The 91,659-nt window shown below is 69.0% G+C and carries 99 protein-coding genes and 1 tRNA gene; 34 read left to right on the top strand and 66 right to left on the bottom strand.

Features of this window, described 5'->3' with window-relative positions:
- From ACSMFO_RS34670 to ACSMFO_RS34655, 4 genes are all read right to left on the bottom strand, one after another.
- A partial coding sequence (locus tag ACSMFO_RS34670) for a sensor histidine kinase (protein WP_436461903.1) occupies positions 1–2,185 on the bottom strand: 2,185 nt, incomplete at its 3' end.
- 373 nt (positions 2,186–2,558) lie between these two features.
- The gene (locus ACSMFO_RS34665; protein WP_073848413.1) at positions 2,559–2,909 is read right to left on the bottom strand and encodes a hypothetical protein; all 351 of its coding nucleotides are present in this window, start codon (positions 2,907–2,909) and stop codon (positions 2,559–2,561) included.
- Between the two features lie 241 nt (positions 2,910–3,150).
- On the bottom strand, positions 3,151–4,332 hold the full coding sequence (locus tag ACSMFO_RS34660; RefSeq protein ID WP_436461902.1) for a kynureninase: 1,182 nt from the start codon (positions 4,330–4,332) through the stop codon (positions 3,151–3,153).
- A complete protein-coding gene (locus tag ACSMFO_RS34655) occupies positions 4,316–4,963 on the bottom strand; it encodes a transcriptional regulator (RefSeq protein ID WP_436461901.1) in 648 nt (215 codons plus the stop codon). Before ACSMFO_RS34655 ends, ACSMFO_RS34660 begins: the two co-directional genes overlap by 17 nt.
- A 149-nt stretch (positions 4,964–5,112) precedes the next feature.
- Between ACSMFO_RS34655 and ACSMFO_RS34650 the strand changes: the two genes are divergently transcribed.
- Together ACSMFO_RS34650 and ACSMFO_RS34645 are read left to right on the top strand one after the other, a co-directional pair.
- Positions 5,113–6,978 carry an AMP-dependent synthetase/ligase gene (locus ACSMFO_RS34650; RefSeq protein ID WP_436461900.1) on the top strand — a complete coding sequence of 622 codons (1,866 nt, stop codon included), beginning with the start codon at positions 5,113–5,115 and terminating at the stop codon, positions 6,976–6,978.
- A 123-nt stretch (positions 6,979–7,101) separates the two neighbouring features.
- On the top strand, positions 7,102–7,758 hold the full coding sequence (locus ACSMFO_RS34645; protein WP_436461899.1) for a maleylpyruvate isomerase N-terminal domain-containing protein: 657 nt from the start codon (positions 7,102–7,104) through the stop codon (positions 7,756–7,758).
- 153 nt (positions 7,759–7,911) lie between these two features.
- Here ACSMFO_RS34645 and ACSMFO_RS34640 read toward each other — a convergent pair whose 3' ends face one another.
- Complete coding sequence (locus ACSMFO_RS34640; RefSeq protein ID WP_436461898.1) at positions 7,912–8,805, bottom strand: SDR family NAD(P)-dependent oxidoreductase; 894 nt, start codon at positions 8,803–8,805, stop codon at positions 7,912–7,914.
- A 371-nt stretch (positions 8,806–9,176) separates the two neighbouring features.
- On the opposite strand from ACSMFO_RS34640, the gene ACSMFO_RS34635 reads away from it, so the two are divergent.
- Entirely contained in the window at positions 9,177–10,391 is a 1,215-nt protein-coding gene (locus tag ACSMFO_RS34635; RefSeq protein ID WP_125734486.1) for an MFS transporter, read from the top strand.
- A gap of 347 nt (positions 10,392–10,738) precedes the next feature.
- On the opposite strand, the gene ACSMFO_RS34630 is transcribed toward ACSMFO_RS34635, so the two are convergent.
- Entirely contained in the window at positions 10,739–10,933 is a 195-nt protein-coding gene (locus ACSMFO_RS34630; RefSeq protein WP_436461897.1) for a hypothetical protein, read from the bottom strand.
- Positions 10,934–10,999: 66 nt separating this feature from the next.
- On the opposite strand from ACSMFO_RS34630, the gene ACSMFO_RS34625 reads away from it, so the two are divergent.
- The 4 genes from ACSMFO_RS34625 to ACSMFO_RS34610 all read left to right on the top strand — a co-directional run bounded on the left by ACSMFO_RS34625 (position 11,000) and on the right by ACSMFO_RS34610 (position 16,986).
- Positions 11,000–12,202 carry a GGDEF domain-containing protein gene (locus ACSMFO_RS34625; protein WP_436461896.1) on the top strand — a complete coding sequence of 401 codons (1,203 nt, stop codon included), beginning with the start codon at positions 11,000–11,002 and terminating at the stop codon, positions 12,200–12,202.
- 76 nt (positions 12,203–12,278) lie between these two features.
- Positions 12,279–14,441, top strand: a complete 2,163-nt coding sequence (locus ACSMFO_RS34620; RefSeq protein WP_436461895.1) for a phospholipase A2 — start codon at positions 12,279–12,281, stop codon at positions 14,439–14,441.
- Between the two features lie 162 nt (positions 14,442–14,603).
- Positions 14,604–16,226 carry an LCP family protein gene (locus ACSMFO_RS34615; protein ID WP_436461894.1) on the top strand — a complete coding sequence of 541 codons (1,623 nt, stop codon included), beginning with the start codon at positions 14,604–14,606 and terminating at the stop codon, positions 16,224–16,226.
- A gap of 289 nt (positions 16,227–16,515) precedes the next feature.
- Positions 16,516–16,986, top strand: coding sequence for a helix-turn-helix domain-containing protein (locus ACSMFO_RS34610; protein WP_038509035.1), 471 nt, complete (start codon positions 16,516–16,518; stop codon positions 16,984–16,986).
- Between the two features lie 68 nt (positions 16,987–17,054).
- Here the strand turns inward: ACSMFO_RS34610 and ACSMFO_RS34605 are convergent, their stop codons facing one another.
- Positions 17,055–18,515 (bottom strand): flavin-containing monooxygenase, encoded by a 1,461-nt coding sequence (locus ACSMFO_RS34605; RefSeq protein ID WP_436461893.1) that lies wholly within the window; start codon positions 18,513–18,515, stop codon positions 17,055–17,057.
- A gap of 122 nt (positions 18,516–18,637) precedes the next feature.
- Between ACSMFO_RS34605 and ACSMFO_RS34600 the strand changes: the two genes are divergently transcribed.
- Positions 18,638–19,195, top strand: a complete 558-nt coding sequence (locus tag ACSMFO_RS34600; RefSeq protein ID WP_436461906.1) for a TetR/AcrR family transcriptional regulator — start codon at positions 18,638–18,640, stop codon at positions 19,193–19,195.
- A 233-nt stretch (positions 19,196–19,428) separates the two neighbouring features.
- Complete coding sequence (locus ACSMFO_RS34595; RefSeq protein WP_174492001.1) at positions 19,429–19,839, top strand: hypothetical protein; 411 nt, start codon at positions 19,429–19,431, stop codon at positions 19,837–19,839.
- Positions 19,840–19,842: 3 nt separating this feature from the next.
- Here the strand turns inward: ACSMFO_RS34595 and ACSMFO_RS34590 are convergent, their stop codons facing one another.
- Positions 19,843–20,064, bottom strand: coding sequence for a DUF3618 domain-containing protein (locus ACSMFO_RS34590; RefSeq protein ID WP_005165704.1), 222 nt, complete (start codon positions 20,062–20,064; stop codon positions 19,843–19,845).
- Positions 20,065–20,189: 125 nt separating this feature from the next.
- On the opposite strand from ACSMFO_RS34590, the gene ACSMFO_RS34585 reads away from it, so the two are divergent.
- Positions 20,190–20,263, top strand: a tRNA-Leu gene (locus tag ACSMFO_RS34585).
- A gap of 25 nt (positions 20,264–20,288) precedes the next feature.
- On the opposite strand, the gene ACSMFO_RS34580 is transcribed toward ACSMFO_RS34585, so the two are convergent.
- From ACSMFO_RS34580 to ACSMFO_RS34550, 7 genes are all read right to left on the bottom strand, one after another.
- Positions 20,289–20,645: a hypothetical protein gene (locus ACSMFO_RS34580; protein WP_436461892.1), complete on the bottom strand. Its 357-nt coding sequence runs from the start codon at positions 20,643–20,645 to the stop codon at positions 20,289–20,291.
- 43 nt (positions 20,646–20,688) lie between these two features.
- Positions 20,689–21,291, bottom strand: coding sequence for a nucleotidyltransferase domain-containing protein (locus ACSMFO_RS34575; protein ID WP_436461891.1), 603 nt, complete (start codon positions 21,289–21,291; stop codon positions 20,689–20,691).
- A 184-nt stretch (positions 21,292–21,475) separates the two neighbouring features.
- Positions 21,476–22,075, bottom strand: a complete 600-nt coding sequence (locus ACSMFO_RS34570) for a dihydrofolate reductase family protein (RefSeq protein WP_436461890.1) — start codon at positions 22,073–22,075, stop codon at positions 21,476–21,478.
- Positions 22,076–22,080: 5 nt separating this feature from the next.
- Positions 22,081–22,881, bottom strand: a complete 801-nt coding sequence (locus ACSMFO_RS34565; RefSeq protein WP_436461889.1) for a metalloregulator ArsR/SmtB family transcription factor — start codon at positions 22,879–22,881, stop codon at positions 22,081–22,083.
- 33 nt (positions 22,882–22,914) lie between these two features.
- Positions 22,915–23,922 (bottom strand): methyltransferase, encoded by a 1,008-nt coding sequence (locus tag ACSMFO_RS34560; RefSeq protein ID WP_436461888.1) that lies wholly within the window; start codon positions 23,920–23,922, stop codon positions 22,915–22,917.
- A 32-nt stretch (positions 23,923–23,954) separates the two neighbouring features.
- A complete protein-coding gene (locus tag ACSMFO_RS34555; RefSeq protein WP_436461887.1) occupies positions 23,955–24,542 on the bottom strand; it encodes a short chain dehydrogenase in 588 nt (195 codons plus the stop codon).
- A gap of 14 nt (positions 24,543–24,556) precedes the next feature.
- Complete coding sequence (locus tag ACSMFO_RS34550) at positions 24,557–25,330, bottom strand: aminotransferase class IV family protein (RefSeq protein WP_436461886.1); 774 nt, start codon at positions 25,328–25,330, stop codon at positions 24,557–24,559.
- Between the two features lie 54 nt (positions 25,331–25,384).
- On the opposite strand from ACSMFO_RS34550, the gene ACSMFO_RS34545 reads away from it, so the two are divergent.
- Genes ACSMFO_RS34545 through ACSMFO_RS34525 form a run of 5 tightly spaced genes read left to right on the top strand, consistent with a single transcriptional unit; the run spans position 25,385 to position 30,488 of the window.
- Positions 25,385–25,882, top strand: coding sequence for a DinB family protein (locus tag ACSMFO_RS34545; RefSeq protein ID WP_436461885.1), 498 nt, complete (start codon positions 25,385–25,387; stop codon positions 25,880–25,882).
- A complete protein-coding gene (locus ACSMFO_RS34540; protein ID WP_436461905.1) occupies positions 25,882–26,856 on the top strand; it encodes a LysR family transcriptional regulator in 975 nt (324 codons plus the stop codon). Before ACSMFO_RS34545 ends, ACSMFO_RS34540 begins: the two co-directional genes overlap by 1 nt.
- Before the next feature lie 4 nt (positions 26,857–26,860).
- A complete protein-coding gene (locus tag ACSMFO_RS34535) occupies positions 26,861–29,191 on the top strand; it encodes a xanthine dehydrogenase family protein molybdopterin-binding subunit (RefSeq protein WP_436461884.1) in 2,331 nt (776 codons plus the stop codon).
- Complete coding sequence (locus ACSMFO_RS34530; protein WP_436461883.1) at positions 29,188–30,036, top strand: FAD binding domain-containing protein; 849 nt, start codon at positions 29,188–29,190, stop codon at positions 30,034–30,036. Before ACSMFO_RS34535 ends, ACSMFO_RS34530 begins: the two co-directional genes overlap by 4 nt.
- The gene (locus ACSMFO_RS34525) at positions 30,033–30,488 is read left to right on the top strand and encodes a (2Fe-2S)-binding protein (RefSeq protein WP_038509022.1); all 456 of its coding nucleotides are present in this window, start codon (positions 30,033–30,035) and stop codon (positions 30,486–30,488) included. The genes ACSMFO_RS34530 and ACSMFO_RS34525 overlap by 4 nt, the downstream gene beginning before the upstream one ends.
- Before the next feature lie 4 nt (positions 30,489–30,492).
- Here ACSMFO_RS34525 and ACSMFO_RS34520 read toward each other — a convergent pair whose 3' ends face one another.
- Both ACSMFO_RS34520 and ACSMFO_RS34515 read right to left on the bottom strand, forming a co-directional pair.
- Positions 30,493–30,795 carry a hypothetical protein gene (locus ACSMFO_RS34520; RefSeq protein ID WP_436461882.1) on the bottom strand — a complete coding sequence of 101 codons (303 nt, stop codon included), beginning with the start codon at positions 30,793–30,795 and terminating at the stop codon, positions 30,493–30,495.
- A 94-nt stretch (positions 30,796–30,889) separates the two neighbouring features.
- Entirely contained in the window at positions 30,890–31,849 is a 960-nt protein-coding gene (locus ACSMFO_RS34515; protein WP_436461881.1) for a glycoside hydrolase family 25 protein, read from the bottom strand.
- Between the two features lie 130 nt (positions 31,850–31,979).
- Between ACSMFO_RS34515 and ACSMFO_RS34510 the strand changes: the two genes are divergently transcribed.
- From ACSMFO_RS34510 to bcp, 3 genes are all read left to right on the top strand, one after another.
- Positions 31,980–32,162, top strand: a complete 183-nt coding sequence (locus ACSMFO_RS34510) for a hypothetical protein (protein ID WP_007028251.1) — start codon at positions 31,980–31,982, stop codon at positions 32,160–32,162.
- Between the two features lie 201 nt (positions 32,163–32,363).
- Positions 32,364–32,909, top strand: a complete 546-nt coding sequence (locus tag ACSMFO_RS34505) for a hypothetical protein (protein ID WP_436461880.1) — start codon at positions 32,364–32,366, stop codon at positions 32,907–32,909.
- Between the two features lie 28 nt (positions 32,910–32,937).
- A complete protein-coding gene (gene bcp / locus ACSMFO_RS34500) occupies positions 32,938–33,411 on the top strand; it encodes a thioredoxin-dependent thiol peroxidase (RefSeq protein ID WP_436461879.1) in 474 nt (157 codons plus the stop codon).
- A 52-nt stretch (positions 33,412–33,463) separates the two neighbouring features.
- Here the strand turns inward: bcp and rdgB are convergent, their stop codons facing one another.
- Genes rdgB through ACSMFO_RS34475 form a run of 5 tightly spaced genes read right to left on the bottom strand, consistent with a single transcriptional unit; the run spans position 33,464 to position 37,134 of the window.
- Positions 33,464–34,069: an RdgB/HAM1 family non-canonical purine NTP pyrophosphatase gene (gene rdgB, locus ACSMFO_RS34495; protein WP_378429429.1), complete on the bottom strand. Its 606-nt coding sequence runs from the start codon at positions 34,067–34,069 to the stop codon at positions 33,464–33,466.
- Complete coding sequence (gene rph, locus ACSMFO_RS34490) at positions 34,066–34,842, bottom strand: ribonuclease PH (protein ID WP_037342521.1); 777 nt, start codon at positions 34,840–34,842, stop codon at positions 34,066–34,068. The genes rdgB and rph overlap by 4 nt, the downstream gene beginning before the upstream one ends.
- A gap of 23 nt (positions 34,843–34,865) precedes the next feature.
- Positions 34,866–35,633, bottom strand: a complete 768-nt coding sequence (locus ACSMFO_RS34485; protein WP_436461878.1) for an MBL fold metallo-hydrolase — start codon at positions 35,631–35,633, stop codon at positions 34,866–34,868.
- Positions 35,634–35,662: 29 nt separating this feature from the next.
- Positions 35,663–36,469, bottom strand: coding sequence for a glutamate racemase (gene murI / locus ACSMFO_RS34480; protein ID WP_007028257.1), 807 nt, complete (start codon positions 36,467–36,469; stop codon positions 35,663–35,665).
- Complete coding sequence (locus tag ACSMFO_RS34475) at positions 36,466–37,134, bottom strand: rhomboid family intramembrane serine protease (RefSeq protein WP_038509017.1); 669 nt, start codon at positions 37,132–37,134, stop codon at positions 36,466–36,468. The genes murI and ACSMFO_RS34475 overlap by 4 nt, the downstream gene beginning before the upstream one ends.
- An 82-nt stretch (positions 37,135–37,216) precedes the next feature.
- Here ACSMFO_RS34475 and ACSMFO_RS34470 point away from each other — a divergent pair, with 82 nt between their 5' ends.
- Positions 37,217–38,089 carry an arylamine N-acetyltransferase family protein gene (locus ACSMFO_RS34470; protein ID WP_436461877.1) on the top strand — a complete coding sequence of 291 codons (873 nt, stop codon included), beginning with the start codon at positions 37,217–37,219 and terminating at the stop codon, positions 38,087–38,089.
- Here ACSMFO_RS34470 and ACSMFO_RS34465 read toward each other — a convergent pair.
- From ACSMFO_RS34465 to clpS, 7 genes are all read right to left on the bottom strand, one after another.
- Complete coding sequence (locus ACSMFO_RS34465) at positions 38,050–38,763, bottom strand: aspartate/glutamate racemase family protein (protein ID WP_436461876.1); 714 nt, start codon at positions 38,761–38,763, stop codon at positions 38,050–38,052. The two genes, ACSMFO_RS34470 and ACSMFO_RS34465, sit on opposite strands and share 40 nt — an antisense overlap.
- Positions 38,764–38,947: 184 nt before the next feature.
- Positions 38,948–39,898 (bottom strand): PLP-dependent cysteine synthase family protein, encoded by a 951-nt coding sequence (locus ACSMFO_RS34460; RefSeq protein WP_037341526.1) that lies wholly within the window; start codon positions 39,896–39,898, stop codon positions 38,948–38,950.
- Between the two features lie 3 nt (positions 39,899–39,901).
- A complete protein-coding gene (locus tag ACSMFO_RS34455; RefSeq protein ID WP_005165659.1) occupies positions 39,902–40,174 on the bottom strand; it encodes a MoaD/ThiS family protein in 273 nt (90 codons plus the stop codon).
- 75 nt (positions 40,175–40,249) lie between these two features.
- On the bottom strand, positions 40,250–40,666 hold the full coding sequence (locus ACSMFO_RS34450; protein WP_016336788.1) for a Mov34/MPN/PAD-1 family protein: 417 nt from the start codon (positions 40,664–40,666) through the stop codon (positions 40,250–40,252).
- 120 nt (positions 40,667–40,786) lie between these two features.
- Positions 40,787–41,779 carry a P1 family peptidase gene (locus tag ACSMFO_RS34445; protein ID WP_436461875.1) on the bottom strand — a complete coding sequence of 331 codons (993 nt, stop codon included), beginning with the start codon at positions 41,777–41,779 and terminating at the stop codon, positions 40,787–40,789.
- Positions 41,776–42,333, bottom strand: a complete 558-nt coding sequence (locus ACSMFO_RS34440) for a DUF2017 domain-containing protein (RefSeq protein ID WP_007028265.1) — start codon at positions 42,331–42,333, stop codon at positions 41,776–41,778. The genes ACSMFO_RS34445 and ACSMFO_RS34440 overlap by 4 nt, the downstream gene beginning before the upstream one ends.
- On the bottom strand, positions 42,330–42,629 hold the full coding sequence (gene clpS, locus ACSMFO_RS34435) for an ATP-dependent Clp protease adapter ClpS (RefSeq protein WP_005165655.1): 300 nt from the start codon (positions 42,627–42,629) through the stop codon (positions 42,330–42,332). The genes ACSMFO_RS34440 and clpS overlap by 4 nt, the downstream gene beginning before the upstream one ends.
- A 74-nt stretch (positions 42,630–42,703) precedes the next feature.
- Here clpS and ACSMFO_RS34430 point away from each other — a divergent pair, with 74 nt between their 5' ends.
- The 3 genes from ACSMFO_RS34430 to ACSMFO_RS34420 are packed head-to-tail and all read left to right on the top strand — an operon-like array spanning position 42,704 to position 45,253.
- Entirely contained in the window at positions 42,704–44,008 is a 1,305-nt protein-coding gene (locus ACSMFO_RS34430; protein ID WP_350584322.1) for a nicotinate phosphoribosyltransferase, read from the top strand.
- A 19-nt stretch (positions 44,009–44,027) separates the two neighbouring features.
- Positions 44,028–44,603, top strand: a complete 576-nt coding sequence (locus ACSMFO_RS34425; protein ID WP_016336791.1) for an isochorismatase family protein — start codon at positions 44,028–44,030, stop codon at positions 44,601–44,603.
- Positions 44,600–45,253, top strand: coding sequence for a bifunctional 4-hydroxy-2-oxoglutarate aldolase/2-dehydro-3-deoxy-phosphogluconate aldolase (locus tag ACSMFO_RS34420; protein WP_436461874.1), 654 nt, complete (start codon positions 44,600–44,602; stop codon positions 45,251–45,253). The genes ACSMFO_RS34425 and ACSMFO_RS34420 overlap by 4 nt, the downstream gene beginning before the upstream one ends.
- 69 nt (positions 45,254–45,322) lie before the next feature.
- Here the strand turns inward: ACSMFO_RS34420 and ACSMFO_RS34415 are convergent, their stop codons facing one another.
- The gene (locus ACSMFO_RS34415; protein WP_436461873.1) at positions 45,323–45,988 is read right to left on the bottom strand and encodes a choice-of-anchor P family protein; all 666 of its coding nucleotides are present in this window, start codon (positions 45,986–45,988) and stop codon (positions 45,323–45,325) included.
- 143 nt (positions 45,989–46,131) lie between these two features.
- Here ACSMFO_RS34415 and ACSMFO_RS34410 point away from each other — a divergent pair, with 143 nt between their 5' ends.
- The 3 genes from ACSMFO_RS34410 to ACSMFO_RS34400 all read left to right on the top strand — a co-directional run bounded on the left by ACSMFO_RS34410 (position 46,132) and on the right by ACSMFO_RS34400 (position 49,286).
- Entirely contained in the window at positions 46,132–46,722 is a 591-nt protein-coding gene (locus tag ACSMFO_RS34410; RefSeq protein WP_038509011.1) for a biotin transporter BioY, read from the top strand.
- Between the two features lie 95 nt (positions 46,723–46,817).
- Positions 46,818–48,875, top strand: coding sequence for an ATP-dependent DNA helicase (locus tag ACSMFO_RS34405; RefSeq protein WP_038509010.1), 2,058 nt, complete (start codon positions 46,818–46,820; stop codon positions 48,873–48,875).
- 57 nt (positions 48,876–48,932) lie between these two features.
- Positions 48,933–49,286, top strand: a complete 354-nt coding sequence (locus tag ACSMFO_RS34400) for a hypothetical protein (protein ID WP_037341500.1) — start codon at positions 48,933–48,935, stop codon at positions 49,284–49,286.
- Positions 49,287–49,358: 72 nt separating this feature from the next.
- Here the strand turns inward: ACSMFO_RS34400 and ACSMFO_RS34395 are convergent, their stop codons facing one another.
- The 5 genes from ACSMFO_RS34395 to ctaD all read right to left on the bottom strand — a co-directional run bounded on the left by ACSMFO_RS34395 (position 49,359) and on the right by ctaD (position 55,392).
- Positions 49,359–49,763, bottom strand: coding sequence for an OsmC family protein (locus tag ACSMFO_RS34395; RefSeq protein ID WP_038509009.1), 405 nt, complete (start codon positions 49,761–49,763; stop codon positions 49,359–49,361).
- 11 nt (positions 49,764–49,774) lie between these two features.
- Positions 49,775–51,523: a protein kinase domain-containing protein gene (locus ACSMFO_RS34390; protein WP_436461872.1), complete on the bottom strand. Its 1,749-nt coding sequence runs from the start codon at positions 51,521–51,523 to the stop codon at positions 49,775–49,777.
- Between the two features lie 17 nt (positions 51,524–51,540).
- The gene (locus ACSMFO_RS34385) at positions 51,541–52,299 is read right to left on the bottom strand and encodes a peptidyl-tRNA hydrolase (RefSeq protein WP_436461871.1); all 759 of its coding nucleotides are present in this window, start codon (positions 52,297–52,299) and stop codon (positions 51,541–51,543) included.
- Complete coding sequence (gene serB / locus ACSMFO_RS34380; protein ID WP_005165636.1) at positions 52,296–53,525, bottom strand: phosphoserine phosphatase SerB; 1,230 nt, start codon at positions 53,523–53,525, stop codon at positions 52,296–52,298. Before serB ends, ACSMFO_RS34385 begins: the two co-directional genes overlap by 4 nt.
- A gap of 88 nt (positions 53,526–53,613) precedes the next feature.
- Positions 53,614–55,392, bottom strand: coding sequence for an aa3-type cytochrome oxidase subunit I (gene ctaD / locus ACSMFO_RS34375; RefSeq protein WP_038509006.1), 1,779 nt, complete (start codon positions 55,390–55,392; stop codon positions 53,614–53,616).
- Between the two features lie 135 nt (positions 55,393–55,527).
- On the opposite strand from ctaD, the gene ACSMFO_RS34370 reads away from it, so the two are divergent.
- Positions 55,528–56,367, top strand: coding sequence for a phosphotransferase (locus ACSMFO_RS34370; protein ID WP_436461870.1), 840 nt, complete (start codon positions 55,528–55,530; stop codon positions 56,365–56,367).
- 46 nt (positions 56,368–56,413) lie between these two features.
- On the opposite strand, the gene ACSMFO_RS34365 is transcribed toward ACSMFO_RS34370, so the two are convergent.
- Both ACSMFO_RS34365 and ACSMFO_RS34360 read right to left on the bottom strand, forming a co-directional pair.
- Entirely contained in the window at positions 56,414–57,622 is a 1,209-nt protein-coding gene (locus tag ACSMFO_RS34365) for a glycosyltransferase (protein WP_436461869.1), read from the bottom strand.
- Positions 57,623–57,734: 112 nt separating this feature from the next.
- Positions 57,735–58,472 carry an alpha/beta fold hydrolase gene (locus ACSMFO_RS34360; protein WP_395860412.1) on the bottom strand — a complete coding sequence of 246 codons (738 nt, stop codon included), beginning with the start codon at positions 58,470–58,472 and terminating at the stop codon, positions 57,735–57,737.
- Between the two features lie 40 nt (positions 58,473–58,512).
- Between ACSMFO_RS34360 and ACSMFO_RS34355 the strand changes: the two genes are divergently transcribed.
- Positions 58,513–59,013, top strand: a complete 501-nt coding sequence (locus ACSMFO_RS34355) for a GNAT family N-acetyltransferase (protein WP_436461868.1) — start codon at positions 58,513–58,515, stop codon at positions 59,011–59,013.
- Between the two features lie 18 nt (positions 59,014–59,031).
- On the opposite strand, the gene ACSMFO_RS34350 is transcribed toward ACSMFO_RS34355, so the two are convergent.
- Together ACSMFO_RS34350 and ACSMFO_RS34345 are read right to left on the bottom strand one after the other, a co-directional pair.
- The gene (locus tag ACSMFO_RS34350) at positions 59,032–59,319 is read right to left on the bottom strand and encodes a hypothetical protein (RefSeq protein ID WP_436461867.1); all 288 of its coding nucleotides are present in this window, start codon (positions 59,317–59,319) and stop codon (positions 59,032–59,034) included.
- Between the two features lie 169 nt (positions 59,320–59,488).
- Positions 59,489–60,241: an AraC family transcriptional regulator gene (locus ACSMFO_RS34345; RefSeq protein WP_436461866.1), complete on the bottom strand. Its 753-nt coding sequence runs from the start codon at positions 60,239–60,241 to the stop codon at positions 59,489–59,491.
- A 51-nt stretch (positions 60,242–60,292) separates the two neighbouring features.
- On the opposite strand from ACSMFO_RS34345, the gene ACSMFO_RS34340 reads away from it, so the two are divergent.
- Together ACSMFO_RS34340 and ACSMFO_RS34335 are read left to right on the top strand one after the other, a co-directional pair.
- A complete protein-coding gene (locus tag ACSMFO_RS34340) occupies positions 60,293–60,856 on the top strand; it encodes a class I SAM-dependent methyltransferase (RefSeq protein ID WP_436461904.1) in 564 nt (187 codons plus the stop codon).
- Positions 60,857–60,914: 58 nt separating this feature from the next.
- Complete coding sequence (locus tag ACSMFO_RS34335) at positions 60,915–62,039, top strand: serine hydrolase domain-containing protein (RefSeq protein WP_436461865.1); 1,125 nt, start codon at positions 60,915–60,917, stop codon at positions 62,037–62,039.
- Here ACSMFO_RS34335 and ACSMFO_RS34330 read toward each other — a convergent pair.
- A complete protein-coding gene (locus ACSMFO_RS34330; protein WP_436461864.1) occupies positions 62,036–63,160 on the bottom strand; it encodes an alkaline phosphatase family protein in 1,125 nt (374 codons plus the stop codon). The two genes, ACSMFO_RS34335 and ACSMFO_RS34330, sit on opposite strands and share 4 nt — an antisense overlap.
- A 50-nt stretch (positions 63,161–63,210) precedes the next feature.
- Here ACSMFO_RS34330 and ACSMFO_RS34325 point away from each other — a divergent pair, with 50 nt between their 5' ends.
- On the top strand, positions 63,211–63,423 hold the full coding sequence (locus ACSMFO_RS34325) for an FmdB family zinc ribbon protein (RefSeq protein ID WP_038508997.1): 213 nt from the start codon (positions 63,211–63,213) through the stop codon (positions 63,421–63,423).
- A gap of 98 nt (positions 63,424–63,521) precedes the next feature.
- Positions 63,522–64,442, top strand: coding sequence for a mechanosensitive ion channel family protein (locus ACSMFO_RS34320; protein ID WP_436461863.1), 921 nt, complete (start codon positions 63,522–63,524; stop codon positions 64,440–64,442).
- Positions 64,443–64,476: 34 nt separating this feature from the next.
- Here ACSMFO_RS34320 and ACSMFO_RS34315 read toward each other — a convergent pair whose 3' ends face one another.
- Positions 64,477–64,860, bottom strand: coding sequence for a DUF6401 family natural product biosynthesis protein (locus tag ACSMFO_RS34315; RefSeq protein WP_038508993.1), 384 nt, complete (start codon positions 64,858–64,860; stop codon positions 64,477–64,479).
- A gap of 235 nt (positions 64,861–65,095) precedes the next feature.
- On the bottom strand, positions 65,096–66,214 hold the full coding sequence (locus ACSMFO_RS34310; protein WP_436461862.1) for a trans-sulfuration enzyme family protein: 1,119 nt from the start codon (positions 66,212–66,214) through the stop codon (positions 65,096–65,098).
- Between the two features lie 59 nt (positions 66,215–66,273).
- Here ACSMFO_RS34310 and ACSMFO_RS34305 point away from each other — a divergent pair, with 59 nt between their 5' ends.
- Complete coding sequence (locus ACSMFO_RS34305; RefSeq protein WP_016336815.1) at positions 66,274–66,747, top strand: Lrp/AsnC family transcriptional regulator; 474 nt, start codon at positions 66,274–66,276, stop codon at positions 66,745–66,747.
- Here ACSMFO_RS34305 and ACSMFO_RS34300 read toward each other — a convergent pair whose 3' ends face one another.
- The 15 genes from ACSMFO_RS34300 to nucS form a co-directional block, all read right to left on the bottom strand.
- Positions 66,748–67,581 carry a hypothetical protein gene (locus ACSMFO_RS34300; RefSeq protein WP_436461861.1) on the bottom strand — a complete coding sequence of 278 codons (834 nt, stop codon included), beginning with the start codon at positions 67,579–67,581 and terminating at the stop codon, positions 66,748–66,750. It lies immediately after the preceding gene.
- A 10-nt stretch (positions 67,582–67,591) separates the two neighbouring features.
- Positions 67,592–67,951: a hypothetical protein gene (locus ACSMFO_RS34295; RefSeq protein WP_436461860.1), complete on the bottom strand. Its 360-nt coding sequence runs from the start codon at positions 67,949–67,951 to the stop codon at positions 67,592–67,594.
- A gap of 10 nt (positions 67,952–67,961) precedes the next feature.
- Positions 67,962–69,737 (bottom strand): 3-hydroxyacyl-CoA dehydrogenase family protein, encoded by a 1,776-nt coding sequence (locus ACSMFO_RS34290; RefSeq protein ID WP_436461859.1) that lies wholly within the window; start codon positions 69,735–69,737, stop codon positions 67,962–67,964.
- A gap of 356 nt (positions 69,738–70,093) precedes the next feature.
- Positions 70,094–70,768 carry a dihydroxyacetone kinase phosphoryl donor subunit DhaM gene (gene dhaM / locus ACSMFO_RS34285; protein ID WP_037341464.1) on the bottom strand — a complete coding sequence of 225 codons (675 nt, stop codon included), beginning with the start codon at positions 70,766–70,768 and terminating at the stop codon, positions 70,094–70,096.
- Positions 70,765–71,388, bottom strand: a complete 624-nt coding sequence (dhaL, locus tag ACSMFO_RS34280) for a dihydroxyacetone kinase subunit DhaL (protein WP_037341462.1) — start codon at positions 71,386–71,388, stop codon at positions 70,765–70,767. The genes dhaM and dhaL overlap by 4 nt, the downstream gene beginning before the upstream one ends.
- Positions 71,388–72,389, bottom strand: coding sequence for a dihydroxyacetone kinase subunit DhaK (gene dhaK / locus ACSMFO_RS34275; protein ID WP_436461858.1), 1,002 nt, complete (start codon positions 72,387–72,389; stop codon positions 71,388–71,390). The genes dhaL and dhaK overlap by 1 nt, the downstream gene beginning before the upstream one ends.
- A 68-nt stretch (positions 72,390–72,457) precedes the next feature.
- Positions 72,458–73,459: a DUF3558 domain-containing protein gene (locus ACSMFO_RS34270; protein WP_436461857.1), complete on the bottom strand. Its 1,002-nt coding sequence runs from the start codon at positions 73,457–73,459 to the stop codon at positions 72,458–72,460.
- Between the two features lie 47 nt (positions 73,460–73,506).
- Positions 73,507–73,770: a hypothetical protein gene (locus tag ACSMFO_RS34265; RefSeq protein WP_038508976.1), complete on the bottom strand. Its 264-nt coding sequence runs from the start codon at positions 73,768–73,770 to the stop codon at positions 73,507–73,509.
- A 10-nt stretch (positions 73,771–73,780) separates the two neighbouring features.
- Positions 73,781–75,478: a sodium:solute symporter family protein gene (locus ACSMFO_RS34260; protein ID WP_037342516.1), complete on the bottom strand. Its 1,698-nt coding sequence runs from the start codon at positions 75,476–75,478 to the stop codon at positions 73,781–73,783.
- Between the two features lie 164 nt (positions 75,479–75,642).
- On the bottom strand, positions 75,643–76,014 hold the full coding sequence (locus ACSMFO_RS34255) for a hypothetical protein (RefSeq protein ID WP_436461856.1): 372 nt from the start codon (positions 76,012–76,014) through the stop codon (positions 75,643–75,645).
- A gap of 41 nt (positions 76,015–76,055) precedes the next feature.
- On the bottom strand, positions 76,056–77,393 hold the full coding sequence (locus ACSMFO_RS34250; protein ID WP_436461855.1) for a tetratricopeptide repeat protein: 1,338 nt from the start codon (positions 77,391–77,393) through the stop codon (positions 76,056–76,058).
- 75 nt (positions 77,394–77,468) lie between these two features.
- On the bottom strand, positions 77,469–78,902 hold the full coding sequence (locus ACSMFO_RS34245; protein WP_436461854.1) for a DUF4331 domain-containing protein: 1,434 nt from the start codon (positions 78,900–78,902) through the stop codon (positions 77,469–77,471).
- Positions 78,903–79,049: 147 nt separating this feature from the next.
- Entirely contained in the window at positions 79,050–79,826 is a 777-nt protein-coding gene (locus tag ACSMFO_RS34240) for a hypothetical protein (protein ID WP_038508970.1), read from the bottom strand.
- 44 nt (positions 79,827–79,870) lie between these two features.
- Positions 79,871–80,833: a patatin-like phospholipase family protein gene (locus ACSMFO_RS34235; protein ID WP_037341448.1), complete on the bottom strand. Its 963-nt coding sequence runs from the start codon at positions 80,831–80,833 to the stop codon at positions 79,871–79,873.
- Between the two features lie 328 nt (positions 80,834–81,161).
- Positions 81,162–81,821 (bottom strand): endonuclease NucS, encoded by a 660-nt coding sequence (nucS, locus tag ACSMFO_RS34230; RefSeq protein ID WP_034308895.1) that lies wholly within the window; start codon positions 81,819–81,821, stop codon positions 81,162–81,164.
- A gap of 37 nt (positions 81,822–81,858) precedes the next feature.
- Here nucS and ACSMFO_RS34225 point away from each other — a divergent pair, with 37 nt between their 5' ends.
- Complete coding sequence (locus ACSMFO_RS34225) at positions 81,859–82,401, top strand: NUDIX domain-containing protein (RefSeq protein ID WP_073848264.1); 543 nt, start codon at positions 81,859–81,861, stop codon at positions 82,399–82,401.
- 7 nt (positions 82,402–82,408) lie between these two features.
- Here the strand turns inward: ACSMFO_RS34225 and ACSMFO_RS34220 are convergent, their stop codons facing one another.
- Together ACSMFO_RS34220 and ACSMFO_RS34215 are read right to left on the bottom strand one after the other, a co-directional pair.
- The gene (locus ACSMFO_RS34220) at positions 82,409–83,182 is read right to left on the bottom strand and encodes an enoyl-CoA hydratase-related protein (RefSeq protein ID WP_037341443.1); all 774 of its coding nucleotides are present in this window, start codon (positions 83,180–83,182) and stop codon (positions 82,409–82,411) included.
- Positions 83,155–84,141, bottom strand: a complete 987-nt coding sequence (locus tag ACSMFO_RS34215; RefSeq protein WP_436461853.1) for a GlxA family transcriptional regulator — start codon at positions 84,139–84,141, stop codon at positions 83,155–83,157. The genes ACSMFO_RS34220 and ACSMFO_RS34215 overlap by 28 nt, the downstream gene beginning before the upstream one ends.
- Before the next feature lie 72 nt (positions 84,142–84,213).
- On the opposite strand from ACSMFO_RS34215, the gene ACSMFO_RS34210 reads away from it, so the two are divergent.
- The gene (locus ACSMFO_RS34210) at positions 84,214–84,774 is read left to right on the top strand and encodes a cysteine hydrolase family protein (protein WP_436461852.1); all 561 of its coding nucleotides are present in this window, start codon (positions 84,214–84,216) and stop codon (positions 84,772–84,774) included.
- A 106-nt stretch (positions 84,775–84,880) separates the two neighbouring features.
- Here the strand turns inward: ACSMFO_RS34210 and ehuA are convergent, their stop codons facing one another.
- The 7 genes from ehuA to ACSMFO_RS34175 form a co-directional block, all read right to left on the bottom strand.
- Positions 84,881–85,645 (bottom strand): ectoine/hydroxyectoine ABC transporter ATP-binding protein EhuA, encoded by a 765-nt coding sequence (gene ehuA, locus ACSMFO_RS34205; RefSeq protein WP_073848267.1) that lies wholly within the window; start codon positions 85,643–85,645, stop codon positions 84,881–84,883.
- A gap of 7 nt (positions 85,646–85,652) precedes the next feature.
- Positions 85,653–86,309, bottom strand: coding sequence for an ectoine/hydroxyectoine ABC transporter permease subunit EhuD (gene ehuD, locus ACSMFO_RS34200; RefSeq protein ID WP_378373184.1), 657 nt, complete (start codon positions 86,307–86,309; stop codon positions 85,653–85,655).
- Positions 86,309–87,004, bottom strand: a complete 696-nt coding sequence (gene ehuC, locus ACSMFO_RS34195) for an ectoine/hydroxyectoine ABC transporter permease subunit EhuC (RefSeq protein ID WP_350580362.1) — start codon at positions 87,002–87,004, stop codon at positions 86,309–86,311. The genes ehuD and ehuC overlap by 1 nt, the downstream gene beginning before the upstream one ends.
- A 13-nt stretch (positions 87,005–87,017) precedes the next feature.
- Positions 87,018–87,911: an ectoine/hydroxyectoine ABC transporter substrate-binding protein EhuB gene (gene ehuB / locus ACSMFO_RS34190; RefSeq protein WP_073848269.1), complete on the bottom strand. Its 894-nt coding sequence runs from the start codon at positions 87,909–87,911 to the stop codon at positions 87,018–87,020.
- A 117-nt stretch (positions 87,912–88,028) separates the two neighbouring features.
- On the bottom strand, positions 88,029–90,050 hold the full coding sequence (locus ACSMFO_RS34185) for a protein meaA (RefSeq protein ID WP_436461851.1): 2,022 nt from the start codon (positions 90,048–90,050) through the stop codon (positions 88,029–88,031).
- 144 nt (positions 90,051–90,194) lie between these two features.
- Positions 90,195–90,818 carry a hypothetical protein gene (locus ACSMFO_RS34180; RefSeq protein ID WP_350596695.1) on the bottom strand — a complete coding sequence of 208 codons (624 nt, stop codon included), beginning with the start codon at positions 90,816–90,818 and terminating at the stop codon, positions 90,195–90,197.
- Between the two features lie 87 nt (positions 90,819–90,905).
- On the bottom strand, positions 90,906–91,457 hold the full coding sequence (locus ACSMFO_RS34175) for a hypothetical protein (protein WP_038522480.1): 552 nt from the start codon (positions 91,455–91,457) through the stop codon (positions 90,906–90,908).
- Positions 91,458–91,659: the final 202 nt, after the last annotated feature.

Below are 91,659 nucleotides of genomic sequence, written 5' to 3'. Positions count from 1 at the left end.
CACGCGCGGGTTCCGGGCGGATCGGCTCGGGCCGCGGCGTCTCCGGCCGGGGCACCCGCGGCGGGCGCGGAGGCAGCGGCGGCAACGTGCCTCCGGACTGCTCCGGCCCCTGCTGCACCTGCGGCTGGGGTTGGGGCGCGACCGGCATCGGCACGGGCAGCTCGGGCCGCTCCGCGGGGAACTCGGTGCGGTGGCGGGCACGGCGGCCCGGAAGCAGCGGCGCGGCCTCCGGCACCTCGGTGCTCTCGGGGTCCACCTCGTCCTCCGGCTCATCAGACGGGACCGGCGCGAGCAGGTCGGTGCGGACGAGCACGATGGCCCTGGTGCCGCCGTACGCGGATTCGCGCAGGTGCACGGAGATCCCGTGCCGTGCGGCGAGGCGCGCGACCACGAACAGGCCCAGCCGTGGCTCGGCTGACAAGGCCATGATGCCGAAGTCCGGCGGATCGGCCAACATCGCGTTCAGCTCGGCGGCCTGCTCGGGCTCGATACCGAGGCCCTGGTCCTCGACCTCGATCACGACACCCTTGCCGACCACGTTGCCCCGCAGCTCGACGCGCGACTGCGGCGGCGAGAAGGAGGTCGCGTTGTCGATCAGCTCCGCGAGCAGGTGCACGAGGTCGCCGACGACCGGGCCCTGCACCGCCATCGCGGGCATCTTCGCCGTCTTCACCCTGGCGAAGTCCTCGGTCTCGGCCGAGGCGCCGCGGGTCAGCTCGGCGAGCGTCACCGGCTTGCGCCACTGACGGCCGGGCTGGCCGCCACCGAGGATGATCAGGTTCTCGGCGTTGCGGCGGGCGCGGGTGGAGAGGTGGTCCAGCTGGAAGAGCGTGTCCAGCTGCTCCGGGTCCTCCTGCTTGCGCTCGGCCTGGTCGAGCACCTTGAGCTGGCGGTGCACGATGACCTGGCTGCGGTGCGCGATGTTGAGGAACACCGTCTTGGTGCCCTCGCGGGTCCTCGCCTCTTCGACGGCGGCCGCGATGGCGGTCTGCTGCGCCTTGTTGAAGGCCTCGGCGACCTGGCCGATCTCGTCGTCGCCGTGGTCGAGGAAGTGACCCTTGTCGTCGAGGTCGACGGGTTCGCCCGCCCGCACCCGGTCCACCAGTTCCGGCAGCCGGATCTCGGCGACGTCGAGGGTGTCCTCGCGCAGCCGGGCCAGCCGTCCGATGAGCCGGTTCGACAGCCGCAGGGCGATGACGAACACGCCGATCGCCACCAGCAGCGCGATGGCCGCGGCGATGGCCGACGTGATCAGCGTCCGGTCGGCGTCGTCGACCGCCTGCGTCGTGGCCGTACCACTCTGCTCGACGAAGCCGCGCATCATCGCGTCGCTGACGCCGCGCGCGGCCTGCAGCCACGTCTGCTCGGGGATGGGGAGCGTGGCCTTGCTGTTCTGCAGGAAGGTGTTCTCGACCGTGTTGACGGCCTTCCACGGATCACTCGCGACGAGCTGGTCGAACTTCGCCTTGACGTCCGGGAGCATCCGCGAGACCGACGACTCCAGCTGCGAGCGATAGGAACCGACCTCCGTGACGTACGCGCGGTAGGTCTCGTCGGTGAAGCCGCCGCCCGCGACGGCCGCGGCGGCGAGGGCGTTCGCGCGCTGCATCTGGTCGATCGCGGTGAACAGCGGGACCGCCGTGATCCGCTGATACGCGTTCTCGGCGTTCGGCGCGTCCTGGGCCAGCCCGGTCAGACCGTCGACGAACTGGTCGAGGATCTGGTTGTAGAAGGTGAAGGCGTCCAGCAGCGGAAGCTGACCGGAGTCGGCCGACTGCCGGATCTGCGGCATCTTCTGGAGGAGCCCGTTCAAGGTGGCGATGTTGCGCTGCACGCTGTCGGGCGAGTCCCCGATGAACTTCTGCAGATGCGCGGCGACACCCTGGGCGGCGGCGTCGGTCTTGGCGCGCTGCTCGGTGAGCGTGGCGTGCTGCGACCGGTCGCCCGCGAGCTCGCGCAGCGCCAGGCGCCGCTCTTCCTGTACTTGGACGAAGAAGGGGAGAGAAGGGGCTTCCGAGTCACGGATCCGCTGCGCGTAGTCACGGCCATTGACCGCGTCGAAGATCAGGTACCCGCCGATCGCCAGACCGACCAGCATCAGCGCGATGCTCGGAATGAGCGCGATCGTCAGAACGCGCGAACGAATCGAAGAGCCGCGGCCTCGTCCAAGGGAAATCTGCTTCACCGTGGTCCGTTTTCCTTCCGGCAGTTATTGGTGTCGGGTCGCCGGGGATCTCATACCCGCGGGATCCGATAGCCGGATCAACACAGCGTGGTCCGCTCCGCCCGCGAAGACGCTAGGAGACCCAAACGGGTGAGTCAAGTCCAGACGCGAAGGGTAGTCGCGTATGGCCGTGACCTGCTGACAAGAGGCAGCCGGACCAGGAAAGTCCACCACGTGGGACAGAGCACCCGGCTAAGTGACCGACCAGTAGATCACCTGGCGGTTTAGCGCAGGCAGCGGCTTGATCGACGCTCTTCGGACACGATCAAGTCACACCTCGTGACGTCCGCGTCTCAGCGAAAAAGTCGACGAAAACTACTCGCCGTGACGTCGCTCACGCTTTCGGACCAGGGCTCCACATACCGTTCGGTTTGCGAACGACATCACCGCGGAGGAACGCCGTCGTAACACCCTTCGCGCCACGGAATCGAGAATTTCCGACGCTTATCGCGGCCGATTCGGCGAAATGATCTTCGTCGCGGCGGCCGAGTTCGTCGTCGATGAGCGCCTCGACCCGCCCGGACGCGTCCCGCAGCATCCGGACGCCCGCCCAGCACAAGGTCGCCACCCCGCAGATCAGGATCGCGACGAGAACCGTCTCCACCGGGTACCGGGAGCCGAATTCGTTGAGCAGGAAACCGGAGGCGACACCGAACACGGCGACGACGACATAGGTGAACGACACGATCCCCTCCTTCTCCAGGCGCCGTGGCCCGCGCCTCACCGGTAAGACGGGCGACGTGGGTTTTCCTTACGCCACAGGGGAAGGATCTACGTCACACTCGCGGCGAGAGCGAATGTCGAGATTAACAGCGGATTCGCGAAAGATCGCCCGTTCTCCCCCACCGGGGCGAGGCGATCACCTATTTGCCACCCATTTCCGAATACGGTTCACCATTTTCGCCACACCGGGTATCACTCCGCGCTCAGCCCCGGAGATCCCGCAGCGTCGTGACGGCGCGGAGCACCTCGCCGTACGTGGTGTAGAGCGGCGCGAGCCCGAACCTCAGCACGTTGGGCGGGCGGAAGTCGCCGATCACCCCACGGTCGATCAAGGCCGCCATCGTCTCGGCCGCGTCGTCGTCGATCACCGAGATCTGATGCCCGCGGTCCCGGCCGCGCGGGGTCAGGATCTTCGCGCCGCCGAGGAGCTCGTCCGCGCACCGGAAGAAGAAGTCGCCGAGCGCGAGGCCCTTCTCCCGCAGCACGCCGCGGTCCACGCCGTCCCAGACGTCGAGGGCGGCGTCGAGCGCGAGCAGCGAAAGCATGTCGGGCGTGCCCGCGCGGCCACGCTCGATACCGGCGTGCGCCTCATAGGCGCCCCGCATCGCGAACGGGTCGCGGTCACCCGCCCAGCCCGCCAGCGGCTGCTCGAAGCGGTCCAGCCATTTCGTCGCCACGTAAAGGAAAGCGGGCGCGCCGGGGCCGCCGTTGAGGAATTTGTAGGTGCAGCCGACGGCGAGGTCCACGCCTGCCGCGTCCAGCTCGACCGGCAGTGCGCCGACGCTGTGGCAGAGGTCCCAGAGCGCCAGCGCCCCGGCGCGGTGCAGTGCCGCGGTCAGCCCGGCCAGGTCGTGCGCGCGCCCGGTGACGTAGTCGACGTGGTTGATCAGCGCGACGGCCGTCCGCTCGCTCACCTGGGCGGGCATGTCCTCGGCGACCACCCGGCGCACCGTGCGCCCGGTCAGCCGGGCGGCCTCGTCGGCGATGTAGCCGTCGGTCGGGAAGGTGTCGGCGTCGACGAGGATCTCGTCGCGGCCGGGCTGGAGCCGGGTGGCGGCGACCAGTGCCTTGAACAGGTTCACACTCGTCGAGTCCGCCACGACGACCTGACCCGGCGCCGCGCCCACGAGCGGCGCGATCCGCCCGCCGACCCGTACCGGCGCCTCCCACCAGCCCTCCGACCAGGACCGGATGAGCCGTCCACCCCATTGCTCGCGGACGACCGCGGCGAGCCGACCGGCCACGTGCTTCGGCGGGGCGCCCAGCGAGTTGCCGTCGAAATAGGCGACGTTCGCGTCGAGGTCGAATTCGTTTCGCTTGTGCGTCAAGGGATCGGCCGCGTCCAGCGCCGCGGCCTCGGCTACGAGGTCAGTCACGGCCACCATCGTCGGCGAGTGTGTTCCAGAAGTCCAGTTCGTACGACTGGAAGAGCCGCGCGTGCGTCCGAGCGTCCTTTTCGGACAGTTCACCGGCGTCGAGCGCGGCCTGCACGGCTCGGACGGCCAGCTCTGCGAGCTCGGGCGACGGCGCGCCGAAGAAGTCGAAGAAGGCGCAGGCCTCGTCGTCGAAGCCGTACCGCTCGCGCATCGCGGCGGCGATCGCGGCGCAGTACCGGCCGAAGGCGGCGAAGTTCGCGACGATCGCCACGATGACGTCCGCCGGTTCGCCGTTGAGCGCCAGCCAGGCGACGAACGCCGGATACGCCTGGCATCCCGCGCGCGGCTCGAAATCGGGCGATTCCTCCGCGAGCGCCGCCAGCTTGCCGAGCGCCAGCCCCTCGCCGGAAGCCAAGGCCGCGAAGAACTCTCTCGCGTTCCGCTCCCTCGCACGCGAGGCGAGGTGCAGGAAACTGCGCCAGTCGCTGCGGACGATCCGGTACTCCTCCTCGGCGATCGCGGCGAAGACCTCCCGCGGCGCCTCGCCCGCTTCGACCGACGGGACCAGCCTGTTCTCGCCGTCGCGGGGGGCGAGTTCCGCCTGGACCGCGTTGATCAACTCGCGTGCCGAACCGGTCATCGTCGAGGCTCCTCCTTGTTCGGGGCTGACGCGGTGAAAACGGAAAAGGTGGACATTTCGCGTAGCGCAACCGTGGCCGCGATTCTCTATCCAGCACTGCCGACAGCCCTTACAGTGTGCCTGATCAGGCAGCATCGAGGAGGCCAGCGTTGACCACCCAGCCGACCGTCGCCGAGCAGATCGAAGGCCAGACCATCCCCGCCCTGCTTCACCGCAACGCCCAGGAGTTCGGTGACCTGCCGGCGGTGACGTCACTCGACATCGAGGGCAAGCCGACCCTCACCTGGGCCGAATTCCGCACCGCCATCGCGGAGGTGTCCCGCGGGCTCGCCGGTCTCGGGCTCGGCGTCCGCGACCGGATGCTGATCATGGCGCCGAGCAGCCCGGAACACCTGATCGCCGACCTCGCCGCCGCCCACCTCGGCGCGATCCCCTGCACCGCGTACGCGACGCTGAGCCCGGAGCAGATCGGGTTCGTCGCCCGGCACAGCGCCGCCGGCGTCGTCGTCCTCGCCGGTGCCGACGAACTCGACCGCTGGTCTCAGGTCCTCGACGACCTGCCCGCGCTGAGGCACGTCGTGCTGCTCGACGCGTCCGTGATTCCCCAGGACGACAAGCGTTTCCTGTCCTTCGCCGACCTCCGCGCGGCGGGCGCCGAAGCGCACGCGGCCGACCCGGAGGCGTTCGAGACGGCGTGGTCCGCGATCACGCCGGACGATCCGCTGTCGATGATCTACACCTCCGGCACCACCGGCGACCCCAAGGGTGTCGTGCTGTCGCACCGCAACGCGATCTACCAGGCCGTCGCCGTCCAGAAGCTGCACGACTCCCCGATGCACGCCACGAACATCGCGTATCTGCCGCTCGCGCATATCGCCGAACGGGAACTGTCGATCTACATGCCGATCGTGTGGGCCGGGCACGTGCACACCGTCGGCGATCCGACGGGCGTCGTCGGCGCGCTGGGCCAGGTGCATCCGAAGAGCTTCTTCGGTGTCCCGCGCGTGTGGGAAAAGATGGTGGCAGGCCTGAAGAACCTGCTCGGCTCGCTGCCGGAGGAGAAGCGGAACGGCCTGATCGGCGCGAACGAACTGCTGCAGCAGGGCTACAAACTGCGCAGTGACGGCAAGGAAGTGCCGCCGGAACTCGCCGAGAAGATCGCGCGGACCGACGCGGCCGCGCTCGCGCCGGTGCGGGCGATGCTGGGCCTCGACCAGATCGAGGTCGCCTCCAGCGGCGCCGCCGCGCTGCCGGTGGAGATCCTGTACTTCATCGCCGGGCTCGGCGTCGAGATCCAGGAGGTCTGGGGACTTTCCGAGACCACCGGCGCGGTCACGTCGAACACGCCGACGGCGTTCAAGGCCGGTTCGGTCGGCCGCCCGCTGGAAGGGATCGAGGTGAAGGTCGCCGAAGACGGCGAACTCCTCGTCCGCGGCGCGATCGTTTTCCTCGGCTACCTGCAGGCGGACGGCACGATCAAACCGGACGTCGACGCCGACGGCTGGCTCGCCACCGGCGACATCGGCACGATCGACGAACGCGGCTTCGTCACGATCACGGACCGCAAGAAGGAACTGATCATCACCTCGAGCGGCAAGAACATCGCCCCGACGAAGATCGAAGGGCTGCTCAAGGAGCACCCGCTGATCGGGCAGGCCGTCGCGATCGGCGAGAAACGGCCGTACGTCACGGCGCTGATCGTCGTCGACGACGAGATCGCGCCGGGCTGGGCGACCGCGAACGGCATCCAGCTCGCCGAGGGCGAATCGCTCGCCGACAACGCCGAGGTCCGCGCGGAGATCGAGAAGGCCGTCGAGGCCGCGAACGCGCGGCTGGCCAGGATCGAGCAGATCAAGCGGTATCACGTGATCCCCAAGGCGTGGACGCCGGAAACCGGCGAAGTGACACCGACTTTGAAACTGAAGCGGCGGATCATCAACGACCGGTACGCGCCGACCATCGCGGACCTGTACGCGGCCGCCACCCCCGAACCCGCCCCGGCCGCCGGCACCTGACCCCTCGCGCGCGCCAGGAACGGTCCTTTCCTTGCGAAATTCGCAAGGAAAGGACCGTTCATCGCACGCGGACCGGGCCGAAAGGAGTCGCGACCGATCGGCGACCGCTGCTAACTTGCCGCCGTGGATCTCTTTTCCCGATCTTGGGCGGCGCTGCTCGCCGCCGTCGCCGAAACCCCCGACGAAGACTTCGACAAGCCGTCCGGTTGCGCCGGCTGGCTGGTGCGGGACCTGGCGTGTCACCTCGTGATCGACGCCCAGGACGTGCTGATCACCCTCGCCACCCCCGCCGACACGGAACCGACGCGCGACGCGGTCACCTACTGGGAGGTGTCCGGCGAACCGCCCACCGGTGAGGACGACCTCGACGCGCTGATCGTGCGGCTCGCCGCCGCGTACCAGGAGCCGCGGCTGCTCAAGTTCCACCTCGACGACGTCGGTTCCGCCGCCGGACGGGCCGCCACCCTCGCCGACCCGGCGGCCAGGGTCGCCACCCGCGACATCGTCCTGACCGCGGGCGACTTCCTTTCCGCATACGTCCTGGAGTGGACGCTGCACCACCTCGACCTGGTCGCGTACCTCCCGCACCTCGACGGCCCCGCCGCCGACGGCCTCGCCGAGACGCGGCGGATCCTGGAGGAGCGGACCGGCGAGAAGTTCCCCGAGTCGTTCTCCGACACCGACGCGCTCCTGGTCGGCACCGGACGCCGCGAAGCGACCGACGCCGAGAAGGCCGCCCTCGGCGACCTGGCCGCGAAGCTGCCTTTCGTCATCGGCTAAACCGGACGACACGCGTGACTGGATGGCGAACTCGCGTGATTGGGGACGGGACTCGCGTGATTGGAGGCGTTCCGTCTCTGATCACGTGAGTTCGCCGCCTGATCACGCGAGTTCCGTCTCTGATCACGCGTGTCATCCGTCTGATCACGGGTGTCAGGCGGTTCGGGTGGACTCCGTCCACTTGCGGAGCCGGGGCGGGACACGCTTTTCGAGGCCGTAGTTCTCCAGGTGCGCGCTGAAGACCTCGTCGAAGGCGCGCTGCACGGTCTCGGTGTCCCACACCGGGCGCTCGAGGATGGGCTGCTTCAGGTACGGCTGGCCCATGACGTGCAGCTGCGGCCCGTTGCAGCGGATCATCTGCCCGGTGATCCCGTCGGATCCGGAGCCGAGCAGGAAGAGCACGACCGGCGCGATCCGCGACGGCGTCCGGTCCGGCGGGCAGGCCCGCAGCGAACGTTCGGACTTCCACACCATCCGGGTGTGCGCGAGCGGGCAGACCGCGTTCACCCGGATCCCACTCTCCTCCAGGTCGAGCGCCCAGGAATAGGTCAGCGAAGCGACGGCGCCCTTGCTGGCGGCGTACACGCCGAGCTTGCGCTGCCCGAGCGACGCCCCGGACGAGATGTTGACGATCGAGCCGGGCATGCCCCGCGAAACCATCGCCTTGATCGCGGCGAGCCCGGTGTACATGACGCCGAGGACGTTCACCTCGACCAGTTCTCGGGCCTGCTCGACGTCGTCCTCCCACGGCAGCGCCTCGTAGTTCAGGCCCGCGTTGTTGACCAGCCCGTCGATCGCGCCGAACTCCGCGAGACAGAGGTCCACGATCTCCTGCGCCTGCTTCGGATCGGCGACGCTGTGACCGCTGGCGACCGCCCTGCCCCCGAACCGGCGGATGTTCTCCGTCGTCCGTTCGGCCAGTTCGGCGTCGATGTCGTTCACCACGACGGCCCCGCCCGCCCTCGCCACGTGCACCGCGAACGCCTCGCCGAGGCCACGACCCGCCCCGGTCACGACGACGGCCTTGTCGTCGAGCAAACCGTTCATCGCCTTCACCCCTTTGACCCAGCCGGCCTCCACCTCCAGACCGGTCTCTACTCAGTGTTGGACCATTCGGCCCAGCCGGACCTCCGGCGGCGGCGAACGGCGGCCCGGCTGCGCCGAGCGAGGGCGGGGCGATCGGCCCGGAGATACCCGCGGACGAGTCAGGCCGACATCACCCACCGGTCAGACGGCGTAGCCCGATCGGCCCAACAGGCGAAGGATCGGCCGGTCTTCTGTTCGTCTCGCTGTAGCCGGAGGCATACTGAACGTCGTCCGGCGGGACGGCAACTGTGACTCCCTCGCTGACCACGTAACACGGCAGGCAAGAATGCGAGGAAAGCAAGTTCACCCGATCGGGGGGAGGTGGTCACGCAGTGAAGATGAACGCGGCGCCGCGGATGACCGCCGCCCTGGCGAACCGCGAGTTCCGCGCACTCTGGCTCGCCGAGGTGCAGTCCCTCATCGGGGACCAGCTCACCATCGTGGCGCTGGCGATCCTCGTCTACGACCGGACCGGCTCCGCGTTGCTCTCCGCGGTGGTCTACTCCCTGACCTTCCTGCCCGCCCTGGCCGGCGGTCTCGGCCTCTCCCAGCTGGCCGACCGCTACCCGAGGCGCACCGTCCTCGTCGTCTCGTCCCTCATCCAAGGCGTGCTGATCGCGATCATGGCGATCCCTGGCACCCCGCTCGCCCTCTTGTGTGGGCTGGTGGTGCTGGCCCGGCTCGCGAACGCGCCCGGCAACGCGGCACAGAACGCACTGACCCGCGAGGTGTTCACCGACGACGACCTCTATCTGAAGAGCCAGGACATCCGGGGCATCTCGACCAACACCGCGATGCTGCTCGGGCTGGCGGGCGGCGGTCTGCTGGTGTCGCACGTCGGGGCGAGCTGGGCGCTGGCGCTGGACGCCGCGACGTTCCTGCTGAGCGCGGCCGTTGTCCGCTTCTCCGTCTCCAGGCGGGCGGCGGCGTCCGACGGCAACGGCAGCTGGTTCGGCGCGGTGAAGCAGGTCTTCGGCAACCGCCATCTGCGGGTGCTGATCTGGTTCTCGTGGCTGGTCGGCCTGGCCGTCATCCCCGAAGGGCTGGCCGCGCCGCTCGCCGCGGAGATGGGCGTGGGGAAACAAGCCGTCGGCTGGTTGCTGGCCGCCGATCCGCTGGGATTCGTGATCGGGGCGTTCCTGCTGTCCCGATTCGTCTCCGCGGAACAACGGAGGAAGCTGCTCGGCGTGCTGGCGGCACTACCGATGGTCGCCCTGATCGCCTTCGCGCTCAAGCCGGGGCTGATTCCGGCATTGCTCCTGCTGGCGGCGGCGGGTGCCGCGGGGGCGTACCTGATCACGGTGAGCGCCACGTTCATCACGTGGGTCCCGAACGAACTCCGGGGCGGTGCGGGTGGGGTGTACCGCACGGGATTGCGGGTGGCTCAAGGAATAGGGGCGGGACTCGGCGGGCTCGCCGCCGATCGGCTCGGGGCGGCGACCTCGGCCATCGCGCTGGCAGGCGTGGTCGGCCTGCTGCTGGCCGTACTGGTCGCGCTCAGCTGGGGCCACATCAACGGATCCAGCCCGGAACCGTTGCTGTCATGAGGAATCCACACGGGACACCGCTTCCACGCTCGGCCCTTCGACACTTGGGCGAAAAGAAACGACTCTCGATCAGAAGTCACGGCTCGACACTGTCCGACACCTCCCGGCATCCTCGTTGCTGCGAACTAATACCTTGTCCGGGCTCAGAAGTCACGACTGGACACTATCCGTCACCCCTTCCGCGACGCGTCTCGAAAAACATTCAGCGACCAAGATCAGAAATCACGGGACACGATTGCCACCTCCGGTCCGTGTTCGCGGGCACCCTTGCCGGTGTCGGACAACTGTTGCGATGGGATGATACCGGCCGTGGAATACGAACGGTGTATCAGTCGGTACCGGTGAGATTACTCAGCCGTGCCGTCCGGGCGGAAAAGAGGTAGCAATTGCCAGCCGAGACCGGCGACCGCCGCCAGCACGGTGACGGCACCGGCGACCTTGACGGCGCAACGGCCGCGGCCGCCGCGGACCGCGGTGTACCGGTGACCGAACGCGGGCAGGCAAGCCCGGAAGGTGACCAGGCCGGACCTCCGGAGCGCCATCCCTACGATCCCAGGGCGTGGGCGCTGTGGCAGCGGCCGAAGCGGTTCATCGCGTTCCTTTTCGCGATGGAGGCCATCGGAATCGCGATCATGGTCGTCGCGACGATGAATTCCACGAATCCGGGAAGAATCGACTGGGTTCGTTTCGCGATTCTCGCCGTCGGCGCCACGGCGCATATTCAGCTCACTCAGCGACAAGAAGAAAGACGGCGCGATCGAAGCCGCACCGTCCTCATCGACCTCACCGCGGTATGGACATTTCCGGCCGCGGTCATCCTGCCGCTTTCGCTGACGCTTTCCATCATCGCGATCGTCCGGATCCAGCATTGGTTCATCGCCCGCCGGCCCGCGCACAACTTCGTGTTCTCGTCGGTCACGCACGGCGTTTCGGTGACACTGGCCTCACTCACCTTCGCCGCGTTCGGACCGCATGAATGGGGAAGGATTTCCGGCTGGGACACCCTCGGTGAGTTCGGTGTCCTGATCGTCACCGGGATGGTCTTCGAAGCGGTGCAGATCGCCTACATCGGCGGCATCCTCGCGATCGGCTCGCCGAAGCGGCCGTCGCTGTCCACCGTGCTCGGCAACGCGGCGGACAACCTGCTGGAGGCCATCACGATCGGCCTCGGCGCGGTCACCGCGGTGCTGCTGTTGATCATGCCACCGATGGTGATCGTGATGGCCGTGGTGACGGTGGTGTTCAATCGCCTCGCCGAGATCGACCAACTGCAAAACGACGCGCGGACGGACCCGAAAACCGGTGTTCTCAACATGCGCGGATGGTCGGAGTCGGCCGATCGGGCGCTCGGAAGGACTGCCCGATCGGACGACAACCTGGCACTTCTGATGATTGATCTCGACCACTTCAAGTGGATTAACGACACATATGGACACCCGGCGGGCGACGACGTCCTCCGCGATGTGGCGCGGAAATTGGACGAGGTCACCCGGCCCGCCGACGTCATCGGCCGGTTCGGTGGCGAGGAATTCCTCGTACTCCTGCCGGATATCGACGAAACGGCGGCCAAACTGGCCGCCGAGCGAGTGCGCAGCGCTATCGCCGAACTGCATATAGTGACTACCGACAAAAGGGGTAGCCGGGTGACCATCTCGGGCCGCACGACCTCGATCGGGGCCGCTCTGTTCCCTCGTCACGGTGAATCCCTGGAAGAACTCCTGCACGCCTCCGACGCCGCGGTCTACGTGGCCAAGGAGAACGGCCGGAACCAGGTGCGCTTCGCCCAGGACGTCGACCGGCCTGCCACCTGACCGAGGGACACCCGCTGGGTGAACCCGGGGGTTATCCGGATGTCGGCCCCGATCGGCGGATGGCACCCTTGATCCCATGCCAGCGACAGCCGACGCCGCCGCTCGACCTGCCCGGATCCGGCGGCCATGGTCGACTTCGGGCTGGTTGCTGCTGGTCACGGTGCTGGTGTTCGGCTTCGGTCTGATCGCGTCACGGCCCGCCTCGCCGCCGGACCAGGGCCCACCGACGGGTGATCTCCTCGCCGCGCAGAACGCGGTCGACGCGCTGGTGCGGCCGGGCCCGGTCGAGAACGTGATCGCCGAACTCCCCGCCGATTTCACCGCGGTCAGCGGCATCACCCCGGGGGTGATGACGGCGCGGGACGGCACCGTGCGCGCGGTCCACACCGACGGCGGTTGCTCGGCGCCCTGGGGCGACGACAACACCAAATGGGACTACGCGGTTCCCTGCAAGGCCCACGACCTGGGCTACGACATCCTCCGCTACGCCGAACGCAAGGGGCACCCGCTCGGCCAGGAGGCGAGGGTCTCGCTCGACGACCGGCTCTCCGCCGACATGCACAACGCCTGCGTCCTCAACCCGATGGACTCACGCGGCACGTGCGACGTCGTCGCCTCCCTCTATACCGCCGGTCTGGTGCTCAACTCCTGGCATCAGCGCTGGGGTCCGCCGGTCGGCGACCCGCTCGGCCCGATGATCGTCGGCGTGCTGGTGATCGGCGCGCTGCTGGTGTTCCGCCTCCGCGGCTGGGTCCGCACCCGCCGGACGGCCGTCACGCTCCCCCGCGAACCGCGGCCGGTCGTCCCGGTCGGCCGATGGGCGTTGCTCGGGGTCGCCGGGGTCGTGCTGATGGTGCTCGGCGAATCCGCCGTCGCGCTCGCGCACTGGGCGGGGGCGCCGGAGCGGTCGTTGTGGCCGTTCACCTGGCTGGCCCAGCTCTGTCCGCTCATCTTCTTCGCGGTCGGCCGGATCAACGAGGCGGGCTGGCGGTCGATCCGCGCGAGCGGCGGCCGCTATCCGCAGTACCTCGCCGACCGGGCGAGCCCGCTGCTGCGTCCGGCGCTGATCTTCGCCGTGGTCGCGCTGGTCGTCCCGCTCGCGCTGGAAGTGCTGGGGATCCCTACGGGCACGAACGCCACGGTCATGCGGATCGCGCTGCATCCGCTCTGGCTGCTCGGCGTGTTCCTGCTGACCGTCGTCCTCGCGCCGGCGCTGCTGGCGCTGTATCACCGGACGCGGGCCGCCTCCGTCGCCGGGCTGCTGGCGCTGACCTTGGCGAGCGAGGCGGCCGCGCAGTGGTCCGGCTCGGCCGTCCCCCGCTACGCGGAGACGTTGTTCCTCGCCCTCTTCGTCCAGCAACTGGCGTTCGCCCACGCCGCCGGTGCCCGCCCGTCGCGCGGCGTCCTCGTGGCGACGGCGTTCACCGGCGCCGCCGGGCTGGGCCTCACGGTAGCCGTCCGCGGCGAAGGACCGATGCTGCTCGGCGGTCCCGGCGCCCCGGCCGCGCTTTCGGGTCCGCCGTGGGGCGTGCTGCTGCTCGGCTTGGTGCAGCTCGCGCTCCTCGGCCTGCTCGCCCGGCCGCTGGCCCGGCTCGGCGGACGTCCGGCGGTCGCCGCGGCCGCGCGTCTCGTCCTGCGCGCGCCGATGAGCCTGTACCTCGGCTTCCTGGCCGCGATGCTGCTGCTCGTGGCGGTCGTCTACCTGCCGGGGCCGTTCGTGGACGGGCTCAGCTGGCTGGCCCGCCCGAAGGTCTTGCTCGCGATGGCCCTGCTCGCCGTGCCCGCCGTGCTCGTCTTCTGGTGGTTCGAACGCCATTCGGGACCTCAGCAGCGGGCGGTCGACGAGCCGGGTCTGCGGGCCATGGTGTTCTGCCGCGCGGCGGCGACGGTCGGGATGGCGTACTCGATGCTCGGCGTGTTCGGGTTCGCGCTGACGCGGTTCGGCGGCGCCTCGGCCGACGCCGACCTCCTCGGGATCCGGTTCGGCCCGGTCCAGAGCCTGGTCAACCTGCTGCTCGGGGTGTACCTGCTGCATACCGTGCGCAACGGCACGAGCCGGATGACCGGGACCTGGCTGGTCTGCGCGATCGCGTGCGCGCCGCCCCTGATGACCGCCCTCGAAGGCGAGCGGGTGAGCGCCGCCTCCGTCGCGCTGCCGGTCGCGACGATCGTCGTCGCGATGCTCGCGGCGGCCGCCACGCTGGTCCCCGCCCGCGCGGCCCGGCGTGTCCTTCCCTGAACCACACGGCGCTGACCAGGGGATTTCCGTACCCTTGAGAGGAAAACGGTGGTGCGTGCCACATCTTCGGGGGGATGTGTAATCCTGCGACAACCCGCAACAGGCACCATGCGTCCCTTGAAGAGACCGTCGAACCGGTAACGAACAGAAGGAGCAGACCGCGTGGAGTACCCGCCTCGGAATGGGCATGGGGATCGACGTCCCGCCCGGCCTAGGCAGGACGCGCCCGGACGCGTTCCTTCCCGCCCGGCCCCTCCCCGTGGAGCCCGCCCGGTGCCTGCCCGGCAGTCCGCGGGCCAGCCACCCCGGCGCCCGGCCCCGCGACGCAAATCGTTCCGCGGCCCCAAGATCGCCCTCGGCCTCGTGTCGCTGCTGGTGATGGGCCTGACCGGGTACGCGTGGGCCGCGATGGACGGCCTGACCTTCGCGAACGTCGGCATCGGCGCGGACGAAGGCGACAAGCCCGCCGACGGTGCCCGCGACATCCTGCTCGTCGGCCTGGACAGCCGCACGGACGCGCAGGGCAACCCGCTGTCGAAGGAAGTTCTGGCCCAGCTGCGCGCCGGGCAGGCCGACGGCGAGCTGAACACCGACTCGCTGATCTTCGTGCACATCCCGAACGACGGCTCCAAGGCCGTCGCGATCTCGCTCCCGCGTGACTCCTACGTCGACATTCCCGGCGGCTTCGGCAAGCACAAGATCAACTCCGCCTACGCCCGCGCGATGCTCGACGAGCGCAAGAAGCTGCAGGAAGACGGCGTCTCCGACCCGAAGGAACTCGACCAGAAGGCCAACGAGGCCGGCGCGAAGACGCTGATCAAGACGGTCGAGCAGCTGACCGGCTCGACCATCGACAACTACGCCGCCATCAACCTGCTCGGCTTCAGCGAGATCACGCAGGCCATCGGCGGGGTCGACGTCTGCCTCAACGACGACGTCAACGACCAGTTCTCCGGCGCGAAGTTCACCAAGGGCCCGCACACCATCTCCGGCGTCGAGGCGCTCGGCTTCGTCCGGCAGCGGCACGGCCTGCCGCGCGGCGACCTCGACCGGGTCGTCCGGCAGCAGGTGTTCATGGCCGGGATGGCGCGGAAGGTGCTCTCGGCGGGCACGCTCGCGAACCCGGGCAAGCTCAACGACCTGATCACGGCCATCAAGAAGTCGGTCGTGCTCAACCAGAACTGGGACGTCTTCGGGTTCGCGCAGCAGATGAAGAGCCTGACCGGCGGTCAGCTCGAGTTCCGGACGATCCCGATCGTCAACATCGAGTACAAGACCCCGAACGACGGCGTCGCCATCCAGGTCGACCCGAAACAGGTCAAGAGCTTCGTCCAGGGGCTCGCGGGCCCGCAGCCCGGCGAACAGCAGCAGGCGCCGCCCGCCGAGTCGGCCAACAAGGCGACCACGGTCGACGTCCGCAACTCCACGAACCGGGACGGGCTGGCCTCGTCGGTGCTGAAGCAGCTCGTCGACAAGGGCTTCACCGCGGGCGACACGGCCACCGCGAGCGCGCGCAAGAAGACGGTGGTCTGGGTCGCCAAGGGCGAGAAGGCGGCGGGCCAGGCGGTCGCCGACGCACTCGGCGGCAGCCCGACCGTCCAAGAGGACAAGAGCGTCGAGGCCGGGCACGTGATGGTCTTCCTCGGCTCGGACTTCAAGGCGCCGAGCGGCGCCGAAGGCTCCGGTTCCTCGCAGAACGCCGCCGGTTCGTCGGCCGCGGCTCCGCCGCCCGAGCAGTCCGACGAGAAGCCGATCACCGCCGAAGGCGTGCCCTGCGTCAACTGACGCCGCGCCGCTCCTCCCCAGGTGTTGCGAAAGCCACTTTCGCAACGTTGAAGGTTGCGAAAGTGGCTTTCGCAACGGCCGGATGAGCGCTGAAGGCCACCGAAACGCCCCCTCCACACGCCATTCGTTCACCCATTCGGCTCAGCCGGCCAAAATAGATGGGAAAACCACCCCCGAAACCGCGTAAGAGCGGCGGCCCTGCCGACTTTCATACACGTGAGCGCGCTCGTCCCTGGTTTTGTCACATGGGACGGGCGGTGGAGAAGGTTGGCAAGGCAGGGGATGGGGAGTGCTGATCGACGCTGAGAGCTATCAGCGGATACTCGGAGACGAGCTCCGCAAGCTCCGCCGTAAACGTGGCTGGACACGCAAGGAACTGAACCAGCATCTGCAGAGCGAGATCTCGCTCCAGACGCTGGCCACCTACGAGCTGGGCACCCGGCACTGTTCCGTGGTGCGGCTGGTCGAACTGTGCGTCGCGATGGACGAGCTGCCACAGGATCTGCTGGCCAAGGTGCACCGCCGGGTGTTCGTGGACGAACCGGGCCGGGTGCGGATCGACCTGCGCCTGGTGATCAAGGACGAGCAGCAGGAACTGCTCCCGCTGCGACGGTGGGCCGACGACCGGCTCAAGAGATCGAGTGACAACGGCTCGGCCGAGGTCCACCTCGATTTCGCGGCGCTGGAACGGATGGCCGAACTCTGCGGCATCCCCACCGTCGATCTCATCGGAAGGCTTCGCCGGCTCAACCCCTCATGAGCGCGGCGTTCCCCGGTCCGTGAAGGCCATGCCCCCCATCTTGGCTTTCACGGACCCTCCCCCTTTCCTCAGCCGAGGAGTTCGTAGTCCTCGCGGCGCACCTTGCGGGTGTCGAGCCAGTACCGCCAGGTGAAGCCCGGCCAGATCGTGCGGTTGACGCCCTTCGCGTCGAGATACCAGCTCTTGCAGCCGCCCTGGGTCCAGATGCCCTTGGCGAGTTTGCGCTGGATCTCACCGTTGAAGCGCTCCTGCGCCTCCGGCCGCGGGTCGAGCGCCTTGCCGCGCGCGAGCCGTAGCGCCTGCGCGACGTACGAGATCTGCGCCTCGATCATGAACACCACGGAGTTGTGCCCCAGCCCCGTGTTCGGGCCGAGCAGGAAGAACAGGTTCGGGAACCCGGACACGGTGATTCCCTGGTAGGTCCGCATCCCCTCGGTCGCCCACTCCTTGCCGAGGTTGCGCCCGTCGCGGCCGATGATCTCCAGGTCGTCGAAGGCGTCGGTGACGTGGAATCCGGTGCCGTAGATGATCGCGTCGACCTCGTGCTCGACGCCGGCGCCGTCGACGACGCTGTGCTCACGGACCTCTTTCACGCCGTCGGTGACGACGTCGACGTTGTCCCGGGCGAGCGCCGGGTAGTAGTCGTTGGAGACCAGGACCCGCTTGCAGCCCATGGTGTAGTCCGGCGTCAGCTTCCGGCGCAGCTCGGGATCCTTGACGCTCTTGAAGATGTTGCGCTTCGCGATGCGCTGGCCGATCTTCATCACCCACGGCTGCCCGTTGAAGCCGATCGCGCGGGCTTCGAGGCCCCAGTAGAGAACGTCGCGGAAAGCGCGCTGCAGCAGTGGCACCGAGCTGAACGTCTTCCGCAGTGCTTGGGGCATCTCGCGGTCCGGCTTCGGCATGATCCACGGCGGCGTCCGCTGGAAGAGGGTCAGTTCGGAGACGTCCTTCGCGATCTGAGGCACGAACTGGATCGCGCTCGCGCCGGTGCCGACCACGGCGACCCGTTTGCCGGTGAGGTCGTAGTCGTGCTCCCACTGCGCGGAGTGGAACGCCCGGCCCTTGAAGCGCTCGATGCCGGGCAGTTTCGGGATCTGCGGCAGATGCAGCGCGCCGACGCCGGCGACCAACGCCGGCGCGACGAACTCGTCGCCCGGCTTCGAGGCGACGTGCCAGCGGTTCTCATCGGCGTCCCAGCGGGCGCCGGTCATCTCCTGGCCGAAGCGGATGAAGCGGTGCAGGTCGTACTTCGCGGCGACGTCGCGCATGTACTGCCAGATCTCGGGCTGCGGCGAGTACGCGCGGGACCAGCCGGGGTTCTGCTCGAACGAGAACGAGTACATATGCGAGGGGATGTCGCAGGCGCAGCCGGGGTAGGTGTTGTCGCGCCACGTGCCGCCCACGTCGTCGGCCTTCTCCAGGATGACGAAGTCCTCGCGGCCCTCTTTCCGCAGCTGAATGGCCATACCCAACCCGGAGAAGCCGGTTCCGACGATGACGACACCGGTCTCGGTGCGGTTGCCCATGACCCCGACCTCTCGTTCGTATTACCTGTTACCGGGAGTTCACCTTACTTGAAGTAGGTTACCTTCGGTAGAGTGTTGTGGTGACGACGGCGAAGCGCAAACGCATGCCACGAGCAGAGCGGATGCGGCAAATGATCGAAATCGCTGAAGAAGTCTTCGCCGATCGCGGCTACAGCGCGGCGTCGATGGACGACATCGCGGAACGCGTCGGGGTCTCCAAGCCGATGCTCTACGAGTACTTCAACTCGAAAGAGGGGCTCCTGCTCGCCTGCATCCAGCAGTCGCGGGCAGCCCTGCGCGAGGTCACCGAACGGGCGACCGTCGGCGCGACCTCGGCCGAGGACGCGCTGCGGCGCGGACTGCTCGCGTTCTTCGTCTTCATCCGGGAACGGCGACAGGCCTGGTCACTGCTCCGCCACGAGATGGCGCTGATCGGGACCGGGGCCGCCGACGAGATCGAGCAGACCCGCCGCCAGCAGACCGACCTGATCGCCGCGCTGATGAGCGACCACCTCGACCAGGCCGACGACCTCCGCGCCGAGGCGTCCGCGGAGTTCGTCGTCGGAGCGTGCGAACGGCTCGCGATCTGGTGTGAACGACACGAGGACCTCAGCCCTGAAACGGCGACCGGATACGCGATGGACATCCTCTGGTCGGGCCTGTCGGCGAGGGCCCGCTGAAACGACTGTGAAGATGCTCGTGCATTAGGCCATTCGGTCGTCACTCAGAGCACATTGCCGCCAGTGTCTTGTGACACAGAGTTGTCCTACTGTATCGATGACACTGTAGAAAGTCTGATGGACAGTCGCGGCCTCCGTCAGGAGGGGGCGCCACCACCCGAAAGTGGCGTCATGACGGCGGCGTGACGAAGTCCATTGAGTGACGCATGCTCGCGAGGAGAGGGGTGAGGCGGATGACCGAACCGATCACCGCGTCGTACGTCCAAGAGGACGACGACTGGAAGGTCACGGTCAGCGGCTCCGGTAAGGAACTGACCGGTCGCGCGCCGGGCATCATCGCGGCACGGGACCGGGCCGACCAGCTGGTCGAGAAACTGTCCCCGCCGGAACATTCGACCGTGGTGCACCTGCTGAACGGCAGCGCGCTCGAGTTCACCGCCGCCTACATGACGGCGAGGCTGACGCTCCCGGAGATCGAACCGCTCGAGGTTCCCCCGCCGGCGAACGGCAAGGCCAAGGAGAAGACCGGCGGCAAGCCTCCGGTGCCCCAGGGCAAGGAACTCCCGAAGGCCGTCGACGAGGCGAAGTCCAAGGAGAAGTCCGAGCCTGCCAAGACACCCGCCAAGGCGGCCCAGACCTCCTGAGACCTACTTCAGGAGTTTGCGGATCAGCAGGACGCCGATCAGCACGGCCCCGCCGATGAGCGGGTACTTAACCTTGGGCTCGTCCAGCTTCGCGCGCAGACCGGTCTTCGCGGAATCCACCAGCTTCGCGGGGTTCGCCTTCGTGCCCAGCTGGTCGAGCGTGGCGACCAGCGCGTTCCTGGCCTGCTCGATCTCACGCTCGATGGTCTCGGGATCGCGAGCCACGTGTCCTCCTCGCCGCGACGGACTTGCTGGTAGCCCACGTTAGAGGACGGCACCCCTCACCGTGGCACCGGCCACGCCGAGAAACGTCGAACGTGTCGCACGCTACGATTTCGGGGCAGCACTGGGGGCCCGTAGCCCAATTGGCAGAGGCACACGGTTTAGGTCCGTGCCAGTGAGAGTTCGAGTCTCTCCGGGCCCACCCAACCTGCTCGAGACGCGTGGCCTCAGCGTGCGGTGGCTACCCGGCGGGCTTCTTCGACCAGCGTCTGAGCCGCCCGGCCCGCACGCTTGAACTCGTCCACCGTGGCCGGAGTGTGGCTGTAACCCGCCTTGGTCTTCAGCTTGAGCAGGGTTCTCAAGTGCTTCGCGATTTCCTTGTCGGCCTGAGCCAGCAAGCTGATCGCTTCGTCGTGGTTCTCGCCCTGTGCGTGTTCGCCCAGCCTGGCACAGCAAATGACGTCGGACGCCGCGATGCCGGCGTGAACACACAAGGTGACGTACGCGTCGGCGATGTCCTCGTGCTCGTCGGCGAGTTCGCGGATCATGTCCGCCGCCTCGTTGAACTGGGTCGCCTTGTGCATGCGACCTCGTTGAACGCTCGCGTCGCATCTTCTGATCCGCACGTCAGCCTTTTCTCTTTCGCAGATGACCGGTCAGCCATGCCCGGCTGCCGGCCACGGTCAGTCCGTCTCGTGCCACATCGCGCAGAACAGCCTCGTCGTACGCGCTGCCGACGAGTTCGGCTTCGGTGAACTCCAGAGGACGGGTGTCGTTGCCGGTCCAGCGGGTCACCTCGACCGCCAGTTCATCGACCTGCGCCTCCCAACGGTCGTCGTCGGCGTCATCTGGCCGGATCAGCAGCAGATCAAGGTCGCTGTCCTCCGTCATCTCGCCGCGTGCCACCGAGCCGAAGACCGCGGCGTACACCGGCGGGACCTGCCAGGACTCCAGTCGATCCTCGATGCGCTCCAGAAGCGTCTTCTGAATCCGGGCGAGCCCGATGATGTGTTCCGCCGCGAGATGGTCACGGTTGAGCCGGTACGCGAAGGCGTTGCCGACTCGGTCGGACTCGACGACACCCTGTTTCGTCAGGCGCCGCAGCACTTTGCGGATGCCCTCCTCCGAATGCCGGGCCAGCAGGCGATGCAACTGCCCGGTCGTGAAGATGCCGTCGTGGCCGGCGAGGACGGCGAGCACGTCGCCGTCGACCGTGGGGGTGACCGTCATCAACGGCCTGCTCAAGTCCACTTGCCTGACTCCAAGACAACTATAGTGCCGGAATACCAACTATAGTACATGTACCTGTCTTATAGTAAAGGCACCGGGCGAGCTCGCTTGAGGCACGTGAAAGCCATCATCGTGAGTGGTCAGGACGGTTAGAACCTTCCTGACCACTCACGAGACCCGGATATCAGCGCACCCGGTCGTAGACCAGCGCCATCTCCCCCAGCTCCCCGACCTCCTGATAAGCCAACGCCCACCTCGACGCCGGCAGGCCGTCGACGAACAGCCGCTGCCCGCCGCCGGTGATCTCCGGGCAGATCATCAGGTACAGCCGGTCGATCAGGTCGTCCGCGAGCAGGGCCTTGATGACGCTGGCGCTGCTGTTGACCAGGATGTCGCCTTCCCCGTCCGCCTTGAGGTCGGCGATGACCTCGGCGGCAGGGGCGTTCACGACGCGGGCGCGGTCCCAGGGCGCTTCGGTCAGCGTGGTCGAGAAGACCACCTTCTCGGCGTCTACCAGCCATTTCGCGTACGCGCGGTCGCGGGGGTCGGCGTTCCCGTCGGCGGCGATGGTCGGCCAGAAGCCCAGGAAGCCCTCGGCGTTCAGCCTGCCGAGCACCGCGGTGGTCGCCGTCTCGTGGATGCGGCCGAGGTGGGCGCGGGCGACGTCGGTGGTGGCGTACGAGACGATCGCGCCCATGTCGCCGGGGCCGCCGGGGCCGCTGTAGTGGCCGTCGAGGGTGAGGCTGATGTTGGCGGTGACGCGGCGGCCGGTGTGGTTCGTCATGTCGTTCAGTCCTTTTCCTGGGTCAGCGTTGTCGCGAGGTTGTCGAGCACCTGGCCCCAGCCGGTTTCGATGCCGGCGATGAAGGGGACGGCCTCGACGGTGGTTTCGGTGATGCGCAGGTCGAGCCGGAGCCGGGTCCCGCCCGGCGCCTCGGTGAAGTGCAGGTCGTAATGACCGGTGAAGAAGGTGTCCCCCTTGGGGTCCAGCACCGAGAGGTCGAACTCGAGGTGTTCGGGTTCGGTCGCGGCGCGGACCTCCCCCGCGGACCGGTAGCGCCCTTCCGCGTCGCGGTAGTCGAGCACGGCACGGCCACCGGTCCACGGCTCGATGACGCAGTCGGTCACGGTCATCGAGGGCGGCGCCCACCAGGACGCGAGCAGCGCGGGCTCCGTCCAGTGCCGCCAGACGTCGTTCCGCGACGCGGCGAGCAGACGGTCGAACGAGAACGCCCGCCCGTCCGCCCACCGGTCCCGCTTCGCGGCCTCGGTGTCCGCGCCGATCGCGGCCTGATAGCGCGTGAGGACGTCGCGCTCACCCGCGTTCGCCTCGATGGTCGTGCTCAGCGTCCGCAGCCGCCCTTCGAGGTCCTTCAGCGGGCCCGCTTCGACCGCGTAGACGCGACGCTGCCCGAGCGGGAACACCGTCACGAGCCCGACGCGGGCGAGGGTCTGCAGGTGCTTGGTGGTCTGCGGTTGCCGCAGGCCGGTCAGCTCGGCGAGCTCACCGACGGACCGGGGCCGCTCGGCGAGAAGCTCGACGAGGCGCCACCTCGCTCCGTCTCCCAGTGCTGCTGCGATCTGCTCCATGCCGAGAAGTATTCACTCAGCAGAATATTCTTGTCAAGGAATATCTTGGCGGCGGAACTCCAGCAGGCTGCGCTGCTCGGTCAGGGTGGTGACGGAGTCGAAGACCAGGCCGTGCGCGGCGGCGAGCTCGCGAAGCTCGTCGAGACGTCGCTCGCGGCCGCCGTAGAGCACGAGCATGACCAGGTCCCACTCGGTCTGCGCCCCGAGCCCGCCGACCGCCTCGATGACGAGGACCCGGCTTCCGGCGCCGGCCGCCTCGGCGCAGCGGGCCAGGATGCGATGGGCGTGCTCGTCGTCCCAGTCGTGGAGGATGTCGGACAGCAGGTAGGCGTCCGCCCCGGCCGGAAGCGGATCGAAGAAGCTGCCCGCGCTCACCTCGACCCGGTCTCCGAGCCCTTGCTCGCGCAGTTCCATTTCGGCGGCGGCCGCGGTGGGCGCGAGATCGACCAGGTGACCGCGCATCGAGGGGTTGGCCTTCAAGATCGCGGCGAGCAGGCTGCCGTGACCCCCGCCGACGTCGACGAGCGTGCCGAAGCGCGACCAGTCGAACCCGGTGACGAACCGCGGCACCTGCGTCAGGTACCGCTGGGTCATCTGCCGGTCGAACGTCTCCCGGAGATGAGGATTCTCGGCGAGATCGGTCCAGAAGTCCTGGCCGTAGCGGCGGACGTAGCCCGCCTCGCCGGTGGCGACGCTGTGCGCGAGTTCGACGAACGCCAGTTCGCCCCGCCCGCCGGCGGCGTTGATGTCCAGCAGCCCGGCGAGACCGTTGCCCGCGTCGGCGCGGAGTTTCGCCCCGTACTCGGTGGTGCGGTAGCCGGCCGACGTCCGTTCGAGGACACCGAGTGTGGTCAGATGCCCCAGCAGCAGATCGAGCGCGAGCGGGGATTGGCCGAGTTCCGACGCCAGGTCCATGGCGGCCGCGCCGTCGCCGGACAACCGGTCCGGCAGTCCCAGTGTCACGGCGACGCGCAGTGCCATCGGCGTCGCGAGACCGGCCAGCCGGAGGAATTCCTGCCTGTCCTTGTCATGAGTGGTCACGACTGACCACTGTGGCAGCGCGGTCAACCGACTTACGGCACCAACGTCCTGCCGGTGAGGGCAGCGTTCTCCACGGCCTCGACGTAACTTCGCGCGACGTCGGCCGCCGGGGTGCCGCCTTCCGGTTCACCGAGCGCCGCGAGCGTTTCGCGCACCCAGCCGGGGCTGACGGCGTTGACGCGGAGTCCGCGCGGCAGTTCACGGGCCGCCGCGGCGACGAAGGCTTCGAGACCGGCGTTGGTCAGGACGCCGAAAGCGCTGCCGCGCAACGTTTCCGGGATCCGGCCCGCGGTCAGCGTGACCGATCCGCCGTCCGGCAGATGCGGGATCGCGTGCCGGAGCAGGAACACCTGCCCGAGCAGTTTCCCTTGCAGGCCTTGGGTGAACTCTTCGTCAGCGCCGCCGTCGACCAGGGCAAGCGAGCCGCTTCCCGCACAGCACACGACGTGCTCGATACCCGGCTCGGCGGCGAAGAGGGCGTCGACAGTAGCGGGCTCTTCGACGTCCACTTTGACGTCGCCCGAGCGCGAAGCGGCGAGCACCGTGTGCCCGCGCACGGTGAGGGCCGACGAGACCGCGGCCCCGATCGTCCCGGTGGCACCGACCACGAGGATCTTCATCGGCGTCTTTCCTTTCAAGGTCGCACAAGAGGTTCTGTTTCGTAGGCGCGGTGCAGCGTCTCGACGAACGACGGCGCTTCCGGCAGCGGCGCCGGGCCGATCCGGTGCACCGCGATCCCCGGCGTCCACGAGTTCATGACCACCGCGCCCGCGAGCCCCGGCAGGTCGGCGAGCGTGACCTCCTGGACCCGTTGCGGCACACCGAGTGCTGCCAGCCGTCGCCGGACGATGCCCATCGTGGTCCCCTCCAGCAAATCGGCGTCGGGCCACACCACCGTATCGGCGTCGGAGAAGGCGAGGTTCCAGATCGTCGCCTCGCTCAGCCTGCCCCGGCGATCGACGAACGCCGCGTCGTCGCATCCTTCGGCGACGGCCCGCCGCCGGAAGTAGGTCTTCGCCATCTCGCCGGTGTGTTTGAGGGCGGGCAGGAGGCGCTCGTGGGCGACGGCCGTCAGCGCCAGCGGACCGGCCGGACCCGAAGCCGGAGGCCGGGTGCGCACCAGGACTTCGAGGTCACCCGGCAGGTGGATCGTCACGGTGAGGGAGACGTCGGCGGGTCCGGACTTCAGCGCCTCGCGCACGTACGAGCGGATCCGGTCGTCCGGCAGGGCGTCGCCGAACAGTTCCAGCGAAGCGGTCCGGAGCCGATCCAGATGCAGGTCGAGACCGCGGACCCGGCCGTCACGCACCTGCATGGCCGTGAAGTGGGCGAAGCCGGCGAAGGCGAGTGGCGCCAAGTCTTCGGCGGTCGCCGTCCGGCCGTTCCGCTGCGCGACATAGGGACTCATGACCGCACCGTAAACCGGTTGCGGCCGCCGTGCCCCGAAGCGAGGATCCGGCGGGTGCCCGCATCGCGTTCGGAGCTGTCCCGCTGGCAGTTCGATCTGACCTGGTCCTTGTTCGAGTATCACCTCGCCGACCTGACGTCGGAGGACTTCTTCTGGGAGCCCACGTCCCACTGCTGGACGATACGGCCGGACGGCACGCCCGACTGGGCCGACACCGAACCCGACCCCGTCCCGGTCCCCACGATCGCCTGGCTCACCTGGCATATCGGCTGGTGGTGGAGCGTGGCGCTGGACCACGCAAACGGGCGAACTCCGCGCGAGCGCACGGAAATCGCCTGGCCCGGCGCGGGAACCGCCATCGCCTGGCTTGGCGGCCTTCGCGCGGAATGGCTGGACCGCTTGACCGACGCCGACTTCGACGCGCCCTCCGCGTACCCGTTCGGCGAGGAAGCCGGGCTGACCTTCGCCCACACCGTCGCTTGGGTGAACGCCGAACTGATGAAGAACGTGTCGGAGATCGGGCAGCTCAGGATACAGCGGCGCGCGGCGTGATGCCGGGAAGGGAACTCGATCTGGGCGCGGTGCGCGCATTCGTCGCGGTGGCCGAGGACCGGTACTTCAGCGAGGCCGCGATCCGGCTGGACATGAGCCAGCAGGCGGTCTCCAAACGCGTCGCGAAGCTCGAGAGCGATCTCGGCGTGCGACTGCTGTCGCGAACGCGCGGAGGCGCCGAGCCGACCGAAGACGGCGAGGAGTTCCTCAAACACGCCCGGGCGCTCATCAGCCTCGCCGACCAAGCCGTCGAGCGTCTTCAGGGCAGGCGACGTCCCCTGCGCGTCGACGTCCTCGGCACGCGGTTGGCGACCATGGAGGTCATCCGCGCCTTTCATGCCGACCACGACGACGAACTGGAACTCGTCACGCCAGGGTTGGGCGCGGTACGCCGGTCGATGCTGCCCGAGTCCGTCGACGCCGCGTTCGCCCGCGTCAGCACGGCGCCGTCCCCGGGGATCGGCCGCACGCCCGCCTATCTGGAACCGGCGAACCTGCTGGTCGGGCGGCGGCATCCGCTCGCACGGCGGCGAAAGGTGGCGATGGCGGAGCTCGAAGGCCTGACCGCCTGGATGCCCTACAACGCGCGCGCCAGCGAATGGGCGGAGTTCTGGGCGGAACTGTGCCCGGCGTTCGGCATCCTGGTCGACACCGACGGCCCGAACTACGGACTGGAACACCACATCGAGGTACTCGGCGGGTCGAAGGACCGGCTGGGTTTCGTCGGCGCGAAAATGCACGTGCCCTGGCATCCGGACGTCGTCCAGATCCCGCTCGTCGACCCAACGCCGGTGTACCCGTTCTCGCTGCTGTGGCGGCACGACAACCGGCATCCCACGCTGCCGCTGCTGATCGAGCACGTCCGCTCCGCGTACCGGCCCTTCGATCCGGAGCGGCAGTGGCTCCCGGTGTCCGATCGGGAGGCCATGACCCGTGTGCACGATGCGCGAGGGTCCCGCGGTACGGAAAAGTGAGCCCATGGGGCTGATCGGCGCGAGCGTGACCCGGCAGGAGGACGTCCGCCTGCTGACCGGGCGGGCGCGGTACATCGACGACGTACGGCTGCCGGGAATGCTGGAGGCCGCCGTCCTCCGCAGTCCCCTGCCGCACGCGCGGATCCTGCGCGTCGACACCACTGCGGCGGAAGCCCATCCCGGCGTGTACGCCGTGATCACCGGCGAGGACGTCCGGGCGATCACGAAGACACCCCAACCGGTGATCTGGTCGAATCTGCCGGACATGCGGACGCCCGAGACCCACGCCCTGGCCATCGGCAAGGTGCGCTACCACGGCCAAGGCGTCGCGGCCGTCGCGGCGAAGGACCGGGCGACCGCCGAGGACGCGCTGGAACTGATCGAGGTCGAGTACGAGGAACTCCCCGCCGCCGGCACTCTCGAACAGGCTCTCGCGGACGACGCGCCGAGGCTCTACGAGGACTGGCCGGACAACATCGCCGGCACCGGGACCATCCCGATGGGTGACGTGGTCACCGCGTTCGCCGAAGCCGACGTCGTGCTCACCGAGTCGTTCCGGTTCGCCCGCCAGATGGGCACGCCGATCGAAACGCGGGGTGTGGTGGCGACCTGGGACCCGTTCACCGACCGGCTCGACGTCTGGCTCGCCACGCAGGCGCCCAACCTCGCGCGTGAACTGTTCGGCGAGGTCTTCGGGCTCTCGATGGACCGGATCCGCGTGCGCACGCCCGACGTCGGCGGCGGCTTCGGGAACAAGTTCGACTTCTACGCCGAGGAAGTCGTCGCGGCGATCCTCTCGCGGCGCACCGGGAAACCGGTCAAGCTCATCGAGGACCGAGCGGAGAGCTTCGTCGCCAACGCGCACTCGCGCGAGCAGAAGATCGACGTCGAACTCGCGGCCAAGGACGACGGCACGATCACCGGCCTGCGCGCCACCGTGTACGGCGTCCTCGGCGGCGTCCTCGGGTCCGTCGGCGCCAGCCCGTGCTGGACGACGACCGCCCTGCTGACCGGGCCGTACGCCATCCCGAACGCGGAACTCACCCTCGTCGCCGTGATGACGAACCGGTCGCCGTACGGCTCGTTCCGCGGTTACGGCCTGCCGAAGGCGAACTTCGTGCACGAACACCTGGTGGAGCAGCTGGCGAGACGGCTCGGCATGGACGCGCATGCCGTGCGGCGCAAGAACTTCATCCCACCGGAAGCGTTTCCGTATCAGGGGCCGGTGTTCGTCTACGACAGCGGCCGTTACGAGGACTGCCTGGATCTTTGTTTGAAGGCCGTCGAGGACGCGGGCTGGGCGGAACGTCGTGGCGACGGTGTCGGTATCGGGTACGCGTTCCACAACGAACTGACCGGTTTCGGGCCGAGCCGGATCATCAACCTCGCCGGATTGGGGCATTCCGGGTTCGACGAGGAGGTCGTGCGGGTCGACTCGACCGGCCACGTGACCGTCCACACCGGACTGTCCGCGATCGGGCAGGGCATCCACACGACGCTGGCGCAGGTGGCCGCGCATACGCTCGGCGTCCCGCTCGACCACGTCACCGTGCTCTCCGGGGACACCCAAAGCTGTCCGTACACCGGCTACGGCACGGCGGCGAGCCGAGGGGCGGCCGTCGGTGGCGCGGCCGTGCTGAACGCGTCGACCCGGCTGCGGGCGAAGATCCTGCGGGTGGCCGGGCACATCCTGGAGGCATCCCCCGATGATCTGTCCATTCAGGACGGTGTCGTCGCGGTGAAAGGCGTACCCGGCAGGCAGGTCACCCTCGCCGCGATCGGCGACGCGGCGTACCGGCGGCTGAACGGCGTCTGGCCCGAGGACGAGACGCCGACGCTGGAGGAACGCGAGGTCTACGACCCGGTCAACGTCGCGACCTCGTTCGGCTGCACCGCCGTCCTCGCCGAAGTCGACAAGGAAACCGGCGTCGTGACGCTCCTGGACTACCTGATCGCGCACGACTGCGGCACTGTCATCAATCCGACGATCGTGGACGGGCAGCTGCACGGCGGCGCGGCGCAGGCGATCGGCGGGGCGCTGTACGAGGAACTGGTCTACGGCGCCGACGGCCGGATGGAGACCACGTCGTTCACCGGGTATCTGCTGCCGACCGCGACCGAGATCCCGCCGTTCTCGGTGTCGCATATGACGACTCCCGCCGAGCACGTTCCCGGCGGGTTCAAGGGAATGGGGGAAGCGGGCGTGATCGGCGGCGGCGCGGCGATCGCGCACGCCGTCGAGGACGCGCTGCGCGAACACGACGTGGACATCACCTCGCTGCCGATCACGCCGCCACGGGTGCTGGCCGCGCTGAAGCGGGGAGCGGCCCGGTGAAGGCCGCGCCGTTCGAGTACTTGCGGGCTACGTCGCTCGACGAGGCCATCGAAGCCCTGGGCACCCCGGACGCGCGGGCGCTGGCAGGTGGGCAAAGCCTCGTGCCGTTGCTGAACCTGCGTCAAGCACGCCCGTCGCTGGTGGTCGACATCAACCGCCTCGACGAACTTTCCTTCCTGCGCAAGGAGAACGGACGGCTGGAGATCGGCGCGCTCACCCGGCACCGCGCGGTCGAGACGTCCGCCGTCGTCCGGTCCGAAATCCCCCTGCTCGCCGAGGCGCTCGGCCACGTGGGGCACGTCGCCATCCGGAACCGGGGCACGATCGGCGGCAGTCTCGCGCACGCCGATCCGGCCGCGGAACTGCCCGCGGTGATGGTCGCGCTCGACGCCGATTTCACCGTCCGCGGCGCTTCCGGCGAACGGACCGTCGCGGCACGGGACTTCTTCCTCGGCCCGCATCGGACGGCGTTGGGCCGGGGCGAGTTGCTGACGCGGATTTCGGTGCCGTCGCATCGAGGCGGCTGGGCCGTCGAAGAACTGAGCAGGCGGAGTCGCGATCTCGCGCTGGTCGCCGTCTTCGCGACCGTGACGATCGCCGGTGAGGTCTGCGAATCCGCGCGGATCGCCGTCGCGGGCGCAGGTCCGGCACCGATCCGGGCCACTGCCGCCGAAGAGTCGCTCACCGGCGGGCCCATGACCGACGACGCGATCACTCTCGCCGCGGATCTCACCGCCGCGGCGACCGATCCGCCCGGCGATCTCCACGCCCCAGCCGACTACCGGCGCGAGATGGCCGCGGTGCTCACCCGGCGGGCGCTCAGGCGAGCCAAGGAGGGCGCATGATCACGGTCACCCTGACGGTGAACGGCCGGACCTACCGCGCGGACTGCGAACCACGGCGGACGCTGGCCGATTTCCTGCGCCACGACCTGGGTTTCACCGGGGTGCACGTCGGCTGCGAACACGGCGTCTGCGGCTCGTGCACGATCACCCTCGACGGGGCGAGCGCGCGTGCGTGCTGCCTGCTGGCGGTGCAGGTGGACGGGTCGGAGATCGTCACGGTCGAGGGGTTGGCGTCGGACGGCGAACTGCATCCGCTGCAGGAGTCGTTCCGGAAGCACCATGGGCTGCAGTGCGGCTTCTGCACGCCAGGGATGCTGGCGACGGCGACCGAACTGCTGAAGGAGAACCCGGACCCGACGGACGCCGAGATCCGGCAGGCGATCTCGGGGAATCTGTGCCGGTGCACGGGATACCAGTTCATCGTGGACGCCGTCCGGGACGCGGCCCGGTGAGGGATCACCACTCGTCGTGGATGTGCCGCCGCAGCTCCGCGGCGGAACGCCTGGGGAGGGAGAGAAGCACGCCTTCGAGCATTTCCCTCGCCTGCCAGGGATCGCCGCAACACTCCCAGACGCCGCAGCCTTCGCTGTCGACCCGGAGGCGCCGGTACGGGTCCGCGATGAACTCTCGCCAGAGGCGAAGTGCGGTCCGGACCGCGCCTGGCCCGAGGTAGTTGCGGGAACGTTCGAGCCGCGAGATCCGGGCGGCGAGCACGGGCGAAAACTCCTGCCGGACCAGAGCGGGCGCCTTACGCGGCATCGGCCTTTCGGAAGCTCGTCATGCGCTCATCATGACATGAAGGCCCCCTTCCTGTACCTAGGCGCAAGGAAGGGGGCCTTCATGTACTCCGCGCTCAGCCGACGATGTCGATCTCGAACTCCATGTTCGAGCTGTATTCGAAGTCGGCCCACACCGCGCCCGGCAGGTGGTACCGCCGGTGCGAAACCGTCTTCGGGTTGAATCCGGGCGTCTGCAAGGGATTACCGCCGACGCCGACCTTGTCGCTGCCCCAGGCGTAGATGTTGCCCTGCCATACGGGCGCGTCGGTGATGCCGTCCCCGTCGACACGCGGGCGGACGATGATCGCGGCCGTCTCACTGCCGGAGAGGAACAGCCGCACGGAGGTGGTCGAGGGACTGGCCGGAATGGTCCTGCGTTCCATGAGTTCTGTCGTCGCCTTCCGCTTCGGGGCGGCGCCGCCGCCGGTCAAGTGGGCGTTCGTGTAGGACTCGTTGAGATCGACACCGCTCGCGCGGATACCGGGGATCTGGCCGGCGTCCGAATACTGGTGGACGTCGTAGCGGCCGGCGGCCGGATCGGGTTTCGCGCCGTAGCGCGCGATCCAAATGACGAGATCCAGTACGCCGAACTGGTCGGGACGCAGCATCTTGGCGAGCGAGTTGTTCATGTAGATGCCCGGCCGGAAGCCGTGCCCGGCCACGCGGTTGCAGAATCTGATCGAGAAGTCCCGCTTGCGCGAGTCGGGGATGTTCGGCGTTCCCGAACCCGGCGGGTTGTCCTCGAGATCGAGCATCGGGACACATCCGGTCGCCCCGAGTCGCCGGACCTCCCCGATCAGCACGTCCGCCTGCGCCTCCGGCGAAGGACTCGCCTGGGCGTAGTGATATCCCCCCACCGGGATTCCCACGGATCTCGCCCCTGCCACCAACGCGTCGCCGGTGTTGCGGCCGCCGTTCGGGAGTCCTCCGCCGTCGCTGAGCTTGACGAAGACGAACGTCACGCCGTGGTCCTTGACGGCCTGCCAATTGGTAACGGATTGAAAGCGACTGTAGATATCTATTCCCAGCGCCATCGTTACAGCCTGACGGGTGAACCAGTTGGACAAAAGGGCCTAGTGGGCGATAACTGGTTCGCCCGATTCGCCCTTTCGGGCGGCCCCTCCGTGGCTGACGCGGCTCACCCATGCCCGTACTGTGACCACCATGGCGTCTCGAAGCCCCTTTCGCTGGCTGACCCGGTGGGCGGACTGGTTCGAAGAGCGCGGCGTCTACGTCCCGGGCGAGGAGAGCCGGGCGGTCGATCCGATGCGCGATTTCGGCTGGCTGATCGTGGCCTGGGTGTCCGGTCTGGCGATCTTCATCCTGTTCTTCGCCTTCGCCGTCTGACCCGTCGCGGATGTGCCATCGAGGTGACGGCTGTCACTAGCCGTACCCTTCCGATCACGGATCGGCCACGGCTGTACACCAGGTGCGCCTCAACCCGGCCGTGCCGCTCCTCTCGGCTGCAGGAGACCGTCACTCTGGACTCTTCGGCACTAATACCTACCTCGAACGGCCCACCCGCACCTCCGACTGGAGTAACCGCACATGGCGCCCCCGCGCACCCCGAAGCTCTTCATCGCCGCCTGCTCGCTGATGCTGGCGGCCGCGTGCGGGGTCCCGGCACCGGAAAAAGGTGCCGCCGTGCTCGGCGCGGACGCCCCCGCGCAGGGTTTGGCCGCGACGCACGCGGAAGGCGACCTGGCGTTCGGCGCCCCGCACCGGTTCGCGACCGGCGTCACGATCTCCGTTTCCGCGCCGAAGTCGTTCCGCCCCGGCGCGTCGGCGTATCCGCAGAGCCCGCGCGCGGTGGCCTTCGGCATCGAGGTGACGAACGCGGGCGACGGCACGTACCGGCTCTCCGGGCTGTCCGTGACCGGTGAGGTCGACGGGGAGACCGCGGCGGTCAAACAGGTCGTCGACCCGGTGCAGGGCTACAACGGCGTCGCGGATGCCGGCAAGGACGTCGCGCCCGGCCGGTCGGTCCACCTGAACCTGGCGTTCGCCGTTCCGGACAGGCCGGTGAAGCTGCGCCTGCAGGTGCGGCCGAGCCCGTCGGAGCCCGTCGCCGCGAAGTACTGCGGAAAGGTCTGACGCCGCCGGTTTCGCTACCGTGTGCGTCATGACCGAGCAGCGACTTTCCCCCGGCGACAAAGCGCCCGACTTCACCCTCCCCGACAGCGAGGGCAACGACGTCAAGCTCAGCGACTTCCGCGGCAAGTCGGTCGTCGTGTACTTCTACCCGAACGCCGGCACGCCGGGCTGCACGAAGCAGGCCTGCGACTTCCGGGACAGCCTCGCGCAACTCAACGACGCCGGCTACCAGGTGCTCGGCATCTCGCCCGACAAGCCCGCGAAGCTGGCGAAGTTCGTCGAGGCGGAAGGACTGACGTTCCCGCTGCTCTCCGACGCGGAGAAGACGGCCCTGAAGGCGTACAGCGCCTTCGGCGAGAAGAAGAACTACGGCAGGGTCTACGAGGGCGTCATCCGCTCGACGTTCGTCGTCGACCCTGAGGGCAAGATCGCGGTGGCGCAGTACAACGTGCGGGCTACCGGGCACGTCGCGAAGCTGCTGCGGGACCTCTCGCTCGCGTGAGCCTCGTGAGTGGCGTTTCGGGTTCTAACCCGAAACGCCACTCACGACCAACTCAACCCGCCAGCTTCCGCAGCTCCCCCACCAACGCCCGCAACGCCTTCCCCCGGTGCGAAGCTTCGTCCTTTTCGGACGGTTCCAGCTCCGCCGAGGTCCGCGTCCCCCCTTCGGGCACGAAGATCGGGTCGTAGCCGAATCCGTTGGCACCGCGGCGTTCCCGGATCAGCGAGCCTCGCCATTCCCCGCGCACCACGGTTTCGTCGCCGCCGGGGACGACCAGCGCGGCCGCGCAGACGAAGGCCGCGCCCATCCGCTCGTCGGGCGTGTCGGACAGCTGTGCCAGCACGAGATCCAGGTTCGCCTCGTCGTCGCCGTGCTTGCCCGACCAGCGCGCCGAGAGCACGCCCGGCATACCGTTGAGCGCGTCGACGGTGATACCCGAATCGTCGGCGATGGCCGGGAGACCGGTCGCGGCGGCCGCGTCCTGGGCCTTCGCGAGCGCGTTGCCTTCGAAGTCCGGAGCGGTTTCGGGTGCTTCGGGGAACTCGGGGACGTCGGCGAGGCCGATGACCTCGACGCCCTCGATCCCCTCCGCCACCAGGATGCGCCGGAGCTCGCCGAGCTTCTTCGCGTTACGGGTGGCGAGGAGCAGCTTGGTCACTTGGCGCCCTTCTTCTTGTCGGGGCGCGGCTCGGGGAGTTCGCCGGGGTACGGCAACGCGAGCGCTTCGGTCTGCAGACGGGTCAGTTCCTCGCAGCCCGCCAGCGCCACGTCCAGCATGGTGTCCAAAGTGGACCGTGCGAAGGTCGCGCCCTCGCCGGTGCCCTGCACCTCGATCAGGGTGCCCGCGTCGGTGGCGACGACGTTCATGTCGACCTCCGCGCGCGAGTCCTCTTCGTAGGGCAGGTCGAGGCGCACCCGGCCGTCGACGACGCCCACGCTCACCGCGGCCACCGAAGACGAAAGCGGCTGCGGGTCGGCGAGGCGGCCCGCCGCGCCGAGCCAGGTGACGGCGTCGGCGAGCGCGACGTAGCCGCCGGTCACCGCGGCCGTGCGGGTGCCGCCGTCGGCCTGGATGACGTCGCAGTCGATGACGATCGTGTTCTCCCCCAACGCCGCCAGGTCGATGCAGGCGCGCAGGGACCGGCCGATCAGCCGGGAGATCTCGTGCGTGCGGCCGCCGACGCGGCCCTTGATGGATTCGCGGTCGCTGCGGGTGTTGGTCGCCGACGGCAGCATCGCGTACTCGGCGGTGACCCAGCCGAGGCCGGAACCGGCCCGCCAGCGGGGGACGCCTTCGGTGACGCTCGCCGCGCACAGCACCCGGGTGTCGCCGAATTCGATCAACACCGATCCCGCGGGCCACCGCTGAAAACCGCGGGTGATCTTGATGTCGCGAAGCTGGTCGTCGTTCCTGCCGTCTTTTCTCGCCACGGCCGCCACTCTAGAACCCCGCGTCAGAGGTCGTAGACGGCGCCCTGCTCGACCAGCTCGGCCGCGGGGAACGCGACGGCCGCCTCGGCGAGGACGGCGTCCCGGTCGGTCCAGGGCGCGACGTGGGTGAGCAGCAGCCGCCCCGCCCCGGCCTTGCGTCCCAGCTCGCCCGCCTCCTTGCCGGACAGATGGACGCCGGCGGGCCGGTCGGGCGAATCGGTCCACGACGCTTCGGACAGCAGGACGTCGACGCCACAGGCGAGATCGGTCAGGGTGTCGCAGACGCCCGTGTCGCCGGTGTACGCGAAGGTCTTGCCGCCGTACGCGAACCGCAGGCCGAACGCCGGGGTCGGATGGTCGACGGGGACCGCGGTGACCTCGAACGGCCCGATCTCCATGGGCTCCGACCGCAGTGCCTCGAAGGCGAAGACGTCGGAAAGATCGGTGGTCGCCCGCTCGCCCTCGTTCGCGGCGTACGCGTGGGCGAGCCGCTCGTGCACGTCCGACGGCCCGTACACCGGGAGCCGCCGCGGCCTCGCCGGATACGGCAGCGCCGGGTGGTAGCGGCGCAGCACGGTGAGCGCGCTGACGTCGGCGCAATGATCGGGGTGGAGGTGCGAAAGGATCAACGCGTCCAGGTCGAACGGGTCGCGCAGGGCCTGCAGCCTGGCGAGCGTCCCGTTGCCGAGTTCGAGCCCCAGGACGAACCCGTCCGCCTCGAGCAGATAGCCGGACGCGGCGGCGTCAGGCCCGGGGATGCTGCCTGAGCAGCCGAGGATCGTGAGACGCACTGTGACACCTTAAGCACGGAATCGGCGATTTACGCGCTGGTGGGAGCCAGCACACCCGGAGCGAAGCCCATGAACCGCTGAGCGAGTCTGGTGAACGGCTCGGCGGATCCGGTGGCGACGAACTCGTGCCGCGGCGGGGTGTCGCGCTCGGCGAGGAGATCGGCCTCGGTGAGGACGCGCACGAGGTCACGCGCGGTCTCCTCGGCGCTGGACACCAGCGTGACGTCCTGGCCCATGACGATCTGCAGCACCCCGGAGAGCAACGGGTAGTGCGTGCAGCCCATGACCAGCGTGTCGACCTGCGCGTCCAGCAGTGGTTCCAGATAGCCCTGCGCGAGCCCGAGCACCTGACGGCCGGTGGTGATCCCGCGTTCGACGAAGTCCACGAACCGCGGGCACGCGACGCTGGTGATCTCGACGTCCTGCGCGGCGTTGAAGGCGTCGTCGTAGGCGCGGGACCGGACGGTGCCCTCGGTGCCGATCACGCCGATACGCCCGGAACGCGTGGCGGACACGGCCCGGCGCGCGGCCGGGAGGACGACCTCGATCACGGGGACGTCGTAGCGCTCCCTCGCGTCGCGAAGGCAGGCGGCCGAGGCGGTGTTGCAGGCGATGACCAGCGCCTTCACCCCGCCTTCGACGATGTCGTCCAGCGCTTCCAGCGCGTACTGGCGTGCCGTCGCGATGGGAAGCGGACCGTACGGGTTGCGGGCGGTGTCGCCGACGTAGCGCAGCTGCTCACCGGGCAGCTGCTCCAGGATCGCCCTGGCGACGGTGAGCCCGCCCACTCCGGAATCGAAGACGCCGATCGGGGCGTCGGCGCTCGGCTTGGTCACACGGCGAGGCTACCGGGGCCCGCCGCTTTCTTGGCCTGGGACCTGTCGGCCCGCGCCATCAACCAGGCCGCGAACACCCCGGAAAGCGCGCCGAACAGGTGCCCCTGCCAGGAGATGCCCGTGTCACCAGGAAGCAGTCCCCAGAGCATCCCGCTCCAGATGCCCAGCAGCACCACGGCCACCAGGATCTGCCCGACGGCGCGGTTGAAAATGCCCCTGACCAGCAGGAACGCGAGCCAGCCGAACGCGACGCCGGACGCTCCGACGGTCACCGTGCCGCTCGGCGCGATCAGCCAGACGCCGAGGCCGGAGAGCACCCAGATGATCGCCGTGACCAGCACCCATCGGCCGATACCCGCGGACATCGCGAGGAAGGCGAACACCAGCACCGGGACGGTGTTGGAGAACAGGTGCCCCCAGCCCGCGTGCAGCAGTGGCGCCCAGAGCACGCCGTCGAGATCGGAGACCTCACGGGCGACGATGCCCCCGCTCTGATCGAGGTCGAGGGGCAGCACGACGTCGACCAGCTCGACCAGGTAGAGCAGCGCGGTGAAGGCGAGCGCCACGATCGCGGCGGCCCTCGGGTTCGGCGGCAGGACGCGTTTGGCCGGATCCGTACCGGACGACTCGCTCGCCGGGACCGGCTGGGGAGGCAATGTGGTCACCTCCCCAGGCTACGACGCGGATCGGCGGGATCGCCTCCGTGAGAACCCTGATTTGTCGGTGGTGCCCGCTACGGTCGATCACATGGGGTTCCCTTCTTCCGAGCACGTCGACGTGCCCGCCTACCTCGCGCGACTCGGCCTCGAGCACGAGCCGCCGAGCCTCGACGCCCTTTTCCGCCTGCACGCGGCCCATGTGGAGCGCGTGCCGTACGAAGATTTCGAAGTCCAGCTCGGCCGGCTGACCTCGCTGGACCCGGCGGTGTCGTTCGGCCGGATCGCCGCCGGCCGCGGTGGCTACTGCTATCACCTCAACGGCGCGTTCTCGGCCCTGCTGGGGGCGCTCGGTTACCAGGTCACCCGGCATCCGAGCGGAGCGCAGATGCCGGGCGGGGAGGCGGGCATCCACCTCAACCACCTGGCCCTGACGGTGACCGGGCTGCCGGAGACGCCCGAAGTCGGCTGGCTGGTCGACGTAGGGCTCGGGGACGGCATCCACGAGCCGCTCCCGCTGCGTGAGGGCGAGTACAAACAGGGTCCGCTGGTGTTCCGGATCCGGCGCTCGGAGATCACGCCCGGCGGCTGGCGGTTCGACCACGACCCGCAGGGCAGTTTCGTCGGGATGGATTTCGCGCCGGAGACGGCCGTGATGGCCGACTTCGCCGAGAAGCACGTCGAGCTGTCGACGGCGGAGGATTCCGGCTTCGTCCGCACGCTGGTGCTGCAACGGCGCGACGCCGACGGCGTGGACTCGCTGCGCGCGCTGACCTTGACCGGTCTGCCGGGCGGTAAGACCGTGCTGGACTCACCGGCCGAGTGGTGGACGGCCATCGAGGACGTCTTCGGCGTGCCTCGCGGCGGATTCACCGCTGAAGAACAGGACAGGCTGTGGCGGCAGGCCGTCGCCCAGCACGAACGTCACACCACGGGAGGGAGTGAGGCCTTGCCCAGCGCGTAGTCCACGGCCGCTTCGGCGTGCAGCCTCGTCGTGGGGAACGTGGGCACCGTGCTGTCTTCCGGACCGACGAGCAGTTCGATCTCCGTGCAGCCGTAGATCACACCTTCCGCGCCCGCTTCCACGAGCCTCGCGATGACCTCGCGGTACCGCTCACGGGATTCCTCGGTGACCACGCCGTGGACGAGTTCGTCGTAGATGACCCGGTGCACCGTCTCGCGGTCGTCCTCGTCCGGCACGAGCACGTCGAGGCCGTGCGCGGCGAGGCGTTCGCGGTAGAACGGCTGGGCCATGGTGAAACCGGTGCCCAGCAGCCCGACGCGCTTGATGCCTGCGGCCTTGATGGCGACGGCAGTGGTGTCGGCGAGATGCAGGAGCGGGACGCCCAGACCGTCGGTGAGCCGGTCGGCGACCTTGTGCATCGTGTTGGTGCAGAGGACGACGAAATCCGCTCCGGCGGCTTCGAGAGCGCGTGCGGCGCGGTTCAGTTCCCGTCCGGCTTCATCCCAACGGCCGTCGGCCTGCATCGCCTCGATTTCGGCGAAGTCCACGGAGTACAGCACGGTGCGCGCGGAGTGGTACCCGCCGCGCAGCTCACGGACGCGCTCGTTCACCAGCCGGTAGTACTCGGCCGACGATTCCCAGCTCATCCCGCCCAGCAACCCGATGACCTTCATGGCCACCATCGTGCCAGCGCCGGACCGCCTCGCTCCCCAAATGTCATGAAAGGGTCGTTCAGGACGTTTTTCGTCCTGAACGACCCTTTCATGACATCCGGCTGCCCCGTCCCGAACGCTATGAAAGGTCCTTTCCTTGCAAAATTTGCAAGGAAAGGACCTTTCATAGCGCGCGCAGAGGGGGTCAGGCCCAGAGCTGCCCGTCGAGCCTTTGAGCCGCTTCGTCGAGCGAGCCGGAGTACGCGCCCGTCGAGAGGTACTTCCACCCCGCGTCGGCGACCACGAAGGCCACGTCGGCGGGCTTCCCCGCGGCGGCGGCCTTCTCGGCGACGGCCAGCGCGGCGTGCAGTACGGCACCGGTCGAGATCCCCGCGAAGATGCCTTCGTGCTCCAGCAGTTCACGTGTCCGGCGAAGCGCGTCGTACGCGCCGACGGAGTACCGGCCGTTGAGCACGCTGGCGTCGTAAAGCTCCGGGACGAAGCCCTCGTCGAGGTTCCGCAGGCCATAGACCAGCTCGCCGTAGCGCGGTTCGGCCGCGATGATCTGCACGTCCGGCTTCGCCTCGTGCAGGTAGCGCCCGACGCCGACCAGCGTGCCGGTGGTGCCGAGGCCGCCGACGAAATGCGTCAGCGTCGGCAGGTCCTTGAGCAGTTCGGGCCCGGTGCCGCGATAGTGCGCGTCGGCGTTGGCCGGGTTGCCGTACTGGTAGAGCATCACCCAGTCCGGGTTGGCCTCGGCGAGCTCCTTCGCCCGGCGCACGGCCTCGTTCGACCCGCCGGCGGCCGGGGAGAAGACGATCCGCGCGCCGTACGCCTGCAGCAGCTGCTTGCGCTCGGTCGAGGTGTTCTCCGGCATCACGCACACCAGGCCGTAGCCCTTGAGCTTCGCGGCCATGGCGAGCGCGATCCCGGTGTTGCCCGACGTCGGCTCCAGGATCGTGGAGCCGCGCCGGAGCGTGCCTTCACGCTCGGCGGCCTCGATCATCGCCAGCGCGGGGCGATCCTTGATCGAACCGGTCGGGTTGCGGTCCTCCAGCTTCGCCCACAACCGCACGTCGTGGGTGGGCGAAAGCCGGGGAAGGCCGACCAGCGGGGTGCCGCCGAGCGCGTCGAGCAGCGACTCGAAGCGAGCCATCGATCAGCCACCGGCCACGGCGGGCAGGATGGTCAGGGTGTCGCCGTCCTTGACCTCCGCCTCGAGACCGCCGGAGAAGCGGACGTCCTCGTCGTTGACGTAGACGTTGACGAAGCGGTGCAGCTTCTCTTCCTTGACCAGGCGGGCCTTGAGGCCGCCGTGGCGGGACTCGATGTCGTCGATCACCTCGAGCACGGTCTTGCCGGTCGCCTCGACGGACTTCTCGCCGCCGGTGTGCGTACGCAGGATGGTCGGGATGGACACGGTCACGGCCATGGTTTTCTACCTCCGGTGGGTTCTCTGCAACGCAGACGTTCGGGCCGGTCCGGGTTATTCCCGGACGGGGCGGGTTCAGCCGATGATCTCGACGGGCTCCTCGGTGATCTCCCCGTCCACGATCCGGTACGACCGGAACTGATGCGAATCGGGGTCCTTGGTGGAAACGAGCACGTAGTGCGCGTCGGGTTCCGAGGCGTACGAGACATCGGTGCGGGACGGGTAGGCGTCGGTCGCGGTGTGCGAGTGGTAGATGACCACCGGCACCTCGTCGTTGGCGTCCATCTCGCGGTAGAGCTTGAGCAGATCACCCGAGTCGAATTCGTAGAACGTGGGCGAACGCGCCGCGTTCAGCATCGGGATGTACCGCTCGGGGCTGTCCGATCCCTCGGGACCGGCGATCACCCCGCACGCCTCATCGGGATGGTCACGACGGGCATGGGCGACGATCTCGTCGACGAGTTCACGGCGGATCCGGAGCACGTCGCCCATCTTAGGTGCTGGACAGAGCCGGTCCACACTCTGAGATCGCCGCCACTCACCCCCGCGTTTCGTCCTCTGAATGCGGTAGTTGCCCACGCAAGGACCGCATTCAGAGGACGAAACGCGGGGTCAGGAGAGCGCTTCGGGCCAGACGTCCCGGTACGCCCGCATGTCCCCCGCCGCAGTGGCGGACAGCACACCGTGCACCATCGCCCGCCCGAACACCCGCGCGGCCGCCGAGCACAGCTTGTCCAGCACCAGCGCACGCCGCGCCGCCGCGACGGGACCCGCACCGCCGGGAAGCTCCCGGTCGCCGGTCGCCAGCGCGAACACCGTGTCGCCGTCGAACATCGTGTGCGCGGGCCGCACCGCCCTGGCGAGACCGTCCTGAGCGGCCACCGCGAGCCGTCGCGCCTCCGCCTTGGACAGTGCCGCGTCGACCGCGACCACGCCGATGGTCGTGTTGAGCCCCGCGGCCTTCGCCTCGACGTCGCCGGGCCGGTCGGGCCAGCGGACGCCGAACTCGCCGTCGACCTCGTGATCCGCCGCGTAGGCGCGGCCGGTCGAGAGATCGACGGCCTCGCCGGCGGCGTTCACGGCGGCGACGACGCCGACAGTGAACTCGCCGACCTTCTCCGAGGCCGTCCCGATCCCACCTTTGAGTGATCCCGCCTTCGCCCCGGCGCCCGCGCCGACGGTCCCCGACGGCACCGGGCCGTCCTTGGCCGCTTGGCACGCCGCGTAACCGAAGGAGGCGTCCGGACGGTTGCCCCAGTCACCGCGCGGCAGGTCGAACAACACCGCGGCGGGCACGATGGGCACCACCTCGTACGGCTGGGTCCCCACCGGGATGCCCTGGTTCCGCTCGGCCAGCCAGCGCATGACGCCGTCCGCGGCGGCCAGTCCGTACGCACTCCCGCCGGACAGGCAGATCGCGTTGACGTGCTGGACCAGGTTCTCCGGCTCCAGCAGGTTGGTCTCCCGCGTGCCGGGCGCGCCGCCGCGCTGGTCGACGGCCCCGACGGCGCCACCGGGCACCAGCACGACCGTCGTCCCGGTCGCCCAGCCGTCGCCGACCCGCTCGTGGTGCCCGACCAGCACGCCGGGGACGTCGGTGATCATGACGTCAGCGACTGGATGAGGGTCTCCTGCACCCAGGTCAGCCAGTGGTAGACGCCGAGATGCGGCGCGCGCGGATCGTCCTCGGGCAGTTCGTCGGGCATGTCCTCGGTGACGTCGAGCGCGGTGCCCAGCGCCAGGCGGACGTCGTTGAGCGCGCCCAGCCACGCGTCGGCCTGCTCGAAGGTCAGCCGCACGTTCCCGCCGTCACGCGGCAGGGTGTCCAGCACGATCTTCGCGACGCCGACCTTCTTGTCCAGCAGCTCGGGCTCGTGGATCGACCGCATCGCGGCGGCCGAGTCGATGTCCTCGCGGGTCGGGTTGTCCGGGTCGAGCTTGTGGAAGTCCGGCAGCAGCCGCGAAAGCACCGGGTCGTCCGGCGATTCGGTCGGGCCGGTGCGGATCCCGGTCAGCTCGGCGAGCTCGTCCTGCGGCGCCTCCTCGGCGCGCGCGGTGAGCATGTCCTCCAGCTGGCTGACCAGACCGCGCAGCACGGCGGCCTCCTGCTGCTCGAAGCCGGCGACGATGGTCTCGCCCTTGCGGCGCCATCCGTTCATGAAGGCTGCTCCATGGTCGCCCAGAGGCCGGCCGCGTGCAGTTTCGCGACGTCGGTCTCCACCTTCTCCTTGGAACCGGAGGACACGATCGCCTTGCCCTTCTGGTGCACGTCGAGCATCAGCTTCGTCGCGTGGTCCCGGCTGTAACCGAACAGCTTCTGGAACACGTACGTCACATACGACATGAGGTTCACCGGATCGTTCCAGACGACCGTCCGCCAGGGTTTGTCCTCAGAGACGACTTCTACTCCCTGTGGATCAACCTGCGTCTGCTCGGATGCGACAGGCGTGGACATGCACTCCATGGTGTCACGGGCCCGATCCGGTACGGGCTGGCAGGTCCGGCCATGTGGGTGAATAGGCTGGTGCCATGGGTTTCCCCGAGGCGGCCACTGGCGCCAGCACCGCGCTGCTCACCGACCACTACGAGCTGACCATGCTGGCCAGCGCCCTGTCCGACGGGACGGCGGACCGGCCGTGCGTCTTCGAGGTCTTCGCACGTCGTCTGCCCGACGGCCGCCGCTACGGCGTCGTCGCGGGCACCGGCCGGGTCCTCGACGCGATCGCGGACTTCCGGTTCACCGACGCCGAGCTGAGCCAGCTGGAAGCGACGGCCGTGGTCGACGACGCCACACTTTCGTGGCTCGCGGACTACTCCTTCTCGGGGGACGTCCACGGTTACCCCGAGGGCGAGCTCTACTTCCCCGGCTCCCCGATCATGACCGTCACCGGTTCCTTCGGCGAGGCCGTCGTACTGGAGACGCTGATCCTCTCGATCCTCAACCACGACAGCGCGATCGCGTCCGCGGCGGCGCGGATGTCGGGCGCCGCGCACGGCAGGCCGATCATCGAGATGGGCGGCCGCCGCACGCACGAGTACGCCGCCGTCGCCGCCGCGCGGGCCGCGTACCTCGCCGGATTCGCCACGACCTCCAACCTCGAAGCCGGACGCCGCTACGGCATCCCGACGCGGGGCACCGTCGCGCACGCGTTCATGTTGCTGCACGACAGCGAAGAGCAGGCGTTCCGCGCGCAGGTGGACAAGATGGGCGCCGACACCACCCTCCTGGTGGACACCTACGACATCACCAAGGGCATCGAAACGGCCGTCCGGGTGGCGGGCACCGAGCTCGGCGCGATCCGCATCGACTCCGGCGACGTGGGCCCGCTGGCGCGCAAGGCCCGCGAGCAGCTGGACGCCCTCGGCGCCAAGGACACCCGCATCGTGGTGTCGGGCGACCTCGACGAACACGCGATCGCGGCGCTGCGGGCGGAACCCGTCGACGCGTACGGCGTCGGGACCTCGGTCGTCACCGGTTCCGGCGCGCCGACCGCGGGGATGGTCTACAAGCTCGTCGATGTCGACGGCAAACCGGTCGCGAAGCGCAGCGCGCACAAGGAATCCCGCGGCGGGCGGAAATCCGCGCTGCGACGGCACCGCGAGACCGGCACCGCCGTCGAAGAGGTGATCTGGACGGCCGCCTCGCCGGTCCCGGAACGGGGACCGAACGACCACGAATTGCAGATTCCGCTGGTCCGGGGCGGCCGGACGGTGGATGATTTGCCCACGCTGGACGACGCGCGCCAGCGGCTTCGGCGGGCGCTGGTGAGCCTTCCGTGGGAAGGCCTCAAGCTCTCGCACGGGGAGCCCGCCATCCCGACCGTATTCGTCTAAAGAGACTCAGGAGCAACACATGGGGACCGCCTTGATCGTGGTCGATGTGCAGAACGACTTCTGCGAGGGCGGGTCGCTCGGCCTGCCCGGTGGCGCCGCCGCCGCCGAAGCGATCTCCAAGCAGGCCGCGGAGGGTGGCTACGCGCACGTCGTCGCCACTCGCGACTACCACATCGACCCGGGCGACCACTTCAGCGAGACGCCGGACTTCAAGGACAGCTGGCCGCGGCACTGCGTCGCGGGCACCTCCGGCGCGTCGTTCCACCCCGCGCTCGACGTGGTCCCGATCAGCGAGGTGTTCTCCAAGGGCGAGTACACCGCCGCGTACTCCGGTTTCGAGGGCAACGCGCGCGACGGCAAGACGCTCGACGCGTGGCTGAAGGAGCACGACGTCACCGAGGTCGACGTCGTCGGCATCGCGACCGACTTCTGCGTCCGCGCGACGGCGCTCGACGCGGCGAAGGCGGGCTTCACCGTGCGGGTGCTGCTCGACCTCACGGTCGGCGGTTCGCAGCCGACGGTCGACGCCGCGCTCAAGGACTTCGACGAGGCCGGCGTGACCTACACCGGGAAGGCGCCGGTCCCCGCCGCATGATCCAGCACGACCTCCAGGACACCTTGATCGAAAACCGGCTCGTCGCGATCCTGCGGGCCGTGGACGCGAGCCGGTTCGCCGACGCCGCGACGGTGCTGCACGCGGCGGGCGTGCGGGTACTCGAAGCGGCGTTGACCACGCCGGGCGCCACGGACGCCATCGCGACCATCCGGAAGAAGCTCGGCGACGACGCGTACGTCGGCGCCGGCAGCGTGCGTGAAGTGTCCGATGTGGACAAAGCGGCGGACGCGGGCGCGATGTTCCTGGTCACGCCGACGGTGAACCCGCTGGTCATGGAGCGCGCGCACGAACGCGGGCTGCCGGTGATCTGCGGCGCGCTGACCCCGACCGAGATCGACCAGGCGTGGCGTCTCGGCGCGGCGGCGGTGAAGGTGTTCCCGATCGCGGCCGTCGGCGGGATCGCCTACCTGCGGGCGATCCGGGCGCCGATGCCGGACATCCCGCTCGTCCCGACGGGCGGTGTCCACCTGGCCGAAGTCGCGAAGTACCTCGAGTCGGGTTCGATCGCCGTCGCGGCCGCCACGCCGCTGCTCGGCGACGCGCTCACCTCGAGTGGCTCGCTGGCCGATCTCGCCACCCGGGCGAGTGAGTTCGTCGCCGCGGCCGCGAAGTACGTCTCGCGCACCTGACGCATTTCGTCCTCTGAATGCGGTACTTGCGTGTGCAAGGACCGCATTCAGAGGACGAAACGCGGGGCGTCAGGGCTTCTTCTTGCCGTACGGGTCGCAGCGCGCGGTCCCGAGGTAGATGTCGCCCTTCGCGGGCCCGCCGCCCTGCGGGAACAGCTTGATGTGCAGCATGTGCGTCACGAGGCTGCCGTCGGGCGGCGTCGGCGTGACGGTCTCGTTGACCGTGAGCGACGCCAGCGCCGTCCCGCCCTTGCCGCCGGAGATGGTCAGCCGGTAGTTCTGCGGGATGTTCTCCGGCAGCGTGAACCCGGTGACGTCGCCGAACTCGATGTAGCCGAGGCTTCCGTCCTCGGTGGTACTGCATTTCGCCATGAACGTGCGAACCTTGATCACCGGGCCGCCGAACCGCTTGAGCAGGGTGGTCTCGAAGCGCCGCCCGGCCGCCTCACCGATCGCCGCCGCACCGTTGCGGCCGCAGCGCGACTCACCGCCGCCGAACCGGGCGAAATCGCCGGTGGATCCGCCCTGGGTCTTCGCGTTCAAGGGGCCGTCGACGTCGCACGGCGCCAGCTCGCCGGTGACCACGTGTTCGTCGCCGATCTCCACGTCGAGCGAACCGACCGACGCGGCCGCCGTCGCGGGCACGGGCCCGGCCGACGCGATCGCCGGTCCCCCCGTCACCAGCGCCCCGGTCAGCATCGTCACCGACAACAGCCTCGAAACGGGTTTCCTCATGTCCGGCAGCCTCCACCAACCGCCTGTCCCGTGCAGGGTCATGCCACCCGGTCGAGTGGATCGTGAGGTGGCCGACATTCGGTCCGCGCCCCGCCATCTGACGTTAACCTCGGTTCACATTCGTGTACTCATAGGAGGTCTGAGTGTCTTCGCTGTCCGTGACCGGCACCCGCCCGGTACTCGCCGACCTCGTTCCCGGCGCACTGGTCCGTGACGCGGTCCTGGTCGCCGGTGGCGCCGCCCTGACCGGTGTGGCCGCGCAGATCCTGATCCCGGTCCCCGGCTCGCCGGTGCCGATGACCGGCCAGACGTTCGCCGCCCTGCTGGTCGGCGCCGCGCTCGGCTGGAAGCGCGGCGCGCTGTCGATGGCGCTGTACCTCGCCGTCGGCGCGGCCGGGTTCGGCTGGTTCCAGAACGGTTCTTCGGGCCTGTTCGGCGCCAGCGCCGGCTACATCGTCGGCTTCGTGCTAGCGGGCGCCCTGGTGGGCGCGCTCGCCGGCCGCGGCGGTGACCGCACGCCGCTGCGCACGGCGGGGACGATGGTGCTCGGCAACCTCGCCATCTACTCGGTCGGCGTGCCGTGGCTGATGGCGTCGACCGGCATGGGTCTGTCGACCGCGCTCGACAAGGGTGTCGTGCCGTTCCTGATCGGGGACGCGCTGAAGATCGCCGTCGCGGCGGCGCTGCTTCCGGGCACCTGGGCGCTGGTCTCGCGCTTCCGCAAGGAGTCGTGACCGGTCCTTTCACCGCCCCACGAGCCGCAATGAAAGGTCCTTTCATCGCACGGGGCGGACGATCTTGACGGTGCCCCCGGCTATCGTCTTGTCCCGTGCCTTCCCGTGCTGATTTCCCCGGTGTCCTCGAACTCCTGACCCACGCGGTCGAGTCCGTGGGCGGTGCCGAGCGCGAGGGCCAGGTCAAGATGGCGGACGCCGTCGGCCGCGCCATCCGCACCGGCGAGCATCTGGCCGTCCAGGCGGGCACGGGCACCGGGAAGTCGTTGGCCTATCTCGTCCCCGCGATCCGGCACGCGGTCGAGAAGGAGGCCACGGTCGTGGTCTCCACGGCCACCATCGCGCTGCAGCGTCAGCTCGTCGACAGGGATCTCCCCCGATTGGCGAAGGCGCTCAAGAAGCCCCTCGGCCGCGAGCCCACTTTCGCGATCCTCAAGGGCCGCCGTAACTACCTCTGTCTCCATCGGCTCGATTCCGGCGCCCCGGACGAGCCGGAAGACCAGCAGCTGTTCGACCCGTTCGCCGTCTCCCGGCTCGGCAAGGAGGTCACGCGGCTGCGGGAATGGTCGTCCGACACCGAAACCGGTGATCGCGACGAGCTGGTCCCCGGCGTTTCGGACCAGGCGTGGCGCCAGGTGTCCGTCACCGCCAAGGAATGCCTGGGCGCTTCACGCTGCCCCATCGGCACGGACTGCTTCGCCGAGCGGTCCCGCGCCGAGGCGGGCAAGGCCGACGTCGTGATCACCAACCACGCGCTGCTGGCGATCGACGCGTTGCAGGGCTATCAGGTGCTGCCCGAGCACGATCTGGTGATCATCGACGAGGCGCACGACCTGGTGGACCGCGTGACCTCCGTGGCGACCGGCGAGCTGACCAGCGGCATGGTCTCCGCCGCCGCCCGGCGCTGCGGGAAACTGGTCGACGACGAGGTGGCCGATCAGCTGCTGGAGGCGAGCGACGGGCTGGCCCTCATCCTCGACGACATGCCCTCGGGCCGCATGGACTCGCTGCCACAGGCCCTCACCGGCGCGATCCCCGCGGTCCGCGACGCCGCGCACCGCTGCCTCACCTCGCTCGGCAAGGACCGCAAGGAGGACGTCGACGAGGCCACGGCCCGCAAACTGGCGCGGTCACTGCTCGAAGAGGTCCACGACACCGCCGTCCGGCTGCTCGAAGCCTTCGACGACGACAAGGCGCATCAGCGTGACGTCGTCTGGCTGACCGGGGACCGCTTCTCCACGAACCCGCGCCCGCCCGCGCTGAAGGTCGCTCCGCTCGGTGTCGCCGGCCTGCTGCGCGAGCGCGTCTTCAACCAGCACACCACCGTCCTCACGTCGGCGACGCTGACCTTGGGCGGCACGTTCGACACGATGGCCCGGCAGTGGGGTCTCCCGCCCGGCGGGGCCAGGGTCGAGAAGGCGCCGGGCGCGGCGACGGACAAGGCCGCACCCGCCGACAGCGACGACGCCGAGGGCCCGAAGTGGACCGGCCTCGACGTCGGTTCGCCGTTCGACCACAAACGCAACGGCATCCTCTACCTGGCCAAACACCTGCCGCCGCCGGGCCGGGACGGGTTGCAGCCCTCGACGATGGATGAGCTGGCCGAGCTGATCGAGGCCGCGGGCGGGCGCACACTCGGCCTGTTCTCCTCGATGCGCGCGGCGAAGCAGGCCACCGAGGAGATGCGGGAGCGGCTCGACCTGCCGATCCTCTGCCAGGGCGACGACGCCACCGGCCTGCTGGTGCAGAAGTTCTCCGAGGACGCGCGCACGTGCCTGTTCGGCACGCTGTCGCTGTGGCAGGGCGTCGACGTGCCCGGCCCGTCGCTTCAGCTCGTGGTGGTCGACAGGATCCCGTTCCCCCGCCCGGACGATCCGGTCTCGTCGGCGCGGCAGCGGGCCGTGGAAGCCAGGGGCGGCAACGGGTTCCTCACCGTCGCGGCCACGCATGCCGCGCTGCTGCTCGCGCAGGGCACCGGACGGCTGCACCGTTCGGTCACCGATCGCGGGGTCGTGGCGATCCTGGATTCGCGGCTGGCCACCGCCCGCTACGGCGGATTCCTGCGTGCCTCGCTGCCGCCGTTCTGGCCGACCATGGACCCGAAGGTCGCCCGCGACGCGCTGCGCCGCCTCGACGCGGCCGCCCCGGCCTGAGTGGCCTGGAACACGGCCGAGTACCGTTAACGGAACGCCGAAGACAGGGAGAACCGGTTGTCCCAGGAGTCGCCCAACGCACAATCCCGGACCGTCAGCGTCGATGACACCGGAGTGCGGCGCCAGCTCGCGGACGGCAGCGAAGAAGCCGTCACGTGGTCCGAGCTGTCCGCGGTGGTGGTCAGAGTGATCCCTGAAGGCCCGTGGAAGGAAGACGTCTTCTTCATGCTCGCGGGCGCCGACGGGAAGGGCACCGCGATCCCCAGCGGCGACCCGGCCGCCGACGCGCTGATCGAGCGGCTGCAGACGCTGCCCGGCTTCGACAACGAGAAGTTCATCGAGGCCATGACCACCGACGCCGACGAGGCGTACGTGGTGTGGAGCTCCGAAGGCCACGCCGCCAAACACTGAGCCAAGTGCCATGAAAGGTCCTTTCCTTGCGAATTTTGCAAGGAAAGGACCTTTCATGGCATCCGGAGGCGGCTACTCGACGGGGAAGCTCTCGGTGACCGGGATGCCCTTCTTCAGCGTCCGGCTCACCGTGCACAACCGCTCGATGGCGCGATCCACCGCCGCCGCGAGCGCCTCTCGATCCGCGGCGGGCAGCGAGGACACGTCGACGTCGAAAGCCACGTGGACGGCGTCGAGCTCCGAAGCGTCTTCGCGCCTGTCCGCGGTCACGCCGACGCGGAACTTCGAGTCCTCCCCGATCCGGCGCGTGATGAGGTTCTCGGCGGTGACCGCCGAGCAGCCCGCCGCCGCGATCTGCAGCAGTTCGGCGGGCGAGAAGGCACCCTCGGCACCCTTACGGCCGATCACGACCTCGGCACCGCGTTCGTTGCGGCCGATGAAACGATGCTCACCGTCGCGCTGGACTTCCAAAGACACGGTGTTTCCTTTCAGAGTGGCGGCAGCCTCGGGGCGATCTCGCCGGCGAGCCGTTCCGCGGCCGGGCACATCTCCGCCGGCTGCTTGACCTTGTCCGCGACGTAGATCTCCACCGTCTCGATCATGGCACGACCGTCGCCGGTGAAGCCCCGGTGCGGGATCTCCGCCTGACAAGCCTTCCATTCGGCCGAGACCTCGACGAAGGCTTCCCGCGATCCGAGAGCGACGCGTCTGCCGTCGTCCTCGAACGGCGCCCGCTCCCGTTCGAACCGGACCGTCACCTCGGTCTCGCGATGGTTCCAGTAACACTCCCAGTTGCCGAAGACCGGATCCGGCGTCGCCGGGCCGCCGACGATCGCCTGCGGCAGGTCCCCGCCCAGCGCGCAGGCGTCGAGACTTCCGAGCGAACCGGCGGGGAACGGCGCGGGACGCCGCTCGACCGGCTCCCGGTTCAGCACGCTCACCGCGTGCGTGGCCACCGGATCGACGTAGTCGCACAGATGCGCGTGCCAGTTCTTGATGTGGCGGGCGTGCACCCACACCTGGTTGCCGTCCGGCAGCGGGATACCGCGCGCGCACTTGTCTTCCGAGTCGCTCGGCACCTCGCGCACGATCAGCTGGCCCGGCATCGGCTTGTCCAGCAACGGTGACGTCGGCGTCGTCAGTTCGAGCCGGATGTCGACGATGTCCTCGTCGTCGGGGCTCAGGCGCAGCCGGACACCGCACGCGTTGAAGTTGCCGCCGGCGCTGTCCAGTTCCGGTGTCCCGAGATGGTTCAGCACGGACGGCTCCACCAGCGCGCACGGATCCGCCGTCCGCCGGTCCCCGATCAGCTCGGACGGCGGCCCCGCCGCGATCGACGCGGGCTCCCTGGTGGCGAGGAACAGCGCCCCGGTCAGCACCAGCACCGCCACGACGGCACCGATCGCGAGCGCGCGTTTGGGCACGCGGAACCGTCGCGTCCGGACGGGACCGTCGACGTCCGCGACTTCGGACAGCAGTTCGGCGGCACGGACGGCGTTCGGCCTGCCTGCCGGCCTGCGCCGCAACAGTTCGGTCAGCGCGGGCGCCAGCGGCCCCGCCCGCCGGATCGGCTCCAGGGTGTACGCCGTCGCCCGCCGGAGCTGCACGAACGGGCCCACGTTCGCGTCGCCCCACACCGAGGTGCCTTCGACGGCGGCGAACAGGGTCGCGCCGAGCGAGAACACGTCCGCCGCCGCGCCCGCCTGCCGCCCTTCGGCCATCTCGGGCGCGACGTAGCCGGGAGTGCCGACGTCGAGACCGCCGCCGGTGCGGGTCACCTCCGCCCACTGCGCGATGCCGAGGTCGGTGAGTTTGGCGGTGCCGTCGTCGGCCACCAGGACGTTGCCCGGTTTGAGGTCGCGGTGGACCATGCCTTTTTCGTGCATCGCCGCGAGCGCCGCGGCGAGCTGGACGCCGATCTTGGCCACCTTGCCGGGTGGCAGCGGCCCGTCGGAGTCGATGACGTCGGCGAGGCTGCGCGAGGGCAGGTACTCCATCACCAGCCAGCGATCGTCACCGTCGATCACGGCGTCGAAAACAGTGACCACGTTCGGATGATGCAGGCCGGCGCCGATGCGCGCCTCGCGCCGGATCTGACCGCTGTCGCCCGCCTGCGAACGCTTGAGGGCGACGACCCGCCCGAGGTCCAGATCGGTGGCACGCCAGACCACGCCCATACCCCCGGCGCCGATCCGCTCCTCCAAGCGATAGCGCCCGGCGATCAGCCGATCACCCATGCGGGGAGTATAGGAGGCTAAGCCCTTTGGGCTATGACCGTGACGGTTCCGGGATCTACTTCGGTGAACCCGGCGTCCCGGACCGCGACGACCCCGTCACGACGCCACGAACCTTCGGGATCCTCGACCGGGCAGAGTGCCTTCCAGGTCGCGACCGGCGGAGTCCGCACCGAACACCGGAACCCGGTCGCGGCCCACGCGGCCAGTTCGGCTTCGTCCAGCACCGACGCCAGGATCATCGTCGCGTGCCCGACCTGGGCGGCGCCCTTGCCGACGGTCATCGAGACCTCGGGGTTCAGCAGCAACCGCGGAAGGCCCTCGGGCGCGGGCCCCGGCTCGTCGGCGGGGAGTTCGCTGCCGGAGATCTGCAGCCGCGAGACCTCTTTCGGGGACTCCACGACCCGGCCGGGCAGCAACGCCCGCGCCTCGGCGCCGTCGACCTCGATCGTGATGCCCGGCAGTTCCTGGACCGCCTGCCAGTGCGCGCCGCGCGCCCGCCGGGCGACCTTGCGGATCCGGCCGTCGACCCACGCCTTGAGCGGGTCGTGCCAGTCGCCTCCCGGCAGCGCGCGTTCGTCGAGACAGACCGCGACCGCGGCCGCCGCGGCGGCCTCCAGCAACGCGGTCCGCGACGGCGGTTCGGCCCGTTCCATCCGCAGGATCACCGGCATGGCGCGGACCTCGGCGGGATCCTCGTCGGAGGTGTCCACCGTGCTTTCCGCGGGGAGGCCGAGCCAATGGGCGTAGCGCGCGGCCAGCGGCTCCAGCACGCTCATGGCCGGGAAAGCTCGAGACCGTCGGCCGCGTCGGCCGCCTCGATCTCGGCCCTGGTGACGCCGAGCAGGAACAGCACGGCGTCGAGGTACGGGTGGGAAAGCGCGGTGTCGGCGACCTCGCGCAGCGCGGGCTTGGCGTTGAAGGCGACACCCATCCCGGCGACCGACAGCATGTCGATGTCGTTCGCCCCGTCACCGACCGCGACGCACTGCTGCAGCGAGATCTCGTACTCGTCGGCGAAGCGACGAAGCGCCTTCGCCTTGCCCGCGCGGTCGACGACCTCCCCGACCACCCGGCCGGTGAGCTTGCCGTCGACCACTTCGAGTTCGTTCGCGGCGGCGAAATCGAGGCCGAGGTCGTCCACGAGGGACTGGATGATCTTGGTGAACCCGCCCGAGACGACGCCGCAGCGGAAGCCCATCCGCTTCAGCGTGCGGATGGTCGTGCGCGCGCCCGGGGTGAGCTCGATGGACGCGGCGACCTCGTCCAGCACCGTCTCCGGCAGCCCTTCCAGCAGCGCGACACGGCGCTCCAAGGACTCGCCGAAGTTCAGCTCGCCGCGCATCGCGGCCTCGGTGATCTCGCGGACCTGCGGTTCGACCCCGGCGTGCGCGCCGAGCATCTCGATGACCTCGCCCTGGATGAGCGTGGAATCGACGTCGAAGACGACCAGGCGCTTGGCGCGGCGGGCGAGCCCGGCCCGCTCGACCGAGATGTCGATCCCGGCCTCGACGGCGGCGTCGGCGAGCGCGGTGCGCAGCGCGGCGTCGGCCTCCGGGGTGTCCTGGGCGAGCGAGGCGTACAGCTCCAGCCCGGTCACCGGGTAGTCGGCGACGCTGCGGATCGAGTCGATGTTGACGTCCAGCGCGGCGAGCCTGCGCGCGACGTCGGAGAAGGCGCGCGCGGTCACCGGGCGGCCGAGCATCAGCAGGACATGCGTCGAGTCCTTCTGGCCGATGGCGAACGGGTCGGCGCCGATGGCCGAGCCGATCTTCACCTCGACCTGCATCCCGACCGACGCCATCGCCTGCTCGACGTACTCCTGCAGGCCTTCGGGGTCGCGGTAGACCCCGGCGAGCACGCCGAGCACCAGCTGGCCGCGGATGACGACCTGCTCGACGTCCAGGACGTCCACGTCATGGCGCGACAGCACGGCGAACAGCACCGAGGACACACCCGGCTTGTCGGGTCCGGTGGTGGTGATGAGAACTGGTGTCTGCGTCACGAAGGTCAGTCTCCCTCAGCCAGGCATGAAAAAGGCGCGTGCCTTGCCCCTGTGTGAGGCAAGGCACGCGCCGTTTCCGCTTATCGGGTCACTTCTCGCTGGAGTTGTCCTCGGAGTGGTCACCCGGCATGGCCGCCTCGGTGAGCACCTGGGACGGCGCCCGGTGGGTGTTGACCTTCTGCTTCCCGAAGAAGCCGATCTCACCCTCCTTGTGGATGCGCTCCATCATGTGCGGGTAGTGCAGCTCGAACGCCGGACGCTCGGACCGGATCCGCGGCAGCTCGGTGAAGTTGTGCCGCGGCGGCGGGCAGGACGTCGCCCATTCGAGCGAGTTGCCGTAGCCCCACGGGTCGTCCACCGTGACGATCTCGCCGTACCGGTAGCTCTTGAAGACGTTCCAGATGAACGGCAGCGTCGAGGCACCGAGGATGTACGCGCCGATCGTGGAGATCGTGTTCAGCGTCGTGAACCCGTCGGACTGCAGGTAGTCCGCGTACCGGCGCGGCATGCCTTCGGCGCCGAGCCAGTGCTGCACCAGGAACGTGGCGTGGAAGCCGATGAACGTGGTCCAGAAGTGCCACTTGCCGAGCTTCTCGTCCATCATGCGGCCGGTGATCTTCGGGAACCAGAAGTAGATCCCGGCGAACGTGGCGAACACGATCGTGCCGTAGAGCACGTAGTGGAAGTGCGCGACGACGAAGTAGCTGTCGGACACGTGGAAGTCGATCGCCGGCGCGGCCAGCATGATGCCGGTCAGACCGCCGAAGAGGAACGTGACGATGAAGCCCATCGAGAAGATCATCGGCGTCTCGAAGGACAGCTGGCCCTTCCACATCGTGCCGATCCAGTTGAAGAACTTCACGCCGGTCGGGACCGCGATCAGGAAGGTCATGAAGGAGAAGAACGGCAGCAACACGGCGCCGGTCGCGTACATGTGGTGCGCCCACACGGCCACCGACAGCGCGGCGATCGCCAGCGTCGCCCAGACCAGGCCCTTGTAACCGAAGATCGGCTTGCGGCTGAAGACCGGGAAGATCTCCGACACGATCCCGAAGAACGGTAGCGCGACGATATAGACCTCTGGATGGCCGAAGAACCAGAACAGGTGTTGCCAGAGGATCACGCCACCGTTCGCGGGGTCGAACACGTGCGCCCCGAGATGCCGGTCCGCCAGCAGGCCCATCAGGGCCGCGGTCAGGATCGGGAACGCCAGCAGGATCAGGATGCTGGTGACCAGGATGTTCCAGGTGAAGATCGGCATCCGGTACATCGTCATACCGGGGGCGCGCAGGCAGATCACCGTGGTGATCATGTTGACGCCACCGAGGATGGTGCCGAGACCGGACACGACCAGACCGGAGATCCACAGGTCGGCGCCGACGCCGGGCGAGTGGATGGCGTCCGACAGCGGGGTGTAGGCGAACCAGCCGAAGTCGGCGGCGCCACCCGGGGTCAGGAAGCCGGACATCACGATCAGGCCGCCGAACAGGTACAGCCAGTACGAGAACGCGTTCAGCCGGGGGAACGCGACGTCGGGCGAACCGATCTGCAGCGGCAGGATGAAGTTCGCGAAGCCGAACAGGATCGGCGTCGCGTACAGCAGCAGCATGATCGTGCCGTGCATGGTGAACAGCTGGTTGTACTGCTCCTGCGAAAGGAACTGCTGCCCGGGACGCGCCAGCTCGGAGCGGATCAGCATCGCCATCGCGCCGCCCACCATGAAGAAGGCGAACGACGTGACCAGGTACATGATGCCGATTTGCTTGTGGTCCGTCGTGCGGAACAACCGCAGCAGGTACGAACCCTTAACCGACTCGCGCGCGGGATACGGGCGCGTGGCGATCGGCTTGGGGGCTACGGCCGTCACTCCTGCCTCCAACACTCAAACCTTGTGGTGGTCAATTTGCGGTCGCCGGGCGGGTTCGGGACCCAATCCGGCGGCTAGTGGGGATCGTAGCCCTCACTACCGACAGTCGCGCGCACCGGCTGGCAAGATCGGGCCGTGACCGACGAACACACGCGTGCGGGAGTGGCCGCGGCGCTCGCCGTCGGTGACCGGTACGGGCTGCCGACGGGCAGCCCCGATGTCCTGCATTTCAAGTCGAACGTGCTGGTGAGGCTGGGTCCGGTGGTGGCACGGGTGCCCGGCACGACCCGGCTCGCCCGGTCGTCGCCCGAGGACTGGCTCGCGCGCGACGTCGAGCTGTCGAGGCACCTCACGGAACGTGATGTGCTCGTCGTCTCACCGACCACGGATCCCCCGGCAGGACCGCATTTCGCCGACGGACTGCCGGTCACTCTCTGGCACTACACGCCGCACGAGCCGGGCCACACGCTGTCGCCGCGCGAGGTGGCGCTTTCCCTCGCCCGGGTGCACGACGCGCTCGCGGACTACCCCGGTGAACTGCCCGAACTCGGGCCCGTCCGCGAACTCCGGACGGTGCTCGACCGGCACGGCGCCGTCATGGGCGGCGCGGCGCCCCGGTTGTACGACGAACTCGAACGGGTCGCGGCGGCGCTTCCGGACGGCGAGGCCCGGCCGCTGCACGGAGACGCCCATCGGGGGAACGTCGTCGCGACCGCGGCCGGGCCGTGCTGGCTCGACTTCGAGGACACCTGGCGAGGGCCGCTGGGCTGGGACCTCGGCGTGCTCTACGCGGAGGCCGGGCGCGCGACTCTGGACGCGTACCCGGCGGACGTGGCGCCTTCGTCGCTGGAGCCGTTCATCGCGTTGCGGCGGTTGTTCGAAGTGCCGTGGCGGTTCGTGATCGCGCAGCGGTTCCCCGAACGGCTCCCTGAGGCCGAAGCCGCCCTGGAGCGCTACTTCTCCTCCCGCGTTTAGTCCTCTGAATGCGGTCGTTGCACGCGCAAGTACCGCATCGAGAGGACTAAACGCCGGAAATCAGGAGCTGAGCCGCCACATCGACACCGTCCGTCCGCACCTCGCCGCCGACCTGCCGGGCCCGCGAGGCGACTTCGGGACAAAGCACCTCGCCCAAAGCGAGCGTCAGCGCTTCGACCGAGGGCTCCCCCGTGATCGACGTCCCCACCCCGAGATCCCGCACACGCTGAGCGAAGTACGGCTGGTCGAACATCTGCGGCACCAGCACCTGCGGCACCCCGGCCCGGGTCGCCGCCGTGGTCGTGCCGGCACCGCCGTGATGCACGACGGCCGCGACCCGCGGGAACAGCGCCTGCTGGTTGACGTCCCCGATCGCGATGCAGTCGGGTTCGTCGTCGATCAGCGCCAGTCCGGTCCAGCCCCGGAACACGATCGCCCGCCGTCCGTGCGCCCTCGCCGCCTCGATCATCGCCTTCGCGATCTCCTCCGGGGCTCGGATGCTCCCGAATCCGAAGTAGACCGGCGGTTCCCCGTCGTCGAGGAACGCCTCCAGTTCCGGCGACAACGGGCTGTGATCCGGCAGCAGCCAGGCACCGGTCTGGTGGACGTCCAGCGCCGACGGGCCCCGCCACGGCGCCAGCACCGGATCGGCGGCCAGCCAAGGGCGCTCGGTGAAGATGTGCCCGCGCACGTCTTCGACCGGCGGCAGGCCCAGCAGTTTCCGCTGCGCGTCGAGCACGTCGCCCCATTGCGCGTTCCACCGTTCCGCGTCGTCGGCCCACAACGCCGGGATGTCGGCGTCGGGATTCTTCGGCGCCCATCCCGGGAAAACGGGCGGACGATGGTGCAGTGAAGGCAGCGTTATCGGGCAGTAAGCGGTGAAGAAATACGGAATCCCTTTTCGCTCGGCCACCGAATGGGCGGCGATGTTCAAGGCCATTCCCGCGACGACGGCGTCGCAGCCCTCGGCCACGTCCGGCATCGTCTCGAACTGGTTCACCACCATGGCCTCGGCCATCGCGCGCCGCCCTTCCGGCGTGGCCATCGCCTTGGTCATCGCGGAATCCGGCTTCGCCGTCGACCGCAGTTCCGGCCCCAACGGCGCGAAGGAAATCCCGAGACCTTCGGCCCACTCACGGAAATCCGGCGGCGCGCAAAGCCGGACTTCCTGGCCCAGTTCCCGCAATCGCACCGCCAGTGCCACCAACGGCTGCACCTCACCCCTCGTCCCGATAGTGGACAGGAGTACACGCATGGGAATCCCCCTTCGGCAAAAACGTGAAGGCACGAATTGTGGACCGGGAATGGGGGCTTGCCGCAAGCCCCAGGGTCCGCTATACCTTTGAAGGGGCGAGGGGAACCTTTTCTTACGCGGGATACCAGCCCAAGATCGCTTCGACGACTCCGGCCGGATCCTCCAGCGGCGTCAGATGTCCCGCCTCCGGCAGCACCACCAATGTCGCGTCCGGCAGCGTTTCCACCAGGGTGTTCGCCGCTTCCAACGGGGTCAGGCCGTCCTCTTCGCCGACCACGACCAGCGCGGGCACGTCCGCCGAACGCAGCGTTTCGAGCGAATCGGGCCGGGCCGCCATCGCGCGCGCCGCCCACGCGATCCCCGACGGCGGCTGCGTCGTGATCAGTTCTCGAAGCCGTTCGACCACTTCCGGGCGCGCCTTCTCCGCGAGCAATCCGGGTGTGACCGCTTCGGGCATCCAGCCGGCGCCCTCCGCTTCGACCCGGGCCGCGACATCGTGCCGGGCTTGCGCTGCCTCGGGGGTGTCGGCGGTCGCCTTCGTGTCGATGAACACGAGCCCGCCCACGCGTTCCGGCGCGAGGCGCAGCACCGCCATCGTCAGGTAGCCGCCCATCGAGCAGCCGCCGAGGACGACCTTGTCGAGTTCCAGCCGGTCGAGCAGCGCGACCACGTCGCGGGCGGCGTCGTCCAGATCCGGCTCCCGGTCCGTTTCCGGCAGCGGGCTGCGGCCGAGACCGCGCTGGTCGGGGGTGATCAGCCGCAGGCGTTCCGAGAGCGGCGCACGGACCGCGTCCCACATGCGGGCGTCGACGGGGAAGGCGTGCAGCAGTACCAGCGGCAGATCGTTCATGGCGATAATTCTGTCGCACCCTGACGCTACCGTCAGATCCGTGCTGACAGAGATCAAGACGGAGAGGCTGCTGCTGCGGAGGCTGCGCGAGGCGGACCGCGAGAACATCGTCGCGCTGCAGGCCGATCCGGAGACGAACAGGTTCAACCCGGAGCCGCACACCGTCGAGGGTGCGAACGAGCTGTACGACGCCTGGCTGAAGCAGTGGGCCGAGAACGGGTTCGGTTATCTCACGGTGTCCGCTTCGGACGATCCGGAGACGATCCTCGGTTTCGGCGGCGTCCGGTATCACGAATGGAACGGCGAGCGCGTGCTGAACCTCGCGTACCGCTTCTGGCCGTTCACCTGGGGCAAGGGCTACGCGACGGAGATGGCGGCCGCCGTCGTCGAATGGGCCGAGCGGGAGATCCCCGACGTCCCGGTGATCGCCAACATCATGGCGTCCAACGAACCGTCCATCCGGGTCGCCGAGCGGCTCGGTTTCAAGATCCACACGGAGGAGGAATTCGCGGGAGAACCTTCCTTGCACCTGCGGCGCTGAAGCTCACCAGCGGCCGAGTCACCAACGACCTGGCCTTCGCCGGGACCGCGCGCCCCAGCACGCCTTGTGCCAATGGCGGCGGTCGGCGATGCCTCCGGTGTCGTCGGCGGGCCAGGCGACCAGATGCGGGGTCCCCTGCCGGATCTCGTGGTCGCAACCGGGACAGCGGTAGTCCTTGGTGGCCTGCGCGCCGGGCACGGTGCGCACCAGCCATTCGCCGTCGGAGGCGGTTTCGGAGCGCGCCCAGCCGGTCGACGCGCCGAGGTCGGGGCGCCCACCGCGTTCGGGCCGGTTACGTCGTGGCACGCCCGAAACGGTATACGGCGAGCCCGGCCGGCCGCCGACGTAGGCGCGCAGGGTCACACCCGGTCCGCCTTCCGTCACGCGTGTCGTCCGCCGGATCACGCGTGACGTCCGGCCGATCATGCGTGACTGAAGCCGGATCATGCGTGATCGCAGGCGGAACACGCGAAGGTCAGCCGTCGAAGTAGGCGCCCGGCGTCACACCGACCGCGCGGCGGAAGGCGGCGACGAAAGCGCTCGGCGACGAGTAGCCGATCCGGCGGGAGACCGCGGTCAGCGGCATGCCCTCGGCCAGCAGCGGCAATGACGCGCGCAGGCGCGCTTGGACCCGCCACGCGCCGAACGTCGTGCGGCACTCGGTGAGGAACAGCCGCGCGAGGGTGCGTTCGCTCGCGCCCGCGTGCTGGACGAAATCGGCGAGGGCGCGGCGGTCCGAAGGATCGGCGATCACCGCCCGCGCGACGGCCAGCGCACGTTCGTCGGACGGCATCGGCACGGTGATCGGCACGACGTCCACCGGTTCGAGCAGGTCGAACGCGACCGCCTCGGCCCGGCGGCGCGCGTCGTCACCGAAGTCGGCCGCGCCGAGGTGCTCCAGCAGTTCGCGCAGCAACGGGCGGACGGCGACGAGCGTCGGTTCGGGCCAGTGCACCGGGCATCGGTCCCGGGCGGCGTAGATCCCCCGCAACACGGTCTGCGCGGTGGCACCGGTCCGGTGGACGACCCCGGCCGGGATCCAGAGCGCCCGCGTCGGCGGCAGCACCCAGTACCGCTCGCCGACGTTCACGCTCAGGATCCCCCGCGCCGCCCAGGCGAGCTGGTGGCCATCGTGTTCGTGCCACGGGAGCCAGGTGCCCGCGGGCAGGTCCATCTCGCCGAGCACCATAGCCGTGGACATCGGCGGCAGGAGTCCGATATTCGACATCGGTTGGCAGCCTATCGCTTATCGGTCACCGTTAGCTTCGAACGCATGCCGATGAACCTGGTGCACCGCAAACTCTGCAGTTCCACGCTGTGGGCGAAGGCCGTCGCCGCCGAGATGCCGGGCAACGTCGCCGGCTTCGACCTGGGTGACTCCGTCCTGGAGATCGGCCCCGGCTTCGGCGCGACCACACGCGCGCTCGTCGGGCTCGTCCCCCGGCTCACCGCCGTCGAGATCGACGAGGCGTCGGCGGACCTCCTCAAACGGGAATTCGACGGCCGCGTGCGGATCGTCCAGGGCGACGGGGCGGCGATGCCCTTCGAGGACGGCGAGTTCTCCGCGGTCGTCTGCTTCACGATGCTGCACCACGTGCCGACGACGTTGTTGCAGGACTCGATCTTCGCCGAAGCGTTCCGTGTGCTCCGCCCCGGCGGCGTCCTGCGCGCGATCGACAGCCTGGCGAACGCGCCGTTCCGCCTCCTCCATCTCGGAGACACGATGAACGCGCTCGACCCGGTCTCGCTCTGGCCCCGGCTCACCGACACCGGGTTCACCGACATCAAGGTCGACCACGTGCCGAAGCGGAGCGTGAAGTTCTCGGCACGGAAGCCCGTCTGACCGGCTAAGGGGTTTATAGGGGCTGTCCCGGCGACAGGCGCCTCCTAGCGTCAGAAGCATGAATCGTCTGTTTCGCGGTTTGGCGGCGATCGCCGCCGGCACCGCCTTGTTCTCCGGAACACTCGCGGCCGGTCAGTCCGTCGCCGCCCCCGCCAGGGCAGGGCTGCAAAAGGCGCTGGACGACGCCGTCGCCGCCGGTGCGCCCGGCGCGTACGCCGCGGTGCTCGACCAGGACGGCGGCTGGTACGGCCGGAGCGGCGTCGGCGACGTCACGACGGGCGGCGCGCCGGACCCACGCGGCCGTTTCCGGGCGGGCAGCATCACCAAGAGCGTGGTCGCCACCGCCGTCCTGCAACTGGCCGGTGAGGGCGAAGTCGGCCTCGACGACCGCGTCCAGGACCGCCTTCCCGGGCTTCTGCCGTACACCGAGCCGATCACCGTGCGCCAGTTGCTGCAGCACACCAGCGGGATCCCGGCGACCGACCGGTGGAACAGCCTCCCGGAGATCGACACGACCCGTTGGCGGCACCAGTCACCGGACGAGACCATCCGGCTGGGGACCGAGGGCAAACCGCTGGCCTTCCCACCCGGCCAGGGCATGGTGTACTCCAACACCAATTACGCCGTGCTCGGGAAACTCGTCGAAAAGCTCACCGGTGACGAGCTGAATTCCGTGCTGCAGCGCCGGGTTCTCGACAAGGCGGGAATGCGGGACAGCTCCCTCCCGTACCGCTATCCCTACGTCCATCACGCGGCCGCCCGGGGTTACGAACGGCTGTACGGTCCCGACGCGCCGCTGACCGACGTCACCGACTACGAGATGTCGCGGTTCTGGGGTTCCGGGAACCTGATCTCCACCGCCGACGATCTGAACCGGTTCTATGGCGCCGTGTTCACCGGACGGCTCTTCCCCGCGGCGCAGCTGGCCGAGATGCGCAAGACCGTGCCCAGCGGCGTTCCCGCGGTGGACTCGGGCCTCGGCGTCATGCGGCTCCGGCTCCCGCAGGGCTGCGCCGCGCCGGAGGCTTGGGGCTTCAACGGTTCCGTGCCCGGCTACAACACCTGGAGCATGCGGACCTCCGACGGCGCCAGGCAGATCACGGTCGGCGTCACCACGAACCTGACCTCCGAAACCGCGCGCTCGGCCGTGCTCCGCGCGATGTTCGCCGAGTTCTGCGGCTAGCCGCGCGCGAGGACCAACGGGACGAGTTGCTCGGCCGGCGTGAGCGAGCCGTGCTGCCCGACCAAGGAGGACTCGACGGCCTCCGCCAGTTCTCGCACGAGCCCGAAGCGTCCCTTCGCCGCCACGACCACGTCGCCGATACGCGGGCGGACCCGATCGGAGACCGGCCCGAACCAGCCCGCCTCGACGGCCTCGTCGCGCGGGAGGATCCACGCCCGGTCTCCGATCACCTCGCGCCAGGCCGCCAGGACGTCGGCCTCCGCGCCCGCTTCGCTGTAGACGTGCCGCGCCCGGACCTCGCCCCCGATGGCCCGGACGCCGCCGAGCAGCGCGGGTGTCTCGTCGATGTCGAGCGCGCCTTCGACGGTCACCATGCCGTGGTCGGCCACGACGGCGAGGAGCGCGCCGGGCGGCAGGCCGTCCACAAGGGACTCGACCAGCCTGTCGACGTGCCGCAGCTGCATCCGCCACGGCGCCGAACCCGGTCCGTAGATGTGGCCCAGCATGTCGAGTTCGCTGTGATAGCCCCAGCAGAACGCGGGCCTCGCTTCGAGGCAGTGCAGGACGCAGGCGGCCAGGTCACCGAGCGCGTGGACGCCCACATAGCGCGCGCCGGACTGCGTCGCCCGGGTGAGCGCGGTGTCGGCGAACTTCGCCGAGGACACCACGCTGGTCGTGATCCCGGCGGCGGCCGCGCGCTCGAACGTCGTCGGCAGCGGCTGCACCTCGCGCGGCGGCAACGCCCCGCGGAGATCGCCGCCGTCCACGTGGCTGCTCCAGCGCAGCGCGTTCAGGACGCCGGTGCCCGGCACCTCGAAGCTGTACCCGACCAGGCCGTGTTCCCCCGACGCCAGGCCGGTGCCGATCGCGCCGAGACCGGCCGCCGTCGTCGCCGGGAAACCGACCCGCAGCGGCGACTTCGCCAGCTGGGTGAGCACCGGCGCGTCGGTGGGGTGCTCGGCCAGCAGCTCCCAGCCGAGACCGTCGATGAGCAGGACACAGGCGCTGGACGCCTCCGCCAGGCTCAGCGAATTGGCGAACCCCTCGGCGCCGAGGGCGGAAAGCACGGACGGGACGACTTGGCCGAGATGCGGCACGTGCGCCGCGACAGGCAGTTCCACCCGGCCAGCTTGCCATCCCGGCGGCCGGAAGGAGATGGGATAATGCCGGAATGCCGACCTACGCCTACCGCTGCCGCGAATGCGCCGGAACCTTCGAACTGCTGCGGCCGATGAGCGAGTCCGGTGCGCCCGCGCCGTGCCCCGAGGGCCACCAGGACACCGTCAAGCTGCTGACGACCGTCGCGCTGACCGGGTCCGCTTCCGGTCCGGCCCCTGTTCCCGCAGGTGGAGGCGGTTGTTGCGGCGGGGGCTGCTGCAGCTGACCCACCCGTTCGGGTGGCGTAACGTGTGATCGCCCGAATGGCGGGTACCCCCTTCCCACCAGTCTGGAAGCTCCAGTGGTGGGAAGGGAGAAAGTCCAGTGGCCACATCAGCACTGGCGGCCGTCGACTTCGGTCAAGGCGTGTCGAGCGCCTGGAGTTCGGTCGCCACCTTCGTCCCGAAACTGCTCGCGTTCCTGGTCATCCTGTTCATCGGCTGGCTGATCGCCAAGGCGCTCTCGAAGGCCGTGAGCATGGTGCTCGAGAAGGTCGGCTTCAACCGGCTCCTCGAGCGCGGGGGCTTCAAACAGATGCTCGCGCGTAGCCAGTTCGACGCGTCGGGCATCATCAGCAAGATCGTCTATTACGCGATCCTGCTGATCGCCCTGCAGTTCGCGTTCGGCGTGTTCGGCCCGAACCCGGTGAGCGCGCTGCTCAACGACATCGTCGCGTGGCTGCCGCGTGCCATCGTCGCGATCGTCATCGTGGTGATCGCCGGCGCGGTCGCCAAGGCGGTCAAGGATCTGATCGGGAACGCCCTCGGCGGTGTCTCCTACGGCAAGGTGCTCGCCACCATCGCCTCGGTGTTCATCTGGGGCCTCGGCGCGATCGCCGCGCTGAACCAGATCGGCGTGGCCACCGCGGTCACGATGCCGGTGCTGATCGCCGTGCTCGCCACGGTCGGCGGTGTCGCCGTCGTCGGTGTCGGCGGTGGTCTCATCAAGCCGATGCAGCAGCGCTGGGAGACCTGGCTCGGCCGGGCCGAGGCGGAGATCCCCGCCGCGAAGGCGCAGGCCGAGGCCTACCAGCGCGGTCGCGAGGACGCGGGCCGCTCGGGTGAGGTGCCGACGGAGCGGACGACGGTCAACCAGCCGGTGTCCGCCGGGCATCACGCCGTGAACCCGAACGCGCCGACGCAGCACCAGCAGTTCCCGCCCAGCCAGGGTCAGGTGCCGCAGCATCAGGATCCCGGCCAGCGGCCCCCCGGTGGAAACATGCCCCCTCCGCCGGAGTACCGCTGACCTTCCACGGGAGCGGGTGGGGCGTCCGACCGCCCTACCCGTTCCCGGTCGGCTGGGTCCGCCGGTCGTCCATCGAGGCGGCCAGCGAACACACGCCGACCAGCCGCGCGGTCAACCAGTCGCTGGTGGTCCACGCGGTCAGATCGGCCGGAGCACGGAACGTCCAGCCCTTGGCCTTCGCCTCGTCGAGCAGCCCGCGCGTGTAGCCGGCGAGCAGGACGACCCCGGCCACCGCCGCCGAGCCTTCGACCCCGACCGCGAGGATGTCGCGCACCGCGGCGGAGTGCTGATCGAAGACGGCGGACAGCGCGGGCACGGCCGCCGCGGCGGCGAGCCCGGCCACACCGATCTGCTGGTGCAGCCGGGAAAGCGTGCTACGAGCCGAAGATTCCACCCAGGACGAGACCAGATCTTTCACCCGACCAGGTTAGCCAGGCCGGACGATTTGTCGACATCCCGGTGATGACGATCGCAGAACTCGGCGCCTGATGGCGGAGCTGAGATTTGATCCGGAAGCCGACCAGACGCGTGAACCCGCCCGGCCGAAGGCCCCGCTATCGCGGTGGCAGGGCGCCTTATCCACGTCCGTGAGGTGGATGACATGGCGGCGCCCTGCCGACGTCGATCGCGGACGCGGGTTCACCACCAAGCACTCAGCAAGCTTTGAGTGCTTGATCGAGGTCGTGCCACAGGTCTTCGACGTCCTCCAGCCCCACCGACATGCGGATGAGCCGGTCGGTGACCCCCGCGCCGCGCCGGTCGTCCTCGGCGACGATCCGGTGGCTGATCGAGGCGGGATGCTGGATGAGCGAATCCACGCTCCCGAGGCTGACGGCCGGGGTGATCAGCCGGACCGCGCCGATGAGCGCGTGCGGATCGCCGTCGACCTCGAACGCGATCAGCGGACCACCGATGGCCGGGTAGTGCACGGCGCTCACGTTCGCGTGGCCGCGAAGCCGATCGACGAGTTCGGCGGCCGTCGCGGACGCGGCGTTGACGCGCAGCGGAAGGGTCGAGAGGCCGCGAAGCAGCATGTACCCGGCGAGCGGGTGCAGCACGCCTCCGGTGGCGAAGCGGATCTGCCGCAGCATCCCCGCGTCTTCGGCGCCGCAAGCCACCACGCCGCCCATGACGTCGCCGTGCCCGCCGAGGAACTTGGTCGCGCTGTGCAGGACGAACCGGGCGCCGTGCCGTCCCGGCCGCTGGAGCACGGGGGTCGCGAAGGTGTTGTCGACCAGCACCGGGACCTCGCCCGCGGCGTGCACGATCTCGGCGATGTCGACCTCGCGCAGGGTCGGGTTCGCGGGGGTTTCGAGCAGCACCAGCCCGGTGTCAGGACGCAGCGCCGAGGCGACGTCCTCCGGATCGGCCCAGGTCACCTCGGTCCCGAGCAGCCCGGACGTGAGCATGTGGTCGGTGCAGCCGTAGACCGGCCGGACGGCGACGACGTGCCGCTTGCCCTGGGCGACGGCGGCGAGCAGCGAGGCCGAAACCGCGGCCATGCCGGTGGCGAACGCGACGGCGTCTTCGAGCCCTTCGAGTTCGGCCAGCGCCTTCTCGAAACGCTCGACGGTGGGGTTGCTCAGCCGCCCGTAGACCGGGAGTCCGGACAGCGAGCCCGAGGCGGCGAATTCGTCGATGCGGCCCGCCTCCTCGACGCTGTCCCGCGACGGGTAGGTCGTGGACAGGTCGAGCGGAGCGGCGTGGACGCCGAGGTCCGTGAGATCGTCACGGCCGGCGTGGACGGCTCGGGTGCGCAGCGTTGCGGTCATACCCCAGATGGTGCGATTTTCTCCGGATCGGCCGCAATATCCTCGGATATCATTCGCTGATGTCGGATTCCGTCGAACTGAGCACGGTTGATCTTCGAATTCTGCGGCTCTTGCAGAACGACGCCCGGATCTCGAACAAGGATCTGGCGGCCGAAGTGGGCGTCGCGCCCTCGACCTGTCTCGACCGCGTCAACCGGCTGCGCGAGCTCGGAGTGATCATCGGCCAGCGCGCCGAGGTGGACGCGGCCAAACTCGGCCGCCCGCTCGAAGCGCTCCTGTTCGTGCAGGTCCGCCCGCACCGGCGCGCACTGGTCGATTCGTTCGTCGAGCATCTGCTGGCGCTGCCTGAGGTCCGCGCCGTCTATCACCTGACCGGCCCGGACGACTTCCTCGCGCATGTCGCCACCGCCTCGGCGACCGAGCTGCAACGGCTGGTGCTCGACGAACTGACCGCCCGCGACGAGGTCGCCAGGGTGCACACGAACCTCGTCTTCCAGCACTGGAGCGGGGGACCTTTGCTACCACCCGGCTGATCAGGCGATCCGGACCTTGAACGGATGCCGCGGATCGGTGGGGCAGGTGAAGATGTTCAGCACTCCCCGGTCGCCGAACGCCCAGCACGCCGGTTCGTCGTCGTCGACCCCGCAGCCGCAGCCGACCTCGTGCTCCTCCGTGGCCAGCGCGAGCGTCTGTCTCAGCTCGGCACCGCATTCCCGGCAGTCCAGGTCGACGCGACCGGCCGCGTGCCAGGCCGTCCAGCCGCCGATCTTCGCGTAGTGGTCGAGTTCAGGCCAGCCCTCCGGGTCTTCGCTCGCGCCTTCGGGGATGCCGAGCGCGGCGCGGGTCTCCGGCGGGAAGTCGCAGAGGCGCGGCAGCTCGTCGATCGAGCACGGTTCGAAGACGCAGGGTTCCGGCAGGTAGGCGTCCTGGGCGTCCTCGGGTGCGGGCGGCGGCTCCGCGATGTCCCCCACCTCGCCGGAATCGCGCCACACCAGCCGGACGGCGGGGCCGCGGTGGTACGGGTTGTCGTGTTCCAGCGGGCAGAACAGGATCTGCAGGACGTCGGTGCCCTCCGGGAAGGGCAGCTCCGGGAAGTCGTCGCGGAAGAACTGCGCCGCGCCGACCATCGCCGGGACCGGCTCGTCGAGCGGATGCCCACCCGGCCACGCGTCGTCGGACGCGTCGGGGTCCGGCGGCCAGGTCACCGGGCACTCCGGCCATGGCTCGTCCGACGGCCAGAGCAGCGGGCCGCCGAAGTGGCTTTCGTCCGGACGGGGCACTCCCGGCGCGGGATGCAGCCGGATGGCCGTCCGGACCAGGTCGTTCAGGCCGGGGATGGGCACCCCGTCGTATGTGAGCTGACGCACTCCCGGGAGCTTAGAGGTCCGGCAGCGGATCTTCAGGTTTTCCCCGCATGATCTCGGCATCCGCGGCGTGCACGACGGAGATGTACTCGTCGTCGATCTCGTAGTCGACGCCGTTGAACTTGAACCACGGGACGGTCGAGGTGTCGACCGGCCCGATCCGATGGTTCCGCAACGTCGTCGCGACGACGCGTTTCGGCATCTTCCGGCTCAGGTACCCGGCGGTCAGGATCGTGATCGTCTTGCGTGTCACCGCGAAGAACACTCCGGGGTTGGTGCTGCCGAAGACGTCGGCTGGGAACACGTAATGGATCTCGTCGTCCGGATCGAGGAGTTCCTTGATCCGTTTCCTGACCCCCGCGGAAACCGGCATGGCATCCAAGTTACCGCGCCGAGTAGTCCTTGAACCCCTTCCCGGTCTTGCGGCCGAGCCGACCGGCGGTCACGAGGTGCTCCAGCAACGGCGCCGGCGCGAAGCCCTCTTCGCGGAACTCGTTGTACAGCGTCCGCTGGATCGCCAGCGAAACGTCCAGCCCGACGACGTCGAGCAGTTCGAACGGGCCCATCGGCAGCCCGCAGCCCACCTTCATCGCGGTGTCGATGTCGTCGGCCTCCGCGTAGTGCGCTTCGAGCATCTTCACCGCGTCGTTCAGGTACGGGAACAGCAGCGCGTTGACGATGAACCCGGCCCGGTCGCCGCAATGCACGGGGTGCTTGCCCACGGCCGCGCAGACGGCGTCGACGGTCGCGATCACGTCGGGAGCGGTCGCGATGGTGGAGACGACCTCGACGAGTTTCATCACCGGCGCCGGGTTGAAGAAGTGCACGCCGACCACGTCGGAAGGCCGCGAGGTGGCGGCCGCGCATTCGATGACCGGCAGCGAGGACGTGGTGGTCGCCAGGACCGCGCCCGGCTTCACGACGTCGTCGAGCGCGGCGAAGACGGCCTGCTTGACGGCCAGGTCTTCGGCCACCGCCTCGACGACGAGGTCGACGTCGGCCAGTTCTTCGAACTCCACCGCCGGCGAGATCCGGCCGAGCGCGGCGACGGCGTCCTCTTCGGACAGCTTGCCCTTGACGACGGCCTTGTCCAGCGACTTCTTGACCCGCGCGACCGACGCCGCGGCCTTCTCCGCGCTCCGGGCGCGCAGGATGACCTCGTAGCCGCGTTTCGCGAACACCTCGACGATGCCCGTCGCCATGGTCCCGGTCCCGACGACGCCGACCTTGCGCACTTCGCGCGCCGTCGCCGTGTCCACTGTGGACGCCGTCACGGCGTCGGTCACCGTCGGCGAATCGGGCTCGTCGTAGGTGTAGAAACCCCGGCCCGTCTTCCGGCCGAGCAGCCCGGCGGTGATCATCTGCTTGAGCAGCGGCGCCGGCGCGTGCAGCCGGTTGCGCGACTGGTGGTACATCGTGTCGAGGATCTCGTACGCGGTGTCCAGCCCGATGAGGTCGAGCAAAGCCAAGGGCCCCATGGGATATCCGCAGCCGAACCGCATCGCCGCGTCGAGGTCCTCGCGGGTGGCGTAGCGCTGCTCGTACATCCGCACGGCGTGGTTGAGATACCCGAAGAGCAGGGCGTTTGCGATGAACCCGGCGCGGTCGCCGATCACCACCGGGGTCTTGCCGAGCCGCTCGGCGAACGCGACGACGTCGGTGACCACGTCGGGCTCGGTGACGACGGTGCGGACGACCTCGACCAGTTTGAGGATCGGCGCCGGGTTGAAGAAGTGCATCCCGACGACCTTGCCCGGCCGCGCGGTGTGCACGCCGATCTCGGTGATCGACAGCGAAGAGGTGTTCGAGACGAAGATCGTGTCCGGACCGGTGATCTTGTCCAGCTGCGCGAACACGTCGGATTTCGCTTCGAGGTTCTCCGGGATCGCCTCGATCACCAGGTCCACATCGGACAATTCCGCCAGCGACGTGGTGTACCGGATCCGGTCCAGGAGCGCGCTCCGGCCGTCGGCGTCGAGTTTGCCGCCGGACACCGCCCGTTCGGTCGAATGCTCCAGATGACCCCGTCCGCGGTGGACGCCGTCGTCGTCGATCTCCACCGCGACGACGGATACGCCGCTCCGCGCGAGCACCTCGGCGATCCCGGCACCCATGGTGCCGAGACCGATGACTCCCACACTCGAGATTTCCCGCGCCACAACCGGCCTCCGGAGGTTACTCGCTGGTAGTTTCTCCGATCGTGCCATGCCGGGGCGCGGAAAGCAGCGGCTGTCACCCTCCGAATCGAGTAAGTGTCACTCGCGGACGAGGGCTGAAGGACGCTTTCCTCCGGCGCCGATGGCCGGATCAAGGGACCTTTGCTACCAGCCGGCCGATGTCGGGCGCCGATGATCCGCCAGCGAGGGCCCTCAAGTCCGTGAAGGCCTCACCTCACTCGCCGAAGTTCCGCCTCCGGCGGGAGCCAAGTACATGAAGGCCCCCTTCACCGCGCTAGACGCAAGGAAGGGGGCCTTCATGTACTTGGGGCGTCCGTGAAGGCCTCGACGCCCTCAGCTCACTCGCCGAAATTCTGCTCCACCAGATCCTTGACCTTGGTGAGCGCTTCGTCGGCCTGCGCGCCCTTCGCGCGGACCTCGATCCGGTCGCCTTGGCGCGCGCCGAGCGCCATCAGCGCGAGCACGCTGTTGGCGTCCGCGGTCTCGTCGCCCAGCCGCACGGTGACCTGCGCGTCCAGCCCCGCGATACTGCGCACCAGTACCGCGGCCGGCCGCGCGTGCAGCCCGACGTCGTTCCGCAACGTGAGTTCGACGCTGCTCTCGCCGTCCTGCGCGCCTTCGTCGAACGTCAGGTCCGGCGGTGCGCCCGCCGAGGCGGCCGCTTCGGCGACGGCCTTGCGGTCCGCCCCGCCCTGCGCCGCGACGGCGGCGGCGATCGCGCCTTCGACCAGCGGCGCGTCCACGACGACCGCGGCCGACGGGTCGGCGAGCGATTCGACCGCCAGCTCCGCGGTCATCTGCGCGCTGCCCAGGTCGTACAGCAGGACGACACCCGATCCCGAATCGGCGCGCTGCGTCGCGGCGACGACCTCGTCGTAGTCCGTTCCGATTCCGCCGTCGGCCAGGCCGCCCGCCGCCGCGATGGTGACGTCCGGCGCCATCTGCGCGGCGAGCTCCGCGAGTCCTTCGGCGAGCTTGGCGCTGTGGGAGACGAGCACGATTCCGACGCTCACTTGGCGGCCTCCGCGAACGCGCGCAGCAGCAGCGCCGTCGAACGGGCCCCGGGATCCATATGCCCCTTCGCCCGCTCGCCGAGGTACGACGCCCGGCCCTTGCGCGGGACGAGGTCCACAGTGGACTCGGCGCCCTTGTCCGCGGCGTCGGCGGCCGCGGACAGGATCGCCGCGACGCCGTCGCCGACGGCCTCCTCGGCGGCGGAGACGGCGGGGATCAGGGCGTCGACCATGGTCGCGTCTCCCCCGACGGCCTTGCCGCGCGCCTGCACTCCTTCGAGCGCCGCGCGCAGGGCCTCGACCAGCAGCGGACCGTCCACTTCGGCCGCGTCGCCCAGTTTGACCGACGCGCGCAGGAAAGCCGTGCCGTACAACGGGCCCGCCGCGCCGCCGACCTTCGAGATCAGCGTCGTGGCGGCGAGCTTCGCGACCGCGGCGGGGGTCTCGGGCGTGGCGGAGTCCAAAGCGGACACGATGGCGGTGAAGCCCCGGTCCATGTTCTCGCCGTGGTCGGCGTCGCCGATCGCGCGGTCGAGGTCGACCAGTTCGGCGCGATGCTCGGCGATCACCGCGGCCGCCGCCCGCAAGGCGGCGGCGAGCGTCTCGGCGGTGCAGGCCATCAGACTCCCCACCTCAGGGCCGGGGTGTTCACCGGCGCGTCCCACAACTCGGTCAGCTCGTCGTCCAGTTTCAGCAACGTCAGGCTCATCCCCTGCATCTCGAGGCTGGTGATGTACGGCCCCACCAGCCGCCGTTCGACCACGATCCCACGCTCGGCCAGCAGCCGCTCGGCGATCCCGTGGGCGAGGTACAGCTCGACCAGCGGGGTCCCGCCCATCGAGTTCGTGAACAGCAGGACCTTGTCGCCCTCGGCGAAGGGCAGGTCCGTGACCACCGCTTCGACCATGCGCGCGACGAGTTCGTCGGCCGTCGTCACGGCGGTGCGCTCGATACCGGGCTCGCCGTGGATGCCGATGCCGAACTCGATCTCGTCGTCGGCGAGGTCGAAACTCGGCTCACCCGCGTGCGGTACGGTCGGCGCGGTGAGCGCGACGCCGATCGACCGCACCTGGCCGATCACCTTGCGTGCCAAGGCCTCCACCGCGTCGAGCGTGTCGCCCCGTTCGGCCGCGGCGCCGGTGATCTTCTCCAGCAGCACCGTGCCGCCGACGCCGCGACGGCCGGCCGTGTAGGTGGAGTCCTTGACCGCGACGTCGTCGTCGATGACCACGCTGCGCACGTCCAGCCCTTCGGCGGCGGCGAGTTCCCCGGCGGTCTCGAAGTTGAGCACGTCGCCGGTGTAGTTCTTCACGATCAGCAGCGCGCCCGCGTCCCCGGTCGTCGCCTTGACCGCGGCTTCCACGGCGTCCGGCGTCGGCGACGTGAACACGGCGCCCGGGACGGCGGCGGCGAGCATGCCCTGCCCGACGAAGCCGCCGTGCAGCGGCTCGTGCCCGGAACCGCCGCCGGAGATCACCGCGACCTTGCCGGCCACCGGCGCGTCCACGCGTACCACGATCGCCGGGTCGTCCTCCACGCGCAGGACGTGCGCGTGCGCCGCGGCGAGTCCGCGCAACGATTCCGCGACCACCGTCTTCGGGTCGTTGATGATCTTCTTCAAGGGTGGCCTCCGGCCGTCGGCGGGTGGGGTGCCCCCTTCCTACCTCTCCCGGCCGGATGCCGCCAGCGTCAGGGCTTCGGCAGCTTGGAGATCACCGATTTGGCGATCTTCGCGGCCTTCCCGCACGACACCGCTTCCTCAGGCTTCTCGTCGTAGTTCTTGTAGATCACGCTGACGATCTCGACATCGTCATCGACCCACGGCTTGTGCTGCCATTCGATCTTGCACTCGGCGGCGTTGCCGCTGCCGAACTTCTGGTACCCGGCGACGCCGTCGAGGTCGACCTTCTTGGTCCCGTCGCGTTCCTCCGGCGGAAGGCCCTTGCGGAAGTTGATCGAGATCCGCGGGTTGGAGCCCGGTGTCCAGTCGCAGGAGTGGAAGGAGGTCAGCTCGGCCGCGCCGTGCGGCACCACCTCGTTGAGGACGGCGGTGTCGGCGGCGGTGCACGGGTCGACCGCGGTGAGCGTGCCCGCGGCGGCCGGGTACTTCGCCGGTGACGCGTGCAGGCTCTTCACGGCCTTCGCGGCCACCGCACGCCCTGTCGCGCACGGGTCGCCGCCGTCGTAGGTGACCGAGAAGCTGATCCCGCGCTCGGGCTTGCGCAGGGTCATGATGCCGACGTCGCAGCTCTTCCCGTCCTTGTCCTTCCGCTCGATCTGCGGCAGCCCGTCGACCGCCGAAACGGTGACGCCGTTGATCGAGGAGAAGGTCGACGCGCCGATCTCGACCCTGACCGTGAGGGCCTTGCCTCCGGCGTCGACGGCCTTCGCCCGGCAGGTGCCGAACGAGGTGAGATTCGACGTCGGGTCCTCCGGCGTGCCGAGGCCGCTCATCACTTCCTTGTTCACCAGGCCGCACGGGTCGATCGTGCGCAGCACCGCGGGGGTGACCGCCGGATCGTTGATGTCCCCGTCGGGCACCGAACCGGAACCGGAGCCGGGTTCGGCGGCGACGGTGGTGCGGGCGAAGTTGGACTTGCCGAGGTTCTGACCGCAGGCCGAGAGCACGCCCAGTGCGGCGACCAGGGCCAGCACGGACGCGATCCGGCGACGTCGAGCGTTGAGCAGCACGAGATGCACGGTAGCCGGAGCCCCTCGCCGCTGTCCGGACAACCCGGCTATTCGCCGCTCTCGCCGTCGGTGCTCGGCGGCACCACGATGGGCCGCAGCTTCGCCCAGAGCATGAACAACGCCGCGAACACCAGCATGCCGATACCCGCCCACAGGTTGATGTTGACGTCGGCGGCCTTGGCCAGCTCCTCCTCGGTGGTGAAGCCGATGCCCATGATCGTGAGCACCAGCCCGTAACCGCCGATGAGCAGGGCGATGATCAGCCGGATGTCGAAGACGCCGGCCTTCTTGGGAGCTTGCGAAGCAGCCATCTCCGGCCTCCTAGAAGATGATGTTGAGCGCGATGGTCAGGATCAGCACGATGCCCGCGAGCAGGCCCGGCTTGCGGTACCAGCCCGCGTCGTCGCCCGTCTCGTCGTGCTTCAGCGACTCCTTCGGGGTGAGGGAGTAGACGAGGCCGACCAGCTGGGCCTCCGGCTTCGGCGCGGTGGCGAGCGAGACCGCGACGCTGACCGCGATGTCCACGACGAAGGCCGTACCCGCGGCCACGAAGCTGATGCCCTGCCCGGTGAGCCCGAGGACCCCGGCCTGCGACAGCAGCCACACGGTGATCGCCGAGGCGGTACCGGATACCAGGCCGACCCAGCCCGCGGTCGGCGTCATCCGCTTCCAGAACATGCCGAGGATGAAGGTGGCGAACAGCGGCGCGTTGAAGAAGGAGAACAGGTCCTGCAGGTAGGTCAGGATGTTCCCGGAGTTCGACGCGATGAACGCGGTGCCGATGGCGAGCACGGTGCCGATGGCGGTGACCAGGCGGCCGAGCCGGAGGTAGTAGCCGTCCGACTCGTTCTTCTTCACGTACGACTGCCAGATGTCGTAGGTGAACACGGTGTTGAACGAGCTCAGGTTCGCGGCCATCCCGGCCATGAACGAGGCGAGCAGACCGGCGAGCGCGACGCCGAGCATGCCGTTGGGCAGCAGGTCGCGCATGAGCAGCAGGATGGCGTTGTTCGCGGTCACGCCGCTCGGCGCGTCGCCGCCGTCGAGCAGGACCTGCTTGTCCTGGACGTACTCGGAAACGGTGACCGCGGCGATCATGCCGGGGATGATCACGATGAACGGGACCAGCATCTTCGGGAACGCGCCGATGATCGGCGTCCGCCGCGCGGCCGACATGCTCTTCGACGCCATCGCGCGCTGGACCTCGACGAAGTTCGTGGTCCAGTAGCCGAAGGACAGCACGAAACCGAGACCGAAGACGAGACCGAGGATCGACAGGAAGCTGTTGCCGAAGCCGGTGAGGTTGTCACCCGGCCACGAGTGCAGCTGCGCGTCGCCGCCGGGGCTCGCGGTGACCTTGTCGACCAGGCCCTGCCAGCCGCCGACCTTGACCAGGCCGACGATGGTCAGCGGCAGCAGCGCCGCGACGATCACGAAGAACTGCAGGACCTCGTTGTAGATCGCGGCGGAAAGGCCGCCGAGCGCGGTGTAGGAGAGCACGACGGCGGCCGCGACGATGATCGACACCCACAGCGGCCAGCCGAGCAGGAGGTTCACCACGCTGGCGAGCAGGAACAGGTTCGCGCCCGCGATGAGGATCTGCGCGCTCGCGAAGCTGATGCCGTTGACCAGGTGGGCGGGTTTGCCGAACCGGCGGAGCATGAACTCCGGGACACTGCGGACCTTCGAGCCGTAGTAGAACGGCATCATCACGATGCCGAGGAACAGCATCGCCGGGATCGCGCCGATCCAGAAGTAGTGCACGGTCGGCAGGCCGTACAGCACACCGTTGGCCGACATGCCCATGATCTCGACCGCGCCGAGGTTCGCCGAAATGAAGGCGAGACCGGTGACCCAGGCGGGCAGTGACCGGCCCGAGAGGAAGAAGTCGAGGCTGCTCGAGACCGACCTCCGCGCCATGTACCCGATGCCGAGCACCAGCGCGAAATAGAAGGCGAGCAGGACGTAGTCGATCGGACTTGCGTCGAGCCGCAGGTTCGCATCGGCCAGCACGTGCAACCGACCCACCTCCATAGTGAAAATGTCCACGAGAAACGCCGGTATCGCGTCAATCGCGGACCATACTGCATGGATTCAGCAACGGCAGTGTGGGTGGCCGGCCACTGCCCTGAAGTGTCTGTTTCAGGGCGATTCTTGACAATTCCTGTCCGGTCGAGGTGGCGTCAGGGACGTTTCACCTTTTCCTCGTCCGCGCCCAGCGCGAGGTACACGTCGATCCATTGGCGATCGATGTCGGTGACGTCGCCGCCGTCGCAGTACGGTTTGGCCCCGTTCGCGGTGTAGTAGCGAAGCAGGGCGAGGGCCTCGTCGGTGCGCCGGATCGAGTCGTCGGTGTAGCGGGGACCCGGCGCCCGCGGCTGATGCTTCATACAGGTCAATTCGGTCACGACGCCCTCGGTGGTCTCGTCGTCGAAGCGCGGCCCGGTGTCGGACCCCGTCTCGGAGCACGCCACGACGACGGCGAGGAAGACCAGCGTGCTCAGTGCGGCTCCGCGCCACCGGCGCGGAACCCTTTCGGTGGGCAGATTGCGCATGGGTCGGCCGCCTTTCCGGTCGTGTTCCCGCCGTCGCGGACTCATCCGGCACCGCCGAGGTTCGCCAGCGTGGTGCGTGCCGTCCGCGCGTCGGTCAAGGAGAAGTTCGGATTGATGCGCAGCGCTTCGGCGAGCGCCTTGACGGCTTCGCCCGGCCGCCCGAGCGCGGCGAGGATCATGCCGCGGTGGTAGGAGAACGAGGCGCTGCGCCAGCCGGTGCTCGCCGCCCGGTCGGCGAAGGTGAGGGCTTCGGCGTTCCGGCCGTTGAGGTGCAGTGCCCAGGCCATGGCGTCGGCGACGAACACGGGTTGCCTGCGCTCCCATTCCGCCTGCGCGAACCGGAGGGCCTGCACGGCGTCGCCGCGGTCCGCGGCCACCAAGGACGCTTCGAGGTCCACGTTCGCACCGGAGTCGACTTCGAGGCGTCGCTGCTCCTCGAAGAGCTCGTACTGACGTGCGGCGGATTCCGGTGCCCCCGACGCCGACAACAGCAGGGCGTACTCGCGCAGATTCCCCACGTTCGGCTGACGGGCCACGAGATCCCGATAACCGGCGAGCGCCTTGGCGGTCTGCCCGCGTGCCGCCGCGACCTTGGCCTTTCCTTGCTGGAGCGAGGTTTCCTGCGGCAATGCGCGCTCGCCCGCCTCGAAATGCAGCTGTGCGGTGTCGAGATCCCCGTTGTCGAAGGCGAGTTCGCCGAGGAGATTGCGGCAGAACGCGACGTCGCTGGGATCGACGGCGTCCGCCAGTGCCCGATCGAGCGCGTGCCGGGCGTCGTCGACACGACCGTGTATTTCGAATTCGTAGGCGGCGCGGGTGAACGAGGAGACACCCGGTTTCAGATCGAGCATCCGCTGCAACGCGGCGGTGGCCGCTGCCGTGTCCCCGAGCTGGGTGTAGGCGTCGTTGAGCACGCCGTGGATCTCGGCGTTGTCCGGCAGCGCGGCCTTCGCCTTCTCGCCCCAGTCGCGAGCGCCGGCGAAGTCGTGCCGCGCGTTGGCGAGCGCGCCCATGCCCGCCAAGGCGATCCCGTTGCCGTCGGGCTGCTGCCCCAACGACTTCCGCAACGCCTCTTCGGCCTTCGGGAAGTAAGCCGGGTCGGCCTTGACCCGGGCCACCTCGACATAGGCGGCGCCGAGTTCGGCCCAGGCCTGCGGATCCTGGTCCTGTTTCGCGAGTTTGGCCTCCGCCGTCCGGACCGCCCTGTCGAGAGTGCTGAAGCCGCCCTGCGGCCCTTCGCTGAGGACCGGTTCGGGCGGGATCAACGCGGCGACACCCACGGTGAGCAAGCTCGCGCCGAAGACCGCCAGAAGCGTGAACCGGCGAGTGCGCTTCCCGAATCGGATACCTGTCGTGCTTTCGGGGACGTCGTGGGACATCGGGTCCGCCTTCCGCGGAGATGGGGGTGGTGGCCGCCGCCGGGGGTCAGCGGCGGCCACCGAGGGGAGGGGGGATCAACGGACGGTCGAGTTGACCGCCTTGTTGTTCGGCAGGGCGACGTACGGGAACACCGCGCCGAACGGGACGTCGTTCCGGTCCACCCGGTCGCCCGCGGCGAGTGCCTTGACGATGCCGCTGACCGCCGCGCCTTCCAGCGCCTGGACGCTGATGTCGAGCGCGTCGTCGGCCAGCCGACGGCCGTTCGGGAACCCTTGGAGGTCGCCGCCGAGGACACCGAGCCGGTTGGGCTGCGCGGTGACCGGGATCGAGGTGTTCAGCCGCAGCTGTTCCGACGGCGCGAACCGCGCCGGGTTGACGTCGGCGTTGTTGAGCTGCGAGTTGAGATCCAGGTTGATCTTGTCACCGGATTTGGTGGTGATCCCGGTCAGGAAGATCTCCGTCAGATCGTCACGGGGTTTGGCGGGCGCGGGGATGCCGTAGATCCGCTGGACGAGGTCCGGCACCTCCGGATTGGTCACCCTGTTCACCAGCGCGGGCACCGTCCGGTCCTGCTCCGGCAGGAGCGAATTGAACCGGTCCTTCAACCCGGCCGGCACGACGACCTCGTTCACCAGCGGGTTGCCCAGGCGCGAAACCTGGACGTCGGCGCCGAGCGCTCGCTCCGCACCGGGGGTGCGCAGCGTGATCGTCTTGCGTTCGGTGTCGCTCCAGACCCCGATCACCGGGTTCCTGGCCGGATTGCCCCCGAGGGTCAGCGCGCTCTTGGGCAGCTGCAACGCCACGGTGTTCACGTTGAAGCCGGCCAGCGTGTCCTGCCCGACCTCGGACAGGTTCTTCCCGTAGAGCAGGTCGAAGATCCGCAGATCCAGGAAGAACGGGTCGTCGGCCTGCCCGGCGAACGTCTGCCCGCCACCGGGGAGCGGGGTGATCGCCTGGTTCCGGAGCACGCCGTAGTTCGGCATCGACGCCGGGCCGACGTTCGACGGCGCGACCCTGCCGTTGGTGACCAGGTTCGTGGTCCGCCCGGTCCCCCGGTCGATCACCGAGAGCGTGTAGAACTGGCGGAACAACAGGTCCTCGTCGTCCAGCGAAGTGACCGGATCGTCGTTGTAGAGGAAGGTGTCGTTCCCGCGCCGGTCTTCGGTGCGGAAGGTCCACCGGTAGGTCAGGTCCGCTTTCGCGTCACCGTTGTTGTCGATGTTGATGTCGTGGTTCGCGTCCGTGGCCCACGGGTAGAAGTTCGGTCCCCCATTGGGTTCTTCGAACGGATACCAGTTCGCGATCAGGGTCACGGTGTCCGGCTTGTCAGGGCTGACGAACGCGTACACGTCGGTGTTGTCCACCGCCGGGTCGCCCGAGATCAGCGGGGCTTCCCGGTGACTGGAGGCCGACGCCGGGGCGGCGAGGGCGCTCACGAGCACCGTCGCCCCGGTCAAGAAAGCCGAGACGGTCGCTCGCCGGCGGCGAGCGAGATGGGATGTAGCCATTTCATTCCCCTTTCACCGAGGCCGATGGTGCCCGCCGTCGTCAGTGGGGATGTTGTGGAAGTGTTGTGGCGCCGGGAAAAGGGCGCGAAAAAGGGCCGCTCCCGGCGTTTCCGCCGAGAACGGCCCTCTCCCGTGACCGGTGGGGGTTTACCGGTCCGTGGGCAGGCCCACTTCGCCGTCCTCCTTGATCAACCGGGCGAGGACGTCGTCCGGCATGTACGTGCGGTGCGGGTAGCCCGGACCCCACGAGTTGAGGAACGGCACGGCGCCGAGTTCGTCGGCACGGGGGTTGCCGAGGACCTCGTGTACTTCCTCGACCGACGTCGCCCAGCGATAGGCCTGGATGCCGTTCTTGACGTCAGGTGTGTAGGCGGCCCGCTTGACGTGATCGTCGTCGGCGTAGGTTTCCGACCACGGGACGTGCCCCAGTTCGAGCAGGACCTCGGCCGCGGCACGGCACGAGGTGCCGTTGTTGTCCCCGGGGTTGGTCTCGTCCCATTCGTCACGCATCTTCGACTGGTCCCACAGCCACCGCGCGGCGTAGAGGTCGCCGTTGAACATCGACATGCAGCGCGACCAGCCGAAGCCGACGCACGCGCCTTCCCGGCCCTGGTCGTAGAAGGCGTACTGTTTTTCGCCGTCGGTCGACTCACCGGGTTCGAGGCAGACGCAATGCCCGCCGCGGATCCTGGTGAGCGATTTCGCGCCGCCCTTCGCGACGAAGAATTCGCCGGACTTCTCGTCCTTCTCCGGTACGTCGAATTCCTTGTACCAGTTGACACCGATGACGACCGGCGACCGGGTGGGCCGGTCCTCGGTGGCCAGCGCGGTCAACGGATAGCGCTCGACGTGGCGCCAGTCGTCCGGGACGAACCGGCCGAGCCGGCCGTCCGCCGGGTCACTACCGATCGGGCGATAACGCATGGGATCCTCCTATCCCTCATCCCACCGGAATACCGCCGGCGAGTTCATTGCGGCACGATCTTTTCCAGGAACCGCCGCGCGGCCTCCCGCCCGCTTTCGAAGAGGCGCTTCTTCTCCTCTTCGCCGAGCCCGAAGTCGACGGCGGAAACCCCGGTCGTGTCGACGTACACCGTCCGCCGGTTCACACCCTCCTCGTGCAACCGGTAACGATTCCAGTCCGACAGCAGGGTTTCGAGCGAACCGATGGCGATCCGCAACGCGCTCTTCACCGGTTTGTCCCTGCCGCCCACCGGTTCCCCGGAAAGCTTCACGCCCCAGGTCGGCCAGCGCGGCTTCTTCGTGTCGGTCCGGTCGAAGACGGTGATCGGGAAGTTCGACAGCAGCCCGCCGTCGACCCAGGTGACGGTGCCCTCGGGGCGGACGGCGAACTGCACCGGCCGGAAGTACAGCGGGATCGACATGGACGCGCGGACCGCGTCGACGATCTTCTCCGCACCGGGATCGCGGCCGTACTGGGAATAATCCCAAGGCAGCCGGACGAGCACGCGACGCGTCAGGTCACTGACGTGGACGACGAGGGAATACCGTTGGTACGGAAGCAAAGTACTTTCCGGATCGTCGATGGCGAGATCGGCGAAAGTGCGCACGCCGACGTCTTCCAGCAACGGGGTGAGCCATTCCGCGAGATAGTCGCCGGAGTGCATCCCGTCGTGCAGGAGCAGATCCACGCCGTCGCCGATCGGACCGGTGACCTTGTCGAACAGGGACTGATCCTGGAAACGGCGGCAGTCCATGTCGTTCATCACCGCTTCCAGACCGCCGAGGTCCTTCCCGGCCTTCTGATAAGCGGCGACCAGTGTCGCCACGATCGCACCGGCGCTCGTCCCGGCGATCCGGGGAAACGAATAACCGGCTTCGTGCAACTCCAGCACCGCGCCCAGCAACCCGATGCCTTTGACGCCGCCGCCTTCCAGCACCAGATCGACACACTTCGGAGAATCAGCCATGGCACTTCACCTCTGGACCCCGCGACCACCGGATGTCGGTGGTACCCCTCGCGGAAATCGAGTGTGACACAGCGCGAGACCGAGGAATCCGGCGTTCACCCGAATGGCCCGGAAGTAGCTGGTTCTTTTGCGGGAGAACGCGAGTTCGTTAATTTCCCGCCGCCCTTTAGGGCATTCTGTGGCGCGAGAAAGAATGCAGATACCCGAATCATGGACTCGATTCGGTATCGGCTGTTCAGCGCCCGAACCCGCCGCGTTTAGTCCTCTGGATGCGGTAGTTGCGCGCGCAACTACCGCATCCAGAGGACTAAACGCGAGCGGGGAACGCTCAGAACAGGCGGAACTCGTCCGACTCGATGCCGCGCAGCGCGTCGTAGTCCAGCGTGAGGCAGCGGATCCCGCGGTCCTCGGCCAGTACCCGCGCCTGCGGTTTGATGATCTGCGCCGCGAACACGCCCTGCACCGGCGCCAGCAGCGGGTCGCGGTTGAGCAGTTCGAGGTAGCGCGTCAACTGCTCGACACCGTCGATCTCGCCGCGCCGTTTGATCTCGACGGCGACACTGGCCCCGTCGGCGTCGCGGGCCATGATGTCGACCGGGCCGATCGCGGTCGGGAACTCCCGCCGCACCAGCGTGTAGCCGTCACCGAGGGTCTTGATGTGCTCGGCGAGCAGTTCCTGCAGGTGCGCCTCGACGCCGTCCTTCTGCAGGCCCGGCTCCGCGCCGAGTTCCTGGGCGTGGTCGTGGAAGATCTCGTCGATCGTGATGACGAGCTTCTCCCCCTGCTTGTTCTCGACGATCCACAGCTTGCCGTCCTCGATCAGCCAGCACGGCGGGCTCATCCAGTTCAGCGGCTTGTAGGCGCGGTCGTCCGAGTGCACGGACACCGAGCCGTCGGCCTTCACGAGCAGCAGCCGGGTGGCCATCGGCAGATGGGCGGTCAGACGGCCGGCGTAGTCGACCTGGCAGCGAGCGATCACAAGGCGCACCCCGCGAGGGTAGGACAAGCACGGCGATACTGTGCGCATGGACCCCGTTCAGCGTGTCAGCTCGCGTGAGGTGTACCGGAACAACTGGATGACCCTGCGCGAGGACGACGTCCGGCGGCTCGATGGTTCCGAGGGGATCTACGCGGTCGTCGACAAACCCACCTGCGCCGTCGTGATCCCCTTCGACGGGGCGAGGTTTCACCTGGTCGAGCAGTTCCGCTATCCGCTCGGGCTGCGGCGCTGGGAGTTCCCGATGGGCACCGCACCCGAACTGGCCGACGTCCCGCCGCTCGAACTCGCCGCGCGCGAACTGCGCGAGGAGACCGGCCTGGTCGCGGGCTCGATGGCCGAACTCGGCGTGACGGACGTCGCCGCCGGGATGTCGAGCCAGCGCGGGCGCGTCTTCCTGGCCACCGATCTCACGCAGAGTGAAGCCCAGCGCGAGGTCGAAGAGCAGGACATGCGGACGGCGTGGTTCGACCGCGACGAGTTCGAGAAGATGATCGCCGCGGGTGACATCACCGACGCGCAGACCTTGGCCGCCTACGCGCTCCTGCTCGTCCGCGAGCGGACGTTGTGACGGCCGCTCAGTCCGGCCACACCGGGGAGCGCTTCTCCAGGAACGCCGCCATCCCCTCGCGGGCGCCGGGCAGCTGCGAGGCGGAAGCCATCACCTCCAGCGCGAGCGCGTAGGCGTCGGCCTCGGGCCGGTCCAGCTGCGCGTAGAGGGTCTGCTTGCCCATCGCCTTGCTCGCCCGGCTGCCCCGCGTCGCACGTCCCAGCAATGAAGCGACGGCCTCATCCAGTGAGTCGTCCGGGACCACGCGGTTCACCAGTCCCCAGTCCAGCGCGGTCGCGGCGTCGACGACGTCGCCGGTGAGCGCCAGCTCCATCAGCCGTTTCCGCCCGATCGCGCGGGCGACCGGCACCGCGGGCGTATGGCAGAACCAGCCGCCCTTGCCGCCGGGCAGGGCGAAGCCCGCGGATTCCGCGGCCACGGCGAGGTCGCACGACGCCACCAGCTGGCAGCCCGCCGCGGTCGCGAGCCCGTGCACCCGCGCGACGACGACCTGCGGCACGGACTGCATCGTGCCCATCAGGTCCGTGCACAGCCGCAGCAGCTCGCGCACGCCCATCAGGTCGCGGGCGGCGACGTCGCCGAAGTCGTGCCCCGCCGAGAACACCGGCCCGGCGCCGGCCAGGACGATCCCGGTGGCGTCGGTGTCCCCCGCCTCGCGGAACGCCGCGAGCAGCTCGGCGAGGTGGTCGGCGGACAACGAGTTCCGCCGCGCGGCGCGGTTCATGGTGATCGTGACGGTGTCGCCGTCCCGCTTCACGAGGATGTGCTCGTACTCGGCCATGCTTCGACGGTAACCGACCGGAACGTCCGGCGATACGAATCGGGCCCGACACCGACGTCGGCCCGGAGCCGTCGCCGCAGGTTGGCGGCGGTGCCGAGGCCGGATCGCTGCGCGACCCGCTCGACCGGCAGCTCGGTGGTCTCCAGCAGCCGCCGCGCGAGCCGCACCCGCTGCGCGCGCAGCCAGCGTCCCGGCGTGACACCGGTGGCCGCGGCGAACTCGCGATGGAACGTCCGCTCGCTGAGCCCGGCGTGCCCGACGAGGTCGTCGACGCCGATGTCGTCGGCGATACGCTCCAGCGCCCAGTCCATTGTGGACGAAACGCTCGGCCGCGACGGCTTGGGCGGCAAGGGGTTGTCGACGTACTGCCGCTGGCCGCCTTCCCGCGCCGGCGGCATCACGAGCCGCCGGGCGAGGGCGGCCGCGACCTCGGCGCCGTGGTCGCGGCGCACCAGGTGCAGGCAGAGATCCAGCCCGCCGACCACTCCGGCGGAGGTCAGGACGTCACCCTCGTCGGTGAAGAGGACGTCCCGCTGGACGACCGCGTCACGAGCGGCGGTTTCGAGATCGTCCAGCAGCCGCCAGTGCGTGGTGACGGACCGGCCGTCGAGCAGCCCGGCCGCCGCGAGGGTGAAGGCACCGGAGCACAGCGACGCCACGGTGATCCCGGCCCGGTGCGCCTTGCGCAGCGCGGCGACGGCGGCCGCGGGCACCTCGGCGTGCGGATCGACCCGGCCGGGCACGAGGACGAGATCGCAGCCCGCCAGCCCGCTCAGCCCATGCGTCGCCTCGACCTGGCCGAACGGGTGGATGGCGACCCGGCCGCGGCCGGACGCGCAGAGCCGGACCTCGAAGGGGCCGATGCCGCTGTCGGTCCGGTCCACGCCCCAGACCTCGCCGATCACGCCCAGATCGAAGGCCCGGCTGCCCGGCAGGAGGAGCACACCCACGGTTCGCATGGCAGGAAAGTACCGCATCGTGCGTCTTCTGCCACTCCCTCGGCGGCCGCTCCGAGCACGAGACTCGAGGCCATGACCACTGAAACCAAGGCCTTGATCGTGATCGACGTCCAGCGCGGCTTCGACCGGCCCGTCTGGGGCCCGCGCAACAACCCCGGCGCGGAAGCCAACATCAAGGCGCTCGTCGACGCCTGGCAGGAGCGCGGGCTGCCGATCGTGCTGGTGCACCACGACTCCGTGAAACCCGGCTCGTCGCTGCGGCCCGGCCAGGAGGGCAACCACTTCAAGCCGGAACTCGACGGCGTGCGCGCGGATCTGGTGTTCGGCAAGAAGGTCAACTCGGCCTTCCACGGCGACATCGATCTCGACGGCTGGCTGAAGACTCGCGGCATCACTTCGTTCGTGCTCGCCGGCATCCAGACGAACTTCTGCTGCGAGACCACCGCGCGCGTCGGCGGGAACCTCGGCTACGACGTGACTTTCGCGCTCGACGCCACGTTCACCTTCGACCTCGCCGGACCGGACGGCGGCGTCCTGACCGCGGACGAGCTGCACCGGGCGACCGCGACGAACCTGCACGGAGGCGGATTCGCCACGGTCACCTCGACGAAGGAGATCTTGAGCGCGCTTTGAGGCCGGCGGGAGGGCATGGGTCGAGTTGGTCGTGAGTGGTAAGTGTCGTTAGAACGACACTTACCACTCACGACCCGCGCGACCCACGCCCTCCCGCCGCCTCCCCTCAGGCCCGGTCGATCACCGCTTTGAGGAACCGCCGCGTCCGGTCGTGCTCCGGATCGTTGAACAGCTTGTCCGGCGCGGCGTCCTCCAGCACCTGCCCCTCGTCGAACATCATCACCCGGTCCGAAACGTCCCGCGCGAACTGCATTTCGTGCGTGACACAAAGGATCGTGATGTCGGTGGACGTCGCGATCTCGCGCAGCACGCGCAGGACGTCGGCGACCAGTTCCGGGTCGAGCGCCGAAGTCACCTCGTCCAGCAGCAGCACGTCCGGTCGCATCGCGAGCGCGCGGGCGATCGCGACGCGCTGTTGCTGGCCACCGGAAAGCCGGGTGGGGTGCGCGTCCTTCTTGTCCGCGAGCCCCACCATCTCCAGCAGTTCGACGGCTCGCGCCTCGGCCTCGTCCCGCGAGACGCCGAGCGAGTGGATCGGCGCTTCGGTGATGTTGCGCAGCACGTTCATGTTCGGGAACAGGTTGAACTGCTGGAACACCATGCCGATCCGTTTGCGCGCTTCCCGCAGGTACTTCTCGTCCGCGGGCACCAGCTTCTCGCCGCGCTTCATGTGACTCAGGTAGTCACCACAGACCTCGATGGTGCCGCCGTCGACCTTCTCCAGTGTCATCAACAGCCGCAGGATCGTCGTCTTCCCGGACCCGCTCGGCCCGATCAGCGAGACGAACTCCCCCGGCGCGACGGTGAAATCGAGGTCCTGCAACACCACGTGGTCCCCATAGGACTTGACCACCTGCGAGAACCGGATCATCGGGGAATCAACTGTGGGCGGCACGTCGCTCCAACCTTCTCACCAGAATCGAAGCCGGCAGGCTCACCAGCAGGAACAGCACCCCGGCCAGGGTGTACGGCTCGGTGACGCGGAACGTGTCGGCACCGACCTCCTTCGCCCTCGCCAGGACGTCGACGACGCCGATCGCCAGCAACAACGGGGTTTCCTTGAACATCGAGATCGTGTAGTTGCCGAGCGCGGGCAGCACCCGCGGGACGGCTTGCGGCAGCACCACCGCGGTCCACACCCGCGACCTCGGCAGGTTCAGCGCGGTCGTGGCCTCCCACTGTCCTTTCGGGACGGCCTCGATCCCGGCACGGTAAACCTCGGCCGCGTACGTCGCGTAATGCACGCCGAGCGCGATCACACCGGTGGTGAACGGGGACAACGTCATCCCGCCCACCGGCTGGATCACGTAATAGAGCACGAACACCTGAATCAGCAAAGGTGTACTGCGCACGAACTCGATGAACAGCAGAACCGCCTGGGACAACACGGGAATCCCCGTCCGGCGGATCAGCGCGAACACCAGGCCGAGCGCGTACGCGACCACCGAGGCCAGCAGGGTGATCTCGACGGTGACGAGAAGCCCTTCCAGCAGAAGGGGAACCGAATTCGCGGCGGATTCCCAGCTCCAGTCCATCACACACCTCCCGCGGTGGCCGTCATCTTGGCCGGGGCCCGGCCGAGGCGCCGCGCGGCGATCCGTTCCAGCAGCCGCATCCCGCTGGTGATCAGCAACGCGATCAGGAGATAGAGCACGAGTTCGGTGCCGTAGATCCAGCCGAGCTCGGCGCCGAACACCGGCCGCAGCAGTTCACCTTGCCGTGCCATCTCCGGGACGGCGATGAACGAAAGCAGCGCGGTGCTCTTCAGCAACTGGATGAAGAGATTGTTGAACGGTGGCAGCATTTCCGCGAACGCCTGCGGCAGGATCACCCGCCGCATCCGCTGGGCGGGGGTCAGGTTGAGCGCGACGGCGCCTTCGAACTGCGCGCGGGGCACCGAGTTCACCGCGCCGCGGACGATTTCCGCGCCGTACGCCCCGTGGTTGAGGCCCAGTACCAGGATCCCGGCGAACATCGGCACCAGCTGGAAGCCGACCAGCACCGGCAGCACGAAGTACAACCAGAACAGCTGGACGACTTCCGAGGTGCCGCGGAAGATCTCGACGTAGACACGCGAAATCCCCCGCACGGTCCGGGACGGCGAGCCCAGCGCGAGCCCGGCGATCAGGGAGAGCACCACGGTGAGCGCGATCCCGCCGACGGCGGCGGTGACGGTCGAGGTCAGTCCACTGAGGACGGTCGTGATGATATGCGATACCGACGACGACATGACGTCAGCCCCGCTACACCGCGCAGAGTTTCTCGGTGGTGACGTCGGCCTTCGGCAGGTTGTCCGCCGAGAACCCGAACGGCGTCACGATCTTGGTCCATTCGCCGCTGTCGTGCAGCTTCTTGAGCTCGGCGTTGAAGGCCTCGCGCAACGGGTTGTCGTCCTTGCGGAAGACGAACGCACCGGCGGAGACGACCGGTTTGCCGTCCTTGATCGGGTCGAAGCCCGGCGTCACCTCGGCCGCGGCGCCCGGGCTCTTCGCCAGGACGTCCTTGAGCGAGATGTCGGTGAGCGCGGCGCAGTAGACCCGGCCGTCGGTGACCGCGCGGAGCATGTTGTCCTGCGAGTCGAGGGTGACGATCTGGTCCTCGGCGACGCCCGAGTCGGTGGCGTATCCCTTTTCCACGGCCGCGGAGAGCACGGCGACCTTGACCTTCTTCGCCGCGATATCCTCGAACTTCAGCACCTGCTGCGGATTTCCCTTGGGTACCAGCAAAGCGGTCAGCGCCGAGTAGTCGGGGATCGAGAAGGCCGCCGCGTCGCACCGTTCCTTCTTGATGTTCATCCCGGCCGCGACGATGTCGTACTTCCTGGCGTTGAGCGCGGGGATCAGCTGGTCGAAGGAGACCGCTTCGGCTTCCACGTTGTCGATGCCCATGGCCTTGAAGACGGCGCGCGCGACCTCCGGCGCCTCACCGGTGACCTTGCCGGCTTGGTCGGTGAAACCGTACGGCGCTTCGTTCGCGATCCCGATCTTGATCTTCTTCGCGTCCTTGGCGGCCTGCAGGGCGTCACCGGAAGACGTCGACGTGCACGCGGACAGCAGCACCGGGCCGCCGATCGTCACCGCTCCCAGTACCGCCGACCGCCGGAAGAACTCTCGCCTCGACCATTCGCCGTGCACCATTGCGGCACCTCTTTTCGATTAATCGGTTTAATCGAAACGTAGGTGGGTACCCACACGCGAGCAGTGTGAGCGGGTGACGAACCACCCGCTGTTACGGTACCGAGATTTACGGTGACTTTAGGTGCTCAGACCGTGGCGCTCCCGTACCAATCCGACAATTCCGTCCATGATGTCGGTGAGTTCGTAGTCCTTCGGCGTGAACACCCGCGCGATTCCCCGCTCCAGCAGGAGCTTCTCGTCGTCGGGCGGGATGATGCCGCCGACGATGACCGGGATGTCGCCCGCGCCCGCGGCCCGCAAACCGTCCACGACCTGCGGCACGACCTCGAGATGCGAACCCGAGAGCACCGAAAGCCCGACCACGTGCACGCCCTCCTGGACGGCGGCCGCGACGATCTGTTCCGGCGTGAGCCGGATGCCCTGGTACACCACCTCGAAGCCGACGTCACGCGCCCGCACGGCCACCTGCTCGGCGCCGTTGGAATGCCCGTCGAGACCGGGTTTGCCGACCAGGATCCGCAGCCGCTCGCCGATTTCGGTGTTCGTCGCCTTGATCCGGTCACGGACGCGGCGGATCTCCTCGTTGCCCTCGCCCGCGGCCGCCGACGCGGAAACCCCGGTGGGAGCACGGTATTCGCCGAACACCTCGCGCAGCGCGCCCGACCATTCACCCGTGGTGACACCGGCACGAGCACATTCGATGGTGGCTTCGAACAGGTTCTGCGAAGTCTTGGCGACGGTCTTCAGCTTCTCCAGCGCCGACTCGGCGGCCGCGTTGTCGCGGTGCGTCCGCCATTCCTCGATCGCGGTGACCGCCTGCTTCTCGACGCCCGCGTCGATCGTCTCGATCGCCTTCGCGCCCTCGGCTTGCAGCGGGGACGGCTCGGTGGTCTCGAACTTGTTGACCCCGACCAGGATCCGCTCGCCGTTCTCCATACCGCGCCGGTACTCCGCGAGCGAAGCGACGAGCTGCGACTTCATGTAGCCGCTCTCGACGGCCGCCACCGCGCCGCCCAGATCCTGCACCCGCGCGATCTCCTCGCGCGCGCCCGTCATGATCTCGTCGACCTTGGCCTGGATGACGTGCGAGCCGTCGAAGATGTCCTCGTACTCCAGCAGATCGGTCTCGAACGCCAGCACCTGCTGCATCCGCAGCGCCCACTGCTGATCCCACGGCCGGGGCAGGCCGAGCGCCTCGTTCCACGCGGGCAGCTGGATCGCGCGGGCCCTGGCACCGCGGGAAAGGGAGACCGCGAGCATCTCCAGCACGATGCGCTGGACGTTGTTCTCCGGCTGCGCCTCGGTCAGGCCCAGCGAGTTGACCTGCACGCCGTAGCGCAGCCGCCGCGCCTTGGGATCCGTGACGCCGTAACGATCCCGCGTGATCTCGTCCCAGAGCGCGGTGAACGCGCGCATCTTCGACATCTCTTCGACGAACCGCACCCCGGCGTTGACGAAGAACGAGATCCGCGCGACGACCTTGGCCATGTCCGCCTGCTCGACTTGCCCCGAATCGCGGACCGCGTCGAGGACGGCGATGGCGGTGCACAACGCGTACGCGACCTCTTGCGTCGGCGTCGCACCGGCTTCCTGCAGGTGGTAGCTGCAGATGTTGATCGGGTTCCACTTCGGCACGTGGTGCACGGTCCACGCGATCATGTCGGTGATCAGGCGGAGACTCGGGCCTGGCGGGAAGATGTAGGTGCCGCGGGAGAGGTATTCCTTGATGATGTCGTTCTGCGTGGTGCCGGTGAGCTTCGCCAGCACCTCGCCCACGTCACGGCCCTCGGCTTCGGCCTGCTCACGCGCCACGGAGACGTAGAGCGCCAGCAGCCACATGGCGGGCGCGTTGATCGTCATCGACGTGTTGGCCTCGGCGAGCGGGATGCCGTCGAAGAGGCGCCGCATGTCGCCGATATGCGAGACCGGGACGCCGACCTTGCCGACCTCGCCCTTGGACAGCTGGTGATCCGGGTCGTAACCGGTCTGCGTCGGCAGATCGAAGGCGACCGAGAGGCCGGTCTGCCCCTTCGCGAGGTTACGGCGGTACAGCTCGTTGGACGCGGCCGCGGACGAGTGACCCGCGTAGGTCCGCATCACCCAGGGGCGGTCCCGTTCACGGTCCGTGGGATAGGGCACGGTCTACCTCCGGCGCTGGACGACCGCCTGAGTGTACCGGCCGGTAACATGCGGTGCGCAGTTGAATCGAACACAGTCGGGTCATTCTTCCCGGCTGGAAGGTGCCCGGGCCCCGGTGGACGACACGGGACCCGAGCACCGGGATCAGACGACTTCGAGCCCGATCCGGAACCCGTCCGGGTCGAAGGCGTTGGCGTCCAGGGCGAAGTCGCTCTGGCCCCCGCCCTGGCTCGCCCACCGGGTGAAGGTGGGCACGCCCTCCGGCTCGCCGCGGTCGACGGCCAGGATGGACAGGCGCAGGTCGGTGATCTGGACACCGGGCGGCAGCGGACGCGTCTCGAGGAACAGCCGGTACTGGTCCGGGTCGAAGGAGTTGCTGTCGGTGATCAGGTCGGTCGTGCCGCCGCCCTGGCTCGCCCACGGGGTGTAGGTGACCGGACCGAGTTCCCGGCCGCCGTCGCGGGCCTGCCCGCCGATCCGGAAGTCGATCTGGTTCAGCTGGCCACCGCCGAACGCGGGGTTGAGATCGATCCTGGCGCCGTCCGGATCGAAGTTGTTGCTGTCCCCGGCCCACTGCGACACGCTGGTGCCGAAGTTGGCGAATCCGGTGAACTGCTCGACCCCGAACCCGCCCCGGCCGCCGTTGTCGGCCAGCTGGATGCCGATCCTGAAGTTCGGCGGTGCCGCCTCCGCGATCGCCGGGGAGACGGTGACGGACAGCCCACCCGCGGCGAGCAGGGCGAGGGTGCTGCTCCAAAGCTTGCGCATTTCTCTCTCTCCTGTCGGGAATCCGTGCCAACGCGGAGAGATTCACATCCGGCACCACCGGGAAATGTTGTGAAGGTGTTGTGGCCGCTAAGGGTTCCGGTTTCGCGCCTCTTCGACGGCTTTCGCCAGCTTCTCCCGGACCTTCGCCACGTCGCTGACGCCCACCAGGATGACCGGCGGCTTCCGGTCCTTCCCGGTGCCGGCGCCGAAGTTCGCCGACGCCCACGCCAGCACGCCGAGCCTGCCGAAGGTGATCGTCCCGGTCTTGCCCGGCCCGGGGGTGACGACGGGATCCGCGAGGCCGGCCAGCGCCGCGGACTCCTCCTTGCGGCGGACGAGCGAACTGGTCGCGATGACCCGGCCGTCCGTCACGGCGTACGTGGTCGAGGCGAGCCTGAGGTAGCGGATCAGCGGCCTGCCGGCGAGATGCAGAACGCCCGCGACGGTGAGCACGACCCATGCGGCCGTGTGGAACGCCGTGTCGTGGTTGGCCGCGAAGAACACCGTGACGGCGCCGAGCCAGAGGAGGCCGACAGGGACGTTGAAGTAGTCGCCGGGATTGAAGAGGGGCCTGCGCACGGGCTGCCCGGCCCAGATGACCCGTTCGCCTGGAAGGAGGTCGATCTGCCCCTCATGCATGCCACGGCACATTACCCGTCCGGGGGACGGGCGAGGAGTGTCCGTTCGTCGGTCGCCCATCGGGCCGAACGGACCTGGCGAGGTGCCACCGGCCTAGGGCGTGTCCTGTAAGTGATCTAGCTGGGGTTCGGTTGGATTGCGGGTGTGGTTGGTCGTGGTGAGTTGACGGATAAGGCATGGGCGGTGATCGAGCCGTTGCTGC

The organism is Amycolatopsis sp. w19, assembly GCF_051373225.1.
Classification (GTDB): domain Bacteria; phylum Actinomycetota; class Actinomycetes; order Mycobacteriales; family Pseudonocardiaceae; genus Amycolatopsis; species Amycolatopsis japonica.
This window is presented reverse-complemented; position numbering and strand designations above follow the sequence as displayed.

Coding starts and splice junctions, on each gene's coding strand:
- ACSMFO_RS34660 (WP_436461902.1), bottom strand. CDS start 4,332: ATGGTGGCCGTGACTGACCTCGTAGCCGAGGCCGCGGCGCTGGACGCG.
- ACSMFO_RS34655 (WP_436461901.1), bottom strand. CDS start 4,963: ATGACCGGTTCGGCACGCGAGTTGATCAACGCGGTCCAGGCGGAACTC.
- ACSMFO_RS34640 (WP_436461898.1), bottom strand. CDS start 8,805: ATGAACGGTTTGCTCGACGACAAGGCCGTCGTCGTGACCGGGGCGGGT.
- ACSMFO_RS34630 (WP_436461897.1), bottom strand. CDS start 10,933: ATGGCGCTCCGGAGGTCCGGCCTGGTCACCTTCCGGGCTTGCCTGCCC.
- ACSMFO_RS34625 (WP_436461896.1), top strand. CDS start 11,000: ATGGAGGCCATCGGAATCGCGATCATGGTCGTCGCGACGATGAATTCC.
- ACSMFO_RS34620 (WP_436461895.1), top strand. CDS start 12,279: ATGCCAGCGACAGCCGACGCCGCCGCTCGACCTGCCCGGATCCGGCGG.
- ACSMFO_RS34605 (WP_436461893.1), bottom strand. CDS start 18,515: ATGGGCAACCGCACCGAGACCGGTGTCGTCATCGTCGGAACCGGCTTC.
- ACSMFO_RS34600 (WP_436461906.1), top strand. CDS start 18,638: ATGCGGCAAATGATCGAAATCGCTGAAGAAGTCTTCGCCGATCGCGGC.
- ACSMFO_RS34595 (WP_174492001.1), top strand. CDS start 19,429: ATGACCGAACCGATCACCGCGTCGTACGTCCAAGAGGACGACGACTGG.
- ACSMFO_RS34580 (WP_436461892.1), bottom strand. CDS start 20,645: ATGCACAAGGCGACCCAGTTCAACGAGGCGGCGGACATGATCCGCGAA.
- ACSMFO_RS34575 (WP_436461891.1), bottom strand. CDS start 21,291: ATGACGGTCACCCCCACGGTCGACGGCGACGTGCTCGCCGTCCTCGCC.
- ACSMFO_RS34570 (WP_436461890.1), bottom strand. CDS start 22,075: ATGACGAACCACACCGGCCGCCGCGTCACCGCCAACATCAGCCTCACC.
- ACSMFO_RS34565 (WP_436461889.1), bottom strand. CDS start 22,881: ATGGAGCAGATCGCAGCAGCACTGGGAGACGGAGCGAGGTGGCGCCTC.
- ACSMFO_RS34555 (WP_436461887.1), bottom strand. CDS start 24,542: ATGAAGATCCTCGTGGTCGGTGCCACCGGGACGATCGGGGCCGCGGTC.
- ACSMFO_RS34550 (WP_436461886.1), bottom strand. CDS start 25,330: ATGAGTCCCTATGTCGCGCAGCGGAACGGCCGGACGGCGACCGCCGAA.
- ACSMFO_RS34540 (WP_436461905.1), top strand. CDS start 25,882: ATGCCGGGAAGGGAACTCGATCTGGGCGCGGTGCGCGCATTCGTCGCG.
- ACSMFO_RS34535 (WP_436461884.1), top strand. CDS start 26,861: ATGGGGCTGATCGGCGCGAGCGTGACCCGGCAGGAGGACGTCCGCCTG.
- ACSMFO_RS34525 (WP_038509022.1), top strand. CDS start 30,033: ATGATCACGGTCACCCTGACGGTGAACGGCCGGACCTACCGCGCGGAC.
- ACSMFO_RS34520 (WP_436461882.1), bottom strand. CDS start 30,795: ATGCCGCGTAAGGCGCCCGCTCTGGTCCGGCAGGAGTTTTCGCCCGTG.
- ACSMFO_RS34515 (WP_436461881.1), bottom strand. CDS start 31,849: ATGGCGCTGGGAATAGATATCTACAGTCGCTTTCAATCCGTTACCAAT.
- ACSMFO_RS34510 (WP_007028251.1), top strand. CDS start 31,980: ATGGCGTCTCGAAGCCCCTTTCGCTGGCTGACCCGGTGGGCGGACTGG.
- ACSMFO_RS34505 (WP_436461880.1), top strand. CDS start 32,364: ATGGCGCCCCCGCGCACCCCGAAGCTCTTCATCGCCGCCTGCTCGCTG.
- bcp (WP_436461879.1), top strand. CDS start 32,938: ATGACCGAGCAGCGACTTTCCCCCGGCGACAAAGCGCCCGACTTCACC.
- ACSMFO_RS34470 (WP_436461877.1), top strand. CDS start 37,217: ATGGGGTTCCCTTCTTCCGAGCACGTCGACGTGCCCGCCTACCTCGCG.
- ACSMFO_RS34465 (WP_436461876.1), bottom strand. CDS start 38,763: ATGAAGGTCATCGGGTTGCTGGGCGGGATGAGCTGGGAATCGTCGGCC.
- ACSMFO_RS34460 (WP_037341526.1), bottom strand. CDS start 39,898: ATGGCTCGCTTCGAGTCGCTGCTCGACGCGCTCGGCGGCACCCCGCTG.
- ACSMFO_RS34455 (WP_005165659.1), bottom strand. CDS start 40,174: ATGGCCGTGACCGTGTCCATCCCGACCATCCTGCGTACGCACACCGGC.
- ACSMFO_RS34450 (WP_016336788.1), bottom strand. CDS start 40,666: ATGGGCGACGTGCTCCGGATCCGCCGTGAACTCGTCGACGAGATCGTC.
- ACSMFO_RS34445 (WP_436461875.1), bottom strand. CDS start 41,779: ATGATCACCGACGTCCCCGGCGTGCTGGTCGGGCACCACGAGCGGGTC.
- ACSMFO_RS34440 (WP_007028265.1), bottom strand. CDS start 42,333: ATGAACGGATGGCGCCGCAAGGGCGAGACCATCGTCGCCGGCTTCGAG.
- clpS (WP_005165655.1), bottom strand. CDS start 42,629: ATGTCCACGCCTGTCGCATCCGAGCAGACGCAGGTTGATCCACAGGGA.
- ACSMFO_RS34430 (WP_350584322.1), top strand. CDS start 42,704: ATGGGTTTCCCCGAGGCGGCCACTGGCGCCAGCACCGCGCTGCTCACC.
- ACSMFO_RS34425 (WP_016336791.1), top strand. CDS start 44,028: ATGGGGACCGCCTTGATCGTGGTCGATGTGCAGAACGACTTCTGCGAG.
- ACSMFO_RS34420 (WP_436461874.1), top strand. CDS start 44,600: ATGATCCAGCACGACCTCCAGGACACCTTGATCGAAAACCGGCTCGTC.
- ACSMFO_RS34415 (WP_436461873.1), bottom strand. CDS start 45,988: ATGAGGAAACCCGTTTCGAGGCTGTTGTCGGTGACGATGCTGACCGGG.
- ACSMFO_RS34390 (WP_436461872.1), bottom strand. CDS start 51,523: ATGGGTGATCGGCTGATCGCCGGGCGCTATCGCTTGGAGGAGCGGATC.
- ACSMFO_RS34385 (WP_436461871.1), bottom strand. CDS start 52,299: ATGAGCGTGCTGGAGCCGCTGGCCGCGCGCTACGCCCATTGGCTCGGC.
- ACSMFO_RS34365 (WP_436461869.1), bottom strand. CDS start 57,622: ATGCGTGTACTCCTGTCCACTATCGGGACGAGGGGTGAGGTGCAGCCG.
- ACSMFO_RS34360 (WP_395860412.1), bottom strand. CDS start 58,472: ATGAACGATCTGCCGCTGGTACTGCTGCACGCCTTCCCCGTCGACGCC.
- ACSMFO_RS34345 (WP_436461866.1), bottom strand. CDS start 60,241: ATGTCGAATATCGGACTCCTGCCGCCGATGTCCACGGCTATGGTGCTC.
- ACSMFO_RS34340 (WP_436461904.1), top strand. CDS start 60,293: ATGAACCTGGTGCACCGCAAACTCTGCAGTTCCACGCTGTGGGCGAAG.
- ACSMFO_RS34335 (WP_436461865.1), top strand. CDS start 60,915: ATGAATCGTCTGTTTCGCGGTTTGGCGGCGATCGCCGCCGGCACCGCC.
- ACSMFO_RS34325 (WP_038508997.1), top strand. CDS start 63,211: ATGCCGACCTACGCCTACCGCTGCCGCGAATGCGCCGGAACCTTCGAA.
- ACSMFO_RS34310 (WP_436461862.1), bottom strand. CDS start 66,214: ATGACCGCAACGCTGCGCACCCGAGCCGTCCACGCCGGCCGTGACGAT.
- ACSMFO_RS34305 (WP_016336815.1), top strand. CDS start 66,274: ATGTCGGATTCCGTCGAACTGAGCACGGTTGATCTTCGAATTCTGCGG.
- ACSMFO_RS34295 (WP_436461860.1), bottom strand. CDS start 67,951: ATGCCGGTTTCCGCGGGGGTCAGGAAACGGATCAAGGAACTCCTCGAT.
- dhaL (WP_037341462.1), bottom strand. CDS start 71,388: ATGGCCTGCACCGCCGAGACGCTCGCCGCCGCCTTGCGGGCGGCGGCC.
- ACSMFO_RS34265 (WP_038508976.1), bottom strand. CDS start 73,770: ATGGCTGCTTCGCAAGCTCCCAAGAAGGCCGGCGTCTTCGACATCCGG.
- ACSMFO_RS34255 (WP_436461856.1), bottom strand. CDS start 76,014: ATGCGCAATCTGCCCACCGAAAGGGTTCCGCGCCGGTGGCGCGGAGCC.
- ACSMFO_RS34250 (WP_436461855.1), bottom strand. CDS start 77,393: ATGTCCCACGACGTCCCCGAAAGCACGACAGGTATCCGATTCGGGAAG.
- ACSMFO_RS34245 (WP_436461854.1), bottom strand. CDS start 78,902: ATGGCTACATCCCATCTCGCTCGCCGCCGGCGAGCGACCGTCTCGGCT.
- ACSMFO_RS34240 (WP_038508970.1), bottom strand. CDS start 79,826: ATGCGTTATCGCCCGATCGGTAGTGACCCGGCGGACGGCCGGCTCGGC.
- ACSMFO_RS34235 (WP_037341448.1), bottom strand. CDS start 80,833: ATGGCTGATTCTCCGAAGTGTGTCGATCTGGTGCTGGAAGGCGGCGGC.
- ACSMFO_RS34225 (WP_073848264.1), top strand. CDS start 81,859: ATGGACCCCGTTCAGCGTGTCAGCTCGCGTGAGGTGTACCGGAACAAC.
- ACSMFO_RS34220 (WP_037341443.1), bottom strand. CDS start 83,182: ATGGCCGAGTACGAGCACATCCTCGTGAAGCGGGACGGCGACACCGTC.
- ACSMFO_RS34215 (WP_436461853.1), bottom strand. CDS start 84,141: ATGCGAACCGTGGGTGTGCTCCTCCTGCCGGGCAGCCGGGCCTTCGAT.
- ACSMFO_RS34210 (WP_436461852.1), top strand. CDS start 84,214: ATGACCACTGAAACCAAGGCCTTGATCGTGATCGACGTCCAGCGCGGC.
- ehuA (WP_073848267.1), bottom strand. CDS start 85,645: ATGATCCGGTTCTCGCAGGTGGTCAAGTCCTATGGGGACCACGTGGTG.
- ehuD (WP_378373184.1), bottom strand. CDS start 86,309: ATGGACTGGAGCTGGGAATCCGCCGCGAATTCGGTTCCCCTTCTGCTG.
- ehuC (WP_350580362.1), bottom strand. CDS start 87,004: ATGTCGTCGTCGGTATCGCATATCATCACGACCGTCCTCAGTGGACTG.
- ehuB (WP_073848269.1), bottom strand. CDS start 87,911: ATGGTGCACGGCGAATGGTCGAGGCGAGAGTTCTTCCGGCGGTCGGCG.
- ACSMFO_RS34180 (WP_350596695.1), bottom strand. CDS start 90,818: ATGCGCAAGCTTTGGAGCAGCACCCTCGCCCTGCTCGCCGCGGGTGGG.
- ACSMFO_RS34175 (WP_038522480.1), bottom strand. CDS start 91,457: ATGCATGAGGGGCAGATCGACCTCCTTCCAGGCGAACGGGTCATCTGG.